General features: G+C 43.7%; 99 protein-coding genes and 1 tRNA gene (2 of these 100 cut by a window edge). 52 read left to right on the forward strand and 48 right to left on the reverse strand.

Annotated features, from left to right (window positions below):
* On the reverse strand, positions 1-47 hold the beginning of the coding sequence (locus tag CXF65_RS12105) for a WG repeat-containing protein (RefSeq protein WP_198552007.1). 2,089 nt of this gene lie to the left of the window's left edge; only the first 47 of its 2,136 coding nucleotides appear in the window; it begins with the start codon at positions 45-47; the stop codon falls past the left edge of the window.
* A gap of 212 nt (positions 48-259) precedes the next feature.
* Between CXF65_RS12105 and CXF65_RS12110 the strand changes: the two genes are divergently transcribed.
* Positions 260-1,069 carry a hypothetical protein gene (locus tag CXF65_RS12110; RefSeq protein WP_101212212.1) on the forward strand — a complete coding sequence of 270 codons (810 nt, stop codon included), beginning with the start codon at positions 260-262 and terminating at the stop codon, positions 1,067-1,069.
* Positions 1,070-1,183: 114 nt separating this feature from the next.
* Here CXF65_RS12110 and hemJ read toward each other — a convergent pair whose 3' ends face one another.
* From hemJ to serB, 6 genes are all read right to left on the reverse strand, one after another.
* Positions 1,184-1,618, reverse strand: a complete 435-nt coding sequence (gene hemJ, locus CXF65_RS12115) for a protoporphyrinogen oxidase HemJ (protein WP_101212213.1) — start codon at positions 1,616-1,618, stop codon at positions 1,184-1,186.
* Positions 1,619-1,726: 108 nt separating this feature from the next.
* Positions 1,727-2,761 carry a biotin synthase BioB gene (bioB, locus tag CXF65_RS12120; RefSeq protein ID WP_201565661.1) on the reverse strand — a complete coding sequence of 345 codons (1,035 nt, stop codon included), beginning with the start codon at positions 2,759-2,761 and terminating at the stop codon, positions 1,727-1,729.
* 358 nt (positions 2,762-3,119) lie between these two features.
* A complete protein-coding gene (locus tag CXF65_RS12125; RefSeq protein ID WP_025652282.1) occupies positions 3,120-3,626 on the reverse strand; it encodes an SCP2 sterol-binding domain-containing protein in 507 nt (168 codons plus the stop codon).
* 266 nt (positions 3,627-3,892) lie between these two features.
* The gene (aciT, locus tag CXF65_RS12130; RefSeq protein WP_227502360.1) at positions 3,893-4,270 is read right to left on the reverse strand and encodes an AciT family ciprofloxacin tolerance protein; all 378 of its coding nucleotides are present in this window, start codon (positions 4,268-4,270) and stop codon (positions 3,893-3,895) included.
* Between the two features lie 274 nt (positions 4,271-4,544).
* Positions 4,545-5,549, reverse strand: a complete 1,005-nt coding sequence (locus CXF65_RS12135) for a DUF368 domain-containing protein (RefSeq protein WP_101212215.1) — start codon at positions 5,547-5,549, stop codon at positions 4,545-4,547.
* Between the two features lie 261 nt (positions 5,550-5,810).
* The gene (gene serB / locus CXF65_RS12140) at positions 5,811-7,001 is read right to left on the reverse strand and encodes a phosphoserine phosphatase SerB (protein ID WP_101212216.1); all 1,191 of its coding nucleotides are present in this window, start codon (positions 6,999-7,001) and stop codon (positions 5,811-5,813) included.
* 507 nt (positions 7,002-7,508) lie between these two features.
* Here serB and CXF65_RS12145 point away from each other — a divergent pair.
* The 6 genes from CXF65_RS12145 (at position 7,509) to CXF65_RS12170 (ending at position 13,055) form a co-directional block, all read left to right on the forward strand.
* The gene (locus CXF65_RS12145) at positions 7,509-9,035 is read left to right on the forward strand and encodes a hypothetical protein (protein ID WP_101212217.1); all 1,527 of its coding nucleotides are present in this window, start codon (positions 7,509-7,511) and stop codon (positions 9,033-9,035) included.
* Positions 9,036-9,242: 207 nt separating this feature from the next.
* Positions 9,243-9,479: a PA3496 family putative envelope integrity protein gene (locus tag CXF65_RS12150; protein ID WP_025652287.1), complete on the forward strand. Its 237-nt coding sequence runs from the start codon at positions 9,243-9,245 to the stop codon at positions 9,477-9,479.
* 510 nt (positions 9,480-9,989) lie between these two features.
* Complete coding sequence (locus CXF65_RS12155; RefSeq protein ID WP_025652288.1) at positions 9,990-10,547, forward strand: UPF0149 family protein; 558 nt, start codon at positions 9,990-9,992, stop codon at positions 10,545-10,547.
* A gap of 163 nt (positions 10,548-10,710) precedes the next feature.
* Positions 10,711-11,148: a YbjQ family protein gene (locus CXF65_RS12160; RefSeq protein WP_227502364.1), complete on the forward strand. Its 438-nt coding sequence runs from the start codon at positions 10,711-10,713 to the stop codon at positions 11,146-11,148.
* Positions 11,149-11,197: 49 nt separating this feature from the next.
* Positions 11,198-11,686, forward strand: coding sequence for a YbjQ family protein (locus CXF65_RS12165; RefSeq protein WP_025652290.1), 489 nt, complete (start codon positions 11,198-11,200; stop codon positions 11,684-11,686).
* Between the two features lie 445 nt (positions 11,687-12,131).
* Positions 12,132-13,055 carry a bile acid:sodium symporter family protein gene (locus CXF65_RS12170; RefSeq protein ID WP_101212218.1) on the forward strand — a complete coding sequence of 308 codons (924 nt, stop codon included), beginning with the start codon at positions 12,132-12,134 and terminating at the stop codon, positions 13,053-13,055.
* A gap of 146 nt (positions 13,056-13,201) precedes the next feature.
* Here the strand turns inward: CXF65_RS12170 and CXF65_RS12175 are convergent, their stop codons facing one another.
* Complete coding sequence (locus CXF65_RS12175; RefSeq protein WP_101212219.1) at positions 13,202-14,359, reverse strand: formate/nitrite transporter family protein; 1,158 nt, start codon at positions 14,357-14,359, stop codon at positions 13,202-13,204.
* 374 nt (positions 14,360-14,733) lie between these two features.
* On the opposite strand from CXF65_RS12175, the gene CXF65_RS12180 reads away from it, so the two are divergent.
* The 4 genes from CXF65_RS12180 to CXF65_RS12195 all read left to right on the forward strand — a co-directional run bounded on the left by CXF65_RS12180 (position 14,734) and on the right by CXF65_RS12195 (position 22,559).
* Complete coding sequence (locus CXF65_RS12180; RefSeq protein WP_101212220.1) at positions 14,734-17,691, forward strand: valine--tRNA ligase; 2,958 nt, start codon at positions 14,734-14,736, stop codon at positions 17,689-17,691.
* 282 nt (positions 17,692-17,973) lie between these two features.
* A complete protein-coding gene (locus tag CXF65_RS12185) occupies positions 17,974-19,740 on the forward strand; it encodes an ATP-dependent nuclease (protein WP_101212221.1) in 1,767 nt (588 codons plus the stop codon).
* On the forward strand, positions 19,733-21,112 hold the full coding sequence (locus tag CXF65_RS12190) for a UvrD-helicase domain-containing protein (RefSeq protein ID WP_101212222.1): 1,380 nt from the start codon (positions 19,733-19,735) through the stop codon (positions 21,110-21,112). The genes CXF65_RS12185 and CXF65_RS12190 overlap by 8 nt, the downstream gene beginning before the upstream one ends.
* 151 nt (positions 21,113-21,263) lie before the next feature.
* Positions 21,264-22,559: a VWA domain-containing protein gene (locus CXF65_RS12195; protein ID WP_101212223.1), complete on the forward strand. Its 1,296-nt coding sequence runs from the start codon at positions 21,264-21,266 to the stop codon at positions 22,557-22,559.
* Between the two features lie 16 nt (positions 22,560-22,575).
* Here the strand turns inward: CXF65_RS12195 and CXF65_RS12200 are convergent, their stop codons facing one another.
* Positions 22,576-23,706: a sterol desaturase family protein gene (locus tag CXF65_RS12200; protein WP_101212224.1), complete on the reverse strand. Its 1,131-nt coding sequence runs from the start codon at positions 23,704-23,706 to the stop codon at positions 22,576-22,578.
* Positions 23,707-23,921: 215 nt separating this feature from the next.
* On the opposite strand from CXF65_RS12200, the gene CXF65_RS12205 reads away from it, so the two are divergent.
* The 5 genes from CXF65_RS12205 (at position 23,922) to CXF65_RS12225 (ending at position 28,270) form a co-directional block, all read left to right on the forward strand.
* Positions 23,922-25,733: a hypothetical protein gene (locus CXF65_RS12205; RefSeq protein ID WP_101212225.1), complete on the forward strand. Its 1,812-nt coding sequence runs from the start codon at positions 23,922-23,924 to the stop codon at positions 25,731-25,733.
* A 126-nt stretch (positions 25,734-25,859) separates the two neighbouring features.
* Complete coding sequence (locus CXF65_RS12210) at positions 25,860-26,246, forward strand: hypothetical protein (RefSeq protein ID WP_101212226.1); 387 nt, start codon at positions 25,860-25,862, stop codon at positions 26,244-26,246.
* A gap of 311 nt (positions 26,247-26,557) precedes the next feature.
* Entirely contained in the window at positions 26,558-27,043 is a 486-nt protein-coding gene (locus tag CXF65_RS12215; protein ID WP_101212227.1) for a hypothetical protein, read from the forward strand.
* A 349-nt stretch (positions 27,044-27,392) separates the two neighbouring features.
* Positions 27,393-27,815: a YbaN family protein gene (locus CXF65_RS12220; protein WP_101212228.1), complete on the forward strand. Its 423-nt coding sequence runs from the start codon at positions 27,393-27,395 to the stop codon at positions 27,813-27,815.
* Positions 27,816-28,060: 245 nt separating this feature from the next.
* On the forward strand, positions 28,061-28,270 hold the full coding sequence (locus CXF65_RS12225) for a cold-shock protein (RefSeq protein ID WP_010201661.1): 210 nt from the start codon (positions 28,061-28,063) through the stop codon (positions 28,268-28,270).
* A gap of 207 nt (positions 28,271-28,477) precedes the next feature.
* On the opposite strand, the gene CXF65_RS12230 is transcribed toward CXF65_RS12225, so the two are convergent.
* Positions 28,478-29,560 (reverse strand): YeiH family protein, encoded by a 1,083-nt coding sequence (locus CXF65_RS12230; protein WP_101212229.1) that lies wholly within the window; start codon positions 29,558-29,560, stop codon positions 28,478-28,480.
* A 187-nt stretch (positions 29,561-29,747) separates the two neighbouring features.
* Between CXF65_RS12230 and CXF65_RS12235 the strand changes: the two genes are divergently transcribed.
* Positions 29,748-30,677, forward strand: a complete 930-nt coding sequence (locus CXF65_RS12235; RefSeq protein WP_037025358.1) for a LysR substrate-binding domain-containing protein — start codon at positions 29,748-29,750, stop codon at positions 30,675-30,677.
* Positions 30,678-30,797: 120 nt separating this feature from the next.
* Here CXF65_RS12235 and CXF65_RS12240 read toward each other — a convergent pair whose 3' ends face one another.
* A complete protein-coding gene (locus CXF65_RS12240) occupies positions 30,798-31,265 on the reverse strand; it encodes a universal stress protein (protein WP_025652301.1) in 468 nt (155 codons plus the stop codon).
* 298 nt (positions 31,266-31,563) lie between these two features.
* Here CXF65_RS12240 and CXF65_RS12245 point away from each other — a divergent pair, with 298 nt between their 5' ends.
* On the forward strand, positions 31,564-34,641 hold the full coding sequence (locus tag CXF65_RS12245) for an insulinase family protein (RefSeq protein WP_101212230.1): 3,078 nt from the start codon (positions 31,564-31,566) through the stop codon (positions 34,639-34,641).
* A gap of 121 nt (positions 34,642-34,762) precedes the next feature.
* Here the strand turns inward: CXF65_RS12245 and CXF65_RS12250 are convergent, their stop codons facing one another.
* Entirely contained in the window at positions 34,763-35,326 is a 564-nt protein-coding gene (locus tag CXF65_RS12250) for an NUDIX hydrolase (RefSeq protein ID WP_101212231.1), read from the reverse strand.
* 519 nt (positions 35,327-35,845) lie between these two features.
* Here CXF65_RS12250 and CXF65_RS12255 point away from each other — a divergent pair.
* Positions 35,846-36,598: an NUDIX hydrolase gene (locus CXF65_RS12255; RefSeq protein WP_037025361.1), complete on the forward strand. Its 753-nt coding sequence runs from the start codon at positions 35,846-35,848 to the stop codon at positions 36,596-36,598.
* Between the two features lie 110 nt (positions 36,599-36,708).
* Here the strand turns inward: CXF65_RS12255 and CXF65_RS12260 are convergent, their stop codons facing one another.
* Together CXF65_RS12260 and nhaA are read right to left on the reverse strand one after the other, a co-directional pair.
* On the reverse strand, positions 36,709-38,049 hold the full coding sequence (locus CXF65_RS12260) for an oxygenase MpaB family protein (RefSeq protein WP_101212557.1): 1,341 nt from the start codon (positions 38,047-38,049) through the stop codon (positions 36,709-36,711).
* Positions 38,050-38,121: 72 nt separating this feature from the next.
* A complete protein-coding gene (gene nhaA, locus CXF65_RS12265; protein ID WP_025652306.1) occupies positions 38,122-39,321 on the reverse strand; it encodes a Na+/H+ antiporter NhaA in 1,200 nt (399 codons plus the stop codon).
* A 517-nt stretch (positions 39,322-39,838) separates the two neighbouring features.
* Between nhaA and CXF65_RS12270 the strand changes: the two genes are divergently transcribed.
* The gene (locus tag CXF65_RS12270) at positions 39,839-40,594 is read left to right on the forward strand and encodes a TSUP family transporter (RefSeq protein WP_025652307.1); all 756 of its coding nucleotides are present in this window, start codon (positions 39,839-39,841) and stop codon (positions 40,592-40,594) included.
* A 211-nt stretch (positions 40,595-40,805) separates the two neighbouring features.
* Here CXF65_RS12270 and CXF65_RS12275 read toward each other — a convergent pair whose 3' ends face one another.
* The 3 genes from CXF65_RS12275 to radC all read right to left on the reverse strand — a co-directional run bounded on the left by CXF65_RS12275 (position 40,806) and on the right by radC (position 47,073).
* Positions 40,806-42,179, reverse strand: a complete 1,374-nt coding sequence (locus CXF65_RS12275; protein WP_101212232.1) for a dicarboxylate/amino acid:cation symporter — start codon at positions 42,177-42,179, stop codon at positions 40,806-40,808.
* Positions 42,180-42,720: 541 nt separating this feature from the next.
* Entirely contained in the window at positions 42,721-45,627 is a 2,907-nt protein-coding gene (locus CXF65_RS12280; protein WP_101212233.1) for an acyl-CoA dehydrogenase, read from the reverse strand.
* Between the two features lie 762 nt (positions 45,628-46,389).
* Positions 46,390-47,073, reverse strand: coding sequence for a RadC family protein (radC, locus tag CXF65_RS12285; protein WP_025652310.1), 684 nt, complete (start codon positions 47,071-47,073; stop codon positions 46,390-46,392).
* Between the two features lie 128 nt (positions 47,074-47,201).
* On the opposite strand from radC, the gene coaBC reads away from it, so the two are divergent.
* Positions 47,202-48,587: a bifunctional phosphopantothenoylcysteine decarboxylase/phosphopantothenate--cysteine ligase CoaBC gene (gene coaBC / locus CXF65_RS12290; protein ID WP_101212234.1), complete on the forward strand. Its 1,386-nt coding sequence runs from the start codon at positions 47,202-47,204 to the stop codon at positions 48,585-48,587.
* A gap of 40 nt (positions 48,588-48,627) precedes the next feature.
* Positions 48,628-49,416, forward strand: coding sequence for a sulfite exporter TauE/SafE family protein (locus tag CXF65_RS12295; protein WP_101212235.1), 789 nt, complete (start codon positions 48,628-48,630; stop codon positions 49,414-49,416).
* Positions 49,417-49,498: 82 nt separating this feature from the next.
* On the opposite strand, the gene CXF65_RS12300 is transcribed toward CXF65_RS12295, so the two are convergent.
* From CXF65_RS12300 to CXF65_RS12315, 4 genes are all read right to left on the reverse strand, one after another.
* Complete coding sequence (locus CXF65_RS12300) at positions 49,499-49,705, reverse strand: DUF2905 domain-containing protein (RefSeq protein ID WP_025652313.1); 207 nt, start codon at positions 49,703-49,705, stop codon at positions 49,499-49,501.
* Between the two features lie 70 nt (positions 49,706-49,775).
* The gene (locus CXF65_RS12305; RefSeq protein WP_101212236.1) at positions 49,776-50,690 is read right to left on the reverse strand and encodes a histone deacetylase; all 915 of its coding nucleotides are present in this window, start codon (positions 50,688-50,690) and stop codon (positions 49,776-49,778) included.
* A 219-nt stretch (positions 50,691-50,909) separates the two neighbouring features.
* On the reverse strand, positions 50,910-51,731 hold the full coding sequence (locus CXF65_RS12310; RefSeq protein ID WP_101212237.1) for a YbjN domain-containing protein: 822 nt from the start codon (positions 51,729-51,731) through the stop codon (positions 50,910-50,912).
* Positions 51,732-51,794: 63 nt separating this feature from the next.
* A complete protein-coding gene (locus CXF65_RS12315; protein WP_101212238.1) occupies positions 51,795-52,832 on the reverse strand; it encodes a hypothetical protein in 1,038 nt (345 codons plus the stop codon).
* 133 nt (positions 52,833-52,965) lie between these two features.
* Between CXF65_RS12315 and ccmA the strand changes: the two genes are divergently transcribed.
* The 6 genes from ccmA (at position 52,966) to CXF65_RS12345 (ending at position 57,584) form a co-directional block, all read left to right on the forward strand.
* A complete protein-coding gene (gene ccmA, locus CXF65_RS12320; RefSeq protein ID WP_101212239.1) occupies positions 52,966-53,595 on the forward strand; it encodes a heme ABC exporter ATP-binding protein CcmA in 630 nt (209 codons plus the stop codon).
* Between the two features lie 64 nt (positions 53,596-53,659).
* Positions 53,660-54,397 (forward strand): heme exporter protein CcmB, encoded by a 738-nt coding sequence (locus CXF65_RS12325; RefSeq protein ID WP_227523265.1) that lies wholly within the window; start codon positions 53,660-53,662, stop codon positions 54,395-54,397.
* Between the two features lie 218 nt (positions 54,398-54,615).
* A complete protein-coding gene (ccmC, locus tag CXF65_RS12330; protein ID WP_101212241.1) occupies positions 54,616-55,404 on the forward strand; it encodes a heme ABC transporter permease CcmC in 789 nt (262 codons plus the stop codon).
* 44 nt (positions 55,405-55,448) lie between these two features.
* The gene (gene ccmD, locus CXF65_RS12335) at positions 55,449-55,682 is read left to right on the forward strand and encodes a heme exporter protein CcmD (RefSeq protein ID WP_101212243.1); all 234 of its coding nucleotides are present in this window, start codon (positions 55,449-55,451) and stop codon (positions 55,680-55,682) included.
* A 336-nt stretch (positions 55,683-56,018) separates the two neighbouring features.
* Positions 56,019-56,519, forward strand: a complete 501-nt coding sequence (gene ccmE / locus CXF65_RS12340; protein ID WP_025652321.1) for a cytochrome c maturation protein CcmE — start codon at positions 56,019-56,021, stop codon at positions 56,517-56,519.
* Positions 56,520-56,936: 417 nt separating this feature from the next.
* Positions 56,937-57,584, forward strand: coding sequence for a transposase (locus CXF65_RS12345; RefSeq protein ID WP_101212245.1), 648 nt, complete (start codon positions 56,937-56,939; stop codon positions 57,582-57,584).
* A 104-nt stretch (positions 57,585-57,688) separates the two neighbouring features.
* Here CXF65_RS12345 and CXF65_RS12350 read toward each other — a convergent pair whose 3' ends face one another.
* Positions 57,689-58,537 carry an aldo/keto reductase gene (locus CXF65_RS12350; RefSeq protein ID WP_025652322.1) on the reverse strand — a complete coding sequence of 283 codons (849 nt, stop codon included), beginning with the start codon at positions 58,535-58,537 and terminating at the stop codon, positions 57,689-57,691.
* A 284-nt stretch (positions 58,538-58,821) separates the two neighbouring features.
* Here CXF65_RS12350 and CXF65_RS12355 point away from each other — a divergent pair, with 284 nt between their 5' ends.
* On the forward strand, positions 58,822-60,051 hold the full coding sequence (locus tag CXF65_RS12355; RefSeq protein WP_264754739.1) for an MFS transporter: 1,230 nt from the start codon (positions 58,822-58,824) through the stop codon (positions 60,049-60,051).
* Positions 60,052-60,238: 187 nt separating this feature from the next.
* Here CXF65_RS12355 and CXF65_RS12360 read toward each other — a convergent pair whose 3' ends face one another.
* The 6 genes from CXF65_RS12360 to CXF65_RS12385 all read right to left on the reverse strand — a co-directional run bounded on the left by CXF65_RS12360 (position 60,239) and on the right by CXF65_RS12385 (position 67,746).
* The gene (locus CXF65_RS12360; protein ID WP_101212247.1) at positions 60,239-61,201 is read right to left on the reverse strand and encodes a MetQ/NlpA family ABC transporter substrate-binding protein; all 963 of its coding nucleotides are present in this window, start codon (positions 61,199-61,201) and stop codon (positions 60,239-60,241) included.
* 168 nt (positions 61,202-61,369) lie between these two features.
* Positions 61,370-62,026 (reverse strand): methionine ABC transporter permease, encoded by a 657-nt coding sequence (locus tag CXF65_RS12365; RefSeq protein WP_407074201.1) that lies wholly within the window; start codon positions 62,024-62,026, stop codon positions 61,370-61,372.
* A gap of 49 nt (positions 62,027-62,075) precedes the next feature.
* Entirely contained in the window at positions 62,076-62,846 is a 771-nt protein-coding gene (locus CXF65_RS12370) for a methionine ABC transporter ATP-binding protein (RefSeq protein ID WP_037025372.1), read from the reverse strand.
* A gap of 271 nt (positions 62,847-63,117) precedes the next feature.
* Positions 63,118-65,337, reverse strand: a complete 2,220-nt coding sequence (locus CXF65_RS12375) for a sensor histidine kinase (RefSeq protein WP_101212248.1) — start codon at positions 65,335-65,337, stop codon at positions 63,118-63,120.
* 174 nt (positions 65,338-65,511) lie between these two features.
* Complete coding sequence (locus CXF65_RS12380; RefSeq protein ID WP_025652328.1) at positions 65,512-66,234, reverse strand: response regulator transcription factor; 723 nt, start codon at positions 66,232-66,234, stop codon at positions 65,512-65,514.
* Between the two features lie 306 nt (positions 66,235-66,540).
* Positions 66,541-67,746 carry an efflux RND transporter periplasmic adaptor subunit gene (locus CXF65_RS12385; protein WP_101212250.1) on the reverse strand — a complete coding sequence of 402 codons (1,206 nt, stop codon included), beginning with the start codon at positions 67,744-67,746 and terminating at the stop codon, positions 66,541-66,543.
* Between the two features lie 718 nt (positions 67,747-68,464).
* On the opposite strand from CXF65_RS12385, the gene pilG reads away from it, so the two are divergent.
* The 9 genes from pilG (at position 68,465) to CXF65_RS12430 (ending at position 82,128) form a co-directional block, all read left to right on the forward strand.
* The gene (gene pilG, locus CXF65_RS12390) at positions 68,465-68,842 is read left to right on the forward strand and encodes a twitching motility response regulator PilG (RefSeq protein ID WP_010201623.1); all 378 of its coding nucleotides are present in this window, start codon (positions 68,465-68,467) and stop codon (positions 68,840-68,842) included.
* 363 nt (positions 68,843-69,205) lie between these two features.
* The gene (locus CXF65_RS12395; RefSeq protein WP_025652330.1) at positions 69,206-69,568 is read left to right on the forward strand and encodes a response regulator; all 363 of its coding nucleotides are present in this window, start codon (positions 69,206-69,208) and stop codon (positions 69,566-69,568) included.
* 3 nt (positions 69,569-69,571) lie between these two features.
* Positions 69,572-70,102, forward strand: coding sequence for a chemotaxis protein CheW (locus CXF65_RS12400; RefSeq protein WP_101212252.1), 531 nt, complete (start codon positions 69,572-69,574; stop codon positions 70,100-70,102).
* A gap of 201 nt (positions 70,103-70,303) precedes the next feature.
* Positions 70,304-71,704: a methyl-accepting chemotaxis protein gene (locus CXF65_RS12405; protein WP_101212254.1), complete on the forward strand. Its 1,401-nt coding sequence runs from the start codon at positions 70,304-70,306 to the stop codon at positions 71,702-71,704.
* Positions 71,705-71,873: 169 nt separating this feature from the next.
* Positions 71,874-72,824, forward strand: a complete 951-nt coding sequence (locus tag CXF65_RS12410; protein WP_025652333.1) for a CheR family methyltransferase — start codon at positions 71,874-71,876, stop codon at positions 72,822-72,824.
* Positions 72,825-72,854: 30 nt separating this feature from the next.
* Positions 72,855-79,877, forward strand: coding sequence for an Hpt domain-containing protein (locus CXF65_RS12415; RefSeq protein ID WP_101212256.1), 7,023 nt, complete (start codon positions 72,855-72,857; stop codon positions 79,875-79,877).
* Positions 79,867-80,868 (forward strand): chemotaxis protein CheB, encoded by a 1,002-nt coding sequence (locus tag CXF65_RS12420; protein WP_101212258.1) that lies wholly within the window; start codon positions 79,867-79,869, stop codon positions 80,866-80,868. Before CXF65_RS12415 ends, CXF65_RS12420 begins: the two co-directional genes overlap by 11 nt.
* A gap of 17 nt (positions 80,869-80,885) precedes the next feature.
* Positions 80,886-81,467, forward strand: a complete 582-nt coding sequence (locus CXF65_RS12425) for a hypothetical protein (RefSeq protein WP_101212260.1) — start codon at positions 80,886-80,888, stop codon at positions 81,465-81,467.
* A 52-nt stretch (positions 81,468-81,519) separates the two neighbouring features.
* Positions 81,520-82,128: a cytochrome b gene (locus tag CXF65_RS12430; protein WP_319823088.1), complete on the forward strand. Its 609-nt coding sequence runs from the start codon at positions 81,520-81,522 to the stop codon at positions 82,126-82,128.
* Between the two features lie 122 nt (positions 82,129-82,250).
* Here CXF65_RS12430 and minE read toward each other — a convergent pair whose 3' ends face one another.
* From minE to CXF65_RS12455, 5 genes are all read right to left on the reverse strand, one after another.
* Positions 82,251-82,541 (reverse strand): cell division topological specificity factor MinE, encoded by a 291-nt coding sequence (minE, locus tag CXF65_RS12435; RefSeq protein WP_025652337.1) that lies wholly within the window; start codon positions 82,539-82,541, stop codon positions 82,251-82,253.
* A gap of 2 nt (positions 82,542-82,543) precedes the next feature.
* Positions 82,544-83,356 (reverse strand): septum site-determining protein MinD, encoded by an 813-nt coding sequence (gene minD / locus CXF65_RS12440; protein WP_010201589.1) that lies wholly within the window; start codon positions 83,354-83,356, stop codon positions 82,544-82,546.
* 444 nt (positions 83,357-83,800) lie between these two features.
* Positions 83,801-84,643, reverse strand: coding sequence for a septum site-determining protein MinC (gene minC / locus CXF65_RS12445; RefSeq protein ID WP_025652338.1), 843 nt, complete (start codon positions 84,641-84,643; stop codon positions 83,801-83,803).
* Between the two features lie 127 nt (positions 84,644-84,770).
* Positions 84,771-85,850: a hypothetical protein gene (locus tag CXF65_RS12450; protein WP_413772507.1), complete on the reverse strand. Its 1,080-nt coding sequence runs from the start codon at positions 85,848-85,850 to the stop codon at positions 84,771-84,773.
* A 486-nt stretch (positions 85,851-86,336) separates the two neighbouring features.
* Complete coding sequence (locus CXF65_RS12455; RefSeq protein WP_101212264.1) at positions 86,337-87,293, reverse strand: acyltransferase; 957 nt, start codon at positions 87,291-87,293, stop codon at positions 86,337-86,339.
* A 402-nt stretch (positions 87,294-87,695) separates the two neighbouring features.
* Here CXF65_RS12455 and CXF65_RS12460 point away from each other — a divergent pair, with 402 nt between their 5' ends.
* From CXF65_RS12460 to CXF65_RS12490, 7 genes are all read left to right on the forward strand, one after another.
* Positions 87,696-88,352: an OmpA family protein gene (locus CXF65_RS12460; RefSeq protein ID WP_025652341.1), complete on the forward strand. Its 657-nt coding sequence runs from the start codon at positions 87,696-87,698 to the stop codon at positions 88,350-88,352.
* 304 nt (positions 88,353-88,656) lie between these two features.
* Positions 88,657-90,111, forward strand: coding sequence for an imelysin family protein (locus CXF65_RS12465; RefSeq protein ID WP_101212266.1), 1,455 nt, complete (start codon positions 88,657-88,659; stop codon positions 90,109-90,111).
* 265 nt (positions 90,112-90,376) lie between these two features.
* A complete protein-coding gene (locus CXF65_RS12470) occupies positions 90,377-92,038 on the forward strand; it encodes a di-heme oxidoredictase family protein (protein WP_101212268.1) in 1,662 nt (553 codons plus the stop codon).
* A 41-nt stretch (positions 92,039-92,079) separates the two neighbouring features.
* Positions 92,080-93,228 (forward strand): imelysin family protein, encoded by a 1,149-nt coding sequence (locus tag CXF65_RS12475; protein ID WP_101212271.1) that lies wholly within the window; start codon positions 92,080-92,082, stop codon positions 93,226-93,228.
* Between the two features lie 3 nt (positions 93,229-93,231).
* On the forward strand, positions 93,232-94,857 hold the full coding sequence (locus CXF65_RS12480; protein ID WP_101212273.1) for a DUF1513 domain-containing protein: 1,626 nt from the start codon (positions 93,232-93,234) through the stop codon (positions 94,855-94,857).
* Between the two features lie 24 nt (positions 94,858-94,881).
* Positions 94,882-95,544 (forward strand): M48 family metallopeptidase, encoded by a 663-nt coding sequence (locus CXF65_RS12485; RefSeq protein WP_101212275.1) that lies wholly within the window; start codon positions 94,882-94,884, stop codon positions 95,542-95,544.
* Between the two features lie 106 nt (positions 95,545-95,650).
* On the forward strand, positions 95,651-96,253 hold the full coding sequence (locus CXF65_RS12490; RefSeq protein WP_101212278.1) for a methyltransferase domain-containing protein: 603 nt from the start codon (positions 95,651-95,653) through the stop codon (positions 96,251-96,253).
* On the opposite strand, the gene CXF65_RS12495 is transcribed toward CXF65_RS12490, so the two are convergent.
* Positions 96,234-96,902, reverse strand: a complete 669-nt coding sequence (locus CXF65_RS12495) for a hypothetical protein (RefSeq protein ID WP_101212280.1) — start codon at positions 96,900-96,902, stop codon at positions 96,234-96,236. The genes CXF65_RS12490 and CXF65_RS12495 overlap by 20 nt on opposite strands.
* Positions 96,903-96,955: 53 nt before the next feature.
* On the reverse strand, positions 96,956-97,864 hold the full coding sequence (locus CXF65_RS12500; protein WP_101212282.1) for a hydrogen peroxide-inducible genes activator: 909 nt from the start codon (positions 97,862-97,864) through the stop codon (positions 96,956-96,958).
* A 278-nt stretch (positions 97,865-98,142) separates the two neighbouring features.
* Between CXF65_RS12500 and ahpC the strand changes: the two genes are divergently transcribed.
* On the forward strand, positions 98,143-98,709 hold the full coding sequence (ahpC, locus tag CXF65_RS12505; RefSeq protein WP_025652351.1) for an alkyl hydroperoxide reductase subunit C: 567 nt from the start codon (positions 98,143-98,145) through the stop codon (positions 98,707-98,709).
* Between the two features lie 173 nt (positions 98,710-98,882).
* On the opposite strand, the gene CXF65_RS12510 is transcribed toward ahpC, so the two are convergent.
* Positions 98,883-99,131, reverse strand: a complete 249-nt coding sequence (locus CXF65_RS12510) for a YdcH family protein (protein ID WP_025652352.1) — start codon at positions 99,129-99,131, stop codon at positions 98,883-98,885.
* A 385-nt stretch (positions 99,132-99,516) separates the two neighbouring features.
* Positions 99,517-99,765, reverse strand: coding sequence for a YdcH family protein (locus CXF65_RS12515; RefSeq protein WP_025652353.1), 249 nt, complete (start codon positions 99,763-99,765; stop codon positions 99,517-99,519).
* A gap of 488 nt (positions 99,766-100,253) precedes the next feature.
* On the opposite strand from CXF65_RS12515, the gene ahpF reads away from it, so the two are divergent.
* The 3 genes from ahpF (at position 100,254) to CXF65_RS12530 (ending at position 103,740) form a co-directional block, all read left to right on the forward strand.
* Complete coding sequence (ahpF, locus tag CXF65_RS12520; RefSeq protein WP_101212284.1) at positions 100,254-101,834, forward strand: alkyl hydroperoxide reductase subunit F; 1,581 nt, start codon at positions 100,254-100,256, stop codon at positions 101,832-101,834.
* 130 nt (positions 101,835-101,964) lie between these two features.
* Positions 101,965-102,801 (forward strand): hypothetical protein, encoded by an 837-nt coding sequence (locus CXF65_RS12525; RefSeq protein WP_101212286.1) that lies wholly within the window; start codon positions 101,965-101,967, stop codon positions 102,799-102,801.
* A gap of 93 nt (positions 102,802-102,894) precedes the next feature.
* Positions 102,895-103,740, forward strand: a complete 846-nt coding sequence (locus CXF65_RS12530; RefSeq protein ID WP_101212289.1) for a hypothetical protein — start codon at positions 102,895-102,897, stop codon at positions 103,738-103,740.
* Positions 103,741-103,834: 94 nt separating this feature from the next.
* Here CXF65_RS12530 and CXF65_RS12535 read toward each other — a convergent pair whose 3' ends face one another.
* The 5 genes from CXF65_RS12535 to CXF65_RS12555 form a co-directional block, all read right to left on the reverse strand.
* The gene (locus tag CXF65_RS12535; RefSeq protein WP_101212291.1) at positions 103,835-104,581 is read right to left on the reverse strand and encodes a glutathione S-transferase family protein; all 747 of its coding nucleotides are present in this window, start codon (positions 104,579-104,581) and stop codon (positions 103,835-103,837) included.
* 153 nt (positions 104,582-104,734) lie between these two features.
* On the reverse strand, positions 104,735-105,067 hold the full coding sequence (locus tag CXF65_RS12540) for a TIGR01244 family sulfur transferase (protein WP_101212293.1): 333 nt from the start codon (positions 105,065-105,067) through the stop codon (positions 104,735-104,737).
* A gap of 119 nt (positions 105,068-105,186) precedes the next feature.
* On the reverse strand, positions 105,187-105,513 hold the full coding sequence (locus tag CXF65_RS12545; protein ID WP_025652359.1) for a beta-lactamase hydrolase domain-containing protein: 327 nt from the start codon (positions 105,511-105,513) through the stop codon (positions 105,187-105,189).
* A 286-nt stretch (positions 105,514-105,799) separates the two neighbouring features.
* Complete coding sequence (locus CXF65_RS12550) at positions 105,800-107,509, reverse strand: SulP family inorganic anion transporter (protein WP_101212295.1); 1,710 nt, start codon at positions 107,507-107,509, stop codon at positions 105,800-105,802.
* Between the two features lie 56 nt (positions 107,510-107,565).
* A complete protein-coding gene (locus CXF65_RS12555; protein WP_307783250.1) occupies positions 107,566-107,937 on the reverse strand; it encodes a metalloregulator ArsR/SmtB family transcription factor in 372 nt (123 codons plus the stop codon).
* A 395-nt stretch (positions 107,938-108,332) separates the two neighbouring features.
* Here CXF65_RS12555 and CXF65_RS12560 point away from each other — a divergent pair, with 395 nt between their 5' ends.
* Together CXF65_RS12560 and trxA are read left to right on the forward strand one after the other, a co-directional pair.
* Positions 108,333-109,205, forward strand: coding sequence for an MBL fold metallo-hydrolase (locus CXF65_RS12560; RefSeq protein ID WP_025652362.1), 873 nt, complete (start codon positions 108,333-108,335; stop codon positions 109,203-109,205).
* A gap of 150 nt (positions 109,206-109,355) precedes the next feature.
* Positions 109,356-109,793 (forward strand): thioredoxin, encoded by a 438-nt coding sequence (trxA, locus tag CXF65_RS12565; RefSeq protein ID WP_025652364.1) that lies wholly within the window; start codon positions 109,356-109,358, stop codon positions 109,791-109,793.
* A 134-nt stretch (positions 109,794-109,927) separates the two neighbouring features.
* Here trxA and CXF65_RS12570 read toward each other — a convergent pair whose 3' ends face one another.
* The 4 genes from CXF65_RS12570 to CXF65_RS12585 all read right to left on the reverse strand — a co-directional run bounded on the left by CXF65_RS12570 (position 109,928) and on the right by CXF65_RS12585 (position 112,674).
* Entirely contained in the window at positions 109,928-110,329 is a 402-nt protein-coding gene (locus tag CXF65_RS12570) for a hypothetical protein (RefSeq protein WP_025652365.1), read from the reverse strand.
* 425 nt (positions 110,330-110,754) lie between these two features.
* Positions 110,755-111,114, reverse strand: a complete 360-nt coding sequence (locus tag CXF65_RS12575; RefSeq protein ID WP_101212297.1) for a SirB2 family protein — start codon at positions 111,112-111,114, stop codon at positions 110,755-110,757.
* Between the two features lie 138 nt (positions 111,115-111,252).
* The gene (locus CXF65_RS12580) at positions 111,253-111,579 is read right to left on the reverse strand and encodes a BolA family protein (RefSeq protein WP_101212299.1); all 327 of its coding nucleotides are present in this window, start codon (positions 111,577-111,579) and stop codon (positions 111,253-111,255) included.
* A 282-nt stretch (positions 111,580-111,861) separates the two neighbouring features.
* Positions 111,862-112,674, reverse strand: coding sequence for a M48 family metallopeptidase (locus tag CXF65_RS12585; RefSeq protein ID WP_025652368.1), 813 nt, complete (start codon positions 112,672-112,674; stop codon positions 111,862-111,864).
* Between the two features lie 637 nt (positions 112,675-113,311).
* Between CXF65_RS12585 and CXF65_RS12590 the strand changes: the two genes are divergently transcribed.
* Positions 113,312-113,386 (forward strand) — tRNA-Gly (locus CXF65_RS12590).
* A 205-nt stretch (positions 113,387-113,591) separates the two neighbouring features.
* On the opposite strand, the gene CXF65_RS12595 is transcribed toward CXF65_RS12590, so the two are convergent.
* The gene (locus CXF65_RS12595; RefSeq protein WP_101212301.1) at positions 113,592-114,395 is read right to left on the reverse strand and encodes an SDR family NAD(P)-dependent oxidoreductase; all 804 of its coding nucleotides are present in this window, start codon (positions 114,393-114,395) and stop codon (positions 113,592-113,594) included.
* Positions 114,395-115,343: the 3' portion of a hypothetical protein gene (locus CXF65_RS12600; RefSeq protein WP_101212303.1), read on the reverse strand. It continues 173 nt past the right edge of the window; the window shows 949 of its 1,122 coding nt (coding positions 174-1,122); its start codon lies off the right edge, out of view; the stop codon is at positions 114,395-114,397. The genes CXF65_RS12595 and CXF65_RS12600 overlap by 1 nt, the downstream gene beginning before the upstream one ends.

The raw sequence follows: 115,343 nt of genomic DNA on the forward strand, positions 1-115,343 counted from the left end.
ATGGGTATAAAAATACAAACAATAATCAGTTTTTTAATCGATAACACGCTATTTCCTAAGTTTTTTATCGTTTGGATGAATAATAACTCAACTAAATTTAAATGGTAAGGTGGTCTTAAGGTTTTCTTATAATGCATTTGGGTTTGAGAATGTATTCACAAAGCTTGCAGACGCATAGCGAAATAGTTTATAAGTAAGCCTGCAATGTTCGATTGTCATTTATGCGATGACTTATATATTATTGGCAAGGAGTTAGCCCATGTCGTGTTTGCCCATATCGTTGGTTTCAGCGTCGTGTAGCTTATTTTTATTAACTTTTGGCGTTGTCAGCCAAGCTCAGGCAGATAGTATGAGCGCACTCATTGCCCAAAAGTCCGTCCAGTCTGATTATGCTTCACCTTCATACTCTTCCGTGCCCTCTGCCAAAGTGAGCACACGCTCCACGATTCAACGTGTTGGCAGATATCGCTCTAGCCCTGTTAATGTTCGCCCAACGACCAGTACCACTTATTCAACCACGACTTATTCTAACAATAACCCTTACGCAAATCCGCCAGCGCTGACTACTTCTTATCGTTATCCTGACGTACAAAGTCAAGCACCTAGGGCATTACCCGCGTTTTTGTCCGGTAATTATGACAATGTTGATAGTGAGTATTTACCGTTACTTAGCAGTGCTGAGATGCAGAGCAATACGGCGGCGCGTGAGGTGGTAAGTACCGCGCGCAAAATGGCACTGAACGAGCGCGCGATTGTTCAAGGCGGCTGTTGGGATTATTTGGATGCGGTATTTAAGCGCGCAGGGGTGACTCGTGATACTGTGCATAAAGGCACTTATGGGCAAGGACCTTATGCCAACAGTAGTGAGATTGAGGTCGGTGATTGGCTCTATTATATCAATCATGGCTACAATGGCGTCGAGCATAGCGGTTTGTTCGTCGGTTGGGTCGATGAACGTGCAAAGCAAGCCTTGATACTGAGCTATGCAGGCGAAAACCGCCGTGAGCCTGCGCGCTACCGTGTGTATGATTTAAGCAATGTCTATCAAATCATGCGCCCTAGTGTGTAAGCACTAAGGTTCAAAAGGTTCTAATAAAAAACGTCCGTTACTTATTAAAGTAGCGGACGTTTTTATTTTTAGATCGTTAGTTCTAAAGCCGGTCATCAGTCATTTGTCTGAATGTTAGAAGGGTTTGACCACCACTAAAATGACGATAATTACTAAGGCAAAAACTGGTACTTCATTAAACCAGCGCCAAAACTTGTGTGATTTATAGTGAGGATTATCCATCAGCTTTTTGCGATAAAAACTACACGCACCGTGATAGCCAGATAGTAGTACCACTAATAACAGCTTGACGTGCAACCAGCCTTGGGTTTTATAAACATCCCAGCCAAGTCCCAACATCCATAAACCGAATACCCATGTCGCTATCATCGATGGCGTCATAATACCGCGATATAACTTGCGCTCCATAATGACAAAGCGCTCTTGGCTAATGCTATCATCGCTCATCGCATGATAAACAAACAGTCGCGGTAAATAAAATATCGCGGCAAACCAGCACACCATAGAAATAATATGTGCTGCTTTAATCCAGTTAAAATAATCTGGCATTATCCTCTCTCTTACTTATTTTAGGACACGCCCTCGTTTATTAGGGCGTTCAATAATGTTGGCAAGCTTAGCGCAGATTATCCAATAATGGTAGCGTTATACCGCAAACTATTCCGCCAATACAACTTGCGACTGATGACCGTTCATCGCATCCATAACTGGCACTTGTTTGGGTGCTCTCGGTGCGGCAAATTGCGCGGTCAAACCAAGCTCACGCATCAGTCGATTGTCGCTTGATTGACTGGCATTACCCGTGGTTAGCAGCTTGTCACCATAAAAGAACGAATTGGCACCACCCATAAAGGCCAATGCTTGCTCAGCATCAGACAGGCTTTCGCGGCCAGCGGACAGACGTACATAGCTGGTTGGGCAGCAAATACGCGTCACCGCAATGGTACGAATCCACTCAAGAACGGACAGCTCACCTTCTGCCAATACCTTATCGCCAATCGGTGTGCCTTTGATAGGCACTAATAGATTGACCGGAATCGACTCTGGCGCTTTGGGCATTTTTAGCAGCTCATGCACCCAATCGATGCGATCATCACGGCTTTCACCCATGCCAACGATGTTACCGCTACACACGCTAATACCAGAATTGCGCACATTGGTAATCGTATCTAAACGCTCATCATAGCTGCGCGTACTGACAACCTGCTCATAATAACGGCGCGAGGTGTCCAAATTGTGATTGTAATAATCCAATCCGGCATCCGCCAATTGCGCTGCTTGCTCAGTGTCGAGCATACCAAGGGTCATACAAGTCTCAAGACCGAGGGCTTTTACTTCTTTGACCAGCTCAACCACATAGGGCATGTCTTTGGCGCTAGGGTGCTTCCATGCCGCACCCATACAAAAACGTGATGAGCCACTGGCTTTGGCACGCTTGGCTGCGGCAATGACTTTATCGACTTCGATACGCTTCTCTGCTTGCAGGTTGGTTGTGTCGCGATGATGACCCGATTGTGAGCAGTAGCCGCAATCTTCAGGACAGTTACCGGTTTTGATGGATAGCAATGTGCTGATCTGCACTTCATTGGCAGTAAAATGCTGGCGATGAACGGTCTGTGCTTGCAACAATAAATCCATCAACGGCAAATCAAACAATTGAGCAATTTGTTCACGACTGTGTTTCACGCCCATATTTGAGTTCACTGTAGTGGCATCTGTAGCTAGTGCCGCTAGCAAGTCATGGGTTGCATTGGCTGAATGATTAAGCGTGTTAGTTGGCGTTTGGCTGTTGGCGTTAGGTTCTGAGATACTAAGCAATCCTGCCATAATATAAATCCTTTTATAACGGTATTAAAATTTGAATATTGGTGCCTTTAAGGGTTTTGAAATAATAAAAAAGGCTGCGATATAGTATACCGCAACCTTTTTAGAAAGTCAGAACGCGACTAGCTAGTATTTATAATGACTACAATTAAGCACATTAGAATCATTTTAGCTGCACCTCAGGCGCAACCAATAGCTACTCAATGATTTAGCGACTTATGTCTGATTATTTGCCCAATTTGTGCTTAGCAAAACCAATCCAATGCTCCGCAAATTTCTGCGCTTTATAGGCATAAGGTTTGGCTTTATCAATATACGGCTTACACTCTTCTGGAATGGCTGGCACGATGTGCTTAGCAAGCTTGTTAAACCACATCATCAGGCTATAATCACCCTCAATGCTCAGATTGCCTTCTTGTACGGCAGTCATAAAAGCAGGAAGACTGCCTTGAGTCAAAAGCTTAACACCAGTCATAGAATCTTTAAAGTTAATCGTTAAATCTGCTTCTTTTGCATGACCGCTATGTTGGCTAAACTGTCCATTATCAAAGCTAAAATAACGTGCGATATCCGCCTCAGTGCTGGCAAGCTCGATAGTGACTTTGCGATCAGCAAACAGCGCTTTAACGTCTTCGTTATCGCTATCAGCCAACATCGATAAGCGATAGCCAACCACAGCCAATAACACGTCTAACGGATCAGATTTGATATCTAACACAGGAACAGTAAACATAGTGCAACTCCTAAAGAATGGACATAAAAATAAAGCGTACTTTATACCAATTTTTGCGACAAATATATAAGTAGATTATAAACCATTGCAAGGTCACAACTCTTTAGTAGTTAAGTAGAGAGCGTTAAGTATCTTGTAACATTAATCGCTCAAGGTTTACTGATTATCAGTTTCTTCGCATTGGCTTTCTTACTTCTGCTGAACTGTTTGCAGTTATCTACTTTTTTATAAATTACTTTTTGATTGTCTGCTTTTTATTTAACGTCTCAATGAAAGCGCGGCTGATAATCGTCGTCGTAGACAGGAGTGTGTTCGATATAGCGTGCCGCTTCCAATTCTCGCTGTTGTTGTACCGTTTGACTGACGTCGTCGTAACGTAGCGCCCGATACAGTACCCAAGCACCTAAAGGTAGCCAGCTGATACCCATGGCGATGACATAGCTGTGCCATTCTGAGAGCGTGGCGAGCATCGGCCAAGTCGCCAACAAACCTTGGATGACTTCAACAGCCAGCCAATAGGCCATACCACCAAACAGATATAGCAGCAGCCAGCGCTGTGATGACAAGGCAAGCGCCACTACCAAGCTTGCCAACAAGCCATAGCCGAGCCACGTCGCGCTGCTCCACGTGTCTATACTGATCATAGAAAATATCGTCAATAACATCATTCATCTCGCTAGTCATAAGGTGAATTCCAATGTGACCATTATGAAAGTTTGCTGAGTAAAGCTAAAGAGGGCAGAGGCGACTTTGCGACAACAGATGACGTTTGGTTTTTTGACTAATTTTGACCGTTGAGCATGTGTAATTGGCAGGCAAAGCGCCGCAAGGATGGGCGCTTATTTTTGAGACTGGCGATGGTTTAAGAATAAGATATTAACAAAACTATTGCTAAATCGAATTTTGACAGTTTAACGGTTAAAGACGATTGCTGCGGTTGCCCCACCAAGCCAATAGTGAGACTAAAACTGCGCCTAATAGCATCAGTCCTATAGTGGTGAGCCACTGCGGGCCAGTAGGGTATTGCCACGGCATGACATTGGTGACTGCCTCGCTATCCAAAGTACCCAAAGCGTCTGTTTTCCACGGCCAGACTTTAACCAAGGAGCCAGCGATAAAACCGGTAAGCAAGGCCAAGGTGGCTTGATAATAATGTGACAGTAGCCATTTGAGTGCGCGTGTAAATAATAACAACCCTGTGACCATACCCGCCATAACAGTAAGGATGATAGTAAAGTTATGGGTATGCACCGCTTCTAATACCGTATCATAAGCGCCCATTAGCAGTAAGATAAACGACCCTGAGATGCCCGGTAAGATCATCGCACAGATGGCAATGGCTCCGGCAAAAAACAGATAGGGTAAGCTTGGCGTGGTGGTCAATAAAGGCAAACTACTGATAATGACCGCTGCCGCAATCCCGATGACAAACAGCACCGCCCGTCCCATGTTCCAGCGCTTAATCTCACTCAATAAAATAAAGACAGTGGCGACGACCAGTCCAAAAAAGAACGACCAAATCAGTAGCGGCTCATTGTCTAGTAGATGCTTAATAATGCCAGCCAAGGTCACAAAGCTGGTCGCAATGCCGAGTAGCAGACACAATAAGAAGGTGGCATCGACTTGTCGCCAAACGGCAAGCAAGCCTTTGATACCACCATCTTGCCGAAATACTCGCCAGAGACTGAGGCCGATGCTGCCGAGCGCATTGATCAAACGCTCATAAATACCGGCAATCAGCGCGATGGTACCACCAGAAACGCCAGGCACGATATCAGCCGAGCCCATCGCCATGCCTTTGAAGTATACGCCCAGTAGCTGTTTTGGATTGTCGGTGGCAGGGCTAGTGCTGTTATCCAAAGATTGTGGTAAGGGTTGTGGCGCTGACGGCGCATTTGGCCGTGGTGATTGTGATGCCGTCATGGACAATCCTTTATGATTAAAAAAATAATAAATCTAAAAATCAGCGAAACATATAGTCGATACTAAATAAAATAGAGATACGGCAGTATAAAATGCATGACTGGTACAAATTTTTCTTGCTGGCTGTGCCTACGCAGACAGAGGCGACAAAAAATTTATCTCAGTCACGCTGGCTCTTTTTTATATTGAACTGACCATACAAACCAGAGTAATGATAAAGCATTAACCTAATTTGTATGAACAGATCTAAGCATTTAGCCTCTATACAGTAGAAGCAAGCGCTGGATAACCAAGCGCATAGAGCGTGCCTTCTAGCCCAGTGACATTGATTGCGGCATCGGCGCGTGCCTGTACAATAGGCTTGGCATGATACGCAATACCCAAGTCCGCAATCGCCATCATTGGCAAATCATTAGCACCATCGCCGATACAGACCACCTGCGACATCTCGATACCCAAGCGCTCGGCAGTATGCTCAACGATGGCCGCCTTTTTGGCACCATTGACGATAGGCAGCTGGATATGACCGGTGACTTCATCTTCGTCGATGTCTAAGGCATTGGCGTGAACCTCATCAATGCCTAATTGCTCAGCGATATAGCGCGCAAAGTAGGTAAAGCCGCCGGAGACCAATACCGTATGATAGCCCAATGCTTTGAGCGCCTTGATCGTTGTGCGAGCACCCATTGATAGCGTCAAGCGGCTGCAGATATCATCCAGTACATCGGTTGAGATACCTTTTAATAACGCCACTCGCTGGGCAAAAGACTCATCAAAATCCATCTCGCCGCGCATTGCCGCTTCCGTGATAGCTTCGACTTCCTCACCGATGCCCGCTGTTTTGGCCAGCTCGACGATGACTTCTTGCTCAATTAAGGTTGAATCCATATCAAAGCAGGCAAGTTTGTGAGTACGTAGCATATGACCGACTGATAAAATATGACAATCGACGACGTTTAAGTCATCTACACTGCCAGCGCTACGCGTATTGTTATAGGCTTCGGTCAAGTCATGACGCAGACGCGTGGTTAGCTGATCGTCGATGATGTGAGCCGCTGCCGTTTTTTTAGCAGGGTGCATGAGCGTGTCAGTCACTGGTACTAGCAAATAGCGGAAGACTTGTGATTGTGTAAAAGGCAGGCGTTGGACGTCTGCTGCTGTCGGTTCTGTATCAGAAACCATGATGTCGACGAAACTGGCATCGGTATCTTCAGCGACGGTCACCAAATGCCAGCTTGGCTGCTCATCGACCCATGACTGTATATACTGATGGATATCAAGCGTTGTGACTTGCATCGGCAACACTACAATGAGGGCAAAAACCGGTAGTGATTGCAGCGCGTCGAAATCTTGCAAGTTAGTACCGTCGGGTAGTAGTGAAGCGATAGAGTCGACGGCTTGTTGCCATGCTTTGCTGTCTTTTGGTAACGAATAAGAGGTATTTTTTGGCATGGCTCAATTGTCCCTTGTATGCTCATATAAGATTGGGAATAATAACAGCTTTACTCGGCAGCGCCTATAGATGAGGCGCAAAGTCTCAGCGTTGTATCAAAACGACTCTGAGGGGTAAAAAAGCCGTTAGAATAAATTCAAACGATTATGACAAATTTATAAAACGGCTAACGCCATCAGGCTTACTATGGTGATATAGTAGCGTTATTGCCTTGATAATGACTTTATATTTAAGATGATGACTTTATATTTAAAAGGCGATGCTGAGCAATTTTATCTTAAGCTGTGCTATTTTTTAGACCTCGTTAAGTTTAAGGCTGTGGTACCTTTTAGATGGTAAGGCTTTTTAGATTGTGGAGCTTTTTAGAACATATTACGTCTTATAATGTAGTGCTTAATGTCATCATCTTTATAAATATAAACATCGCAGAATTTTTTAAAATTAGCCAAAAAATGAGCCATCGCCTTGTTTTTTAATTTCTTTTATCCAAAAAAGTTTACTATATCATGACGTATTTAGCGCCGCGGCAAGGGTTGTTTGCCATTATTCTTCTGGTTAGTTTTTGTTTGCAAACTCTATTATTGGTCATCAGTACCGATCAACAGCTGAGCGAGAGTCGGGCGCAAAAGGGCGAACAGATGGTCGCTCAACTGATTGATGAGGCGCGCTTGTCTTTGGAAAACAAAGACCGTGTCAGCTTGAGCGTCATTGCCAATCGCTATACCAGCGAGCAAGACGTGACTCGCATACTGATCAAAGACAATAACGACGATATATTGGTGCCGGTCGGCAATGCGCCGATGCAACAAGGCAATACGATCAGTCAAATCGCGACTAAAGGCGATGCGGTGATTGGCAGTGTGTCATTGACGTTGAAGGATATTAGCAAAGGCGAGATCATCACCATGCAGTGGCCGTTTGTAATCGGTACTATGCTGCTGCATTTATTATTGTGGCTCATCTATGGCTATATTGCCCGTCCGACCAAAGAGCAGATTAATGCCCTGAGCCGTGATATCGAAGATTTGCACCGTGAGCAATATCGGCAGATTGATCAGCGTGGTCATTACCGCGAGAATGCTCGTGGCTATGCGGATGATGGAAAAGGCAAGCGCTCAGACGATTTTGAGACAGCGGATAAAGATATTAACCTTACTGATAGCCAAGCGAATGCCAGTGGTGAGACAAACGATACAACCACGCGTACTCGCAAAATTGATGTTCACAATGAAGTCAATGCCTACTTAAGAGCGCAGCAGAATCAAGAGGCGACTGCTGTTAACTCTGATCGTATATCTGAAAATCACACAGATTATCAGGTAACCAACGCGACGCACCATGAGGAGCTTGATACTGATAACGGCGCTCACAAAACTACTCGTAGTGCCTCCCAGCTATCTACTAATAAGCTATCTAACGCCAAGCTATCTGCCACCCGCGCATTTGACACGGTCAGCGTCCAAATCGTCTTTCATGACGAATTTAATATGCTTGAGCGCCTAGCGCCTTCTCAGCGCTTGCCTTATCTGGCGCTATGTACGCAGCTTCTGAATCAAGCAATGACCGAGCTACTCAAACAGCCACTGCTGATGGGTGTGAGTGCGATGAATGAACCGCGCTTTGATGAAAGCGGTGCTTGTGCGCTGCTCAAAGCAGATAATAGCCACGCCAAAGTTGCGCTAGCAGGTGTAATGTTGGGTAAGCTCTATTTAATGCTTAATAAAATCATCCACGACAAGCATATTGAGCTATCACGCTTTGCTTTGCCAGCCAAAGCTGGGGTGAGCGATGATGCCCAAGCCGATGCCATGAGCCAACTGCTACAAAGCGTGGGCAAAAAAGAACAGATGCTGATATTGCTCCCCAATGCTGGCCTTAAGCAAATCAGCAACCATGTCCAAGTACACAGCATCATGCGCCCAACGACTGTCTATGAGCGTGAGTGCGCGATATTTGATGGTGGCAATGACGCCATGATTCAGCGCTTAGCCGATGTCCGTAATGCCGTATTGATGATTGAAGACGACGAGTGATGATGACAAGTATGGTATTTCGTTGCCTTTAACGCAGCTACTTTCTCTACAATTGCCTACGCGATAGCTGGTCAGATTCACTTTGTATTTGCGACTAAATAGCGCATAGTGATAAAAAGGATTGACAACGCTCAGTAGAGACTTTATAAGGCATATATATATTCATGTATTTTTAATACACTTGCCGAAAAATGATAGGAGTTTGTCATGAGTGACGCTGATATTGACGACGATTTTGATGATGATTTTGTCGACGATGACGACGCAAAGATGGTAGAAGAGGCTGAGACCAGTGTGCGTACGCGCCTAAGCAGTCTCGAGAAGCGTCGACTAATCGATAATTTGCTAGAAGAAAAGCGTTTGGCAAAAGAGTTAAAAGACGACCTTGATGATCTAGATAACTTCGATGAAGATGGCGATGATTGGGATGATGACGACCTCTAGCTTTAGACTTAAGTTAAGCGCTAGAGGCGTCAGCCAAACAGCCGTTATAACCTTGGTTATACGAAGTAGATCATACAAATTGGGTCACGCAAACTAGGTTATGTAAATTAGGTCGCGCAAAAGAAGCTCAATAAACTAAGCCAACGCCTTAGCAGATTATCGCGACTTAATTGTGCTAAGCTGACTGTCTACATATTAGTGGTTAACGCTTGATTTTCGTTTTTACCGACTGCGACATTATCTACTTTATCTAATAGACTTATAGTCTGTTCGATATAATCTGGATACCAGGAGAGCGAGTGAAGTACTACAAATAGTAGACTAAGCGAGCTTGATACCGTATCTGATTTATAGAGGACTGACTATGCTTTATAAAGGTTGTTTGGTTTTAAGTATGCTCGCCAAGCAACTGCTATCCTCTTTTTATTTACCATCTTTTATTTACTACCTTACATTTAATCGATCGTTTGTGGCGACTGACGCAATCTATCTTTCAAGGACCATCACACCATGAATAACCAACTAAGTTTCGATGAATTATTAGACTATTTGGACAATCAAGAGAGCCAATTTGTGCTTGATAGTGTCGCAACCCATGGTTTTTTGACGGCGACTGTCATTGGGCGTCCGTTGCCTAACTGGCTTGAGGCGCTTTTTGAAGGTCATGTGAGCGAAATTCCAGAAAACGTTATTGATGGTATCCAGCGCTGGCGCGACTCTATCATGGCTGAGCTAAAGAACGAGACGCCTATTGAATTGCCTTTTGGTGAAGATGCGGGCAACGAAGAAGTGGCTGTTGATTTTTCTGAAGAGTCCGATATCGTTGCTTGGTCAATTGGTTTTGTCGATGCCATGTATGGTGATGAAGCCAGCGACTGGTTTGAAAACGAAGAAACGGCAGAAGACGTGGCTGTATTAACCTTGCCAATGATTGTGCTCAGCGGTATCGATGATGAAGATCCAGAGCTGGCCGAAATGCGTGTGGATCAAGATAAAATGGCACAGATGGCCAACAGTATCGAAGGCAATCTGACTGAGCTATTTTTATTGTTCCATACCAATGATTAGTTTGTTGGAGACAGCATTTATTATTAACACTGTTTATTTCTATTAATATTGGGTTTTGTTCGCAGCCATGCGCGCTAACATTACCCTTAATCAACGTCGATGAACGCTGAATGTTACTCGCTAAATTATTTTTATAAGTCACCGATAAGGTCGTACTATGACTGTGCAACTCTCCAATCTTGAGCACTTGCCCAACTATCAGATCACTGAGCGCTTGGACGTGGTTTACGGCAGTACCGTGCGCTCAAAGCATGTCGGTAAGGACTTGTTCGCCAGTCTAAAAAACATCGTTGGTGGCGAGCTGACTGCCTATACTGAGCTACTAGAAGAGTCGCGCCAAGAGGCGATAGATCGCATGATTGTAAAAGCCGAAGCACTCGGTGCTGATGCCGTCGTTGGTCTGCGATTTTCGACCTCTAGCATTGCCCAAGGCGCTTCTGAGCTATTTGTCTATGGTACTGCGGTCAAAGCAGTGCCGGTACAACAGCAGCCTGCCTCAGCGCAACCACCACATTCTCCCTCTAGTCACGACCCATCTATTCAGAATTCACAACCGCCAGCCCCAGCGGATGATTTGCCACGTTTCAATCCTTTTGGTTAGTTAATTAAGTTTTAAAACACTAAAGCTTTTTTATGATAAGAGACGTGCCATGAATAACTCTATGACTCAGTTCCTCATTAACTACGCGCCGCTTATCATATTATTCGTGGTAGGGTGGTTCTTTGGCTCGCGTCATGAGCGTCAGCATTTGGCGCAGCTGATGGTTTCAGAGCAAGCCGTGGGTCATATTGTGGTCTCAAGCGAGCGCTTTTATCGCCCCAAGCTGGTAGCCAATAGTGACAGTGAGCTGGTGCTTGGCAGCGTGGTGATTGCGCAAGATTACTTTAAGATGATTATCGCTCGGGTGCTGAGTTTGTTTGGCAAAAATCTAACCACTTATGAGACGCTGTTAGACCGTGCACGACGTGAGGCTATCGTCCGTATGCGCTCGCAGGCACAAGCCAAAGGCTACAATCATATCTATGGTTTGCGTCTGGAAGTCACTAATATCAATCAATTGGGCAGCATGGTTGAAGCCATTGCCTATGGTACGGCAGTTCTTAGCACTGAGATTGCTACCAAAACGTCCCCAAAATAAGCGCTCATAGCACTATCAATATTTAGCCATCATTATTTAGCTATAACTACTTCACGCCAAATTATCGACCGCCAATTCATTTAAAAGCCAAATCCTTTAGAAGCTGACGGTACACACTCTCATTTAATCTTATTAAACCCGCTTTTATTGTTGTTCAATAGACCCTATTCTGCATTTGACTGATGAGTCGTTGAATAAAGCAGATAAACCTAACTTTCGCCCTATATACTCCCTTTATTGATTCTTAATAATTATCAATGATTAATCACAGTATCTATAAAGTATTTTATAAAAATCTATATCAGAAATGGTATAAAAAAATGGGTGATGTCCGTTATTCATAAGGGTCGGTAACGATGAACCCGTATTAGCAAGGAGCGCTAATCTGGCATCATTTAATCATTATAAACTGACCTAGTATTAGGTCTTCTACATGGATGTAGTTATGGAAAATCTTGAAATAGTCACTTTAGTAAACTCAGTCGTGATTCCCCTTTGCCTATTTTTGATCATGATGGGTATGGGTATGACCCTCATTACTAACGATTTTAAACGTGTTTTAAAATACCCAAAAGCGGTCAGTATTGGCTTGCTCAATCAGCTTATTTTGTTGCCTATTATAGGTTTTGCACTGGCAAATATCATGCCGCTGCGACCTGAATATGCGGTAGGGGTCATGTTACTCGTGCTCTGTCCGGGTGGCACCACTTCCAACTTATTTACCTTCCTCGGCAAAGGCGATGTAGCGTTATCCGTCACTATGACTGCGATTGCTAGTATCATCACGGTATTTAGTATTCCTATTGTTCTAAGCTTTTCATTGATTCACTTTATGGGTGCTGGAAGCGAGTTTCAACTGCCAATTATAAAGACAATGATTTCTTTATTCGTCATCACCATTTTGCCTATTAGTATTGGTATGCTGATCAAACGCTTTGCGCCAAGGGTTGCCGATAGCTCACAAGTATTGGTCTCTCGTTTTGGCGTGACGTTTTTGACATTTTTAGTGGTGTTTTTGAGTTATGTACAAAGAGATATCATCGTTGAGGCGCTTATCGCTACTGGCCCCGTATCGTTGCTACTAAACCTATCAACCATGGCGCTTGGTTACTACAGTAGTAAATGGTTGGGCTTGAACCTAGCACAACGAACGTCTATCACTATGGAAGTCGGCTTGCAAAATAGTACCTTATCTATATTTATGGCGCTCACGCTCTTGTCTAACTACGATATGTCGATGACCCCAGCTATTTATACCTTAGTTATGTTCTTGACCGCTGGCATATTGGTGAGAGTATTTAGCTCGAAGTTCAATAAGTTGAAGAAAAAAGAAGTAGAACAAGGGGTTTTGGCCGCCCGTATGCTCTAAAGGTATCATCAGTGTTGAGCACTTATTGCTTATAAAATATAATTACTGATAAAATATTGCCAGCGCACACTCTTAAATAATGAGTTTGCGTTGGCATTTGCTTGTATGAGTCAGAGGCTTTACGAGTCGATAGGCATTTGATTACCCTAGCGCCGTCGTCTATTCGTTCTCGCTATTTGATGGTCTGCATTTTGTTGCTTAACTCTTTCGATTTCAAATAAGAAGGTACGGTTTTTGAGTACCGCGACAAACACCACACCGCCGACCGTATTTCCCAATGTCACTATCACTAAAAATATTAAGTAACGCCAAAAGCTGACCGTATTGCCATACAGTAGGGCAGAAAACACCTCAATATTACCCACGATACTATGATGTAAACCTAAAAAACCAATACTACCCGTGATTAACGAGACCAGCACGATACGGCTAATGGTATCGCGTGCCGACGTCACTAGCCAAGCCGCAACCCCCATCATCCAACCTGCTAGTACGGCACTACCAAATATGACCCACCATTCAAACTCTAAAACATGCTCGGAATAAGCGTCAATGTCGCCCACGCTAAACAGCTGCATATGTAAACCCAACCCGATCATTAACGCTGCAAATAAACAACCACCCACGACGTTGCCAGCGATGACAATGCCCCATAAACGCAGCAATTTATTTAAAGGTTCGATGCCATTTAGTACAGGAAGACTCAACAGAGACGTTTGCTCGGTAAACAATAGCGATTGCCCAATGACGACAATGATAAAGCCAATCGGGTAAAGTAGGGAAGCGAGGACAATGGCATAATGACTGGGTAGCACGCCACTCAACAGCGCAAAAGCCGATAAAATCATAAAAAAGCTAATGCCAATCTCCAGCCCAGCGGTAAAGGCACTGGTAAATAACGAGCCAAGCGAGCGTTCAAAGGTTTCTTTGGCATCCATTACTTGCTCGACCAAGATGCTGGCATAGCTTTTAGGTTCGCTTAAGTTGTCATCGCTGGCCACTTCTTTGATAGATTGTTTGTCTTCATCGCTCATGCCTTCTGAAAAGTCTTCGTCTTTTAGGGTTTTGCCCTCTGACGCACTTTCATCTTGGTTTTCATCTTCAGAGTCATCTTGGCTTTCATTTTTGGAATCATTTTGGTCTTCATCCTGAGCGACGTACTGATGGGTTTCATTGCTCACTGCTACTGCATTGTTCTTGTCATCGGTATTGGCATTATTATCGTCACTGCTCTTTGCTGCGTGACGGTGAGTGGTGACGCTGGATTCATTATTTTCATGAGAATGATCTTTGTTATTAGGCATGCTAGTAAACTTATATAAGAGAAGCGGTGAGTAAAAGATATAAAAGTGCGAGTCAAACCGACATCGACTTATAGCCATTGCCATGCTGTAATGGCGCTATGCCGTGCTGCTGTATTACTAAAGACAGCTTATTTTAATAAGTTACAGTAAGCCAATAACGACTGCAAGCAGCGAAAAAGCATTCGATGCTAACAAAATTTGCCCATATAAGATAAAATCATCCTACTAACTTTTTTGTTTGCTCGGATGACTTATTATTATCCAACGTTAGCGCTAGGTCTGAACCTAGCTTGCGTTGGTTAATTGTATGAATTCGACGATAACCATACCTTTGCTTATTATTTAATCCATTTACATTTTAGTCTGAGAGCCTTATGAGTAACCCTGATAGCAAAAATAATTTAACCCAATCGATTCAAGCCGCCTTAAGCCAATTAGAAAACGCCTACAATCCAAGCGATGTCGAAGCAGGCATGTATCAAGGCTGGGAAGAAAGCGGTTATTTTAAGCCAAGCTTTGATAAAGACGAATCGTTTTCTATTGCTTTGCCACCGCCAAACGTCACCGGCTCGCTACATATGGGACACGGTTTCAATAACGCCATTATGGACGCATTGACGCGTTATCACCGTATGGATGGTGACAATACCTTGTGGCAACCGGGTACCGATCATGCGGGTATTGCTACCCAGATGGTCGTTGAACGTCGTTTGGAGGCGCAAGGTATCAAGCGCCGTGACATGACTCGTGAAGACTTCGTGGATAAAGTATGGGAATGGAAAGAAGAGTCGGGTGACAATATCACCCGTCAAATTCGTCGGCTTGGTAGCTCGGTGGATTGGTCGCGGGAACGCTTTACGATGGATGATGGCTTGTCCAATGCGGTAAAAGAAGTGTTCGTACGTTTATTTGATGATGGTTTGATTTATCGCGGTAAGCGTCTGGTCAATTGGGATCCTAAATTCCAAACGGCGTTATCAGATTTAGAAGTCGAAAACCACGACGAAAAAGGTAGCTTGTGGCATTTCCGCTATCATTTCACCGATAAAGATATCACTACACAAGACGGCAAAAACTATCTGGTTGTCGCCACCACACGCCCTGAAACTTTACTTGGTGATACCGCCGTTGCAGTTAATCCTAGCGATGAACGTTATGCACACTTAGTTGGCAAAACCATTACCTTGCCGATTACTGGGCGCGTAGTGCCTATCGTCGCTGATGATTATGTCGAAAAAGACTTTGGTACGGGTTGCGTAAAAATCACCCCAGCCCATGACTTTAATGACTATGAACTTGGTCGTCGTCATAACTTACCACTGATTAATATCCTCGACGAGCGCGCCAATATCTTAGCTGACATGGAGGTCTACGCTGACTTGCAAGTGCGTGAGCCTGCACTTGAGCCTACGCCTGCTGAGTACGCGGGACTTGAGCGTTTTGCGGCGCGTAAATTCCTCGTTGAGCAAGCAGGTGAGCAAGGTTGGCTAGAAGACATCGAAGACTACGCGCTCAAAGCACCGCGCGCTGAGCGTGGCGGTACGATCGTCGAGCCATTTTTGACCGATCAGTGGTACGTCGCCATGAATAAGCTGTCACAGCCTGCGATTGATGCGGTAGAAGACGGTAGCATCGAGTTCGTGCCTGCGCAATATAAAAACATGTATATGGCGTGGATGAACAATCTGCAAGACTGGTGCATCAGCCGTCAGCTCTGGTGGGGACATCGTATCCCTGCATGGTATGACGATGCGACAGGTGAAATCTATGTCGCCCGTGACGAAGCGGAAGTGCGTAGTAAATACAACCTAAGCGAAGATGTAAAACTGCGCCAAGACGATGACGTGCTCGATACGTGGTTCAGCTCTGGTCTATGGACGTTTAGTACGCTTGATTGGGCAGACGTCAACGCCGATCCACGCGTGATGGACACTTTCCACCCGACCAGCGTGCTCGTGACAGGTTTTGATATTATCTTCTTTTGGGTGGCCCGCATGATCATGATGACCATGCACTTCGTGAAAAACGAAGACGGCACGCCGCAAGTACCGTTTAAGACCGTCTATGTGCATGGTCTGGTACGTGATGGCAATGGTCAAAAAATGTCGAAATCAAAAGGTAACGTCTTAGATCCGATTGATTTGATTGATGGTATTGATTTGGAAGCGCTGGTCGAAAAACGCACCAGCAATATGATGAATCCAAAAGACGCGGCCAAGATTGAGAAGCAAACGCGTAAAGAGTTCCCAGAAGGCATCCCAGCCTTTGGTACGGATGCACTGCGCTTTACCTTCACCTCCTTAGCCAGTACCGGTCGCGATATCAACTTTGATCTAAAGCGTGTCGAGGGCTATCGTAACTTCTGTAATAAAATCTGGAACGCCAGCCGCTTTGTACTGATGAACTGTGTCGATAGCGAAGGCAATGCCAAGCCTATCGATCAAGCGGCGAATCCCGACGTATGGGAATTACCAGAAAAATGGATCATGAGTCGTCTGAACTCTAGCATCAAAGACATTCATCAGCATTTCGCTCAGTATCGTCTCGATATGGTCAGCCAAGACATCTATGAGTTTATCTGGAATGAATACTGTGACTGGTACGTGGAGCTTGCCAAAGCCAGCCTAAATGATGACTCGGTGTCTGATGAGCGTAAAGCGCAAATCCGCTATGTATTGCTGCATGTGCTAGAGACAGCACTACGCTTTAGCCATCCAATCATGCCGTATCTGACTGAGCAAATCTGGCAGACCATCGCGCCGCTACTGGGTCGTAAAAACACCGACAGCATCGTGATCGCTGACTATCCACAGACTGATGCCAGCCAAATCAGTGAGCAGACCGAAGCGGATATGGCATGGTTACAAGAGCTCATCGCGAGCGTCCGTAACATCCGTGGTGAGATGAAACTGGGTAACGCGGTACGTCTGCCAGTACTCCTACAAAACGTCTCTAGTGATGAAGAAGCGCGTCTATCACGTATCAAAAACCAGTTCAAAGCGCTTGCCAAAGTCGAGAGCTTAGAGATTATAAATAGTGGTGACGACTCTGATCAAAAGATTCCACTATCGTCATCAAGTATGGTCGGTCAGCTACGGGTACTCGTACCGATGAAAGGTCTGATCGATCCAACGGCTGAGCTGGCACGTTTGGGTAAGTCATATGATAAGTTGAAAGGTCAAGCAGAAGGCATCGCGCGTAAGCTAGGTAATGAAGGCTTTGTCAGTAAAGCACCTGCAGAAGTGGTCGATGCTGAGAAGGCAAAACTGGCTGAGCTAGAAGGGCAGTTGACAGCGATGACGGCGCAGATGGAGCAGTTAAAAGCGTTGTAACTCACACCTAGATATCTGTACTAACAAATAGCGCTGTCACAATTGTGATGGCGTTTTTTATTGGCTACTGCTTAGTTCTCTGAATAGCTCTTGATCCTGCATTATCACTGAATATTTGTGTGCTATTATTTATCGAGTTTTATAGATTGATATCATATTAATCTATTTATTTTGATGACTAGAATAAGAGTTTTCTCAAAATTTAGTGAAAGATGTCTGTGATAATATCGAAAAATAGAGTTCGTTAAATATTAAAGTGAATTAATTTAAGGAAAGAGAGGAATGAAATTCAAGAAACTGATAATAAAAAACTTTCGTAACTTTGATGAATGTAAAGTAGCGCTTACTAACAAGAATTTAATATTCGGTATGAATGACGTTGGTAAAAGTAATATGATTTATGCTTTAAGAATGTTGTTCGATTATAGAGTCAGAAATAAAGAAGTTTTTGATACTGATTTTCATAATAAGAATACTACAAGAAACATAGAGATTTCCTGTTCATTTGAGATTGAAGATTTAGATGATGACAACGACAGTAAAAAAATAATTGCAAAGACTAGAGAAGCTATTAATAATCTTGAAAATTATTTCCAAATAAAATTAGTAGTTTCTAAAGATGACACAAGAAATGAGTACATATCTGAGCTGTTTTGGGGGACAGAAGATGATTTAATTGAAGTAAGAAATATAGGGGTCAACAAAAGCTTAATTGATGATTTGTTTCATTGCATATATATACCCTCTCAAAATGAAACTAATAATAATTTTAAGAGTTTTCAGAAAGAGTTATTATCTCAACATGATATTGAGACGAGTGATGAAAAGATTCGAAATGATATAAATGATTTGTTCAAAGACATTAATAATAATATTTCCAATCTCTCTACTGTGAAAAGTATGGAAAATAATATAAACACTCACCTTGAAGCATTTGATGAGACTTACAAGGTAAAGTTAGCTTCAAAGCAGTCATTCGGTGATTTTCACTCCCATCTAGATTTTTTCATATATGACAGTGAAGTATCTGATGGTGAGCCTAACTTATTTCCAAATTCAGGGGATGGTAGAAAGCGAAAAGTAATGTATGCGATGATAAATTACTTGCTTAATCATTCACAAGATATAGATAGAAAAATTCCTATACTACTAATCGAAGAACCTGAGAACCACTTATTCTTATCTTCACAAATTGAATTGTCCCAGACTGTTTTTAGTGAAGATTTCAACAAATACTTATTCTTAGTTACACACTCACCTCAGCTTTTTTACAAAATTAGTAATGACTCGAATTTAATTCGTCTATTTAAAAAAAATGGAAACATTATTGCCAAATCTCAGACAGCTATAGTGAATGAAAGCTATAATTCAACTAAAAATATTTTGGTTGAAAGCTTAGCACATTGTTTGTTTGTTGAAAGAGTACTGTTGGTGGAAGGTCCTTCTGAAACAGTTTTGTTTAACTGGATTATTGATAATATTAATATTAGTACACCGTTAAAAGGTAAAATATATGTGCTTAATGTAGTAGGTGTAGATTTTAAAAGGTACTTAAAAGTGTTGTTAGATTTAGGCATCGAGGTTATTCTGAAAACTGATAATGATGTCAAGAAGAATAGAAATACAACTCACAGTGCCATAGGTTTTAATAGATGTGTAGAGGCTTTTAATTTAAAGAAAGATGAGTCAGAGGCTTTAATGGTTAAAATGGATTCATCTACTTTAGGTAAAGAAGAAATTAAATGTAGTATTAATGCAGATACCGTATCTATGAACAAGTTTCATAGTAAAAATATATTTTTATCTATGATTGATTTAGAGCATGATTTAGCTGAAGCTCTGAGTTTGGAAGGAGATATGAAGTCATCATTCATAACAGATTTACAAGGCAAGAAGTACCATAATATGTGGAGCTTTATAAGTGGGGTATTTGATGAAGTTTTTGAAGATAATGTAGCTGATTATTTAAGTTCAATTAAAGATGCTATACCTGAGAAAATACTTGAAGATAATAACTTCAAATGTTTGAAGGTATTAACACATGAGTAATAAATTTCACCCTACAGATGAGCAAAAGGCAATTATAGAACCTGAAGCGTGGCAATCTTCTCTTGTTATTGCAAAAGCAGGTTCGGGTAAAACCACTACAATCATTCATAGAGCTATTAAGCAAACGGAAAGCTTAGAAAGTTGGGAAAGTATAGCTATTATCAGCTTTACTAATAAAAGCTCAAAGGATATTAGTAATAAAATAAAAATATTAAGAGCTAAATCTATTATTACTATGACTTTCCATTCATTTTTGCTACAGCATGTACTTGCATTCTCCAAAATATTTAAAGGTAAAGAAGTAAGTTTTGACTTTTCTAAGAAAGTTAACAGTTTCCAAGAGTGGCTTCAAGTTGTCAAAGAAGAAAATATAATACCTGTTGCATCTAATTCTTATAATGATTATTTATTCGAATGTGCAATATTACTGATAAAAATAAAACCATACATATTAAAATATCTAAAGACGAAATTTGTAGCTGTATACATAGATGAAGCCCAAGATAATAATATGCTCCAATATGAAATCGTTGACATATTACTATCAGTAGGTATTCAAGTTGTCATGATTGGTGACCCTGAACAAACTATATATCAGTTTAGAGGAGCTAATGCTGATACATTTAACGAATTAAAAAACCATGAAAGCTTCAAAAATAGTATATATATTTTAACAAATAATTTCAGATGCCATGAATTGATAAATAAATGTGCCGATAGTTATCAGGTTCCAATGAACCATGATTATGTTCAAGAAAATAATAAAAATTATGGAGTTTTTAGAACTAGTATGAGTATTAGAGATATTAAGCTGGCTTTCGAAAAAGAAGAGTACGAAGGAGAGAAAATATGTTTCTTGTTTCGAAGTATCGGAAGAAATGCTGAATGGCTTGAGATTAATGATATTCCGGTCATCCAGTATCCTGCCATAATACAGAGACAGTCATTACAAAGTTCAATAGCAATCTTAGATTCTTTATTCGAGACTTACTACGGAGATAGTTATCTCGAACTAACGTTCATTGATAAATTCCTACCAAATATGAGGATGGCAAATGCTTCATTATTAATTAGAAATTTTAAAGACGACCCTTCGGTAGTCAGCTTCGAAGCATTAAATACTCACTGGAATATATTTAAATCAGAAGATTACAATGTAATCATTAATCAGATGTTACTTGATTCAACAAAAAGATTTTATAATCTTTCTTCAAATAAATTTATTGCAATGACTATTCATTCTGCTAAAGGATTAGAGTTTGAAAATGTTATTTTAAATTCACCAGATTTTAAGGATTTACAGTATGACGATGTTAGAAAGCTTTTTTATGTAGCTTGTACTAGGGCAGAGAAGGTTTTGATTTTTATGTAGATGAAATATATATCATAATGAACTCGTATCGAAGAACAAGAGTTAACTGAAGACTACAGCTGTTGCTTCATCTAGCTGTGAGCAATGTTTTATTGTCAATAATTACGCTATATTATCTCTAAAGAAATAATATGCTAACGTAAGGAACACCATGAACCATCTCACTGTCGGACAACGCGCGCCTGTAAGCAATCTTGCTATTGACGATACCGCGTCAATCACGCTTAAGTTTACTCGCCAAAGTCCAATAGAGATGGACATTAGCTGCTTTGCCTTAGACGCAGCGGGCAAACTGATCAATGATGATTACATGGTGTTTTATAATCAGCCAACCTCACCTTGCGGGCAAATCAAGCTCACTCATTACGAGTCGCAGCCAACGGCGAGTAAAGGCATTCAAGCTGAGTTTGAAGTCAATTTATCCAAACTGGCTGCGAATATAGACAGCTTGTTTTTTGTATTATCAGCCGACACGCCGCTCAATCAAATTCAATCGTTAGAGATTGGCATTTGGCAGCAGTCGCAAAAGGTACAGGCAGAGTATCATGCAGCAGACTTTGCTCAGCAGCAAGCCAGTATGTTGATGCAGCTATATCGTAAGAGTGGTGTTTGGCGAGTATCTAACGTCGCGCAAGGCTTTAATGGTGGACTTGCCGCCATCGTGCAGCATTTCGGTGGTGATGTAGAAGAGAGTAGCTCGACAGCAGCAGAGGTAACCGCAACACCAGTTCAAACAAAGCCGTCGTTAGAAAAGGTCATGTTAGATAAAGCACCCAAGCTCGTTAATCTTGCCAAAAAAGCCACGATATCGCTTGAGAAACGCCAATTACAGCAATTAACCGCAAAAGTGGCATTGGTGTTAGATGCTTCAGGCTCAATGAATAGACAGTACAAAAAAGGTCGCGTACAAGAGGTAGTCAACCGCTTATTGCCATTAGCCGTCAGCTTCGATGACGACCAAGCGCTAGACTGCTGGGCGTTTGCCCGAGACCCGCAGTATTTAGGTGAGATTGGGCTGAGCAACTATGACGGTTTTATTGACAACGCTCATGGCGGCTGGCGCAAATGGGCACTTGGCTCGCGTGTGAATAACGAAGCAGAAGTCATGAAAGCAGTGACGGATTTTTACCAAAAAGATGGGTTGGATGTACCTGTGTACGTACTATTTATCAGTGATGGCGGAGTGAGTGATAATCGCGGTATTACTAAAGTCATGACTGAAGCCGCGAAACTACCGGTATTTTGGCAGTTTGTGGGCTTGGGTGGTCGTGGTTATGGCATATTAAAAAAACTAGACGACATGACAGGGCGCGTGATTGATAACTGCAACTTTTTTGAATTAGATGACTTGGATGACATTAGCGAAGAAGCCTTGTATGAAAACATGCTAGAAGAGTTCCCAAGCTGGCTCAAAGAAGCACGCGAGATAGGATTGATAGTGAAGTAAATAAATATCGGCAGCATCAATTATTTTTGCGTTGTTTATTTTGCAGCGGATATACCAACTGCGCCACAAAGCCCTCTGGTATTTTTGTATTGGCTGTCGTACCGTATTTTTTGGGTAAATGGTCTGGCAGATGAGCGGTTTTAAATATCACATCATAAATGGGTAAAAAGGCGGCAAAGTTTTTGTCCCACGCTTCTTTTTCTGAGGAATGATGCCAATGATGAAATTCTGGCGTTGCCAATACCCAGCGAAAATACGGAAAGCGGAAACGTACGTTGGCATGAATAAAAATGGCGTGAAAAGAGATAAATACCAAATAAGCATAAGTTGCCGCTGGAGAGAAGCCCATAAACAATAAGGGAATATAACCGACAAAACGATTCACAATCAGCTCAAACACATGCACCCGACTTGCCGCCAACCAATCCATGTGATGCGAAGAATGATGTACGGCATGTATGCGCCACAGAGACGGGACTTTGTGCATACTGCGATGAATCCAATAACTAAAAAAATCCACGATAATCAAAATTTCTATAAACTGCAGCACTAAAGGCTGACCACTGACCATCTGATGCCATGTGGGATTAAGCCATTGGTTAAATAAAATCTGCGCTGGAATGATGGTAAAAAAACTCAATAACTGAATACCTAAATGGCTAAACATGAAGTATTTAATGTCCGTTACCCAGCCAGATCGCAACAGTTTTTGTGCTTTATATTTAGCATAAAACCGCTCCATAGGAATAAACACCAATGCGGAAATTAACAGCGTTAAAATAAAATAGTCCAAGCCTGCATACATACTACGGTCATAGTAATTGGGCTCGATCTGTCCTGATGCGAGCAGCGCTGCAAAGGCATTGAGTAACATACCCGCCATTCCCCAGCGCTTAGACGGATTGCGTAGTAGGCTAATAACGCCCGACACAAAACCAATGATAACGCTGGCAAACAATAGGCCTCGTAAAATATTGGCATTATATAAGGGTCTAAAATCTGGGGTGGTGAGCAAATTGGGGAATAAAAAACACAAAGCAGCAAGGGTGGCAAGTATGCCTAAAGACAGCGCAATAAAGGCGGACACTTGCCCTGAGCCTTTTTTAATTTCACGGTCTTCAAAGTGTTGTCGGAGTAATTTGCTCATAGTTTTAATTTGCTGATGCGATTTGAGTTTAATCTAGCATTGTTTAGCGCAAATGAGTATATTATTTACTCGACATTATTAGATAAATACTGTTTATTCGCATAATGTAAGCTAGCTATAGTCAAACCACTACGATGCCACAGCGATGCTAACGAAAGTCCTGCTGCTAATCATAATTTTATGCTTCTTAAAACCCTACTGCTGGATAGCGATTTATGACTGATTTGACAACCTACTCTATAGGCAGTCGTGCAACCGTTTTGGCCTCTTTACCATTGAGTATTTTACTGGCATTAGCTGTCAGTGGCTGCTCTTCAGAATCTGTTGATGATAACAGGGACTCGGTAGATACCAATAATACGAGTAGCCACCAGCCCAAAGCAAATAAAAGCTCTGCTAACTCTGCTTTAGAGCAAATTACAGCGCTGCCCTTTACTAAAAAGACGTCACAAAACGGTCAACAAAGGCCGTTATCAGCATTTCCAGTTAAGACCAATAATAAACAGCTTCAAGAGCTGCTATCGCGGGATTATATGAAGCGGGCAGGATTTTATCAGCTCCCTGATAAGGATGATATGCAAGTCTTTGTCATATTTCATGCTTATGAAAGTGAGTCCCTTGAGCTTGAAGATACCTCTGGTTTAACCATTGATCAACTTGAAGATCAACACAGCTATCTTGTGACTATTAAAAAAACGCGTACTCCAAATGCTAATGATACGGTTCATATATTTGAGCTGGCTGAAAACGACTTTGTAATAGCAAAAGACTATCAACAGATCATTAACACTTATTATGATTTTAACCGCCAACCCATTCATTATCAGTTAACTGATGATGGTTCAGTGCGAGCAGACCGAAGCATCACCAATGTCACTACACTACCCTTTAGTAGTTATGATGTAGATGACGCCGTGCAGCTCGATACCAATCTAGTCACTAGCGAGTTTACAATGGATGATCAAGTGCATGCCAAGCAAGTGACTAATAAGCTTAAGCCTGTGCTGGGTGGCTCCTCTGACCGAGGGTTTTTTAAACTGCCCAGCATTGGTGATATTGAAGTATTTTTGGCATACGGGTTATTCGAGGATAGCGGTGCGGACTATATTACTGACGATAATCCTGAAGGTATGTTTGTTGATCCCGAATATTATCTCATTACTGTCAAAGACGACAATATTGCTATTACCCATTTAGGTAGCACGTTCACTATTGAAGAGGATTACCAAGAAATATCAGTAGTTGATAAGTATTTCCAAATCACGGTCACAGGAAAGATTGTCCCTGTTGATGAACGTCCTAAACCAACCCCACCAAAGGCTAGGATCACCCAAGCAAACTATAAGCATTTTTTTCCCAGTCCTTTATTTGCCAGTTTTCATTTCGATGTCAATAATGATGGCAAGCGCGACTTACTAGTGGCTAAAAATAACTCTAATGGCGATAGCCAGCAAGATGATGAGTTATACGTTTATTTAGCAAAAGGTAAATATTATGAGTTAGATTTGTCTTCGATTACCTTTGCTGATGCACCTTCTACCCTTTTTTCTACCATTACTCCTAGACATAATAATAAGGGATTTATTGTAAGTACATACTGGGCAAATAGTGAAAAAGACTATATCAAAGAGTATCTATTTGAACAGGTTGGTACTGAATGGTGGGTGACCCATGGCGTTTTAAAAAGCACCGTAGATACGGGGGAGGCATATTATTGTCAAAGTAGAACGCAATATAATGCCACGACGGATTTTGCTCGATTTGATTTAGATAAAGAAGTCGACGATGACTACAAATTGCAAAATTGTCCCATACCGCCTACCCGCTATAAGGTAGTCAGTGATAAAGCAGAAATTTTGAATGAAAATTTTATGCCCAATAAACCAGCAAGCTATTTTATAAAAGGCGACATCATCCAACAACCTGATATTTTTTACGGACAAAATCAGGATTGGGTTAAAGTAAGCTATAAAGGTGGCTCAAAGTCAGGGTGGGTGCGTAAGCGTGATTTGCTAGGTATGAAATAAGATCTTTTCACCCTTAGCGCATAAAACAAAAGCACCTAAAACAAAAACAGCTAAAATGAAGTTTTTAGCTTGCCTGTTATACTATGAAATGCAGAAGGGAAGACTCATAGTCAAAGGAGAGACGCCATGCACACCACTAAAATGCTTACCTTAAGCCTCTTGATAGCAAGTCTAACGGCTTGCGTCTCGCAGCCTACCAATGAAGACACCTTAACAGATGCCGATCTTATTCAAGCGGCCAAGCAAAAAGAATCAGCACCAACCGAGGGCGCGCAGCAGTGGGTGATTGGCTATCATCATGGTACCGCAGTCGTCAAATCCTTCCAGTGCGCAGACCTCTGTCCGCAGAATACTTTGCGAGTGATTTATTATGATGTGCCTGATGTAGAGAGCTGCGCTCGCATTGGCGGTGTCAGTAAACAGATTTTAGTTCCGATAGCGATTACTGTCGCCCCAAGACCGTTTTGTTTTCCTAAGGCGATTGCGGACAACTGGGAAGGCTATCTTAAATAAGCCGATATTGAGTAAGATACCATCGAATAAAGCTCAAATTTAGCAGTTAGCCTTTTATACTAATAATTAAGAGTGCCAGACAAACGATTAACCAAACATCGTATTCTGTTTGCCAGTGATTGTCGTTACTACAGTCAAGTTTTTCTTTAGACATTTTGTTACAAATCAAAGCGATAAGGCTGATAATATAAACCTAAGCGCATTAATTCATGTGGACGTTTGCACTATACAAACACAACGTTTTATGTCGGACTTTAGTAGTACAGCCGCTGTTTTTAAATCATATTTTCATAGATTTAGGGATAATTACTATGATAAATATATATGTAGTCTTTTGGGTCGCCCTGACGTTTTTTACTTTCCTTTTGACCGTCAGTAATATCAGAGGTCATAACTCAATCATTACTAGAGGTGCTCTGCCCAGAGCGCTCAGTAGCGACAGGCTCAATATTGAGAGCAGCTTTTATAGAGCCGATGCCACATTGCACGACATGATATTCTTTCATGCCTCTGCATCAGGCGTGGCCATCGTGCTATTGGTACTAATTATCAAAGGTGAGGTTTTATTCCCCGGCACCGTGGTGTTTTTTGGCGTCCTGTCCTCCGTGGCGATATTCGCTATTAGTATGGTGCTACTATTATTAGCGTTCTATTTTTATACCATCTCGATTTTGAAGCTTGGCGATACCCTCACTAAAACGCAGATCGATGGCAAGCCGCTCAAGACCATGTACGCAATTATGGGCGTCTTTGGCTATTTTCTAGTATTTTCAGTACTGGCATTGATATTGGTTTAGAACTTATTTGTCAAAAAATCCTTATAAGAAAACCGCTCACAGTGTCGATTGTGAGCGGTTTTCTTATTAATACAGTGTATCTCATAATATTCTGGCTATTATTCAGCATATAAGGGAGCAAGCACCCCTTTATAAGTAAAACGTTCGTTCACAGACATTTTAAACAGCTGTCCTGTAAATGGCGTAGACTTTACCCAAACACTAACCAATTATACTTATCGATAGCAAAAGCATCGTAAAAATAGCCTTGTGCAGATTTATAAGATATTGCACGCTTATCCACCTATATGGGTAGTTATCTGATAGCTGCTTGACCTCTATTGCCACCATCACCAAGTGATACCTTTTTATGAGCGACAACAAAAAAGCGTTTTATTATCGACCAAAGACCAATCAATCCAACAGCCCTACGGTGCGCTGGACGTTTGTGACGCTTGGCTGGATATTTTTTATTTTGGGCATTATTGGCGTATTATTGCCCGTAATGCCGACCGCGCCCTTTATACTACTGGCGGCGGGTTGCTGGGCACGTAGCTCGCGGCGCTTTCATTTTTGGCTGATCAATCATAAATATTTTGGGAAGTTCGTCCGTGATTGGGAAGATCGCCATGCCGTACCGCTGTATGCCAAGTGTCTGGCGACAATTATGATGGCGTTATCGACAGCAATGTTATTTTATCGTTTACCCAGCGACATGATGTGGGTTGCATGGCTGGTAGCCACGGTGTGTAGTGGGGTTGCGGTCTATTTGTTCCGTTTACCAAACGCCTAAAAAGCTATAAAGTTGAGGCTAAAAATAGAAAAAAACGACCTTTAGTTACACGAAATGTCAGATAAGGCTTGCGCTATTAGAATGTACCCCTTATAATACGCCCAAGCTTAAGAGCAGTTCTGCACCAAATCATTACCTCGTAGTATTAGTTATAATCCTTCGTTTTAATATTTATCGTTCAGTAGCTATTTGCAAGCGTTACCGGTCACTAGGCCATTAATAAATTAAAAAGTAGGATTATCAATATGTCAGATACTCAAAAAGGTACAGTTAAGTGGTTCAACGAAGCTAAAGGCTTTGGTTTTATCGCTCCAGAAACTGGCGCAGACGTTTTTGCTCATTACAGCGAAATCACTGGTTCAGGTTTTAAAACTTTGGCTGAAGGCCAAGAAGTTGAGTTCACTGTAACTCAAGGTCAAAAAGGCCCACAAGCCCATAACATCGTTGCTATCTAATTTGTCTTTATAGACAACTAGAGCAAGATGAAAAAAAAGCGAACCTTCGGGTTCGTTTTTTTTCGTCTATTGTTTATGTTTATCGCCTATGACTTATGATAAATGCTTTGATAATAAGACATTAAGCAAGGTTTTAGAGTAAAAATGCCTACGATTGTGATGATAGTCGTAGGCATTTTTGGTTTTGGTGTTTAGTCAGTAACTGTTTTAGAGTGAAGCAATCCCTATATTAATAAGTCCGCCGCCAAGAATAAGCCAAGCAAACATAATGGCACCCAAGATAAGCGGTTTTACACCGGCTTGCTTGATAGCGCCTAGATGGGTGGTGAGTCCCAATGCAAACATAGCCATGGTCAGCAAGACGTCATCTAGCATAACCATACTACGCTCAAAATTCTGAGTCATTGGTACCCACGTGTGCAATACCACAATAAGAATAAAAATAAAGGCGAACCAAGGTATTTTGACCTGTTTGGCACGCATAAGTAGGGTTTGTTTTTCAGGATTTTTGCCCGCGCCTTTGGTTAAGGCAAAAGATAGTACCAGTAAGAATGGCGCAAGCATCATCACCCGAATCATTTTGGAAACCACCGCAGTATTACCAACGTCAGTACTGATCGCATTACCGGCTACCACGACTTGTGCCACCTCATGAATGGTTGAGCCGGTATAGATACCGTATTGTTGGGCACTCAGCCAAGGTTGTAACCAGCCAAGATGATAGAGGAAAGGGTAGAGCAGCATGGCAATCGTGCCAAAGACTACCACCGTCGCGATAGCAATCGTTACTTTATGGGCTTCAGCTTTGACAACTGGTTCAGCTGCAATCACCGCCGCGGCTCCGCAGATACTAGCACCTGAGCCAATCAATAAAGTGGTTTGCTGATCGATCTTTAACCATTTTGTACCCAGCCAATAAGTGAGCAAAAATGTCGATGTTAGCACCAAGGCATCAGCCATCACCGCTGGCATACCGACACTGGCCACTTGGGTCATCGTCAACTTAAAGCCATAAAACATAATAGCGAGGCGTAGAATTTGCCCTTTGGCAAAGCATACTCCCGCATTCAAGCGCTCAGCTAAATGAGGATAAATGGTATTGCCCAATAGCATACCAAGCAAAATGGCCAATGTTAAGGAAGACAAACCAACGATGCGTCCGTTCGACCACGTCGCCAGACTCGTATTTAACCATAGACAAAATACACTACCGCTCAGCACGACAAACAACCCTGCCAAATGTCGGTTGTTTGGAACATAATGATTCACTGATTGGGCAAAAGCGTGCATAGCGTACGCATCCTATTATTGATAATCAAAATAAGCATAAGCTTATGAATAGACAGTATAAGCCAAGCTGATTTATAATAAAAACAGATTAATAAGATACAAGCTATCGAAAAAGTAGGTTAATAATTGGTTTTTAATATTAAGTGATTTTTTAAATTTATAGTTTGTATAGGATGTTAGAAAGATTATGAAAAAGCCCATGCAGACGCTACCGAAAATTACCCTCAAGCAATTGGCGGTATTTGTTAGTATTTATCAGACAGGTAGCACCAGCCGTGCCAGTGAAGAGATGCATCTATCACAGTCTGCGGTGAGTAGCGCGTTGACTGAGCTCGAGTCAAGGTTGCAAATGCCCTTGTTTGAACGGGTCGGGCGCAGGCTTAACCAACATCCCAACGCCCATCCCGTGTATGTACAAGCGCAAGCGATCTTGGGGCAATCATTAACGCTAGAGCATTATCATAAATATCAAGCAGGACAGATTCATATTGGTGCGAGTACCACCATCGGCAACTATGTATTGCCGCCGCTACTTGCCAAGCTATATGAGGTGCTACCGGATGCCAATGTCGATGTCTACATTGCTAATACGCAAGAGGTGGTCAGCGAGGTTGAGCAATTAAACATCGATATTGCTGTGGTCGAAGGCATGCCGCGTCCGACTGATATAAAAGTCATCGAGCAGCGAGAGTGGCGCACCGATACCTTGATGGTATTTGCTAAACACCATAGCAAATGGTTGGCAGGATTGGTCAACTATGACAAGGACGAGCATTGTTATTTGTTGACGATCGAGCAATTGGCACAGCTACCTTTATTGGTAAGGGAGGCAGGTTCGGGGACACGGCAGATTATCGATGAGCAGTTACTAAAGCACTTACCCGATCCAAAAGTGGTCATGGCTATTCAACAGTCAGAGGCCATCAAGCGTATGGTTAGTGCCGATATTGGGCTTGGCTGTCTGTCACAACACGTTATCGAGGCAGAGCTAGCAGCAGGGAAGTTGGTACAAGTAAAAATAGCCGGTATCGATTTGTCACGCACATGGTGGCTAGTTTGGCACAAAGCCCGCCATCAAAGCCCGATTTGGCAGACCTTTATTGATATTATTGAATAGGATAATAAGTAAGTTAGGGCTAAAATGAATGAGCTAAAAAAAGCGCCCCGTAGATTGCTCACCGATGCGCTTTTTATCAACTTATACAAACCATTTATCAAAACGATATTTGGGTTCAGGTTAGCTGCGTTTTGATACGGGCTTGTCGAGTCTAACGACTAAACTGTCACAGGGGACGTTTGGCAAAATATTATCTGCTGTGGCACCGCTGAGCCATGCGACGATACCATGACGCTCATGGCGACCGATGACCAAGAGATCAACGTCATGCTTATGGCAATAGTTGACGATACCTTCGCTACTAGAGATGGCGGTGGTTACCTCGGCATTAACGGCAGTTAAGCCATTGCGCTCTAAGAATTGTGCCAATTTGGCTCGTGCCTCTTGGCAGCGCTCATCGTCAATCTGGTCATATAAGCTTGATGCGGGCACCAACTCATAACCAAAACCGACCATGGTGTCTTTGACAATGTGCAGTACAGATAGCTTAGAACCGGGGCGGTTATCGACGATCTGTTTGGCTTTTTGTGCCACTGTGTCGGCATCAGATAACAAGTCGGTGACCAGTAAAATATGTTGGTAACTCATGAGGTGCTCCTCGTAGCAAGTAGTCTTAACTATAGCACTACTGATGGCTGCTGTTAAGTAATGTCGGCGTACTTTTAAACGGTTGCGGTGTCGTGCTTCCTAGTTGTAGTATCAGCACTGTTCTTTCTGCTGTCACTGTCTTGACTTCTCAATCTGCCAACCCCATCTATTAGCGCTAGACCAATTGTTTTCATGACTAGCGTTTGCCACTATAAAAACCAATACATCACACCTTTTGACCATTCTATTTACCCTGAATTGCAGGGTGCTATTTACCTAATAAGCTATAAGGACAACTATGACTGACACGCCATTTACTGTAGATTTAACGCTACATCCAGCGTTTGAGCTGATTGAGCATCGCCACATTGAGGCGCTATCGATGGATGTGCTGATCAGTCAGCATGTTAAAACTGGGGCGATGCATTACCATTTGGCGCATCCGAGTGATGAAAATGCCTTTTTGGTCGGCTTTCGCACTCAGCCAATGGATTCAAAAGGTGAGGCGCATATTCTAGAGCACGTGGCTTTATGTGGCTCTGAGAAATTCCCTGTCCGTGACCCATTTTTTTCGATGATTAAACGTTCACTAAATACTTTTATGAATGCGATGACCGCTGCCGATTGGACGGCGTATCCGTATGCGACGCAAAATAAAAATGATTACTTTAACTTGCTTGCCGTGTATCTTGATGCGTCGTTTTTCCCCAATATTCATCCGCTCGATTTTGCTCAAGAAGGCATTCGCGTAGAGTTAGACGAAAATGATAAACCGCAGTTTAAGGGCATCGTTTTTAATGAGATGAAAGGCGCGATGAGTGGTGAGATTGACCAGCTCTATCATACGGTCGCCCATCATTTGTTCCCAACGACGACCTATCACTATAATTCGGGCGGCGATCCTGCTGATATTCCTGACTTGACCCATCATGAGCTGGTTGAATTTCATCAAAGCCATTATCACCCATCAAACAGTGTGATTATGAGCTTTGGTAATATTCCAGTCGCTGAGACGCAAGCGAAAATCCATGAAGATGCCTTGATTCAATTTGAAGCCGGCAAAAAACATGTATCGCGTCCTGAAAAACGTCTGTCTGCACCGATTAGCGCGGTCGATACTTATACCGCTGACGAAGCCGGTCCTGACCAAACCCATCATGTGGTGGCGTGGTTATTGCCATCAATTACCGATCCAAAACAGCGTTTAGCACTGCGTCTATTAGAAGGTGTTTTGGTTGAGCATGCTGGTTCGCCATTGCGTGCCTATTTGGATAGCCATCCACTTGGTAAAGCGCCAAGTCCGCTATTGGGACTCGACGACAGTCATTATGAAATGGTCTTTTATACCGGTCTGCGTGGTTCAAACCCTGAGCATGCCGAAGCGGTAGAGCAGGGCATTATTGACTTGCTTACCCAAGTTGCCAGCAAACCGATTGATGATGAAACCATTGAGACTATATTGCACCAAATCGAGATTGATCAGCGCCATATCGGCGGTGATAGCATCCCTTATGGTCTAAATCTCATGCTAGAAGGTTTTAGTACGGCCATTCATGATGGTAATCCTATCGATGTTTGGGAGGTCGACGAGCATTTGCAGTGGCTACGTGAGCAAGTAAAAGATGCGCAGTGGTTACCGAATTTAATTAAGCAGCACTTGTTAGACAATCAACATCGTGTCCGCGTCACACTGACACCGGATAGCGAAAAAACTGCCCGCCTTGCAGCAGCTGAGCAAACCCGTCTTGATACCATCGCGATGGATTTGACCGCTGATGATAAAGCTATCTTAAAGCAACAGGCATTGGATTTGGCAGCGCGCCAAGCAGCACCTGATGATTTAAGCCTATTGCCAAAAGTTGGCTTAGAAGATGTCCCGACCGATATCAGCTTTAAACAAGGCACACAAAAACAAGTAAATTTAAGCGGGCAAGACAGCACCTTATTTGAATATGAAGCCGGTACCAATGGCTTATACTATTATCAAGTGATTGTGCCGTTGACCGATGCGATTGGTAATCAGGACACCAGCGAGCTACCCGTTAATGAGGTAATCAATCATCCATTGTTGCCTATTTACCTGAGTTTATTGTCAGAACTGGGCACGGATTCGCTAAGCGCTCATGAGATGCAAGCTAAGCAAGCGGCGCATTCATCAGGGGTGACGGCGCGTATCAGTCAGCGCACCAACATCGATGACAGCCAAGCGATTAGCAGCTACTTTGTTGTGGCAACGCGTGCGCTCAATCGTAAACCTGAAGCGATTGATTTGCTCAAAGAAGTCATGGAGCATAGCGTCTTTAGTGAGCATGATCGTATCAAAGAAATCTTGCAGCAGCGTCAAGCAGGTTGGCAATCAAACCTTGCCGGTTCAGGGCATTCGTATGCGATGCAAACTGCCAGTCGCGGCATGAGTCGCCAAGCGCAGTTAGAGTATGTGCGCAGCGGTCTGCCAGCACTAAACGCGCTAAAAGACTTCTTAGCCCATGCCAGTACTGATGATGCACAGTGGGATAAATTGGCAACCAGTTTGATGGATTTACATCAACGTTTAATCAGTTTACCTAAGCACGCAGTTATTATCTGTGAAGCCGAGCAAACCGAACGCTTAAGTAACTTAATCGTTGATAGTTGGAAAGACAGCCAAGCGCCAAAGATTGCGGAAAAAATCACAAACTCTGATGCGGGTATTGAAGACAATATCCCAAGCGAGTTTGCCGAGTTGCAACTTGATGCGGCGTTAAATGGCGAGACAGACGCGGTCAAAGCACTAGAAAGTGGTGTGGCGCTCGATGTTGAAGATTTGGCGTGGCTGGTTCCGACCAACGTCTATCATAATGCTAGCGCATATACCGTGCCAGCAGCCGACCATCCTGATACCGCTGCCTTGATGGTATTAGCGCCTTATCTGCGTAATGGCTATCTGCATAGTGCCATCCGTGAGCGCGGCGGTGCTTATGGTGGCGGTGCGGGCTATGATGCCAACGCTTGCGCCTTTAAGTTCTTTAGCTACCGTGATCCGCAGTGTGCTGAAACCTTTGCGCATTTTGATGCCAGTATCGAATGGTTATTAAATGAGCCGCAAACCGATGAGCAGTTGGAAGAAGCCATCTTAGGCATTATTTCAGGTATGGATAAACCAGGCTCTCCAGCAGGCGAAGCTATCAAAGCTTGTTTTGCTGATTTGCATAATCGCGGTGCAGACTGGCAACGTAAAATGCGTGCAGCCATATTGGCCGTGACAGTTGCTGACATACAACGTGTGGCTAAGCAATACCTGCAAGGGCAAAAGCATGTCCGTGCGGTACTAGCACCTTATGATAAAGAAGAGCAAGTGAAAGCGCTTGGCTTTAAAGTGTGTAAAATTAAAAGCTAGTTTTTGACTTATCGTGAAATCAGTCATAGCAAATTATTGACTGTATAAAAAAACCGCCACCTTCAATATTTATATTGAAAGCGGCGGTTTTTATTGCCGGTAAGTATTTTTAAAGGCTGTATTAATAACGCTTAATGGCTTGGTCTTTGCCAATCAACTCTTGATGAATGGGAAAGTCCTCATGGTTATCGTATTGCTGACGGTCGGCAAAATAGCTTTTTAAAGTGCGGCGCACGGCTTCAAAGGCAAGCTTATCCCACGGAATATCTTCTTCGGCGAACAAAGCGCAGTCCAGACTTTCAGAGCCAATACCGTAAGCACCGTCTTTTAGTTCGGTGATGTAGATACTATAAATTTGCCCGATATCAGGGATGTCATATAAGCAATATAGTTGTGGATTGAGCACAACTGCTTCCGCTTCTTCAAAGCTCTCACGCGCAGCGCCTTCCGCCATGGTTTCACCATTTTCCATAAAGCCTGCGGGCAGCGTCCATAGACCATACTGCGGCTCAATTGCGCGGCGACATAGCAGCACACGTTGCTTATGCACGACCAATGAGCCACAGATGACTTTTGGGTTTTCGTAGTGAATGTAGCCGCAATTCGGGCAGACCAAACGCGGTATATTATCAGTGGCCGGTATTTTTCGTTCAGCCTCGTGGCCACATTGTAGACAATAGCGCATATAAACTGCCTTGTTATTATGATGAGAAAGGATGGGGGTGTAATGTAATTGCTAGCACTCAGTTCGTTTGTATCGATATCATGGTGGATTGATTATACTCAAGGTTAAGCGTCATTCCACAAGAGTGCTATAAATAATCGTTATTACCTTAAGATAGCACACATTTTCGTGGCACAGAATGATGATAACAGTAACGCATCATTTCACTTGTAGTGACATTGCATAATTCTATTAACCAAACGGCCTCAAGCAATTCTGATGATACAAATAAGCAGTCACATAAATAGCATGCAGTTGACAGGCGATTGCGCTAATCTAGATTCAGAGATTATTTTAGGTTTTTAGTTAGGGCGTGTCCTCAATTCAAGCGATTGTACCTAAATGGGCTAAAAATGGCTAAATTTTGCTAAACATCGTCAAATATAGTCAGTGAGAAGTAATATCGATATCAGCAGTACCGTAGCGATTTTAGGATATGGTGACAAGGCTTTATACCGATAAAAATACAAGGCAATTATAATGGCAACCCCCAAGCAGTCTGCACCTTTTAGTGAATTGTCAGTCGCTGTACCCACTTTTATTCGTCATCCGACGCTGAGACAGTTGGCAGAACGGGTGCAGCATGAAACCTTAAACGCGGTGACCAGTCCAGCGATGTACAACTCTCAAAATACCTCGCGCAGTGCTCGTATCTTAGACAGCCTGTATCAGACACCGATAGCTGATGCCTCAGTCTTGGTTGCTATCACTCATGAGCGTCATCCTAAGCTGCTCTTGACGCGCCGTGCAGCTCATATGAACAGTCACGCTGGCGAAGTATCCTGTGCTGGTGGCAAGTATGAAATAGGCGATGGCAATAACGTCATCACCGCGCTGCGTGAAGCTTGCGAGGAGACGGCGCTACCACCAAACAAAGTCCAGCTGCTCGGTCAACTGCCTATCCAAACCTCCAAAAGCGGCATGAGTGTCCGTCCTATTGTGGCGCTCATTGCGCCGGGTCTGGTATTGGTGCCTGAGATGGGTGAGATATCGCGCATCTTTTGGGCAGATTTTGAAGCGCTGCTCACACAGCCGACAGTAGAGTATGCGATAGAGTATACGATGCAAGAGGAGACTGCGACCATCCTTACGCCCAGCTGGCAAGTGGATGGTGAGACGGTTTGGGGGTTGACAGGACGCGTCATCGCCAGTTTGTTAGAAACGGGGTTTGATCGACAATTGGAATGGTACTACCGTATCCAAAATGAACAAGCGCAAAACGTAAGGCAGTAAGAATGAGCGGCTGATAACTTCTCACCCAAAACCATGAGTAAACCTATCCGTTATAGATTGATTATAATGAGTGTCGAGGCGATTGATAATGCTTTCACCTATTCTAATGACTACTTATAATAGTCATCGTTTTTCTTAAGCCACCAATTCATATTGTCTTGGCGTTTGGCACGGAAGGCTTCTAACTTATGCGCTACGGCTTGATTGTGCTGTCTGGCAGTGTCAAGAGCAAAGAGAATCGGCACCGAAGATAAGACGCCAAAGCGTATCTTTGATTTGGGCAAATCTAAGCCATCACCGATATCATCGCCGACTAGAGTGCGAGTCACGCTGGCATTGACCATCTCGACGAAGCGCCCGCGACGATTGTCTTCACCCATCAGCTGACGCGGCAAATCGTGCAAGGCTTTTGCTAGTGGTTGTCCCATCTTAAAGTCAAGCTGTTGAATGGATAAATAGGTATATAACCACTCCCAGCACGCAGCTTCATCTGTTGGCAAGCGCTCTAAATCCACCCCCATCCAGTAACTCGCAAGATTCCATAAATGTAAAATACCTTCCGCCTCCTCGGGACTGATGCGTGCGCCCAGTAGTCGTAGGCCGCGCATTATCAACAACGAAAACTGCAAATGGGTGGCGATCATATCGGTCTGGTTGATGGGCAGACCCCAATAAATCGTATTCCAGCTGCCATCGAGGTTATGATGCTGATCGGCACTCGGTATGAAGCCCTTAGCAGCATTGCCTTTACCTTTTAATAAATTCTGCCGTACCAATGTATGAATTTGCCGCACCTGAATAGATTGCCGCCAGCCTTCAGAGCCAATCGCTAGTACTTGGTCGATAGGCTTGCGGCCGTTAGCTATGTGCGCAATGACTTGCGGATGTTCAGAGACGGCTAAGATATAAGCATAGGTACGCATCAAACGCGGCAGCGCATCGTGCATCAAAGCGCCGGTCTGAATGAGTGGCAAGGAGAGGGCAGGGATGCTATAGCCTGCCATCAGCGCGACGTTGCGTAATAGCCAAATCAGCATCAATGGATAACGGCGATAGGCGACTGCGCCAATGTGCGCAAGCTTGGGATCGAACCAAGCAGGCTGCCTGCTAAATTGCTCAGTTAAGGCGTTAAACGCAGGGTTATCTATCAGATTGGTATCAAATTTTGCACTGCGATCATTAATAATGAATTGCTGTAAAGGTTTGGCAAAACGAATGCCATCAGCGGCTAAAGTATCTGCCAACGGATCGCCAATATCGTAGCCTGCCACTATCTCGTCTAATAAATCTTGCGAGATTACAAAGTCCTTTGGTAATAAATAACGCTTGATGCGCTTTAAAACCTGTAAGTCGCTATGATCGTCGATAGCAGTAGTACGACCATGACGCTGGTAAGAAGATGCCGACTGACGATGGGTGTCTGAATTCAAACCATTGTACTTTTTGTCCATATTTGTCTCTACACCCATCCTCTATCGCTTGCATCTGTTACTTATCGATTCCCTTATTGCCCGTCAATCGTATTAATGACGGGTCAAATCTACCGAAGTGCTGTTGATGTCTTCTTTTAGCGTTGCTTTGAGCATCATGTAACCGGCGATACCAGAAACAATTGACCCCATGATAATACCTAAACGCTCATCGAATAATGGAGTGTCGCCTGCGAATGCTAAGCCACCGATGAATAAACTCATGGTAAAACCAACCCCACATAGTAAGGCGGCACCATAGATTTGTTTAAAGTTCATGCCTCGTGGCATGGTTGAGATGCCAAGTTTAAAGATTAACCAGCACATAATCATAACCCCTAACTGCTTACCGATGAAGAGACCAGCAGCGATACCCAGCGGTACCGAGTGGAACAGTTCAGCGAAGCCTGCACCTTTCAGCGAGATACCCGCGTTGGCAAAGGCAAACAACGGCAAGATACCAAAAGAGACGGTATTTTGTAGATCATGCTCCAGCTCTTCTAATGGCGAATGCTCAGGGTCAGTACGATCAAACATTGGAATAAATAGAGCCAACACTACACCTGCCAACGTCGCATGAATACCAGATTTGAGTACCGCAATCCACATAATCACACCGATGAGTAGATATGGGGTGATGCTCGTCACGTTGCGACGATTGAGGAGGTATAAAAACGGCAGACATAAACCAGCGACGGCTAAAGAGCCCAATGACAAGTCACTGGTATAAAATAAAGCGATGATTAAAATGGCGCCAATATCATCAAAAATAGCAATAGAGACCAAGAACACTTTTAATGAGTTAGGAACGCGATTGCCCAAAAGACTTAAGATACCCAAAGCAAAAGCAATGTCCGTCGCGGCAGGGATTGCCCAGCCTTTCCAAAAATCAGGTTCATTATAGTTAAAGAGCAGATAGACAATGGCGGGCATAATCATGCCGCCCAGCGCCGCTCCAGCGGGCAGGATAATTTGCTTAACGTTAGAGAGTTCACCAATCAAGACTTCACGCTTGAGCTCAAGCCCGACTAAGAAAAAGAAAATCGCCATCAGACCATCGTTGATCCAATGATGCGCATCCTTAGCAATGCCAAAGTCGCCGATGCGAATGGATACGGGGGCGTGAATAAAAGCCTCGTACCAAACGTTGAGAGGTGTATTGGCAATGATCATTGCAGCAATGGCAGCCAATGCTAAGACGATACCGCCTGCTGCCTCAAATTCGAAAAATGCTTTGATTCTTTTTATTGCCATATCATCCTCATTTACTAAATACAATTTGCTAAATAATTCAATAACCTCAAGTGTCTATACTGGCAACTTTGACGCTGGCGCAGCTAGATGCTAACAGTTTCTCATAATCTCATTCAGATAGACAACAAAATCCGTCAAAATGAAACCATAAAACTATCTTACGCTCGCAATAATAGCGAAATGACAGTGGAATAACAGCAATATGGTGAAAGGCAGGACGGAAATAAGCTATAAAATCTGCTGTCAATAAAATATTATTCTTAAAGATTTCAGTAACCTGTTAGACAAATCTAGCAGACTTTGTTACGTTTTTGGCTTTTTTTAGTCTTTTATCTCTATAATGAGTGGCATTACGTGCACACAGATGCTCTTGCGCACGCGGTTATTTAGGCGCTTTTTGCCTGTTTGATTGCGGTGTTCTTATTCTCGATTTCACTCTTATTTTTAAGGTTGTTTTCTACAGATTGTTTTCTAAAGTTTGTTTCTCTTTTTATCCTCAATGTTGAAGGTCGGCGTCATGGACTTATCCCTCTCGTTAGAGATTATTTTAATGCTTACTGCTGTGGCAGCGTTGGCAGGCTTTATTGATGCTATCGCAGGTGGCGGTGGCTTATTGACTATCCCAGCCATGCTACTGGCGAATATTCCGCCAGTGCTCACGCTAGGTACCAATAAGCTACAAGCGGCTTCAGGCGCATTGGCTGCGTCCATCACCATGATTAGAAAAGGGGTCGTCAAGCCTCAACGTATCAAAGTCGCCATTATTGCGGCTTTTATCGGTTCGGTTATTGGGACTATCGCCGTACAGATGTCACCGCCTGACTTGCTCGAAAAGCTCATTCCTTTCTTAATTGCCGCGATCGGTATCTATACCTTGTTTGCACCTAGGCTTGGCGAAGTAGAAGCGGCACCGCGCATCTCAGAAGGCAAATGGCAAAAAGTCGTTGCACCCTTAATTGGTTTTTACGATGGTTATATCGGTCCGGGCACCGGCATGTTCTTTGCGTTAGGTAATGTAGCACTGCGTGGGCGTCAGATCATCGAAGCAACAGGCGCGGCGAAAGTTTTGAACTTATCGACCAATATTGGCTCGCTGATTTTCTTTATTTTGGGCGGCAATGTCTTGTGGAAAGTAGGGCTGGCAATGATGGTGGGACAGACGATCGGCGCTTATTTTGGCTCGCATATGGTCGTCAAAGGCGGTAGTAAGCTGATTCGTCCGATGATTGTGTTGGTCTGCTTAGCCATGGTAACCAAATACGTACTTGGCTAGTTTCCTTGATGTAAACATGCTTTAGACTATACCAAAAAAAACCTCAGCCAATTTGACTGAGGTTTTTTACTTGAATAAGCATTCAAATTTTATAGAGTCGGTTCAATCTAATGTAGATACAAGGAAGGTGGGTGAAAGTACTACAAGTAGTAGACTAAGCGAGCCTGACACCGTATCCAATTGTTATGAGATTGACTATGGTTAATTATGGTTAGCGACGATCGACGTCATCGTATTCACTACCCATAATGCCATCGCTAAAGACATTTGAGAACTCGCGCTCGTTGTCTTCATCGATATGACCATCAAACACGTCTTTGGCACCCGCATCAGGATCGTTATAAATTGCAACGTCCATTTTGTTTTCTGACTTTGCTACAATAGCGGTCACTGCTGCATCACCGCCGACGTTCACTGCGGTACGAAGCATATCAAGAATACGATCCACGCCTAAGATAAGACCAATACCTTCGATAGGTAAGCCCACCTGAGCAAATACCATGGACAGCATAATCAAGCCAACACCCGGTACGCCAGCCGTACCGATCGAGGCCAATACTGACATTAAGATAACTGTCAGATATTCGGTCACACCCAAATCAATACCATAAATATTGGCAATGAAAATGGTCGCCGTTCCTTGCATGATAGCCGTACCATCCATGTTGATGGTGGCGCCAAAAGGAACGGTAAACGACGCGACAGAGTTATTAACCCCCATACGCTTGGTCACAGTACGTAAAGTAATCGGAATCGTCGCATTCGAGCTTGAGGTACTAAACGCAAAAATCTGAACTTCGCGCATTTTTGCCAAAAAGGTTTTGACCGATAAGCCTGAAAATAACTTGAGGACAATCATCATGGTAATAAAGAAATGGAAAGCCAGTGAGCCAACCAATACCGCAACGTAACCAAGCAATGACCAAATTAAGTCTAAGCCGAGCTCAGCCATGGCTTTGGTCAATAGCGCAAAGACACCATATGGTGCAAGATTCATAATGATAGTCACCATCTTCAAGATGACTTCGTTGATCAATTCTAAACTTTTTACCAACCCTTTAGCAGGCTTACCAACCATTAAGATACTAATACCGATTAGGACGGCAAAAAAGATGATGGATAGCATATCGCCATTTGCCATCGCACTGATGGGGTTAGATGGGATAATATTGGAGAATACATCAAGCAGAGGTGGCGCAGAGGCTGCTTCAAATTCTGCTGCGGTCTCGACATTCATGCCTTTACCAATGCCAAATACGATACCCAGCCCAATGGCTGTCGCAATGGCTAATGCTGTCGTCATCATATAGATCATAAAGGTTTTGGTACCAATACGACCCAGCAAACGGATGTCACCAATCCCGCAAACTCCGCAAATCAGTGAGATTAACACCAAAGGTACAACCAACATTTTGAGCGAGTTCACGAACAGTTTACCGATAATGGCAAGGAAGCCATTGGTAATGTACGTATTAACAAAACTGCCTTCAGCGTTTAGCCCTGAATAGTTTATAAATAAACCCAGTACGATACCGAGTATCATGGCAACGATAATCTTGCCCGTTAGTCCCATATTTTTCCACATAACCTCTATCCTTTTATATGCAACGCTCAGTAGTCAGTACGGCAATAAGTCAATACATTTATGATTGTTGTCTCAACGTCTGATATTGTTACGTCTATATTAATTTGTTACTTAGTGTCAGACTTTTTGACAATATAAAATAATTGTTAAGGGTACTGCAAGATTTTTTTATGATTTAAATAACGTGACATTAGCGATTTTTTCCGTTTCATTTATTCTTTTGTGCTCAAAAAGACGTAAAATTGAGAAGATTTGTATGGGTTTTTATGAATATAATTGGCCATTATTTGAGGTAAAAAAAGCGAGACCGTCTGAAGTAGACGGTCTCGCTTTTTTAAGTGATATGGTTGATTTAAATAGCAATTTAACGTTCAAGGTTAAGTGAGGTTAGTAGGTATAAGCCATACTGATTATAAATAGTTGTTTGTCAGTATTTTTAAGTGACGTTCAACAGACCCTAATTTCTTTCAACCTTAGTTTTTTTCAACCTTAGTCTTTTTAAACATAAGCCCCTTTAAACATAAGTCTCTTTGATCACCATTTAAGCTTTATCGTTTTCATCACGACGGAGACCATCTTGCCATTTACTGTCCTTGGCTTCCTCGGCTCTTTCGGCTATTGTCTTGGTCGAGGTTAAGTCTGAATGATTAGGCAAATCAGAGTCTGCTTTATCAAGGCTATGATTGTAGCTCATACGCTGATTCAGAGTCGACTCGGCGTCACGATAACGAGGATCTAGCGCTTCTGCCTCTGGATTAGACTCATCAAAATCCGCTTGCCCGCGTATTTCTTCGACAGTATTTTGCTCATCTACCATTTTTACATCGCCATCACTTTCATAGCCGTGATCAGGATTGGCATCGCCCGTTTGCTCTTGAGTATCCGCCGCTGCAACCGTATTATTGGTCGCTGTGCCATTTCTTGCTTGGGCATCATTTTTTAGTTGCGCATAATCAGTCAGCTTGTGCACAGCATTTTCTAAGCTATGAGGGTTTTCACGCTCTTGTGCTACCTCGAGATGCTCATCGAACACATCTGTCAATAATGAATCGAAGCGTAGACCATTATATCTAATCAGTTGCTCCGCTTCTTCTTCAGTGATATCACCGCTTTGACTAGCATTGACCACATGATCTTCGAACGTCAAGCCTTCGAAGCTGTCTTTATGCTCCGCTTTTTTGAACTTCTGCCACAATGGTTCGACTTCAAGTAGCGTCTGATAAGCGTGCTCCATACGACCGCTGACATCATCAGGTAAGGTATTATAATAGACCATGGTTTTGAGGTAATCACGGAACGGGTTGGCTTCATGATCATCCATAAAGACATCACCCAGTTTGGTTTTTAACTCATCGCTCGCTGGAGTAAAGATACGACCACTTGGGAATGTCACAAAGCTCACAACACCAGCCGCCATACGATTCGGGAAGTTGGCAAAGAAAGAAACAAAGGCTTCTTGAATGGTATAGAGGCTATTCTGTAGCGCAACCTCGGCATGTAAACGTTCGGCTTCTGATTTGCTGCCATGCTCATAAAACTGCAAGATAGCCGTCGCAATGAATAAATGACCATGAATATCTGCCAAACGGCCAGAGAGCATCTCTTTGCGCTTCAAGTCACCTGCCAATAATCCTAATGCCATATCTGCTGTTAAGGCAAAGCTGGCACTTAAGCGGTTGATATGTTTGTAATAAGGGCGAGTAAAGTCATCGACAAAGCTTGGCGCATCGTTGCTACCACCGACATAACCTGCGATAAAGGCTTTTGCCCCGCGATTAAAGGTATAGCCTAAATGTTTAAAGAACAACGTATCAAATTCTTTGAGCGCCGATTCTTTGTCTTCGCTCTGTAGAAGTTGTAATTCGTCAAATAGATACGGGTGACAACGCATAGCCCCTTGACCAAATATCATCAATGAACGCGTCAATATGTTCGCGCCTTCTACGGTAATAGATACCGGAATGGACTGATAAGGAATGGCCAAAAAGTTACGTGGACCCATCTGCACAGCACGCCCACCAACGACATCCATACCATCGTTGACCACACTACGCATGGTTTCTGTCGCATAGTATTTTGCCATTGCAGTCATTACTGATGGCGTACCACCTTGGTTAAGACCACAGGTAACTAAGTGGCGAAAGGCTTCTAGCATATAAGTATTACTGGCCATACGACTCGTAGCGTCTTGCACGCCTTCAAATTTACCGACTGAGATTTTGAACTGTTCACGAACCTTGGCAAACGCGCCAACAGACAGATAAGTCATCTCACTGGCTGAGGTAGATAACGCTGGTAAGGAGATACCGCGGCCCACACCCAAACATTCCATCAGCATGCGCCAACCGCGTCCAGCGTTTTCAACGCCACCGATGATGTAATCCAACGGGATAAAGACGTCTGTACCATCGACAGTACCATTCATAAATGGCGAGCCGATGGGGTTATGACGAGGTCCTGTGATGACCCCTTCGTGGCTGGCAGGAACCAACGCACAAGTAATGCCATAATCGGTCTTATTGGGGTCGCCCAGCAGACCTTCAGGATCGTGCATTTTGAAGGCCAAGCCAACCACGGTAGCGATAGGGGCCAAGGTAATCCAACGCTTAGAAAAATTCATACGCAGACCGAGCATTTGCTCGCCTTCGTGAGTTCCGTAGCACACCACACCAGTATCAGGGATCGCGCCAGCATCAGAACCTGCTTCGGGGCCAGTCAGACCAAAACAAGGCACTTCTTCGCCTTTGGCTAAACCGGGTAACCAACGCTGTTTTTGCGCGTCCGTACCATAATGCATGAGCAGCTCACCAGGGCCGAGCGAGTTCGGGACCATACAGGTCACAGCAGCGGTCGGCGAACGTGAGGCGATTTTACTCATCACCCGACTTTGTGCATAAGAGGTAAATTCAAGACCTCCGTACTCTTTCGGAATGATTAATCCTAAGAAACCGTTTTCTTTAATGAATTTCCATGCTTTAGGAGACAGCTCTTTATCATCATGATGGATTTTCCATTCATCAATCATGGCGCACAGCGTCTCTACCTCATTATCGATAAAGCTTTGTTCTTCTGCAGAGAGCTGTGGATAGGGATAATTGGCAAAGGTATCCCAGTTCGGTGCACCCATAAACAGCTCTTTTTCCCACCAGCTAGTACCAGCATCTAGGGCTTCACGTTCCGTATCACTCATGCTAGGCATGGCACCCGCAAGTGCCTTGTAAACAGGCTTGGTCAGCAGTGACTGACGCAGAGGCGCGACAAGCAGCACCAGACACAATAGCAATATCGGTATGCCCAAAATGAGCGACCATGGACTGATAATAGCGGTCACGACCACAGCAATAATGGCGACTATACTACCAGTGACGCGCGATAAAGACAGCAAAAATATGGCCAAAACCGTGGCTAACTGTATGATTACTGCCAAAATAAATAAGCCAACTGCCATGACTGTCTCCTTGGTAAAACCTAACTGGAAAATGGGGTAAAACTCAGAAAAAAATTATATTGAGAAAGCATCTTATTTAAGATCAGGGGTTTAAATCAATTAACGGGAAATCAAAACCCTTTTAAAACAAACAATGTCATTAATTATATAACCATGCTATTAAAAACTAAAAACCTATTGGTAAACAAACTTATAAACGTCTATCACAACATCATTTCGACTCAAAGCACTGTTCTTGAGTCAAAAAAAAGTAGGATAAAACAAGCATTGCTGACCATTAGAAATATACGTTTGATGCTCTACAAAAACTAATGAATCAAAATATAAATAACTGAGCGAAAGTTAGCTACCAATATGAAATAGTTAATGATAACTATCAATAGCGAAAATGCTATTCTGTGTCGATAATATGTATCAACTACTAGGGCGTGTCCTCAATTCAAGCGATTGTATCTACATGGGCTAAAAATGGCTAAATTTTGCCAAACATCGTCAAATTGCTGATTAATATCCCGATATTATTTGCGCTATTTTCCTCGTTTGAAGGCAATTTATCTCATTTTTATGACCATTTTTAAAATGAGGACACGCCCTAGATATATCGTCAATAAACCAGCGCTATAATTGGTTTAACACAACTGGAGCTCCATTCTCAAAGCATTACGGCGTTAACCTCGCTTGAATGATGGCCTATAAATCTTTACTCGCCTTTTTTGTACCTGAACTATCTTGAACCGACTATAGAACTAATTATATTTTCGACTAACCGAAGGGCGCTAAGCAGCTCTCGGCATAAGATAATGTTTCATTACGTCCAACGATGATGTGGTCTACCAAGGATAAATCTATCAAATCACAGGCTTTTTTTAGCTCGTAGGTCAATAGGTTATCTGCCGTTGAAGGAGTCGCATCAGTATGCGGATGATTGTGCGCGACGATTAATTGACCAGCGGCGTGACTCAACGCGTGACGGAGTACGTGCTTGATACAGACCGAGCACGACGAGATGCCACCAGTAAACAGTATTTCAAAGTTTAGCAGATTTAGCGCATTGTCTAAGCAAAGGACGGCAAAGACTTCACGATGCTCACCGCGCAATTGGGTGCTGATATAGTCCTTGACGACTTGTGAGCGCCCAAGCGCTTGCCCTGTCTTTAGCTTACTGTCTAAATAACGCGTACCCATCTCAAGCGACGCCAGTATCTGTGCGTACTTGGCAGGACCGATACCATGACAAGCAAGCACGGTCTGTGCCGGCGCTGCCAATAGCTCGGCAAGACTACCGAACTCATCGATCAAATGACGCGCCAGCTCGATTGCCGACTGCGACTGGGTGCCAGTGCGTAAGAATATCGCTAATATTTCAGCATCCGTTAAGTGAGCGGCGCCAAATTTCAGCAGTTTTTCTCGAGGTCGATCATCTTCATGCCAGTCTTTAATCGCCATTGTCACTCCTTAATGGGGGATGAATGCTAGATATATGATATAAATGCGGAAAACCTTACCCAACTTATCTCATAATTGTTACTATAAGCGCAATTTTATCTTTCAACTTTTTTATTGATGCCACGCTTATGTCCAATATTGTGCTCGCTATCACCGGCGGTATCGCCGCTTATAAATCCGCTATCTTTGCCCGTCTGCTCATCAAGGCAGGCTTTGATGTGCGTGTCATTATGACCACAGGCGCACAGGCCTTTATCACACCGCTGACGCTGCAGGCTTTGACAGGTAATGAGGTGCATACCTCTTTGCTGGATGAGCAAGCCGAGGCGGGGATGGGTCATATTGAATTGGCCAAATGGGCGGACTTAATCGTCATTGCGCCAGCGTCTGCCAATACACTGGCGCGTCTGGCAATGGGCATGGCAGATGATCTGTTGACGACCGTGTGCCTAGCAACGACGGCACCAGTCATTATTGCTCCAGCGATGAACCAGCAAATGTGGGCGCATCCAGCGGTGAATCTGAACGTCCAAACCTTAAGTGATATGAATTACCAAATTATACAGCCCGCCAGTGGTGAACAAGCCTGCGGTGATGTGGGGGCAGGGCGATTGCCCGAACCTGAGCAGTTATTAGCTGAGGTGTTGTTATTTAATGCCATGCAAACCACGCCGCAATTATTGGCAGGTAAAAGAGTGGTGATTACTGCTGGACCAACTGTCGAAGCGATTGATCCGGTACGCTATTTGTCCAATCACTCTACCGGTAAAATGGGTTTTGCTTTAGCGCGTGCTTGCGTGGCCGCTGGTGCAGACGTGGTTTTGATTGCGGGTGGTAAAGTAGCACTGCCCACACCGCTTAATGTCACCCGTATTGATGTGTTGTCCGCGCAAGAGATGCTGATTGTCGCACAGCAATGTGTGGAAGGTACGCATAGTGCGCTACAGTATATCTCTGAAGATGAGCATGAGCATTCACACGAACACTCACACGAAGATCATCATGCTCATCACCACGGTGACTGTGATTGCGGCGATGAGCACGATGTTGATGCCATGGTTACCAATGATAGCGTGAGAGTCGCAGATGTCTTTATTTCGACGGCGGCGGTCGCTGATTATCGTACTGAAGAGGCTGCCCCGCAAAAGATTAAAAAAACCCAAGGTGCCATGACGCTGAGCTTGGTCAAAAATCCTGATATTTTAGCAACCATTTCGCTTGCCCATCCAGCGCTATTTGTCGTCGGCTTTGCGGCAGAAACGCAAGATGTCGAGCGCTATGCTCGCGGTAAACTGATATCTAAAGATCTAGATTTGATTGCTTGTAATGACGTGTCGCGTGCAGATATTGGTTTTGCCAGTGATGACAATGCGATGCAAGTGTTTTTCTCTGAGCGCTATAAGAATGAAGCAGTAACGCTAGAGAAAGCAAGCAAAGATAAAATAGCTGAGCAGTTGGCCAGTATTATTGGTAAAGCTATCTGGCAGCGTCACAATGCACAAGACACGCCCTAGTTATGCTTTCGCTAATGTCGCTATTAGACACTAAATACTGATGGCAAATATGATAGATAGCGATAGCACCCAGACGTTATTGCTGATTGTGATTTTTGCGCTGGCATCATTGCTGCACGGGATTAGCGGTCTGGGTGTGACCTTGGTGACCACCACTGCGCTTGCCAGCATCTATCCGTTGCCACACGCCATTGTATTGGTGATATTCCCGTCATTATTGCTTAATGCAATGACTTGGCTGGCGGGTGGTGGTCGCACTATTTGGCAAAACTTTATCTATTACGGCAGGCGTTATTGGCTGCTCGCTTTAACTAGCCTGCTCGGTAGTATTTTGGGCGCGAAGCTCTTGCTATGGGTCGATAGCGCTTATATTTTATTGGTATTGGCGGCTGTCATTGGCTTTTATGTGATCAGTGCGCTACTCGGTAAGCAAATTCGGCTACCTGCTACCAAGCCTGTGCTGATTATCGTTGGACTGAGTGCTGGTATCATTGGCGGCGCGACCAATGCAATGTCGACCATATTGATGATGTATTTACTGTCTGCCAGCGATGATAAAAACACCGTCGCCAAAGTCGGCAACATGTGCTATTTCTTAGGAAAAATTGCCCAAATCATTGTATTGCGTGAGCCTATTATGGCGCTGAGTAGTGGTGAATGGCAGCTGATTACTTTGCTGAGTGTTTTATCTATTGTCGCGCTTTTAGTCGGTATCCGCCTGCGTCGTTACTTACCGCAAGCACGCTTTCGTCAGCTTATTTTATTAATTTTGACCGTACTTGGGCTGCGCGTGGGTTGGCAAGGAGTTACGGCATTTTTATCAATCTAAGCAGTTTGCGGTGTTAGTTAAGTTTTAGATTTTAGGTCAAAGGTATGCTTGGCATGTCGTCACTCATATTTGCGCTGGTGATTTAACGATTAAACAAATTCAGTAAGATGGTAGCGACGATGCTAATCACTATCATGGTAACGACCGGAAAATACACGCGTGTATTGCCTGATTTGTGTTTAATATCTCCTGGCATGTTGCCTATCCACGAAAACGCACTGGGAAACACCAGCCAAATGATTCCGATAACAATGAACACAGTGCCTATACCAATCAATATTTTTGCCATATAAAACCTCGCTAACTTTCTGACGTTTTTTCATTTTGTCTTAAGCATCGATATGCGACAAAGTCACTATTTAAACCGCCTTACCAAAATAAAGCTGCTGCGCCACTCGAAAAGTATTACAGTGCGCTTCAACCACATCTTCAATATCTTCTGAATAGCCACCACCCATGACGATGGCAACGGGGATGTTGGCGGCTTTTGCTTGGCGTAACACATATTCATCACGCGCCTTACAACCTTCTATCGTCAGTCCAAGTTTTCCCAACTTATCGGTCGCCAGTACATCGACAGCAGACTGATAAAAGATCATATCTGGTGCAACGTCGCTAATTAAGCGCGGTAGCGTGTCCTCTAATATCTGTAAATACTCAGCATCACCAGTATCGTTGGCAAGTTCAATATCTAGGTCAGATAGTTCTTTGCGAAAAGGATAATTCTTGGCGCCATGCATACTAAACACAAAAACCCGTGGCTCATTTGCCATAATACTAGCATTGCCATTGCCCTGATGGACGTCTAAATCGACCACCAAAATCTTTTGCGCCTGTCCACGATTTAATAATAAATTACTCGCGATACAAACATCATTAAACACGCAAAAGCCCTCGCCATGATCGGCAAATGCATGGTGCGTACCGCCGGCGACATTCATCGCCACGCCATATTGCTGAGCATAAAGCGCACATTCATAAGTCGCATGGGCAATATGACGACCACGATCGACTAAAGCTTCAGTCATCTCAAAGCCGATAGGGCGTGCTTCCTTGCGCGGTAAGGTTTGGGTTTTAAGCTTATACCAATAGTCTGCCGTATGAGTGGTCAAAATCTCCTCTTCGCTTAATCGCGCAGGCGCAAAGAAATTATCGGTACTGATAGTGCCTTCAGCCAATAAGCGCTCAGGAATCATCGTATATTTTTGCATGGGAAAACGATGCTTGTCAGGTACGGAATAACGAAAGACGTCGGAGTAAGCAATTTTTAGCATAATGTTTAAGTGTGTCGGTATTTAAGAGGTGATAAGGTGTTTTTAGAAGGTTTTTTATTAAGCGTGATAAAGGGGTAGAAAATAGACGAATGACTGATTTATATTTTGCTAAACTCTTTAAGTTAAAAGGCTTTTTTAAGTTAATAGACTTTCTAAATTAAAGGGCTTTTGTAAGTTAAGAGATTTTCTTAAATAAACTATTTTTTAACTTAAGCATCTTTATTGGACAAACTGAGTCGGCAAAAAGAAGGTGCGTGAGTCGGATTGTTGACGCAGCTCTGTTAATAACGTTTGCATATCTTCAGCGGGATATTGGTTATTGAGTAAATCACTAAACAGCTCATTCGCTACCGTGGTCATGGCAATGACACTTTGTAGTAAATGCTCGATGATTTCGTCATTAATACCAATAGTTTCGACATCGATGGCATGCTTGTAGCGTATCTCGCCATCGTTGATATCCATTTCTAGATTGCCAATCAGCATGTCATAATTGATTTGAGTAATCAGTAACATCGCTGCACTTTGATGACTCTCTGGTATCAAAAATGGCAAAATTCCATAGACCGCTAGCAGCTTGTTTTTCTCTTGCACCCGAAATAGGTAGCCACAGTTCAGTTTTTTATGCCGCATTCTTAAGGATAAGTGATGCGATTGCTGACTGTCACTGCTTCTGGGTCGATAATAGGTATATTGCCACTGATTATTACTAAAGTACTGTTTTAGACAGTCGACGATGGGCGTTTCATTGGTTTCTTGCTGCGATGCTTGCAAATTCGCTTGAGCTTGCGAGCGCTCGCTATCATGATTATTATCACGGTGACTGGTCAAACTGCCAGTAGAGTCAGCCGTATTTGCCTCATCGCTATTACGAGTATTGGCGCTCGAGATTCCTGCCTGCATCATATCAAGATCAATATCATCGTCAGCCGCTGCTGCCTGTGTTGGCATTTTTGCGCCATGGATAATAGACTGCGGTGCTGAAGCAGTCAGTAGCCGTTTGAGTTTTTGCCACAAGCTGAGTTTATTACGTTGACTCATAGGTATTGTGTTGACATATAAATGGATGATATTGAAAAATGGCCGATAAGCAAAAACAGTCAGTTAGTTATTATTAAACACCAAACCCTCTCTGATAGTGGGCTGCGCATAAAATGCTTGCAACATCTCACCTATATGCGCTGCCAACCACGGACTTTCAAGCGCATCGTATACGATGGGCAGTAGGGCACTACTAAATTGCGTCATGGCTTGCTCATCTATATATAAACTCGCGGCCACCGTTGCCATGCTATCGCCATGATGGTTGGCATACCACGTATCGATACTGGCTGACACGAGGCTGTGCAGATAAGGCGACATACGCAGACGGTTGTAGCTCTGTTGAATACTGGCTTCAATATGATCGATACTACTATTGCCCGGCTCATCAGTTAAATAATTTTGCAGTTGGCTAATGGGCTGATCTTTGATTCTTGCCCAACCGCTTACTAGCAACCGAGCGACTTCGTCATTTGATAAGTGCTCTTGGGCATTGGCTTCTGCACGACGTGCTAAGTCTTTAATATTACGGTGCAAATACGTTTGCAGTTTTTCATCAAGGTTTCTATTGGTCGCCTTTTCAAAAGAGCTGCGCCCAAATTTCATCAGTTTACCAGCAGCGCCTGCTTTATCCAGCGTGGTTTCCATAAAGTCGTTGATCGCGTGATAGAGCGTTTGCGTCAGCAAATCTGCAAAAGTCTCGTTGCCGACTAGCGTATGAATCAAAACATTACGCTGCTGCTCATGGCTACCCACATAATCGGCTAAGGTCTGCACTTGAGTGTCATCTACCAGCTCAGACAACGGCACATTGTCATTGACCGGATGATAAATAATCGTATGCAAGATATCGCGAATATCTTTACGTATCACATCCGTCATCGGTTGGTTCAGGAGCCAGTCGTTGATCAGATGTTGCAAATCATCGGCGCTGACATATTTATTCAATGGCTGGGCAGCAAACCACTGCCAAGCCTCTATGCTCAGCGGTTCAGCTTGCGTGCGTAACCATTGCTGCATAAAGGCAACTTGTGCCTCGATTAAGCTGTCAATGGTCAGCGCTGGCGTATCTAAATGTTGGCTATCTTTTGAAGTCTGCATAGGTTTTGAGGTCATAGTTATCGACAATTTGTTATACTGTGTGGTTGGGGTAAGCATAAAGTATTATGCCACGAACATGATATTTGTTGGTGATGAATATTGACTGCTGCTTGATAAATAATAAGAGGTTTGAATGACAGCTCTGAATATCGCCTTACTTACGCTTGATGAGCTGACCGTTCAGCGCGGTGAAATCCCTCTATGTGAAGGCGTTGCGCTCGATTTACCGGCGGGCAGTATTTGTCACTTGATTGGTGCTAATGGCACAGGCAAAACGACGCTACTGATGCAGCTGGCTGGATTATTACCAGTGTTGGAAGGTCAAGTTTACTATCAAGGAACAGCCAGTTTACCGGTTCAGCCTTTATATGTGTCGCATCAGTTGGGCATACATCCAAATCTGACGGTCACGCAAAATCTGACTTTTTTGCTGAATTTATACGGCATTAGCCCAAGTGTTGCTGATATTGATGACGCTTTAGCTTGGGTTGGACTGCAAGGCTTTGAGACGATTAGCTCAAGCCATTTATCTGCTGGACAAACCCGCCGTATCACCCTTGCACGGCTTTACTTGTTGACCCCTGAGGTGACACCGTTATGGCTACTTGATGAGCCTTTTACTGCTCTTGATGTCGATATGGTGGCGCGGATGGAAGACAGATTACGCGAATTTTCTAATGCTGGCGGCGCTATATTAATGACCAGTCATCAGGCAGTCGGCGTGGCCAATCAAGTGCTCGATTTATCCGGTTATATGGTTTGAATGTTGTTAGCATAAGTGTGATAAGTAGTATAAGTGTGCCAGTCATCCGTGGAAGAGCGAATAAATGATAGAAATAGACGAGCCAGTAGACAAGGTTAATACAAGCTCAAACGTTAGCGTATCACCTGCGCGCGCTATCAGCTTTAGGCAGTTATGGCGGCGCGAGTGGCACGTGAAGCAGCAAGGAGCGGTACAATGGTTGTACCCTTTGGTACTGTTTTTAGTGATTATCACCTTGTTTCCGCTAGCCGTTGGTAGCGAACCTGCGCTGTTACAGCGTCTTGGGGTCTCAGCGGTGTGGATTGCTGCTCTATTGTCACTAGTAATGGGTGTTGATGGCTTATTTAAGCCCGCTCTTGATAATGGCACACTGGCGCAATTGGTTGTTGCCAAAGCGTCGCTGCCGTTATGGGTGCTCATCCGCCTAGTCATCCATTGGATTTTTAGTAGTGGCATTGTGGCAGCGCTTAGTTTACTTGCCGTGCCTTTGTTTCAGCTTAGCTGGTTTGAGGCGTGGATATTGATGGCGTCTATTTTGACCGGCAGTCCGATGCTCTTGATGCTGTCAGCAGTGGCAAGTAGTTTGACGCTGTCATTGAAGAATGGTGCAGTGCTAGTGCCTTTGATCGCCTTACCAATGCAATTGCCGGTGTTGATTTTTGCCACAGGAGCAGTGGATTTATTTGCCACTGGTCTTAATGGCTTACCGATACTGGCATTATTATTGGCAGGTAGTATTATTTCAGTGTTGGTGATGCCATGGGTGATTGCGATGACCTTAAAAATGTCATGGCTCAATTAAACAGTAGACTTTCTGTACTATCAACACCCAGTCGTTTAAACCCAATGTATTAACAGCATGTTGAAAACTGGCAACTTTGCTATAATAGCCAGCTAACTAAGTAAACAATCACTCGTAGATTCTATCCAGTGTTTAACGCCGGCAGGTTGACAGGTAGTCGCGCCCATGATGCGCTATATCGGTTACAACCAATACGCTGTGCCAATAGGTTTATTCCCATGCCCAACCTGAATAACATCTCATCTCCTAGCCTGTGGCAGCGCATCTGGCAGGGCTTTTTGACCACTGTGGGTACCAAGCAGTTTTTTCGCATTTTTTCGCCTTGGGTCAAGTGGCTGGCAATATTAGCCACTATTTGTCTTGTGATCGGTAGTGTCTGGGGTCTCGCTTTTGCGCCGCCTGATTACCTGCAAGGTAATAGCTACCGCATTATCTTTATTCACGTGCCTGCTGCTAGCATTGCCATTTCTATTTATTTTGCCTTAGCAGTGCTCGGGGTCATTTTTTTGGTTTGGAAAATTAAGACTGCCAGTCTTGTGGCGCAGGCGCTTGCTCCGCTAGGATTTTTGCTCTGTGTGATTAGCTTGATTACGGGTTCTATTTGGGCAAAACCGACGTGGGGCACTTACTGGGTTTGGGATGCGCGTTTGACATCTATGCTTATTTTGGCGTTTTTGTATGCGGGCGTAATGGCACTGTTTGCCGCGTTTGAGCATACTGCCAATCGTGGTAAAGCTGCCGCCATTTTGTCTATTGTTGGCGCAGTAAACTTGCCTATTATTAAGTATTCGGTACAGTGGTGGAACACTTTGCATCAAGGCTCGACCTTTACCTTGACTGCTGCGCCCAAAATGTCTGCAGATATGTGGATGCCATTATTACTGATGATTATTGGTAGTTACTTATTAGTGGCAACATTAGCGATTTATCGTACCAATACGCTTATCTTGTATCGTGATCAAGGCAAAGCGTGGGTCAAAGAGTACATTCGCGGGCAAGCCAAATGACTGCGATGACCGTCGTCAAAACAAATAACGGCTAGGAAAATATTATGCAGCCTTACTTTTATAGCGTATCTGAGTTTCTCGCCATGGGTAAGCATGGTGTTTTTGTCTGGTCGTGCTGGGCCATTACCGTTGGCATGATGCTGGCTTTTGTTATTTATAGTCGCAGACAACGACAGGCTTTAATCAAGCAGCTAATCATTCAGCAAGCGCGGCAAGCACAGCGTACGGCTAAAACCCCTAACTCTGCCGCTAATACCAAGTTCAAAAAATACGATTAGTGCTGTCAAATTTGCTTAGCATTATCAGAGTAGTGCTGGTATTTGTTTCATGTGCTACTCAAATTTTTGATAATGGTATAAGTATGATATCTAAAAATTATTTTAATATCATAACCTTAGCTCACAAAGATATGACCTCTCAATTGTAAAGATATGACCTCGTCAGTTGCTAGGGGCTTATTGATTTGTCCGAAAAATGCTACCATATAGCTATTAGAAGAGTACGATTAGAAAGACATTTTTAGAACGTTTTTCTAATGGTAGTTTCTTTAATATTTTCTGTTTTATAGACTGTCTATGTTCTACAAAACAGCGACTCATCAATGAGGTAGTGGTATGAACGCAGTTCGTCGCAAAAAACTGATGTGGGTTATGTTTACGCTTGCAGGGGCAGCGATAGCCGTGGTGTTGGTTATTTATGCTATTGGGCAACAGACCGATTACTACTTTGATGCTACCGCAATCGCGCAAGGTGAAGCGCCGCAAGACAAGCGTATTCGAGCTGGTGGTATGGTGGTCGCGGGTAGTGTTCAACGCGCCGAAGACAATCCATTGAACGTTGAGTTTGCCATCACGGATTTTCAATCGACCGTACCTGTGACCTATCAAGGTATTTTGCCAGATTTATTTGCTGAAAACTCAGGTGTCGTCGCTACCGGTAAGATGCAAGGCGACATCTTTGTGGCTGGTGAAGTATTGGCCAAGCATGATGAAAACTATATGCCGCCAGAGGTGGCCAAATCGATGAAAGAAAACAATCGGAGCGTCGCAGTGCCTTCTTCTGAACAATATAACCCTGCTGAGCCGATACATGAAACCAAAACGCTTCAACAATAGTGGTTGCGAATACCAATAAAAAAACCACCGACTTGCTCGGTGGCTTTTTTTGTTTAGTAAATTAGGTGTAATGGACATTATTCATGCTGGCGTAGGGTCTAACGCTATATACTGTCTATATTTGCAAGGAATCAAAGCCATGAATCAAAAAACTGCCCTTTTTGTCGTGATAAACACCTCAAAAAGAATGGACGCAAGCTAGGCAAACAACAGTATCAATGTCTAGCTTGCAGACGGCAGTTTTTAGGTGGCAAAAGACTCAATAACCAAACCCTTTGGACGGAATACACTCAGGGCAAACAGACCTACAAACAACTGGCTGACAAGTATAGCTGTAGTCTTAAAACCATTCAAAGACGCTTAGACACAGTCAGTATTGACTATCAAGTTAAGCGACCGAATACTGCTAACATCATCATGGACACCACTTACTTCGGTCGTAAGTTCGGTTTAATGGTTTTTGTGGACAATACCACTAAAGCCGTTCTTTACTACGCGATAGTCAGTCATGAAACCAACAGTGCCTACAAACAAGGAATTGATCATCTAGCATCGTTAGGCGTTGATATACAAAGCATCACCTGTGATGGTAGACGAGGACTGCGTACGTTATTCACCCGCACCCCTTGCCAGATGTGCCAGTTTCATCAGGTGCAAATAGTGACCCGCTACCTCACTCGTCGACCTAAGAACAGTGCCAGTATCGAGCTTAGACGACTTACTTTAGAAATAAAACTGCTTGATAAAGAGGCGTTCATACAGCGCTTAGATCACTGGTATGTGACTCATGAAGCCTATCTCAATGAACGTAGTACCAATGACGATAACAGTAGAACGTGGTACACGCATAAGCGCCTTAGAAGTGCTTATCATAGCCTCAGAACCAATAGTGATTGGTTATTCACTTATCAAGAATATAAGCATTTAGACATACCAAATACCACCAATTCTCTTGAAGGATTATTCAGCGAGCTCAAGCGACAATTACACAGTCATCATGGTCTAAATGAGCAGCGTAAGTTGCGGTTTATTAAAGACTTTTTAGGGTCAAAGTCTCTCAAATAGCATGAATTATGTCCATTAGCGACTACCTTCTACTTTTTAGCATGAATTTTGTCCATTACACCGTAAATTATTAATTGATTAAGTATATAACGATTTTACGTCAATCAATCGTCCCACTCAGGTGAATAATCAGGATGTTCGATTTTACGTCCATCACTACTGGCAAGTTTGCCAATTTTCTCTAGTTCCTCTGCACTCAAATGCACCTTCATTGCATCCAAGTTACCTTGTAAGTGGTCAGGATTAGACGTCTTTGGAATAGCAACGCGGTGCTTGTCTGACAGAATCCAAGCCAACGATACTTGTGCAGGCGTGATGTTATGCTTATCAGCGATTTCTTTGATAACCTCATTGTCAAACACATCACCGCGTGCAAGTGGCGAATAAGCTTCAAGTAGAATATGGTGATTGTTCAAAAAAGTTTGCAAGGTTTTTTGCTTAATAAAGGGATGAAACTCAACCTGATTGACCACAATCGGCACATCTGCATATTTCTTGGCTTCAATGATATTGGCAATATTAAAATTAGAAACCCCGATATGGCGCGTCAAACCTTGCTTTTGCAACTCACATAGTGCTGGGATTGTCTCAGATAGTGGTACGCGGTCGTCAGGCCAATGCAAGAGTAGCAGATCCACATAATCGGTATCTAAATTCTCTAATGAGCGTTTTGCTGCTGCCATGAGTTTTTCTGGCTCAAACTTCATATCATCAGGGAAAATCTTTGTGGTCAAAAAGAATTTATCACGAGCGACGCCCGATTGCTTAATACCTTGACCAACCTCGAATTCATTACCGTAAGCTTGGGCGGTATCGATATGTTCGTAGCCCATCTTAAGACCTTGGCTAACGACATCGATACAATCTTGACCGGTTGACTGCCAAGTGCCCAGTCCTAATACTGGAATGTTGGCTTGTCCTGCGGTACGAATATTATACTTTTTAGCATGCATATTATTATCCTTGTTATTTTTTGACTTATTAATGGCTCTTATAGTTATTAATAGAGCAGTCAATCAGAAATGCTATATTCACGATTTCTATTAAGTATCAGTCTCTATTAGACTTATCCACTATAGAAAGAAATTGCGGTAAGTGAAAGAGCCCGTGACGCTTTCCTACAAAGGGCAAACAGGCTGTAACGTCATTTTAGAGATGGTTAGGTTTTTATGGACGGACTTATTAATAAAGGAAGGTTACCTAATCTTCTGAACACTTCATTCAACTAGGAGAGGATGTGGCTATTTTTTCAGAAATCACTCATTCAAAAGACGGTCTGGCAAAAACCAATAGCACCGGACAAAATCCTCTTTCTTGGTTTATCTTTAGTCTCATGGCCAGTGTTACTTTTATCGGTATTCTCTCAGAGCTGATGCCTTCCGGTATTTTGCCGCAAATGACAGCAGGTCTTGGTATCGAACAGACCCAAGTCGGATTCTTGGTCGGTATCTATGCGCTCGCATCAGCGATTTTTGCCATTCTACTCATCAGTATGACGCTGTGGGTCAATCGAAAGATTCTCCTTATGGCTTTATTGACAGGTTTTGCTGTCTCTAATATCGTCGTCGGCCTCACTTCTTCTTATTCTCTCATCGTGGTCATGCGTATTTTGGGTGGTATCTGCGCCGGTATTATGTGGCCAATGATTGCAGCCTACGGTACTGAATTGGTGCCCGAGAATATGCAGGGTAAGGCGATTACTATTATTATGGCGGGTAACACCTTTGGCGTGAGTCTTGGGTTACCGATTATGACTTTTATTGGTACGCAAGTAGGGTGGCGCACATCGTTTATCGTGCTTGGTGTACTAGGTGGGGTCATTGCACTATTGGCGATGAAATTCTTACCATCCGTAAAAGGTGAAAAGCTGACGCAAAGCAATTCGCCAATAGCGGTGCTAAAAATATCTGGGGTCTGGATAGTCTTAGCCCTCACTTTCTTGGCACTCGTCGCGCATTACAGTACCTACACCTATATTACGCTACTGGTCGAAACCATAGAGTTTGTCGGTGGTATCAGCTTAGCGCTGTTGATTTTTGGCATTGGTTCTGTCATCTCAGTCATACTATCGGCCAAGATTATTGACACCCATTTACGGGGTTTAATCGTTGGGATGTTGGCTTGCGGTGCTATGACGATGCTGCTGTTTGTCTTCTTTGGCGGGACTAATGGGTTTGCGCATTTTGCCTTTTTACTGTGGGGCTTAGCATTCGGACCTTTGGTCACGATGTTTCAAACAGCCGTTAGCCATCAGGTCACCGAGGCAAAAGCTATCGCCACGTCAGTACAATCTAGTGTGTTTAACTTTTCAATTATGATTGCGACATGGTTGGCGGGTTTGATTTTGGTGCACCTGCCAGAGACAGGTGTTTTCGGCATTGTATATCTGTCTATTCTTTGTTTTGTTCCGGCCATTATTATTACGGTAATCTCTAAAAAAACCTTAGATACGCCTACTTTCCACTGACTATAGAATGCAGACCATAAAAGATGCCCATTACTTATAAGTAATGGGCATCTTTGTATTTATATTTCGGCTTGTTAGCGCTATTCGTTGATATGAATGAATACTCTTTAAATATCTAAAAATTTAATGACTAAGTTATCAACTATTAGTCTATCAATTACTAAGCTATCAATTATTAAGCTATCAACTATTGAGCAGCTGCTTCGGTAGTAGGTGCTGTCGTGGTAGCGACGGCCTTATCGGTAGCCGCATTTTCACCCCAGATTTTTGGGTACTTGTAGCCTGGGAAAGTATCATGAGCGTACTTTTTAAAGGCTTCTGAGTTATAAGCGTTGGTCACATCTTCGACCCATTTTTTACCGACATCAGCAGATTTAACCGCTGACCAGTTAACATAGGCAAAGCTTGGCTCTTGGAATAGCGCTTCAGTCAGTTTGATACCAGAATCGGTGGCATAATTACCATTAATGACAGCAAAGTCGACTTCATCACGGGCGCGTGGCAGTTGCGCGGCTTCTAATTCGACGATTTTGATATCGTATTTACTGTTATCGGCGATATCAGCTTTTGAAGCCGTCAATGGATCAACATTATCTTTTAAGGTAATCCAGCCAAGATCGCTCATCATCACCAATGCACGCGCAAAGTTACTTGGATCGTTCGGTGCAGAGACGCTCATGCCTTTATAGACATCATCGAGGCTAGTCTTTTTGCCTGAATAGATGCCAAGAGGCGCCGTTGGTACTTGGAATACTTCAACCAAATCAAGGTTGTTTTCTTTTTTGAAAGTATCTAGATAAGGCTTGTGCTGAAAGATGTTGATGTCCAAGTCGCCTTCAGCCAATGCCAAGTTAGGACGTACATAATCCGTAAAAGGAATCAGTTCAACTTCGTAACCTTGCGCTTCTAGCGAGCCTTTCACTTGGTTACGTACCATATCAGCAAAATCACCTTCGGTCGTACCGATGACGATTTTGGTATGGTCAGGATCGATGTCGCTAGCAGCCGTTTCAGCCGTTGAGCCTTCGGTAACGGGCTCTTTGGTCGCTTCTGGTGCTGACGAGTTGTTGCAACCAACTAAGACTAGGCCTGATACGCCAACCGCAGCAAATGCCGTCGCCAGTTGACGGCTAATATCTGTTAATTTCATAAAATTTCCTTATTAATACATGGAATTGGGTAAGATAGTTATCGTCTGAGCATTAAAAAAGCAACATTCTAATGTAGTAATGCTGCTTTCTTATGAGCTGAGACAAGGATTAATTACTGCCAAAAATAACCCTAGTCGCTGACAATGTCAAGTATTTGCTAAAGCGGTTTAACGTTTGTCTAAACGCGTCGCCAGCCAGTTACCAGAGGCTTGAATAGATATGACCATAATCGATAGCATAATGACAATAAAAATCATCACCTCTGTCTGATAACGATAGTAGCCGTAACGAATGGCCAAATCACCCAGACCACCGCCACCAATCATACCAGCCGCCGCTGAATAAGACAGCAGACTGATACAAAGGATGGTCACGGATAACACCAAACCTGAGCGTGCTTCATTGAGCAATACTTTGATAATGGTAAAGGGACGAGCGCCCATAGACTCTGTCGCTTCAATGATACCGCGTGGTACTTCTCGCAAGTTTTGCTCGACCAAGCGGGCAAAGTAGAATGAACCTGCAATCGCTAGTACCAAAGAGGCAGCGATGGGGCCAATACCTGTGCCGACGATAGCCTTAGTAAATGGGCTCATGGCTATCATCAAAATCACAAATGGGAAGGCGCGCATAAAGTTGGTAATGCCGCCCAGTATGCCGTAGAGGGTTTTGTTTTGCAAAAACTGCCGATCGCTCGACAAAAATAAGAATATTCCGAACAGTCCGCCGATTACAATCGCGACTGTCGTTGAGATACCAAGCATAATGAAGGTATCAATAAACGCCTTTACAATCTCTTTGCGTAGCAGCAATAGCTTGTCGATTGAGGCGGATAATTCAGCACCAGTTAACATATGTATTTCTCCTGCCTCATTAGTCTTCGTGCACTAAGCCTTTGCCAATTGGTGTAGTGGCCTGAATCAGACCATCGCGAATATCTGCCACTTCAAGTAATTGCCCTTGGTGTAATAGCGCCGCACGATGGCACAGCCTACGAATGACGCTCATCTCATGAGTCACGATGACAATAGTGACGCCGAGTTGCTCATTAATATCACGTAGACAAGTCAGCAGACTTCGCGTCGTCGCTGGATCAAGGGCGCTGGTCGGCTCATCAGCCAATAATACTTTGGGGCTGGGCGCAATCGCGCGGGCGATACCAACACGCTGTTTTTGTCCGCCCGACAGCTGCGCCGGATAGTGACCAGCGCGATCAGTTAAGTCTACAATCTCAAGACAATCCATCACTCGCTTGTGAATATCGCGACGCGGATAGCCAGAAACCATCAAGTTAAATGCGACGTTATCAAAGACGGTGCGATTGGACATGAGGTTAAATTGCTGAAAAATCATACCAATGTTGTGACGAGCGATACGCAAATCACTGGCAGACAAGGTGGTCAAATCCGTCCCATCTATCACCACTTGACCTGAATCTGGGCGTTCGAGCAAATTAATTAAGCGCAAAAGGGTCGATTTCCCAGCACCTGAATAACCCATCAAACCAAAAATCTCACCTTGCTGAACAGACAACGAGGTCGGTTCGACAGCGGTAAACCAATGCGGCTTGCCGTCTTTGTCTTTGATTGATCGGTCGCTTAAAAAACTTTTGGTCACATCGTTTAAGACAATCATGTCACTCATGGAGGGCTCAAAATTCAATAGGTTTATGAGGGTTATAGAAAAATTAGACTGCAGTGTACCTATGGCAGCGCAAAATCGGATATTTGCTAGCATTAACAATGGTAATAAGGGGCAGTAATATAGCATATTATGCAATGTTTTGGATATGCACATCCGTGACTTGCTTATGACTAATGGCTATTAGCTCTAAGAAATCTGAAAAATGTAAATGGCGGGGTGCAAAGGGCGTGATTACTCAGAAGGATGACGATAAAAGAGGTACAGCCATATCTTAATTATTATTGTCGTGGTAGTTGTAATGAGGATCTTGCTTTACGGGTATAACGACCAAAAATCTGGTGTGGCCATTAATAGTATCGGTCACGATACGCCCTTGGTGAGCAGTAGCGATTTGTGAGACCAAGGATAATCCCAAACCTGAGCCTTTGTTCTTTTGCTGCAAGCGCACGAATGGACTGAATACTTCCTCGCGTTTGTCTTTAGGAATGCCTTCGCCTTCATCAATAACCGCCAGCACGGCGTATTTTGGTAACGGACGTATGGGTTCGGCTTTAGACTTTTTGATATGTTTGGTAAATAGATTCTCTTTACGCGCGGCAATCGGCGCGTCACTCTCATTTTGGGTGTTGGCTTTAACGTCGTCTTTGCTAGCAGTTTTATCCGTCGCGAGTTTATCAGTTTTGCGGGATTGACCATTGCTAGTTAGCAACGCATCGTTGGCTTTACGAGCTCCTTCGCTATTAACGGTCATTTCATTATCGTTATGAATTTCCGCAGATTTTTGGACGTCTTCTTCGTTATCCGGCACGGCTCTCCAAATAACCTTTTTAATTTTTTCAGTCAAATCTGTGGTAAAGCTTTGGTAGTTGGGGATTAGTGATGCTTCAGGATTAATAGCAGTGGTATCGTCAGTGAGTATAGGATTTTTAGCAGTATTTTCTTTCACTTTTGCATCTTTACTAGCGTCTGTTGCTGAGGGGCTAGTTTCTAACCCCTTTATATCAGCGTTGCCCATAACATCAGTGCTTTCAGCAATGATATCAGTGACATCCGCATTTGAAGCGTCAGCTGCAGCATCGTTACTATCGAGCGCAAGGTTTTCACCATTTCGATAAATAGGCGGCGCCGGTAATATCACAACCATCTCTGCTTTTTCTTTCTCAGTATTGGTTATATGAGAGTCGTCAGAAACCTCGCCTGGTTGTGTTGATGTTTGCAGCGCTAAGTTATCGGACTCGTTTGATTCGTAATAATGCTCAAAATCCGAACGGTTATAATCAGCAAAGCTACTAGAAACCAACGTTTGCAGTAAATAATCTGGAACGGTATCGGCTTCGTCAATAGTCTGAACGCCATAAATCAGCACGGTAACGGGTGGTTTACCATGTAACATAGCATTGGTCAAAAGGTTGCGAATAAGATGGGTCAACATCGGTGCCTGACCATCGATGACTATATGCTCACCAATCAAAGTGGCTTCAGGGTAATGTTGGCGTTCTTGATTCACTAAGTCATATAAGTCCAAATGCTCGACTTGCTGCATGACATGACCGGCATCTAAGCGACTGACCAATAAGATACTTTCAACCAAGTCATTAAGCCCTGATAAATCACGGTTGATCGCTTGCGCGCGTTTGTCAAATTTCGCTTTGGTATCCATTGGCATCGCATCCGCCAGCATATCCATCATCTCGATTTGTAGACGGATACGGGTAATCGGCGTCCGCAGCTCGTGAGAGGCATGCGCCAAGAGCAGATTGTTGGCATTGATAAGATGCTCAATTTTTTGTGCCGCTTGGTTAAATCCGCGTGCTAACGAGGCGATTTCATCACTGCCGCGTGCATTGACTCGTACGGTAAAGTCACCGTCACCCAATTGGGTCATCTGCTGGCTCATCTGATTGATGCGCCAAGTCATGGTGCGAGCAATCAGCCATAGAACGCCCGCCATAATTAAGAGCAATAGTAGAGTACCCGTAAATAAATTTAAAGCTGCGGAGAGTACAGGTTTTTTAGGTGGCAAGCGTGATTCGTACAGTAAAGTATAGCCAGTGCTACTATATACTTGAGCTTGCTTCGTAGGGGAGGTGTCTGAAAGAGAAGGAAAAACACGTGAAAATAAGGAGGGCGTGGGCGGCAGCTCTAACGGCAAGTCGCTATTGTCAGTCTGCATGAGCAAATGACCTTCATTGTCGTATAAGCCCATTTTTGCTTGTAAGGATTCATCAAAAATATCAAAGCTTTTTTTGACCACCGCCAGCATAAAGCGTGACTGTAAACGGTTGTCCTTACTAATGGCGATATTTAGCTCATGTAAGAAGGGATCGATTTGACCTAAAATTTGGGTAGCCAATACTTCTGAGCGGATACCCGCATCTTTGTCATGTACGAGCTGTGTCAATAGCACCATGGCGACCGCAAATAAGATAAGTGCCAACATGACGCTAGCAAATAACTTAGCAAATACGGAACGAAAACCCAATTGCTGCATTAAATCATCTCTATTATCAGAGGCTCATATCGATTCATATCTTGCCATTTATAGTATTTAATAAATATTTGTGTGGTTTAATAAAAACAATGGCGACTGGTTTGCCACGATAAGTGTCTCGATAAATCAAATCAGCCGCCATCATCAACTATCTAGGAATTTAGCTATTTAGGACTATACCTGATCGGTCGCGAACTGATAACCGACGCCACGTACGGTAATAATACGCTTTGGCTGACGTGGATTGTCTTCAATCAGCGCACGCAAACGCGAGATATGAACATCAATCGCGCGATCAATATTGTCCGAGCTGTCATCATTCGGCATAGCCTGCCATAACTGCTCACGATTCAATACTTTACCAGAATGGGTGGCAAAGTAGTGCAACAATTGAAACTGATGCGTCGTCAAACGCACAGGTTGCTCATCAATAGTCACTTCATGGCTATCAGGGAACACGCTGAGACGACCAAAAGTCAAGCTGTCCGATTGGCTATCTGCTTGGTTTGGCTGCTCGTGACGACGAATGACCGCGCGTATACGGGCCAAGAGCTCACGTGGCTCGAAGGGTTTTGCGATGTAGTCATCAGCACCCATTTCTAGACCCAATACACGATCGGTAGTGTCGCCTTTGGCCGTTAGCATGATAATCGGCACTTTGTTGGTCATATTATTTTTGTTGCCACGTATCTTTTGACAAACTTGCATACCATCCATATCAGGTAGCATTAAATCAAGCACGACTAAGTCAATATCGCGCTCTTTGGTATCTAATAACTCCAGACCCTCTTGACCAAGTCCTGCATGATGGACGTCATAATAATTCATGGTCAGATAATCACTAATTAACTCTGCTAGATCTGGATCATCTTCAATTAACAAAATCTGCTTACTCATGGCTTGTCCTCTAGTTGTTGTTATGGTTTGTCAAGAAATCGCTTTTTATTAAAATTCTAGCGCGCCTCGATATTTACGTTAATTTAAATTCAGGTTATTTTAAAGGTAAGTTGTCATAAATTGATAGGGTTCTGAACCATAAGACAGTCACCGTTAAGATAGGGTTAAGAAAATATGATTAAGGCCTCAGCCAATATAGGACAGGGTAATAATACTATAGTGCCTAATTCAGCTATGACTAAACAAGACACGCTTTGTTAATGTTTCTACACAATGTAACTGTCTTTTTCTCTTCTTTCTCATTTCTTAGGAAACCACCACCTTTTTGCCTTTAGATTCAATGGTTAAGTCAGCAAGGCAAATTAAACTGTCATTGCTAATGCCAGCTATTAAGTACTGTTTGGTACTTGGATCGTACTCGACGACCTCGACTGGCTGACGAGTTAAACGCTGATCTTGCTTAATAATCCATACATTGGCGCTCAAGGGTCTTAGTGGCTTATACGGTGGTCGCTGCAATTCTGTTAAGTCAACATCATGCAACGCGCGCTCGGGGACAATCGTACCGACGTCGATTTGACCATAATTCACTCGCCCCGTCACCTGCATATTAGGCTGTAGTTTTTCACGGCTGATTTCATTATTGACGACATTTACATGAACCAGAAGCTGTTTGGGCTGAACCGTTGCTGTCAATTTGCTGACCTGCCCAGTGAACTTATCCGACATGCCTTTAGCACTAAAATTCACTGTCTGACCGACCGAAAGCTGAGGCTCAGCTTGAATAGGGACAGTGGCCATAAAGTGTAATTCAGTCTCATCACTGAGTAGCAGTAGCGGTTGACGCGCGGCTAGCCCTTGTCCAGCTTTAGCATACAGCTTTTCGACGCGACCTGAAAAACTGGCACGTACAGTGGTTAATTGATAGGGCTGTTTGAGGTTAGCAGAGGTGTCATTACTGGTTGTTACCGTGCTTTTATCAACGCTAGGCTGACTGCTCTCTACATTTGCATCGTTTTCTGGTGGCGTTTTTTGGGCAGTGTTTTCTGTATTATTGTTTTTCGTAGGCTCATTTAAGGTTGCGAACTCTGCATCTGCGGCTGCGGCAACTGAGGTAGCCGCTGACTCTAGCGGTTTACTTGCTGTGCCCTGACGCTGAACGATTAGCAGAGGTGTGCCTTTTTCTACCCATTGGCCTTTTTCTACCAAGACTTGCTGCACAGTAAGTGCGTTCGCAGCGATGAATTGAGTTTTTTTGATCGGTTCAATCACGCCTTGCAGTCCCATGCTTGGCTGATAGCGTGAGGGCTTTATACTCAGAATATGGTCAGGCGTCATAGTAACGCTATCATCGTCAATAATAATGGGGGTTTCTACTGTTTCGCTATTTTCAGCCGTCACCGGTTCATCAGTAGGGGGCGAGGGCTGACAGCCTGCCAGCAGTAACAAAGCGCTGCATAAATACGCACTATTTCTTAAACCTCTATTTTTTCGACCTCTCAAAACTCTCATACCAAGCACTCTCGTAAACGTCATTTTATTATATAGTGAATTGAGGTAAGGGCAAATAACAGTATTATATTTATGCAACATGCCCAGACGGTAGATGGCAAAAGTAACCTGAGACAAATTAGAGAGCATAATCAAAAGACTCTCACTAACTCAATGATTAATTTGAACATAAATTCACTAAATGACTGGAAAACAACGAGTAACTGTGCTAAAACGAACATATAAAAATATAATGATACATATTTGTCACAAATGAAGATTATTCGGTAAGGTAAGTATTGTTTTTACTCAACCTTAAACCCTTTTGACCCTTTGTGTACATTTCAACAGATATCGAGCCAGTTAAATTTATGATGCTGACAAGGTTTAGGCTTGCCAGTTTTGAGCAAGTCTAAAAATTTCTATAAGCAAAGTGAGTCAGCAGATAGGCTGCTTTATAAAGACAAGCATCTGGCAGTTTTTTAAAAAATAAAAGCCAAAAATAGCGCTTAATACACGAAGATAATTGTCGCTAAAGTGCGTATAGTAACCGATGGTAACGCCATGCTTGATAGGCGAATACTGATAGAGAACATGTTAGCGATCGTGACAGCGTAAAATACAAACTTAACCGTTCATCTCAATCCAAGAATAAAGCATTTTATAAATTGAAATAACTGTTAAAATTTTGCACTGGCAGATAGTGCTACGAATAATAGCCGTTTATAGGACAATGATAATGGAAAATAATTTTGAAGGTTTGAAAGTCATGGTTATCGATGACTCTAAAACCATTCGCCGTACTGCAGAGACTTTATTACAAAAAGCGGGCTGCGAAGTAGTGACCGCTATTGATGGTTTTGATGCTTTAGCCAAGATTGTTGATAACAATCCCGATATCATTTTTGTTGATATCATGATGCCACGTTTGGATGGTTATCAGACATGTGCATTGATAAAGAATAACCCTGACTATGCCAGTAAGCCTGTGATTATGCTGTCGTCTAAAGATGGTTTGTTTGATAAAGCGCGTGGACGTATCGTAGGTTCGGATGAATACTTGACTAAGCCATTTAGTAAAGATGAGCTGTTTGAGGCAATCAACCAATATCGCTAATACATAACGGCCTATATAATTGATAGCTAGGCAGTTAATTAGACAGCTATATTGGCATGATTAATGCATATAGCGTTACGGCTAAGGCAAGTAGCTGAGAGGACTGTTATTAAGAAAGTGAACTGTTGCTGCCGTGATTATTGAATACTTTATAAATGAAGTGTTGACGTTAAATAACCACGTTATAAACAGCCCAGTGATCATGATGGTTATCAATCAGTGTTTGTCATTTCATAGGTACCACCGTAAAAATAGGTATCATCGTAAAAATAGTGTTGCCAACAAGGCATTAGGCATTATTTTTAATAGATTTGTCTCAACAATATATCCGAACGGATATCATCGAAAATAAAGGAAATTTCCATGGCTACTGTTTTAGTCATTGACGACTCGCCATCTGAGATGGCGAAATTTCGCGACATGCTTGCAAAAAACAACTATCAAGTCCTTGAAGCGACAAATGGTGAGCAAGGTTGTCAAATGGCAGCCGATCATTTACCAGATGTCATCTTGATGGATGTGGTTATGCCTGAAATGAATGGTTTTCAGGCCACCCGTAAGATAACACGTGGCAAAACAACGTCGCATATTCCGGTCATCATGATCAGCACCAAAAATCAAGAAACGGATCGTGTTTGGGGTAAGCGTCAAGGCGCTAAAGAATATATCACCAAGCCAGTTGACGAAAATGGTCTGGTCAATGTCATTCGCAAAGTAATGGGGTAACTTGTGGCTTCCAGAGGATTTATTGAGCTTCTGCGTTTAGCAGATTTGGCACGCGCGCGCAAAAGTGGCCGTCACGGCGGACAAGAATCCGACTGGCAAGGGGTAGTATTCGAGATTGGTGGTCAGCGTTTGGTCGCACCAATGGGTCAGGTTTCAGAAGTACTGACCATGCCGGAGTTCACCAGTTTGCCCTTAGTAAAGCCCTGGATGCTCGGCATCGCTAATATTCGCGGACGCCTATTACCACTGACGGACTTGTCCGAGTTTTTGCAGGTGTCCAGTCGCTTGGCACAAATGAGTCAACGTAAAGTTATTGTCATCGATCATGACAATGTGTTCTCAGGCTTGCTTGTCGATCAAGTGCTAGGTATTGAACAGTTTACTCGTGGTCAATATCGTCCAGAAGCCCTTGAAAACGACTCGCCATTTGCACCTTACAATCATGGCAAGTTTTTTAAAAATGAACAAGATTGGTATATTTTTATGCCAAGCTTGTTGGTGCAAGATTTGCAGTACGCTGATGCGGCGCTATAACTGTCTGTCATAGAGTATTTGCTGTCATAAAATACTCGACTGCTAGCACCTAGCACGATAAAAATAAATACCGACTGACATGATACGGTTGTATGTCAGCATTCATACAGGCTTTGTTAATCACTGTTGTTTTGATAACAATATGATTGTCGAAGTCAGTCACGATAAGACTTTGACGATTGTTCGAAAGGAATACGCAAGATGAGTGATGTTATAAATAACCCTGTAGCTGGTAATAGTAAAACGACCCCCACGGTGAAAGACGCTAATAATACTTGGAAGTTATTATTAGGGCTTTTTGCTTTATTGACTGTGGCCTGTCTGATTTGGCTGGTCAACTCACTATCATCAGTGAGTCAATATCTGACCAATTTCAATCAATCAGTGGTATTGCCGGTGATTTTGTTTGTGATAGGTGTCGTAGGTATTTTATTTGCCCTATACCAATTACTCAAGCAACGTGGCGGCTCAGAGCGTCTACTCATCGAAAAAGAGACCTTGCGTCGTCGCCAAGAAGCAGAAGCGGAATCTGAGCGTGCTCGTCAAATTCAAGAAGAAAACGAGCGTAACCAGATCGCAATTTTGCGTTTGCTTGATGAATTGGGTGATTTGGCAGATGGTGATTTGACGGTTAATGCGACCGTATCAGAAGACTTTACGGGGGCGATTGCTGATTCGGTAAACTTTGCCATTGACCAATTGCGTCAGTTGGTATTGGTTATTAACAGCACGGCTGATCGCGTCTCGCAGTCCTCAGAACAAACCCAGATGAATGCCGTTGAGCTTGCTGAAGCCTCAGAAAACCAAGCGCAAGAAATCGCGGGCGTATCGGCTGCGATTAATGAGATGACCGTCTCGATTGACCAAGTTTCGAACAACGCGGCAGAGTCTGCAACGGTTGCCCAGCGCTCGGTTGCCATCTCTTATAACGGGGCAGAGGTTGTACAGCGCTCTATTGAAGGCATGAATGTTATTCGTGACCAGATTCAAGAGACCTCAAAGCGTATTAAACGTCTTGGTGAATCTTCGCAAGAAATTGGTGATATCGTTGGTTTGATTAATGATATTGCGGATCAGACCAACGTATTGGCATTGAACGCGGCTATTCAGGCATCAATGGCAGGGGAGGCTGGTCGAGGTTTTGCGGTCGTTGCTGATGAAGTTCAACGTCTGGCTGAGCGTTCAGCCAATGCTACCAAACAGATTGAAACCTTGGTGAAGACCATTCAGGCAGATACCAACGAAGCCGTGATGTCAATGGAATCAACGACTTCTGAGGTTGTGCGCGGTGCGCGTTTGGCCAAAGATGCTGGTGAAGCGCTAGAAGAAGTACAGAGCGTTTCTAATACCTTGGCAGATCTGATTCAAAACATCTCAAACGCCGCCCAACAACAGGCTGAGTCTGCTGGTCACATCTCTCATACGATGAATGTTATTCAAGACATTACTTCACAAACATCATCGGGTACGATGGCCACAGCGCGCTCTATCGGCGAGCTAAGTGAAATGGCTGCCGCTCTCCAAGAGTCAGTTACGGGCTTTAAAGTATCAAACGATGATGAGCAATTAGAAGCGGAAGAAAGCTTAGTAGCCAATGCTTAATCAATCGCTTTTGCTTAATGGCTAATGCTTAATAATTAATTGTTAGCCATCATAAACAGCCATTAGCCATCATAAATAGCCATTAAGCTTAGGGTGTTGTTATCTTGAGATTTTAATCAAAGGACTGCTCTAATATTAAGAGTGGGCAGCAGGAGCAAGAGCAGGTCACGTGGATAATCGTACTCAACAAGACGCTAATATAGTCGATAAAGCCAGTTCCGATTCGGTAACAGCTTTAAGGCAAGATGATAGTTTTGATACGCAGCAATGGCAACGCTATATAGAGCAAGAAATCGGCTTTGTTTTACCCGATATTCAACGCCAGTGGCTAGTAAATGCGATTGATCGTACCGCTGTTGCGAATGGATTATCAGCGCTGCAACTATGGCGTCAATTGCCGAACAACGATGCGCTGCGCCAGCAACTATTGGATAAAGTGCTGATTCACGAAAGTCGCTTCTTTCGCCACTTGCCTTCTATAGATTTTGTCACAGAGTGTGCCTTGCAGCATCAGTGCCTGACGCTAACAGATGACAGTATTGATGAGACGTTTCGCATTTGGAGTGTCGGTTGTGCCAGTGGGCAGGAGACTTGGTCGCTTGCCATGAGTTTGGCATCGAAGCAGCTGGTTAACTATGTCATATTAGGCACTGATGTCAGCCAGCAAGCACTGACAAAAGCACGTATGGCACAGTACGACCAACGCCAAAAAACGTTAATTCCGTCTTGTTGCCAGCCATTTATTCATCCATTACGTCCTGAGACTATGACTGAACAATCGACTGCCTGTGATTTATCTATACTAAAAAATGCTAGCAGTCACACTCGAGTACATTGGCAAATCGCGCCAACTTTACAGCAGTATGTTAGCTTTGCTTTACACAATATCATCAATCAAGAACCACCCACCCCGCATCTACAACAGGTCATTATCTGCCAAAATATGCTGCTATATTTTCGTAAGTTTGATCAACGGGATATTCTGACCAAGCTGTCAGAGCAGTGTGCCTTAGGTGGTTATATTGTATTGGCTCCAGGTGAGGCGTTGTTTTGGCGTCCTTCAAATATGCGCCGTATTGCGCACCCACAGATTAATGCGTGGCAAAAGATCAGTGCCTAAATTACCGCCTAGACGAGTTAGGATAAACCTATGAAAAACCAGCCCAATGACATGGTGACGCTCGAGTGGCTACTACCACTTTTTAATCAGCAATTATCACAAGTATCTGATGGCTGGCAATTAGGCGCTGATAGCACTAATTACGAGCAAATGGTACAGCACTACCATCAAGTTGGTGGCGCTCTAACTATGGTTAACCTGCCTTTATTGGCAGACTTAGCGACTAAGCTAAGTCTGTTGGCAGGTGCTGGTCGCCAAGAGGACTTTACTACTGACGATTGCCGCAGTGGTCGGTTTTCTCATCGTCTGTTACAACGTGAGCTGACGCAGTATATGCGTACAGGCAGTCATCATACGGCTTTGATCAATAGAGCCGCTGCTGATCTTACTCAGTCACTATCACGACGAGGTATTGCGACAGATCTTTTTTCACAGCCATCTAGCACTACTAAAAATACACCTCACGAACATTTGATTAATAGCGATTTTAGCGCTGAAAATGTCATCGATGATATTGAATTAATCGTACCAAACCCGGCGGCAGATGCCCATCTAGACATTCAGCAATATCAGCAGTTATTGTTGGTTTGGCGTCAGCAAGTACAAGCATTGTTAGCTGCTAATAGCAATCAGCCCTCTATACTAGCCCTCTTGCAAAAAGTCAGTGAGTACTTATGGCAAAGCACAAAAGAGGGCGATGTGCAGCGTCTATGGTATCTAACCGAGTTATGGCTGCACGATCTTGCCCACAATAAAACACCATTGCCTGAGCACTATGCGCCATTATTAGCGCAGCTTGAGCAAGTGATTGAGTCAGGCAGTCATCAGACTAAGCTAGCATCGAGCGTTATTAAAGACTTGATAGCCAGTATTTATATTGAGTTAAGTGGCCTTGCACAAAGTAGCGAGCATACGCAATCTATTCTCAATAATTTACCGCAAAGTGAGACTGTGGCTTCGCGTTTTTTACCGCGCATGTTGAGTGAGCTTGAGACTCTCATATTCAGTCTTGATCAGCCGCAAACTTTATTGAATCCATTACAGCGTATAAATAGTCAGCTCGAAGCTCGAGGTTGGACACTCTATGCGTCACAAGTTGCATTTATTCTAGCAGATATCGAACGTGCTCTCTCCTCAGAAACAGGGTTTGCACAAGAGCAATGGCAGATCGAACGCCAGCTCCAAGAGCTATATAGTGCTATTTATAATACCGAACAGACGATATCTACCAAAATAGGGGACGCAGCTGACTTTACTTTGAGGTCTGATAGCGCTGACTCGCGGTTAGGAGCTAGTACGGACAGCAGCGCTGCTACGAAAGACTTACGTGAACTGCGCATTGCTGTTGAAGACATAAAACAGCGCTTTAACGCCTATATACAGCGTCAAGATATTGCCCTCCTACCTGAGACGGCTGAGCTGACAGACATCGGCCACACTTTTGATGAGATGGGCTTGCCCTCAGTCCGTGAAGCGACTGATGCGATAGCCAACCTATTTGTACAACTGACGACTCATGATGTTAATGTGCTCAGTTGGAATGTTACTCAAGCGTTGGCTGAGGGCTTGACCTCTATAGAGCTGCTGCTAGACTATCTGGCGCAGCAGGTCTTTGACCAACCATTATTAGCGCTGGCAAATCAGCATATCGATAATGCTACCATACTGCTGAATGACTATATTCAAGCGCCTGAAAGTGTTGAGCACAGTTTACTTAGCCAAAAACCTGTGGCAACTGATGTGCTGCGCTACGATGATAGTGGAGAGATTGCGCCTGTTACTGAGCATGCCGTCAATGACCAAGCTTCTGATATCCAGGCTTCTAATACGCCAAACCTTGATACAGCAAGTGTAGACGATGAAACTGTATTAGAAGATGAGAGCGACGACCTCATAACGAATAGTGCTGTAGTAGGTAACTTTAACACTGCAAGCGATAGTGAAGACTTGCTGCGCGCGCGTGAACAAGTGAAACCTGACACTTTTGATATAGATGAAGACATTCGGGACATTTTCATCGAAGAGGTGACAGAGGTCGTCGAGGACTTAGAAGATTTTTTACCGATTTGGCAGCAAGACTCACAAGATCTAACGCCATTAACAGAAGTGCGCAGAGGTTTTCATACCTTAAAAGGCTCGGGACGCATGGTTGGTGCTTTTAGCATCAGTGAGATGGCATGGGCCATCGAAGATCTGCTGAATCGTCTGTTGGATAAGACATTACCCGTCACGGACGATGTCGTTGCCTTGGTGACAGAGAGCACTAAGCGATTATCAGTCTTGGTTACAGATTTTACAGCACAACAACCGCCAAGCTTTGATCCTGCGGTAACCATTTTACAGAGTCATAACTTGATGACAGGACAGCCGGTTAACTCGGGTTTAGAAACTTCTATAGCTGCACCATCAGGCATTGTATTCAGCGAAGATGATTCTATATTAGATGAGACTCTTGACTTAGGTGAGCCCATGTCAATTGCTGACTCTACTGAGTTGGCAGATGCTGCAGATACGATTAATGATTCTCAAACTGTACAGAAAGAGGCTGGAGACAGAAATCCAATAGACTCTCTTTCTGGTTTAGCATTACCAGCCGTACTCGTTCCTTTTATGCAAGAGACTGAGCAGTTACCAACGGATGCGAATGATGCTGATCCTGATATTAAAGAAATCTTTATAGAAGAAGCCAATGAAGTGCTGGCCGACATCGTGCCTTTATATGAGTATTGGCAGCTGTCACCCACTGATTTAAGCGATTTGGCGGATATTCGTCGTGGATTCCATACGCTAAAAGGTTCTGGTCGCATGGTAGGCGCCAACTATAGTGGCGAGCTAGCATGGTCTATAGAAAACATGCTCAATCGCATTTTGGATAAGAGTATCGTCGCGTCAGCCGATATAAGACAGCTTATCGCCGATGTGCTAGGCGCGTATCCCGCCATGCTAACTGCCTTTGAAAATAATAACAGTCAAGGTTACCCCGCATTGGTGCCGTTATGGATTACTTGTGCTAACGCTTTTAGTAAGCAACTAGGCGATGAATTCAGCTATGTTGAGTTATATAAGCAAGCGTTGAGCTCTACTGAGCAGTATTCTGCAGTGCAGCCTGATGACACGATTGACCGTATTCATGATGATAGTAGCAATGATGACATTGAAGATATGGATAGTATGTTGCAGACAATTCATTCGGTTAATGCAATGATGGCAGAAGCACCCGTTATTTTGACGCATCAAAATGCAGAAGAAAAAGCATTTTTTGAGATTTTTATCGACGAAGCAGAAGCGCTATTACAAGATATCAATACCTTTGTTGATGATCATCAAGGCCAGCCTCACATTGCAGTCAGTGATGATATTGTTCGTGCCTTCCATACCCTAAGAGCCGCGTCTGGCTCTAGTGCTTTAGCGGCGATTAGCGAAGTCAGTGCGATGATTGAGCAAAGCTTAGAGCTATTACAACAGCAGGATGCTTCTATGAATGCGCAACACCTAGAAGCATTAGCCCAGTCTGTGACACTGATGGATGGCTACCTCAATAATTACAAACAGAATGCCCAGCAGCAAACCATATCGACAGAAGAGTCGCAAAGCCAGCAAGATATTGCCTCATTACAAGCCATGCTGGGTGAGCAGTATGCCATCGGCGATCATAGCGAAATTACGAATAACAAGCCCACTATAGATCAGCTATTAGATGAAAATATTGATGAGTTGCTCGATGCTGAATGGCAGTTAAATGAGGCGCTGAGTCACTCTGATAGTGAGCAGGTTCAGACATATATAGAGCAACAACTTGCCCAAATAAGTTATCTATCTAGCAAAGCGCTAGAGTTTCCAAAATTCAGCGCGATTCTTGGTGCATTAGCAGCGGCTTATACTTACTTAAATGATCATCCTGAAACAGCAGCTGATGCTGCTATTCAAACCACGTTACTGGCTGGACATGCTCAGCTAGTAGGGCTATTCGATGCCTTGGCTGGTAGTACCTCACTAAAAGTTGATGAGCAAGTGCTTGAAGGTTTACAGCGTATTGCTAATGGCACTGCCAGCAGTGATGAGGCTATCGACGAGTATAATGATGATCTGCCTAGCGTGCAAAGTGTCTCTGCCCCTGAGTTGCAGCTAGAGTCTATCGATACCGATATTGAATTGTTAGAGATCTTTTTAGAAGAAGCGCAAGAGCTCGATGATGCGCTTGCCGAGAGCTTTAACAAATGGCGTGCGGACATCTCTAACATCAATACTCTAAAAGTATTGCAGCGTCATTTGCATACCATTAAAGGTGGTGCGCGCATGGCAGGTATCCGTAGTATTGGAGACTTGACTCATGAGGCGGAGAGTATTTACGAAGCCTTTGTAGAGCATAGACGCGAGCCAACCACCCAGTGGCTTGAGATTATGCAAATCGTGCAAGATACCTTGTCGTTGCAAGTGATGCATATGGTCAAGCATCAGCAATCGTTTTTTGCACCTGAACTTATTGAGCAGCTGCAACAGTTTGAGAAAGCACAAGCATTACCAGATAATGTCAATCTGATTGTACCGGTGCCAAAAAACCATGCTGACGCTGAGCCGCAAGTTTTTGCTAATGATGCGACAGACAGTAATGTCAAGATCACAGAAGTATTAACGCTTGATAGAATGATTAAGCAGTCATGGGCCAATGGCTTACCGGACCCTGATATCTTAGAAGTGTTTTTAGAAGAAGCGGCAGCGCTTACCAATAATAATCAATATTTGCAGTTATTCTTAGATAACGTGAGCGATACCGTTGCCTTGCAAGCGCTACAGCGTGACCTGCACACCCTTAAAGGTGGCGCAAGAATGGTCGCGGCTAATGGCTTGGCGGACTTGGCGCACGAAATGGAAGCAGTCTACGAAGACCTTGCTAGTCGTCGCCGTCCTGCAACGAAAAAAGTCCAAGAGTTACTGGTGGCTTGTCATGATTGGTTAGCAGATGCTCTGTTTATTCTAAAAGAGCGGGTCAACCCGCCAACACCTGGATTGTTGATAGAGGCGCTACAAGTATTCAGTAAAAATCCTGATAGCCTAAAACAAATACCTGATGAATCGCTGCAAGGGCAGCGAAAAGCTATCTTGACCGCCAAGGAAAAGCAAAATTCAGATGGTAGGGTCAAAGACATCAGTAAGATGCCATCGATGGTCGGCAAGTTCACTGGGCAAGAGCAGAGCGCTAGTAGCAATGAGATGATTCGTATCTCAGGTGGTCTAATCGAGCATATGATTAACTTGTCTGGTGAGTCAGCGATTAACCGTGCTCGTATTGACATGGGTATGAGTAGCTTGACCAACAGCCTTGAAGAGATGGGCATCACGGTACAGCGTTTGGCGGATCAGTTACGTCGAATGGAGATTGAGCTTGAAGCTCAGATTTTATCGCAGATAGATGATGAGCTGATCAGCCATGAAGGCTTTGACCCGTTAGAGATGGATCAGTACTCCTCTTTGAATCAGTTATCAAAGTCTCTGACAGAGTCGGCATCAGATTTGATTGATATCAATCATACACTGTTAGAAAAGACCCGAGATAGCGAGAGCTTATTATTACAGCTGTCGCGGACGCAAACTGAGCTACAAGATGGCTTGATGAACTCGCGTATGGTGCCATTTACGCGCTTGACACCGCGCCTTGAGCGTACCGTACGTCAAACGGCCAATGAGCTTAACAAGTCTGTTGATCTAACGATTATTAATGCCGATGACGAGATGGATAGAACCATTCTAGAGCGCATTACGTCGCCGCTTGAGCATATGCTACGTAACGCTGTCGATCATGGTATCGAAGACAGCGCAAACCGTCTAAAAGCTGGTAAAGCACGCAGTGGTAACATTACTTTAGAAGTACTGCGTGAAGGTAGTGAAATTGTCATCAACTTGTCCGATGATGGGCGCGGTATCGATGTCGAAGCGGTTCGCAGCAAAGCAATTGCTCAAGGTCTTATCGATGCAGACGATAGTAGTCTGACGGATCTTGATATCATGCAGTATATTTTTAATGCAGGCTTGAGTACCAGTAAGCAATTAACGCAAATCTCAGGGCGCGGCGTTGGCATGGATGTCGTTATCAGCGAGATTCGTCAGTTAGGTGGCGTAGTATCTGTAGTCTCTGAGCTTGGTCAAGGATCGCGCTTTACCATGCGTTTACCACTCACAGTAGCAGTGTCGGATGCCCTAGTAGTGCGGGCAGCAGATCGCTACTATGCCATACCATTGGTTCAGATTGAGCGTGTGGTACGTATTAACCCAGAAAAGCTTTATGACTACTATCAGTCAAATGATGCCACCCTCAACTTTGAACACAATGATTATCGCGTGCGTTATTTAAATGAGATTTTATCAGGCAATAAACTCAATGAATTGGTGGTCAATACCAATACGAGCTTGCCAGTGATTATCATTAAAAACCGTACTGGACAGAATATTGCCCTGCAGGTCGATCAGATAGCTGGCTCGCGTATCGAAGTCGTGGTAAAACCGTTAGGGCAACAATTCTCCAACCTATCAGGTATTTCCGCTGCTACCATCATGGGTGATGGCTCGGTCATGCTTATCTTAGATTTGATTGCCTTGATGCGTAATGCGCCAGTGCTCAAAGAAGTTGCCTCGTCTACTGGCTCTAAGCACAGACGTTTGGAGTCTCAGCCGACTGTGATGGTCGTCGATGACTCGGTCACGGTACGTAAAGTCACGTCGCGCTTCTTAGAGCGTCAAGGCTACAAAGTTGCCGTTGCCAAAGACGGTGTCGATGCGATTGAGATACTACAAGAAACGATACCGGATCTCATCCTCTTGGACATTGAGATGCCGCGCATGGATGGCTTCGAAGTGGCCATTCAAATACGTCATAATAAACGCTTGCAGCATATCCCAATTATCATGATTACCTCACGTACTGGTGAAAAGCATCGCGAGCGTGCTCTGGAAATTGGGGTGAACGATTATATGGGTAAACCCTTCCAAGAAAACGAGCTACTCAATAAAATCCAAACGCTATTGGGTGAAGAGGTCAGCTTGACTCATGAAGGATAATGTACCTGCTCTATTAGCGCTCAAAGAAAAAAACCAAAATGATATCAAGGTGCTGGTGGTCGCAGAAGACCATCACCAGCGCATGGCCTTTTCGGATACCGTACGCAGTTGTGGTTTTATCTTGGTTGATTGTGTGACACGGGCGCAGCTGAATACCAAGTTTGAACTTTATGAAGCACCTATTGATATCTGGCTAATAGACAGTGATTATGATGACGGCGTTGCCACGGCTACTACTGTGTCTCAATCGATTGGAGTGTTGGTGGGTTTTAGTCAAGCGCCTTATCTAAATGAGGCGCAGCAGTATGCTAAATGGCAACGTAAACTAAAGCGTAAACTTGCGCAGATGTTGTCTCTACCAGCATTGGTGGATACCCAAGCTTACCAGAGTGATACCAGCGATTGGCGTTACGTGGTGTTCTTGGGGGCGTCTATGGGTGGCCCTAGCGCTGTCAAAGAATTCTTAGATAATTTGTCACCCGCGCTACCCATTTGTATCTTATTGGCGCATCATTTCAATCAGACCATGATTGGTACGCTGCCACGTATACTTAATCGCCATAATGACTGGCGCTGTCAGGTGATTACCTCGTCGCAACGTTTGCAGTCAGGTCAGTGTTTAATTGCCCCTATTGACAAGCAAATTGTCTGTGATTCTACTGGTCGGATTATATTGCTTGATAAAGCATGGGATGGTGATTATAAGCCTGCTATCGGTCAAATCCTAAAAAACACCAGCGATGTATATGGTAGTGAGTTGATTAACATTATTTTTTCAGGTATGGGCAACGATGGGGCTCAGCATCTGGACTTAATTCAAGACAATGACAGTCAGTTATGGGCACAAGATCCAAAGGTAAGTGCTTGTCCCAGCCAACCACAGGCAATTATTGATTCTGGATACTGCGATTTTATTGGTAGCCCAGTGGCTTTAGCACAAAAACTTACCGACTATATTGGTGAAAGAGTGGCGGTTGCCTCTTCGTATTAATCTATTGTGAGCGACTTATGAAAGAAATTCTAAAGCATTCGTTTGAAGCAGTAAGTTTGCTGACCACGAACAACGGTATGCTCGATGTCACTATCGTCCCAGCATTCAATCAGCCTGATTGGATCATTCCGAGCAGTTTGATTTTGAGTGTGGATGCTCTTGATGAGCATATCTGGACTTATCTGTGGCAACAACAAGAAGTGGTTGTATTCCACTTATTATCTAGCGAGCAGGTGCCAGATAAGATCATCGTATTAGAGGGCAATACGGCAGCCCATCGCATGGCGTTACAGACAGCTGGTGAACTGCGCCAACGACAGGTGCGTATCTCTGAGGTTAAGGATGGTGAGCTTCCAGAGCAGTATCACGCTGATAATATAAGCCATAACGATGCTAAAAAAGCGAAAAATAGCGATAATAAGACTGTTGAAGCGACTGGTGAAAACCCTACCGTTGGCGAAATTGACTATGTCAAAGAGCGCTTCCAAGAAAACGTTGTACAATCCTACTTGTTTCAAACCGTAATTATCGATAGTATTCCTTACTTGGTGCCCGATTTGGATAAAATTGCGCATCAATTGGTTGATTTAGACAGCTAGCTTGTTTAGTAAGAGGGCTGATAGTGAATAACGATTCATTATAAACCTAGTTATGACTAACCCAGCCGCGATGGTCATGCCGTTAGCTGCTGTCTTTATCTATAAATGTTGGTCAGAGGTAGTAGGGCAGCTTATGAATAATATCAATGCGAGTGTTTCCAAGTGGTCAGTCGCTAGCCGCTTATTTCACTGGATCAGTGCGGTTTTATTACTGGTAACGTGGATCATGATCCTGTTATACCAAAATCTTGATAGCAATCTCTATATTGGTTTGCATAAGGCGTTTGGCATCAGCTTGTTATGTTGGATGATAGCGCGGGTTATTAATCGCGTCTTTACCAAAGCACCACCAGCATTACCAATGCCAAAATGGCAGCTATTGATATCAAAGCTGTCGCACTTTGTGCTCTATGCTTTGTTAATTGCGATGCCACTAGCTGGCTTGCTGATGTCCGTCTATGGTGGTCGACCAGTAGACATATTTGGCTTATTTCAGATTCCTATCTTTGTCACGCCAGATAGGGGTTTAGCGCGTTTTTATAATGACTTACATACCGATATTATTTGGCCCATGATTATTGCTTTTACTGTGCTACATATTGGCGCGGCTTTTTATCATCAATTCGTCAAAAAAGACAATCTGATAGCTCGCATGAAATAACCAATGAGTTAGAAAAATATACATCCACAAAAAAGCCCTCAGTATCGTACTGAGGGCTTTTTAGATGAAGTATTTTTAACTTAAGACTTAACGCGGGCTTGTTTCATATGCTTTTGGGCAGATTACTTCTTATGCTCAGGCAAATTGATATTCATCTCTAGCACATCTAAGCTGTCTTCAGAACGATGATTGATGTTCACATCATCAATTTGCACGCCATTGACGTACTTATTCACCACTTCTAATATTTCACGTTTCATTTTTTCGATACGATCCGCTGTTAAGCGGTTGTTTAAGCGATTTTCACTCGCAACGATAACCTTGAGACGCTCAGTGGCTAGGTTGGCGCTACCGACAGTGTTGCCATCATCAGTACCGAACAAACTACTCCAAAATCCTTTTTTCTTACTCATCATTAACCCCCAAACCAGCGCTGTAATAGACTCTTTTTCTTCACATCAATATGACGTAATGGACGCTCTTCGCCTAAGAAACGGGCGACAATGTCATCATAACATTGACCAGCGATAGAATCGGTATAATGGATCACCGGCTCACCGTGGTTAGATGCTTCAAGCACTGAATGGCTTTCAGGAATAACGCCAAGTAGGGGTACTTTTAAGATATCGTTAGAGATGGTATCGATGTCCATCATCTCATTCGCTGCTGCACGTTCGGCATTATAGCGAGTGATAACCAAATGCTCACGGATAGAGCCTTGGTTCTCTTCGATTTTTTTGGTGCGGCTTTGTAAAATACCGATGATACGATCCGAGTCACGTACTGAGGAGATCTCAGGGTTGGTCACGATGATCGCTTCATCAGCATGATACATCGCTAACTGAGCACCGCGCTCGATGCCAGCAGGCGAATCACAAATGATATAGTCGAACTGCTTAGACAGCTCAGCCATTACTTCGGACACCCCTTCGTCGGTCAGTGCATCTTTATCACGCGTCTGACTGGCAGGCAGGATATATAAGTTTTCAAGCTGCTTATCTTTGACCAGTGCTTGTGATAAGCGAGCGTTACCGCTGATGACGTCTACAAAGTCATAAACAATTCGATTTTCACAGCCCATGATCAAGTCTAGGTTACGTAGACCTACATCAAAATCGATAACAACCGTCTTATAGCCACGCAACGCCAAACCGGCAGCAAAAGAGGCACTCGTGGTGGTTTTGCCCACACCGCCTTTACCTGAAGTGATTACAACAATCTTCGCCACAATGGCACACTCCTATGAATCAATGGGATATCTATTAAATAAAATAGCGCATTTACTTATGCTTTGCATACTTATTATTCACATGCAATATATGCGCTACCTGCGAGCGTAAGCCTAGCATATATAAACAAAAATTTATAGCAAGTCTGCACTAAAGCTCAAAAACAGCCAATATCTGTGTTAAGTACTGCTGCTACTGGCTGTCAGCGCTCGCAAACATAGTAAATAGTGGCAGAGACAGCAGATTAGCATAGGGCAGTTTTGTTAAATAAACTTACTACAATATTAAACGAGTCGCCTAGCCCTAAACGCATTATGACTATCAAGTAGTGACCATCTAAGTATTGACTATCTATAGTTATTACAGAAGGTAGCTACTATAGATAGCCACTACAGAGATTTTCTTGGGCATTTATACATAAGCAGCAATATACCACTAGGCGTCTAAGCCTCATCCATCACGGTAAAGACCAAGCCTTGACCCTCTATAAAGCGTACTTGTACGGGCTTGTCGATCACGTGTTCGGGTAAGTTATCTCGTAGGCAGTAAGTGCCGGCGACCGATACCAAGGAGGGGTTAAAGACCTGACAAAAAATACGAGCATCTTTATCACCCGTGGCTCCTGCGACCAAACGACCTTGGGCGCGGCCATAAACATGCAAGCTGTTGTCGGTAATGGCTTCAGCGCCACTATTGACACTGTTGGTCAAAATCAAATCCCCACCGACGTGGTTAAGGCTTTGTCCTGAGCGCAGCATTTGATCATAGATGAGGCTGGTAATATGCTCAGCGCTGACTAAAGTCTCTGCTGGAATATTAGAGAGAGTCGTCTCGGTCGCTGTCTCAAGTGCGGGTTCAGACGCTGCGGCTACGTCATTCGTGCTGGTTGACTCTGTACTTTTGGCTTCTGATGCTTTACTGACCTGAGCAGTGGCTTTTTTGCTGGGTAAAATACGCTCGATACGTTTGCCATCAGCAGGGAAGATTGCCAATCGTTGTTCTCGCGCTTGGGCATCTAATACACCTGTTACGACACCGATAGGTTGTACGCCCCATGACCATAATAGCTCTACCAATGCTGACAGGTCTTGTTCGACCTCGCTATCGATAAGGATAGGGATATTGCTGGATTTGTTGCTGAGCGTTTCGGCAAGCTGAGATTCGATAGCGCTCAAATCATTGGTACTGAACTGCAAACGCGAAAAGGTGAGCATCTTGCCATAAAAGGCGAGAGCAGGGATGCTACTCGGGGCTTGTGCGCTGCTGTCGTTGTCTGAAACCGTCATAAGATTGATCCTCAAAAAATGTCGTATTGCTGCATGCGTACTATATTTATTATTATTTAGTGGTTATTTATTAGGTGCTGGTTATCTATCAGGTACTAGCTATTTGTCAGCTATTTTTAGCAAGATTTTATAAGTTAAGCATATCTTGGTGCTTCCATTGCTGTACTTTTACCTGTGCCTCAAACTCTGTCAAACTGTCCTCAATGATACTCGAAATTAAAGTATCCAGCGCTGTGTTATTGGTATCGATTTGCGCCACGCCGCTGGCAATAGCGACCATCAATGCATCGAGGCGTTCTGCATCGAGTAGCCGCTCGTTTAGAGCAATGACTACGTTTTCACCGATATTGTGTCCGACATGCTGCAATTGTGACTCAATCAAGCCGCCGGCGATTGGTATCATGCGCAAGTAGCGACGCAACTCAGGCGTATTGGCCAAACCTTCCTTAATCGCTTCGCCCATCGCACCGGCTATCATATTGCTACCTCCCGGCGAGGCGGTCAGCGCTTGTAGTTTTGGCGCCAGTTCTGTGCGTAGTAGCGACAACAGGGCGGCTTCAATCTCATGGCGATTGCGCGCAATCGTTGATTCGATAAAGGACTTGTGCGTTTCAGGGTTGGTAAGTTGCTGACGAAAGTTGTCGATGGTCGTCAAAATTACCCTATCTGACAACTCTTCTAATAACAGCTCAATATAGAACTTGATACGAGCAATCCATGACTGCGGCAGTACTTGATAGCCAAGCTGATATAGCCGGCGGCCGATGACCACCACCCGAAATAACCGTAGCGCGCGTAGCTGTGGAAAACAGCCTAACACTTCATACCAATGGACAAAGGGAAAAAAGAACCAGCGATAATAGGCTTTTTGCTTAACGGCAATCGCCCAACGTACCAATAGTTCTAGGATTAAAAATATGGTAAAAAAGCCACCCGCCGTACGTAATGGATCGTGCAAGGTATTCTGATACCAGTTGAGCGCATCACTCAATGCCAGCCATCCTGCGACATTACTACTAAAACCACTCATCAAGATGGCATCGATACTGATCAATAAAAGATCAATACTAATAGCAACAATCATCAAGATGTCATACGTCAGCTTAAAGCGACTTGGCTTGGGACGATTTGATCGTGGCGGCTGCTCGATCGAGGAATGAGTGCTCGGAGACTGACTGTTTGCTAAGTTCGATGACTCATTTGGCATTGCTGCTATCGGCGAGCTTTTAGTGGGAGAGGCGGGCACAGTCATACCTTATTAGTAAGAAATGGCATAAGAAATCATGTCATCAGTAGGCACTGCTAGTGAGGACATGATTACTAAATAAGCGAGCGTTTTAATGACTATTCACATTATCAATGAATGGCATCAAAAAACAACCCATCAACCATTATAATTTGGTATTTTATACAAATTGAGTAACCTTGATATTAGGGTGTGTTCTCAATCTGAACCTTAAGCAGTAAATGCGCTAAAAACGGCTAAATATTTGCCAAACTTCGTCAAGTAGCTTGCTAATCTCTCGATATTATCCGTACTATTTTCTCTGTTCAGCTGCCATTTATCTTATTTTTATCACTATTTTCAAAATGAGGACACGCCACAGCCAGTCTTTAGTATTTAAATAGCAGCGTAAAAATTATGGCACCATTGTGGTTTGAAGGTTTACTGAAAAAATAAGTTATCTTTAGCCTATTTGCTCTGCGGATTGTCTGCAAAGTCAGCCAGCATCGTCGTAATAAGGTCATCTTTTTGACGCCATATCTGCTCAACCCAATCAAACATCTTCGCCTTGATTGACTCATCTTCTTCGTAGCCATCATTTTTGATACCAGCAAACAATTCATCAGGTATCTTAATGTGTCGAACATCAACGCCCAAGCGCTTAATATTGCCTTTCCACAAATCACCATAGGTTGGCACGCCATCAGGATAAACGATGGTCATGTCCAAAATACCGTCGATATCATCTCCTAGTGCATTGACTGCGAGCGCCAAACCACCTGCACGCGGTTTCAGTAAATGCGTATAAGGTGAGCCTTGTTTGGCGTGTTTTTCTTGGGTAAAGCGCGTGCCTTCTAGATAGTTCAATAAGGTAAATGGCTTGTCTTTTAAGAGCGCACAAGCACGTTTGGCTTCTTCGATGTCTTTGCCTTTTAGGGCAGGGTTTTTGGCAACCTTTTCTTTAGAATGGCGGCGCATCATCGGGAAGTCTAAAAAATAAAAAGCTTGGCCAACGATTGGGATATAAATCAGCTCAAACTTGGTAAAAAATCGGGTGAGGGGCAGGCGCTTTTCACCAATGTATTGCACGATACTGGTATCGACCCACGACTGATGATTGCTAACCAGTAGATATTTGCCATCCATATGAACATCATTGGGCAAATTGATACGCCAATCTTTGCGTGGCAACATATTATCGATTAAAGCATTATTACTACTAATCCAGTGGGCAGCAATTTTTATCACGGTTTTATCCGCAATAGGGGCGCCAGTAATTATTTTGGTCGCACCCATTAGCCATAAGGGAATACTATAACCAAAGCTATTGGCTGCGATGACACTGGCTGCGGTGGTCAGCGAGACCGCTTTGCCCAATTTAGGCGCGCGTTGATGTATTTTTTGAATAGTAGAGGTCAGGCGCATGTTTAATCCCTTTTCTATCGATATTATTAATATATAAATGCTCCATTTCTGGAGTCGCTATCGTCGAAGTTTTTGGCGTTTTGTTAAGGTTGAACGCGTGCTATATGCTTATAGCTTTTATTAGCGCTACTTTAGGGTCAACTTTATTGCATGATTTTAGCAGAAATTAATGATAGTGTACGACTGTAAACGTGACTAGTCATGGCAGACATCGCTAGCGTTAGAAAAAAACTGGCAAGCCTTCTGCACTTCTCATACATAGATGTGACAAAATATTACACATGAATAGATGGTAATTGCCATAATAATGACGAGTGTAAATAAGCACCTAAATAAGATTAATGAATAATCTTCTATAAAAAGTACAATTTAACCATTTTTTTAAACTTAAGAGGAAATATTATGCGTAATACATTAATGATTGCCGCAGTCGCATCTGGTCTAGCATTGAGTGGTTGTACAACAGATCCAAACACTGGACAGCAACGTTTGAATAAAACGGCTGTTGGTACACTAGCGGGTGCTTTAGGTGGCGCGACTATCTCAAAAGCAACGGGCGGCGACAAAACTGGTCGTGATGCTGCTATTGGTGCAGCATTGGGTGCAGGCGTTGGTTACTACATGGAGCGTCAAGCTAAGCAGCTTGAACAACAAATGGCTGGTACAGGCGTCACGGTTGAACAAAACCCAACGACTGGTAACATTGACTTGGTTATGCCAGGTAGCATTACCTTCTCATTTGATGATGCTACATTGAGCTCATCTTTTAAGCCAACCCTTGATAAGCTAGCATCGACGATGAATCAGTATAATAAGACCACCGTTAACATCGCAGGTCACACTGATAGCAAAGGTTCAGCATCATACAACATGGGTCTATCACGTGATCGTGCTTACTCAGTAGCTAACTATCTGACAGCTCGCGGTGTGGCTTCTAACCGTGTTAATGTTGTTGCTTATGGCGAATCACGCCCAGTAGCGGATAACAACACTGATTATGGTCGTCAACAAAACCGCCGTGTTGAGCTAACGATTAACTCGCCACAGAGCGTAAACTAAGCCATTACTTAGTAGCTATTTATATTAAAAACACTGCTAAAAAGGGTCAGCAATATGCTGGCCTTTTTTGTGCTTAAAATTTGCGTCACTAAATTATCAAGAGTACCGACTAGACCAAAACGGCAAATTATGTTTGATAATAGTTATCAATAACATTATAATTCGCAAATATTTGAATATTCTAGCAATAATATTTCAATAATAGTAATGATACCGTTTGGCAGATTTGACAGTAATTATTATTCTGGACATTCGTTATTTACTGTATTTACCCTTTTTCTAATGTATCTCATCGAGGACGTGTATGAATATGACCACAGTGACGAGCCGTAAAATTTTACCGACTACTTTAGCCGCTGCGCTTGCAGGGATACTGCTAGTATCGGGTTGTACCAAACAAGCCAATGACGATGCCGCCACTGATGCACAAGCAGAGGTACAAGACACAGAAGCCGCTAATAATAAAACCACGTCCGGTGCAGAAAAAGCCAATATCGATCGCTTGGTGATTAGTTATGCAAATATGGCTCATGCTGCCTATAAAGACTCATTAGATAGCGCAAAAACCTTGCAGACCGCTGTAAATACTTATGTAGATACGCCAACTGAAGCGAACCTTGACGCGGCAAAAGCTGCCTATAAAGCGGCGCGTCAGCCTTACTCACAAACTGAAGTGTTCCGTTTTGATGAAGCCTTTGTGACTGCTGATGACCAGCGTGAGATTGGCAGCGTCGATAGCTGGGAAGGACAGGTCAATGCATGGCCGCTCGATGAAGCGCTCATTGATTACGTCAGCGACGATTACGAAGGTGAATATAACAGTCAAGACAATATCATCAATAGTGATAGCATCGCCGTCGGTAGCATCAAGCAAGATACCAGCACCATTACGCCGCAACTGTTAGCAGACATGAATGAGATTGGTGGTAGTGAAGCCAACGTAACGACTGGCTATCACGCGATTGAGTTTATGCTATGGGGACAAGATACCAATGGCGTCGGTGAGGGTGCAGGCAACCGTCCGGTTAGCGACTATATCACCACCGATGGTGAATGTACCAGTGGCGAAAGCGCAAATACAGAGGCAAGTATTTGTGAGCGTCGTGGCGAGTTCTTAAAAGCTGCTGCGCAATTATTGGTTGATGATTTAACCGCAATGGAAGCCCAATGGCAGCCTGATAGCGAACATACCTTACGCAGCGATATGATAGCGCGTAAAGATAACAATGGTCTGCGCCAGATTTTGTACCAGATGGGCAGTTTAGCACTTGGCGAGCTGGCCTCTCAGCGTATGCAAGTCGCCTTTGTCACGGGCTCTACCGAAGATGAGCACGAGTGCTTTAGTGACTTGACCCATCTAAGTTATGCCAATAATGCTCGCGGTATTCAAAATGTCTTTAATGGTAGCTATAAGACCGTCGCGGGTAAAACCGTGGGTGGCTATGGCGTGAAGAACTACCTAATTGATACTGGTCATAAAGACGTTGCTGATAAGCTGGCGGCTGATTTTAGTAAGGTGGAAAGTGATTTTAATATCATCGTCGAAAAGGGCGAAAAAGAAGGCATCAAGATTGATCAAATGATTGCGACTGTTGGTCAAGCCAGTAAACAAGGTATCTCTGCTGAAGAGCAAAATACGCGTCGTGGTTGGGTTGAGACTGCCATTACCAGCTTGCAAGAATTGACGACTGGTATTGAAAATGCGGCAAAAGCGGCTGGCATTGACAATCTAGATGCTGATGCAGGTTCACAGTTTTAAGCTCAGCTTATACGCTTACTAGCGTCAGTTGTATTCATTTATAATGCCTGATAAGTCTTTATAAGTGAATGAGAATTATTTTCATAGGAAAGTAATTTATGTATAATACACACGTTGTCAATCTCGGTTGGCAACGTGTTTTTTTATGCCCTATTAAAATAACGCTACCAGCCAGCTTTCTTACAGTTGTACCCTGTTGACTGTAACGACATATTGTTATGGTGCGCGATTTTGATGGTTCTATACTAGCGCTAAGGCAATGCTTATGAACGCCCTTCCTGCCACGAAAGACAGATCATCTATGTCTCTTCATACCTTTTTATTGTCTAAAAATGCACCTCTAAAGCTTGCGCTTAGTGCGCTCTGCATATGGTCACTTGCGGCTTGTCAACCGACTGACAGCTCATCCGCTGATAAGAATGACACGCAGGCTGGTAAGCAGGATGATAGTTCATTGTCTACTGAGCGCAGTCAAAACATCGAAGCGCTGGCTGGGGTATCCATGCAGCAGCTTGCTTCCTTTGACCCGCAAGAGATTAAGCAAGGCGGTGATACTGGTATCAGTATTACCAGCGCTGAGAGCTACTCAAAACCCTCGTCAAACCTCACCGCCTCACGTAAAGGCTCTTTTTTTATTGGTAATGCATTCTTTCAACAACCGTGGGTGGTAGCGCCTGCTAGCACGGACAGCCGTGACGGTCTTGGTGCGTTATTCAATGTCGCTGCCTGCCAATCGTGCCACGTCAAAGACGGTCGTGGTCACGCGCCGATGAGCAGTGAGGACGATGCTGATAGTTTATTAATACGTCTGTCTATGCCAGCGACAACGGATGAGCAGCGTCAGCAATTGCAGGATTCCCAGATTGAAAAAGTGGTGCATCCTATGTATGGCGGTCAGTTACAGGATCGCGGTATTCAGGGTGTACCGGCCGAAGCGCGAATTGCGGTACAGTGGACTGATAAGCCAGTGACCTTTGCTGATGGTTATGTTGAAACCCTACGTGCGCCGACCTTTGAGTTGACCAAACCCGGCTATGGCGCATTCGATGATGAGATGATGGTCTCGCCGCGCATCGCCTTGCCAATGATTGGTCTGGGCCTACTTGAGCAAATTCCAGACGCAGACATTAAAAAACAAGCCAGCCAAACGCCTAATAATAAAAATAGCGATGGCATCAGTGGTAAGTTTAATTGGGTGATGGACCCGCAAACGGGCAAGCATGCGCTCGGTCGTTTTGGTTGGAAGGCCGGTCAGACCAAGCTGATTACGCAAAACCAAAGTGCCTTTAATGAGGATATGGGGTTGACCTCAAACATTCGTCCTCATGAGTCTTGCATGCCGAGCCAAACCGCTTGTATTAAAGCGACCACTGGCGCTGATGAGCAAGGTAATGGCAAGACACCGGTCGAAGTGAATGATGAAGTCGCGAAGTTTGTAGAATTTTATACGCGGAACTTAGCGGTGCCACATCGCCGCAATGCCGATGATAAATTGGTGCTGGCTGGTAAAAAACGCTTTTATGATATGGGCTGCCAGAGTTGTCATACGCCAAGATATCAGTTGCCAAAAACTGACGATGATCATCTTGAGCAGCATGGACAAGTCATTTATCCTTACACAGATTTGCTGCTGCATGACATGGGTGATGACCTTGCCGATCGTACGATAGCGGGTAAGCTACCGGCAAAAGATACGCAAGTTGAGTTTTTGGCCAACTCATATGAATGGCGTACGCCGGCATTGTGGGGGATTGGTCTGGCTCAAAACGTCGATCCACAAGCGACCTTTTTACATGATGGTCGCGCGCGTACGCTGATGGAAGCGGTGCTATGGCATGGCGGTGAAGCAGAAAAACAACGCCAAAAAGTATTAAAGTTGGACAAGCAAGGACGCGCTGAATTAAATGCCTTTTTAAAATCATTATAAAAGTGATATAAATTACTACTTATCCCATTACCGAGAAATTTATGAAAATAAACCCTGCATTAGCAATGGCATTATCGGCACTGAGTGCTGGATTACTCATCAGTTGTGTCAAGCCTGCCGATGAGAATAAAACAGCAGAGGTGGATAGCCAAACCGTCGCGCAAGATGGCGCTGCCTCAAATAGTACGGCCGCCGCTAGCGCGAGTGCCGAACAGATAGTCGCCATAGATATCAGCGCGGAGACCGAAAAGACCTATCTGACGCATGTGGCTGAAGACATTGTCATTCCAGCTTATGCGGATGCGGCGAAGCAAAGTGGTTTGTTACATGATTTGGCGCAGAAGCATTGTCAGCAAGCGCCTGTCAGCAGTGATGAGTTACAAGCGTTACGTGCTCAGTGGCTGGTGCTGGCGCAAGCATGGGCGAGTGCTGAGATGATCAACTTCGGTCCTGCGACTGCTAGTATGAGCAACTTGTACATTAATTATTATCCTGACGAGCGCGGCTTGGTACACAGTGGGGTTGCAGAGCTAATCGCGGCCAATCCAAAACTAACCCCAGAGCAGCTCGCTAACGAGAGCGCTATTGTGCAAGGCGTACCAGGTCTGGAAGAGGCGCTATTTACCAATGACAGCTTGAATGCTGCTCAATGTGCTTATGTGGTCAGCGCAAGTAGCGCCTTAAGCACGCGATTAAAAGACATCGAAAGTAACTGGCAGCAGAACGCCACGACTTTACTGGCGATTGATAAAACGGCTGATAGCGATCAAGGTTTGAACCAGTGGTTTAACGCTTTATTGTCATTGATTGAGACGATGAAGACCAATGCTATTGATGAGCCATTAGGTCTTACAGGCAAAGCCAAGGGTCATCTGCCTGCTGCTACCGCTGGACAAAGCCGCGCTATTATTAATGCTAAGTTGGCTACCTTGAATAAAACGCTGACTGACCCAGTATTGACGGCCATTCTTGGTAGCAATGATGAGAATGCTATTGCGGCCAGTCTATCAAGCGAGCTTGCTGATACGACTACGCTATTGGCGCAGATGCCAGAGGATTTAGCGACTGCCGATAAAGCCAAGCAGCAAGAATTGTTTGATCATTTTACGACCATTACCCGCCTGCTGAAACGCCAATTGATTCCGACCCTCGGTATCCGTGTTGGCTTTAACAGCAACGATGGTGATTAAGTCATGCAAATCTCTGAAGCCCATACCGCTGCAATAGCAAAATCTCATAGCACGTCGCCTAAAGCAACGCCTAGACCGGTAAACAAGCGCTCAAATCATGAGCCGCTGATGACTTCGGCTTTGACTACGCTTGGTAGCGTACTGGGAACGGCGGCATTGGTTGGTATCCATCATCACTATCGCAAGCAGCATCAGCCTGAAGCACGATTGCAGGATTATGTGTCGGGTGTGCGTGCTCAGCTGCATACATTGCAAGCATCGCCCAAGCCCCAGTTGACCCGCCTTCGCTATGCCTATCAGCAAGCATCTGCTGCGTGGCAACGAGCTTATCATGATGATATCGATGATAAAAATCGTGATAGTAAAAATATCGTCACTGAGCTGACGGCAATACATAGCACCATTATGTTGGCGCGTCCAGTATGCTGGGTCAGTGGCGTAGCGTCGATGCCACAGAACCGCTCATTGATAAATAACGACGATAGCAATGATGATAGTAGTAATGATGAAACTGGCTTTGGGGTGGTTGGTATCGATGCAGACCGACAAATCGTTTGGCAGACCACCATGCCTGAGCGTGTCCACGATATCGTTGTCCAGCCAATCCCTAATATTCAAAATAGACAAAACAATCAAAACAGATTAAATGCTCATAACTGTCCACGCGATGTTGTGGTGCTGGGTCGCCGCCCCAGTGAAAAGTTTTGGGTATTAGATACGGCGATAGGGCAAGTAAAATTCGCTATTACAGCGGCTGATAATCGCCATTTTTATGGACATGCTTGCTACAGTTTGGACGGCTCAACGCTATACGTCACTGAGAATGATACGATAAGCTTGGCGGGTAAAATTGGTATCTACGATGCTCGTAATAATTATAGCAAAGTAGCCGAGTTTGACACGCATGGTATTGGGCCACATGAGTTGATCATGCATCCAGATGGCGAGACGTTGGTCATCGCTAATGGCGGTATCAAAACAGAACAAGCCTCTCGTGAAGAGTTGAATCTCGATACCATGCGTCCATCTTTGGCTTATTTGAATCGTCATGACGGAACGCTGATTGAGCAAATTACTCCTGAGCACAATCAGATGAGTGTGCGTCATTTGGGCATACATGACGATGGCACGGTGATGATTGGTATTCAATTCCAAGGTGAAAAACATATCAATGTGCCGTTAGTCTTGACCCACTATCGCGGTGATCCCGACTTTAAACCATTGGTTATGCCCAATAATCAATGGCAACGCTTCCATCAATACATTGCCAGTGTCGCGGTTGATAGTGAGCGCAATCTGTTGTGTGTGACCACACCAATTGGCGGCTGTGCGGCGATTTATGATTTAAACACACGTATGCTGATTGATGCTGTGCGTTTGCCAGATTGTGCAGGAGCCTCGCTAGTCGCGGGTCAGGTATCTGGTCAGGCCAAAAACAAGGATGGAACATCAGGTTTTATCGTCAGCGACGGGCACGGGAAACTGACAAGATTGTGGGTCAATACGCTATCAGTAGAGACATCGGAGGTAGCAGAGTTAGATTCCAAGAATACAGCTGCTATTATTGTGCAGGACAGTCAGATACATAATATGTCTTTTGACAATCATCTGCAGGCAGTCTTAGCATAAGTGGTATAAAAGGATAAAATCACGATGCCGCAACTGAGTACGTCGCTCGTATTAGATTTGGCCAGACAACAGCTGGCACAAGCGGGTATTGCGCTACACGTGAGTAAAAAACGCGTCAAAAATATCAATTTTCGCCTAAAGCCTTATGCGCTCATGGTCTCTGTACCGATGTCCATCAGCGCCAGCCAAATCGCCCAAGCTGTCGACAAGCGCGTATCATGGGCGCTAGACAACCATCCGCAAGTATTAGCGCGTTATCATCACAAGCAAACCCCGAAACCCAAAGCGTCAACCTCGGATAGTCCCGTGCTCTTATGGGGCATCGAACAATCATTGAGGCTAAATCACGATGAAAAAATTGCTTATTATCGGCAACAACTTACTGAAGTAAATCCATCGTTATTTGACAAGTGGCAACCGATAGTCGGTGCTACCGCTAACGAAGTACGACTGAAAAAAATGCATACGCGCTGGGGCAGTTGTAACACTCGCGCGCGCCGAATTTGGTTGTCCGTGTATCTTCCTGCTTATCCGATTGAATGCACCGAATACGTCATCGTCCACGAGCTGTGTCACCTGCATCATGCCAATCATAGCAAGGCATTTTGGCAGACGGTAGCAGCAGCGATGCCAGATTATCAGCAGTGGCACAATATGCTGGCGGGTAAAACGGGTCAGTTAGACTAAAGGTCTCACGCAAATCATATAAAGATAAGCGCGCAGCCTGATATGATAAATGCTCATGGTACACCGCCTGTTATTTAAATAATCAAGCCAGATACAAGGATGTCAGATGAAAAATGTCAATCAAGCCGAATTTTGGCAGCAGCGTTATGAGACTGGTAGCATACAGTGGGATATGGGACAGGTGTCACCACCGCTAAAAGCTTATATCGACCAACTGCCAGCCACTGCGAAAGATCAGGCCATTTTAGTGCCGGGTGCAGGCAATGCGTATGAGGTAGGTTATCTACATGAGCAGGGTTTTACCAATGTTACGTTGGTCGATTTCGCTGCTGCGCCGATTGAGACTTTTGCTGAACGTTATCCTGATTTTCCCTCCAAGCATTTAATTTGTGCAGACTTTTTTCATTTATCACCTGAGCAATATCAATTTGATTGGATACTCGAACAGACGTTCTTTTGTGCGATAAATCCGTCACGTCGTGATGAATATGTCGAGCAGATGGCAGCGTTATTGAAGCCGCAAGGCAAGCTGGTTGGCCTACTTTTTAATGTGGATTTTGGGCGTGATGAACCACCGTTTGGTGGCACAATAGAGGAATATCAGCAGCGCTTTGAGGCGTATTTTGATATAGAGATTATGGAGGCCAGCTATAATTCGCATCCTGCACGCCAAGGCAGCGAGTTATTTATCAAGCTGCAAGCGCAGTAATCTCACGCTTGATATTGTCCCGAGCTGGCTTTTCTAATCGCTCAAAGTAAAAATCAGTCAAATACAGTCTTGAGTGCGCCAATAGTCCTTTTAGCACAGCTGTGCGTCCGATACGGTAATCTGTCACTGGCACATGTGCATATTCTTGGCGTACTGCAGATGCATACAGTTCATATTCAGACCACGCAGCACCCAACATACTTAAATCCATATCTAACAAATAAGCCGCATCGCTGCGTTTATTAGCATCCAGTAATTCATTAAGTTGATGGGTAGCCGTCATCATAATCAGCGCGTAGATAAGTTGGCATTGCTCAGTAGTCAGATAAGGACTTAACGATTCCACCGCATATTTTGCACTTTTAAGCTCATTATCTGAGCGCGTCGGCTCGTATATCACATCGTGATAATACAGTGCTAAAGCAATGATATGCGGCTCATAAAGGTACGACTTAACTTGCTCAAACTGGGCAAACAACTGCTCAATATGGCGCAAGGTATGATAAGCGCGCTGGGCTTCGTTATAACGGATAGCGACAGCTTGCCAAAGCGCCTGTACTTCCCTTGGATCAATATTATTAGCAATGGCAGCTAAATGTATGGCGAAGCGCTGACCAAGGTCGGACGTTACGTGCGAGACATCATTCATATTTACCCTCACTTGCCTAACATGATTAACGCCTCATAATCTCAACAGTTCACTCAGCTTTTATTAGCTGATTCTTCAAAAGCTTGTTTAAACACTTTGCCCAGCAAATTCACATCGTCGACACGCGCATAATTCAAACGGGTGACAAAGGCGATATGGCGATGTGGGCCTTTTTCTGCCAATGGTACCGCGACCGCATTTTGGTTTTGTAGATGCAATTGATCCAGCGCCATTTCAGGTACCAATGTCGTACCCATATTAGCAAGCGCCATCTGAATGAGGGTGTTGAGACTGGCGTCAGAAAAGCTCGACTTCATCTGTGCGCGATCAAAATGACATACTGATAGCGTCTGATCGGTCAGGCAATGTCCTTCACCTAACAGCATAAGATTGGCCGTAGCGAGCTCGTCAGAATTAATGGTCTCAAGCTTGGCATGGACATCGTCTTTTGGGAATACCGCAAAGAAGTCTTCACTCCAAAATTCAAAACTGTGCAAGCCGTCTACGGCATAGGGTAGCGCAATGATTGCCGTGTCAATATGACCATAGCGCACTTGCTCGAGTAAGCGTTCGGTTTGCTGCTCGACGATGGTCATACGAAATTCTGGATAATTGGCTCGCAGCGCCGGTAGAACTTTTGGCAGCAAGTAAGGAGCAATCGTTGGGATGATGCCCACGGTCATCGGATAGGCAAGCGGCGTTTGATGACTGTGCGCACGGGTGGTCAAGTCGCTCACTTCAGAGAACACACGCTGCGCCCGCGTGAGGATGTCTTGCCCAATAGGGGTAATGAGCACCTGCTTGTTATTACGCTCAAAAATCTGCGTGTCTAATTGTTTTTCCAATTCTGCGATACCTAAGCTCAGCGCAGACTGCGAAATATTACAGTCTTCCGCTGCTCGTTTGAAATGACGATGTTTAGCGACCGCTAAAGCAAATTCAAGTTGACGTAAGGTAATCATAAGACCTCTTTTATTGTTGGTTTTTATGCAAGTGATGATACTTATGCCTCTTGGTCATTATCGAAATTTACCGATAGCGCACTGATGACATGAAGTAGATAGAATAGTTTAACAAGTTTAATAAAACAAAACATCACATTAAAAACTTTTAACTGGATTAACCATAGAATTCGCGTATAGTTTGTCAGGTAGCCCAGATAGTTCAAGGCTTAACGGAAACAATCAAATAAATAATCACAATTTTATTCAATCATACTTAATCAAAAAAGGAGCCAATCATGGCGTCTATTATCAATCAAGAAATCCCAGAATTTTCAGCAGATGCATATGTAAACGGTGAATTCAAAACCATCACTTCAGAAGACGTAAAAGGTGACTGGGCGATTTTCCTATTTTACCCAGCTGACTTTACCTTTGTTTGCCCAACTGAACTTGAAGACATGGCAAACCATTATGAAGAGCTTAAAGGTTTGGGCGTAGAAGTGTATTCAGTATCGACTGACACTCATTTCACGCACAAAGCATGGCATGACTCTTCAGAGGCTATCGGTAAAGTGACCTATCCAATGATCGGTGATCCTACTGGTAAAATCACTCGTGGTTTTAACGTGATGATCGAAGAAGCAGGTTTGGCTGAGCGCGGTACTTTCTTAATCGATCCAGATGGTTTGATTCAAGTTGCTGAGATTCATGCTGGCGGTATCGGCCGTAGTGCAAAAGACATGCTACGTAAAGTAAAAGCAGCACAGTATGTTCGTGAAAACGACGGCGAAGTTTGCCCAGCAGCTTGGGAACAAGGCGGCGATACATTGAAGCCAAGTCTTGACCTAGTGGGTAAAATCTAAGTCAGTAAAATCTAAATAGTTATCTAACTATTTAAAGAGAGGTAGCGCTGTTTTTATTATTTTTTAATTTGAACCAGCGCTATAAATAAAGACCCCATCAGCTTACGTTGATGGGGTCTTTTTATGTTGACAGTCTATATTTTTATTGTTGTTTGTCGATAATAAATAAGCGATTACGCTTGAGATTGCATTTTATTTTTATCTATGGTTTTGTAAATCTCATCTTTGAGCTGGAGCTTGCGCCGCTTCATTTGTTCGATTTCTTCATCGCGGCTGGCGTGTTTGACCACGTCATTTTCAAGCTTGTTGATTTGCCTATCCAGCGTGGTGTGTTCATCGAAGATACTCGCAAAGTGCGTATTTTTTTGTTTGAGCTCATCGATGATGTCGCTGTGGTCTTGCCATTTATCAGTCATGGTCATGTTGTCATCCTTGTTATTTAGCGTGTGCTTAACATAAGCAGTGACGCGTTGTGGTTAAGGCAGATTATGATTGTGAGACTTGTTGATTATAAAATTAAGATTTATAAAACTAGGGCGTGTCATCATTTAGATTGTGAGGCTTAAAATGAGGAAAATTGCAGCCAAACAAGGAAGGAATTGCCGTAAATATGAACATATTGACAAGATTTCTGACGATGTTTGACTAAATTTAGCCATTTTAAGACCATTAAATGTATCAATGTGCTAATTGATGACATTCCCTAGATGTAAGAAATTCTTAGCAGTAATTTTAGGGCGTCTCCTCAATCTGAATGAGTATGCTCAGATGAGATCAAAATGAAGATACGCCCTAATAAATGAAGCATTAAGCGTGAGATTGCGTTTTGTTTTTATCGATTATCTTATAAATCTCATCTTTAAGATGTAGCTTGCGCCGCTTCATTTGTTCTATTTCATCATCACAGCTGCTATGTTTTATTAAATCCTTCTCAAGATAATTGATCTTTTCATCAAGCTGAGTATGCTCGGCAAAAATACTCGCAAAATGACTGTCTTTTTGCTTAAGTTCAGCAATGATTTCTTTGTTATCTGTCCTTGTATCAGTCTTTCTCATCTGGTCACCCTTGTTATGAAGCGCAAGCTAACGATTAGTATCAGCGCATTGTCGTTAAGATCTATGATTGTGAGACTCGATTATTATTGAACCAAACCGCTATTACTCTCAATAGTGATAAGGCTTAATACAAGCAAAAATAGCCTTTAATAAGCATGCATAAAAGCCAGGTTTCCGCTAGAAAACAGGAATTATTCCTATTGCTCTTACTCGATTGTAGCGAAAAAACCCTGTTGATACTATGAGAATAATCTTCTTGTAAGTTTAAATTTAATTAAAAATGAAAGTTAATGATTTGTTTTATAAAACATAAAGTTTGAGTTTCTCAGCTTGCTCAAACTCATGAAACCTATGATAATAGGGACATCGAAAGGTACAAGCCTTATCCAAATAACACTTTAAACAATATTACTGACTCCAGATTTTCCATCTTTACACGTGCAACCACTTAGTTGTCGTTACATATTGAATAATAATGAGGAACAAACATGATAGATCAAAGTTTATTAGATGCTGTCAAAAGCTATAGCGAAAATATGACCCGTCCAATTACTTTTGTATTAGGTAGCGGCGAGCACAATAAACGTGCCGAGTTGATTGATTTTCTAACCAAAATTGCTGGTACGACTGACAAGATTAATTTTGATGCGGACGCCAATGACGCCAGCCTACCAAGTCCCATTAGTTTTAAAGTCGTCAGCCATGCTGATGACGCGTTGACTGATACCGGTATCGTCTTTAGTGGTATTCCTGGTGGTCATGAGTTTACCTCGCTTATCTTGGCAATCTTGCAAGCTGGTGGTCATACACTAAAACTAGACGAAGGCATTCAAAAGCTGATTAAGCGTTTTAATAAGCCACTACAGTTCCAGACTTACGTGTCGCTGTCTTGCCACAGTTGCCCAGAAGTCGTGCAAGCGTTGAATCAATTTGCCTTATTGAACGACGACATCAGTAATGAGATGATCGACGGCGCATTGTTCCAAGAGCAAGTAGAAGCAAATAACATCCAAGGCGTACCAGCGGTATTTTTAAATGGCAAACCTTTTGCTAATGGTTTGATTGATACGGCCAAGTTGATTACCAAGTTGCAAGAGCAGTTCCCTGACTTGTTGGCAGAGGGTAGTGCAGACGATGCTGAGCAATTAGAGCAGCAAGATGTCACCATTATCGGTGCAGGCCCTGCTGGCGTTGCCGCTGCTATCTATACCGCGCGTAAAGGCCTAAAAGTGACCATGGTCGCTGATCGTATCGGTGGGCAGGTCAAAGATACCCAAGATATCGAAAACTTGATTTCTGTACCATTGACGACAGGTACGCATCTATCAGCAGACTTTGTCAAACATCTAGGCGAATACAATATCACGCTGAAAGAACACGTCAGCGTCAAAGAAATTGGCGAGACTAAGGAAGAGAACTATAGTATTCACCTCAACACTGGTGAGACGTTTGAGACGCGTAGTATCATCCTAGCGACGGGTGCTCAGTGGCGTAAGCTTGGTGTACCGGGCGAAGAAGAAAACATTGGTAAAGGCGTGGCTTACTGTGCGCACTGTGATGGACCCTTCTTTAAAGGTAAAGAAATCTCTGTCATCGGTGGTGGTAACTCCGGTGTCGAAGCGGCGTTAGACCTTGCGGGTATCGTGAAGCATGTGACGGTGCTTGAGTTCGCTGATGACCTAAAAGCGGATCAAGTATTGATTAACAAAGCAAAAGAAAAATCAAACATTGAGTTCATCACTGGGGCTGCAACCAAAGAGATTAAGGCTACTGATGGTAAAGTCAGCTCTATCGTCTTTGAAGATCGCAAAACAGGTGAAACCCATGAACGTGATTTGTCCGGTGTCTTTGTACAGATTGGTTTAGTTCCTAATACTAGCTTTGTAAAAGGCTTCGTTGATCTAAACCGCTTTGGAGAGATTGAGATTGATGAGCGTTGCCGTACGGATCGTAAAGGTATCTTTGCTTGTGGTGACGTCACGACTGTGCCCTTTAAGCAGATTAACATTGCGATGGGTGAAGGTTCAAAAGCTGCGTTATCGGCGTTTGAATATTTGGTTATGCAGTAGGTTTGAAATTAGTTTGAATTTGAAAAGCCACCTCTTTTGAGGTGGTTTTTTTGTGAAAAATGTTTTACTGCTTGTTAAATAATATAAGTTGACGTATGTTTGTTAATATTTTTTTTATGAGAACTTAATAGTGAAAAATAAATGTGCAATCAACAAAAATAGTCATTGGGCTAAATGTCTGGTTTTTATATCGTTTATATTTAGTGTAACCAATGCTTATGCAGGGCAAACCGTCAATGAGATTCTGAATGAATACTATCCCATCTATAATGAGACAAAGCAGTGTCAAGGTATTATTGCACCCTCAGGGTCTTCTTCTAATGGTTCAGCTGAAGAACTGGAGTTTACAGGTTATTGCATTGAAATCGACAGACAAAAAGTAATAGAAACTGCTAAAGGTAAGCGTTTGTATGTAATGGTGAAAGGTGACGCTAGTTTTAACAGGGATGGTGAAGCCTTGGAGTATACCGACACTCGCTTTGACAGTGGTTTGGTCGGTATGTTTGTTCTAAAGCCACAAGGTAGTAGCTGGCAAGTAGAATCAGCAAATCCTACCATTAACGCTGGAAGTTTTGGTTTCGGTCTTTCTAAATGGCGTTTACAGAAGTTCGGACCGAATGCGTGGGGGTTTTTAAATAAGCATAGCAACGTAATCCAAGGGTACTACAACGATTACCTAGTCATATTAATACCCGATGGAGGAGGTATCAAAGAGAGTTGGATAGGCATGGATCATAACAACGAAGACGTTGGGAAATGTGAAGAGGACATGTCAGAGTGCGATAATACCAGAACTACCTTTACTATCGATAGTCATAAAACCGTTAATGGGTTTTATCCTTTAGAAATAACACTCAATGGACTCGTGAAAGGCAAGAAATATAATAACGCTACTTATCCTATTAATTATCAAAAAGACAAAGGATACACGCCCTCTAAGGACTATCCACTACACTATAAGTATTAGACGATTGTATAAAAATATGACAGGATCTATGTGATAAACATATCAGCTGTCGAAAAATAACAGAATACGTAAGCCTCCAGGAAAAGACAAAACATGGCAAAATCTAAAATATCAACAATAATTTTCAGCACTGTTGGTGCGATTATGTTTATGAGCTTATCAAATGTTGCCTCAGCAAAAACCGTCAATGAAATTATCAAGGAATACTATCCTATCTATAATAAGGCTCAACAGTGCCAAGGTATTATAGCTAATAACGGTTCTAGAATTGATGAGGACGTTTACCTAAAAAGTGGCTACTGTATTAAGATTGATAGACAACTAGAGGTAAAAACCAAGCAAGGCAAACGTTTATATGTGGTAGTCATTGGAGAGGTATCATTTAATAAAGAAGGCGGAAATGATTCTGGATCTCATGCCGATACTGGACTAGTCGGTATGTTTGTCCTAAAGCCACAAGATTCAGGCTGGGAGGTGGAATACGCTAATCCAGTGATGAATGCAGGTGCTTCTGGTGGAGGACTAAAAGACTGGAAGCTGATACAAGTCGCCCCTGATATTTGGGGATTTATTAATATTCATAGTGATTCGCACGGTAGTATGTCGTTTTCTGAATACTTGTTACTAGCGCCAGACCATAAATCAGGTAAGATAATAAAAAGCCATATAGGGGGAAAGTCTACATTTTCTAACACACCAACAGCACCATCTGGCTGTAGTAAAGATAGAAAGGTAGAATATTGCACATTATTGAAAGCCAAGCTCAATATCGATAAAACGACGTTAATAAATGGTTTTTACCCGCTAGAGATTACGGTCAATGGTCATGAGTATAACTATAACGGTTCAGAAAAAAAGACCTATAACAATCAGGTCTATAAAATAAAATACGAGCCAAAAAAAGGGTATCAAGCGCCTAAGGAGTATCCACTACGATGATGTCATCTACAGCTAGTTAGGTGTTTCATTGAGAACTACCGTCTCATCATGATTCTTATTGATGGCATAGCAACTTACTATACATGGAGTTGTGCTAATGACCTAAAACGCCATTCAAAGATAAAATCTCACCTGCTTCATCTTCTTTGATGACGCGTGTCTCTTTTAACGCTGAATCGATCCAAGCTTGTATATGAGGATTGTTTAACATAGTCTCACAATACTGTTTGGTCGTTGGTTTTAATACTATGTCAGAGGCATCAGTATAAGTCTGCAAGCGTAGCACTACTGGCGCAAAAAAAGCATCGGCAGCCGTAAATTGACCAAAAAGGTAGCTGTCTTTTGAACGATTTTTTAAGCAATCTGCAAAAATCTCTTCGATACGAGCAATGTCAGTTAAGCAAGCATCACTTGGTTGTATTTTCGCTGTGGCTCGAATGTTCATCGGCATGTCATTACGGATACCCGTTAGACCGGAATGCATCTCAGCGACGATACTTTGGCAATAGGCGCTATTTATTCTGTTGCTAGAATTGCGGTTAGTGTCAGTATCAGAATTACTTAGTCCTGTCCAAACATCCACGTTGGTAAAATAATCATTGATATGCATGGTAATCGCTAAGGTATCCCATACCATAACTCTTTCATCATTCTCGCCATAGACTAAAACAGGTACTTTACCTGTTGGCGCATGCTCATCGAGAATCGGTGTCGCTGAGGGATGAAACAGCTCAATCACTTGCTCCTCAAAATCAATATTAAAGGCTTTGAGTAATAGCCAAGCTCGTAATGACCAAGAGGAATAGTTTTTATTGCCGATGATGAGAAGTGGTTTTTGCATCATAAAATCCTATCAAATTATATAAATAAAATTTGATTATGTACCCAATGCTGAAAATTGACCAGTCTATAGTTTAGTAATCCCAATAAAAAATGCCCATCCAAAATTTGGACGGGCGTTTTTAAAACAGCGGTAATTGTATTTAGATCAATATCAATCGTCTAACAAATCCATGCGCTTAGCGGCTTCATAGATACCGGTTGAGCGATTACCAGTACGGCAAAATATCAAGACGGGTTGCTCGGCTTGATTAAAAAAGTCAGCAAACTCTTCAACATGGTTTTGATTGAGCTCGCTACCAGCGAATGAGACTTCTTTATAAGCAAGCCCCGCCTCGGTAGCAGCTGCTTCAATCTCAGCACTGGTCGGTTGTCCCGGTTCTTCGCCATCAGGACGATTATTGATAATGGTTTTGAAGCCGTTTTCGGCAAGCATAGGGACTTGATCAGGGGTAATTTGTCCCGTAATACTGATTTCGTGGCTCATAGGAGCTCCTTTTATTGTTTATATGAAAGAGTAAAATGTTTGTTATAAAAATACAGCATATAAGGGTAGGCTTATTGCAGTCATTTCTAAAGAGACCGTATGTAAGCGTTATAGTCGTTTTATAGCAGACCTTGCATCAATGCGCTTTGATACAGCAGTTTGGCACGTGCACCCGTACCACAAAACATCAATATGGGTTTTGGCATCGCGTGATAAAAGGCGGCAAACTGTTCTACAGTCAGCATACTCAGGCGTTCATCATCAAAGGGCAGATGGTGATAAGTCAAATTCGCTTTTGCCGTTGCATTAATAAAGTCGCAGCTGTTGGGCTGAGTGTCGACCTCGGCATCAGGGCGTATATTGAGCACTGAGCGATAACCCAGTTCCGCAATCTTGATGCATTGGCTCGGATAAATTTGCTTATAAATCGTTAAATCATTGGTCATAAAAGGGGTCGTTTGCGTTTATTAAGGAATGTAAAAAACAATAAGGCGTCAATTTGACGTTTAGAGGCTGTTTTATGTCGTTTTGGCTTGGTTTAGCTTGGCTTAGCTTAGCTTGTTGAGATTCAATTTAGTTATACAACAAGCTAGCATACTATACGCTCTATCATAACGATATTTTGTTGCAGACATCAATAGTGATTGTATGGTTGACGCAAATATTAGGGGATGTTCAATACGGCTTGAGTATTCAGCTTCAGTATTTAAATTAAATGTTCAACTTAAATATTCAAATTTGCTTTAGCTCATTGACGGCGTCCATGGTACTAAGATACACCTGTCCTGATAGCTCAGTGATCAGTGGGGTGTGCTCGATGATATCCATAACTGGGCCTTTGATAAAGCTAAAGTGTAAATGCTTGTCTTGTAGGGCAAGCTCTTGATTCAAGGTGCTGAGCATTTCTTGTGCAGTCAGATCAATGTGGTTGACAGCAGACATAATAAGAACCAGCTCATGCGCTTCTGGATACTGTTGTAAAGCATTTAAAATACGCCGATGCACCGATTCGCTATTACCAAAGAACAGACTCTCATCGATACGTAGCATCAATAAATTATGAAAAGTGACAACATCGTGACGATTGATATTGCGAAAGTGGCCCGTGCCAGCCAATTGACCAACGATGGCGACATGAGGTTGGCTCGACTGCCAGATGAGACTGGCAAATGACACCATGAGACCGATGACAAGGCCAGTATTTAGCCCAAATATCAGTACCCCAGTAAACGCGGCGATAAAGCTTGCCCCATCTAAGCGATCTCGTTGCCAAGCGGACTTTAAGGTGGCAATATCGATTAAACCAATGATGGATGCCATGATGGTTGCGCCAAGTAAGGCATAGGGTAGCGGGGCAAGCGCATTGCTAAATGCTATCAGCGCTAAAACCATGACCAGTACCGTCATGAGACTGGCAAGTGGCGTCTTGGCACCTGAGTCGACGTTGATAGCCGTCCGTGAAAACCCGCCTGCCACGGCAAAGCTCTGAAAAAGTCCGCCGGAAATATTGGCGAGTCCAAGCCCCGTTAGTTCACGATTGGCATCAAACTTCTCACCGCGTAGCCGCGCATAAGTACTGGCGACGGAACTGCTGGAGACAAAGATAATAAGCGCCATGAGTCCTGCGGTTGGTAAGAGTTTAAGTGCTTCTTGGATATCTGGTAGATGGGGCAGGGTAAAACTCGGTAGCCCTTGCGGAATACTACCGATAGTGGCGACGCCACGCGCATCCCAATGCAGTGCCATACTGAGTAAAATGGCAATTCCCAGTAAAATAAGCGGAAACAAGCGCTCCGCCCATTTGGCAGAGGAAGAAGACAGCCACGTTCGCCACACCCATTTGCTACCGTAGCGATTCGTGAATAAGAGAGCAAAGGCGATCACGCCAATCAGTAAGGTCAGCAGGTGTAGCTGGCGCGCATATAACTGCATGGTCGATAGATAGCTAATTAGGCTACTACCTGCTATCGGAATATCCGTTAAGTATTTTAGCTGACTGACGAAGATAAGAACCGCCGCGCCGCTCACAAACCCTGCCGATACGCCGCGGCTGATAAACTGCATAATCCAGCCAAGCTTGAGCCATCCTGCGATCCAAAGCAGCGACCCTACCATCAGTGCCAATAAACTTGCCATTAGGGCATATTGTTCCGGGCCCCGATCAGCGTAAGGCAACAAACTACTGGCAGTCATAATAGCGGTGATGGCAACCGGTCCGACTGCTTGCACATTGCTAGAGCCGAGCCAAGCGTAAACGATGACAGGCAAAATCGCTGCGTATAGACCGTAGACGGGTGGTAAGCCTGCAAGTACGGCGTAGCCAAGACTCTGCGGTATCACCAGTACGCCCACCACCAGTCCAGCGATGACGTCAGTCGGCAAGGCAGCCAGCTGATACTGACGCAGCCAAATGGGAATGAGGCGAGCGGCGATAGAGGTCATATCAATACATCATCACAATAAATAAAGTTAAAAACAGCTAAGAACTCAATAACCAGTTAGGCATCTGTTTTGGCACAAAAGCGCTCATACAGTAAACGTAGCACCGCCAAAGCGTCGTCGCTGGCGATACTATAATAGATTTGCTTGCCGTCGCGCCGTGTCGTGACCAGCTCATCCTTGCGCAAGATACCTAACTGCTGTGATAGGCTCGGCTGCCCAACACCGACCAAACCCTCAAGCTCACTGACGCAATACTCGCCTTGTGTCAGCTGACAAAGGAGGAGCAAGCGATCAGGATGTGAGAGCGACTTTAATAATTGGCTGGCTTGCATAGACGCTTTTTGCATTTGTTTGGCAAGATCTATCGGCGCAAAGTCTGCGTTACTATCTGACGCAGACTCGATAGTACGGTCAGTAGAGCTAGCCAATGCTGAGGTGGAAGTTGTCAGAGTGAGCTCCTTATATAAAACCGCGATAGAGGTCGTGCGGCTTGTATAAAAGTAATGTGTGATTACCGTTAATTATCAATGATATCGCAATCCATAGCAAGTTATCATTATTTACATTATATAAATTGATAAATTGTATGACGGTTGCTATATTGGTATTAACGTTACGAAAGCATATTAGGACAGGTTTAAAACCTGAAGGCTAATGTCGACATTGTTCTTGATGTTGCCGTCAGCGTTAAGATTAACGGCAACTATTTATAACCATTTTCAAGATGTGTTCGTTTACGTATTAAACATTGTATATGACCACCCATTATACTGAAAGAATGGGTGGAAGATTGACATCATCCTATAAAAACAGAGAGGCGGCCATGCAAGTTCATTCGTTCTTACATAGCGACACCGAGACTTATACCCATGTACTCGCAGACGTTCAGCAGCAGCTGTGCGCCATTATCGATCCGGTATTGGACTTTGACTCAAAGTCAGGACGTACGAGCACCAAGAGCGTAGACGAGGTCATTGAGTTTGTACGTGAGCACGGTTGGCAACTGCTGTATGTCATCGAAACCCATGCGCATGCCGATCATCTCTCAGCGGCTATCCATGTTAAAGAAAATCTCGGCGGAGAATTGGTCATCGGTCAGCATATTACCGAAGTACAAAAAATATTTAAGCAAATTTTTAACTTTGATACTAGCTTTCGCACCGATGCCAGCCAATTCGATATTTTGACCGACGAAGGCGACACGTTAGCGCTTGGCGATATTACGATCACAGCCATGTATGTGCCCGGTCACACACGGGCGGATATGGCTTATCTGGCGGCTGACAAAGAAAAAACAGTGGTCTTCGTTGGCGATACCTTGTTCGCGCCTGACGTCGGTACAGCACGCTGCGACTTTCCCGGTGGCGATGCCAAAATGCTCTATCATTCTATTCAAAAGCTACTCGCGCTCGATGATAATACAGTCATCTATCTGTGTCATGACTACCCAGGCCAAGGACGCAAGCACTGTCCAACCACTACAGTAGCGGCGCAGAAGCTAGGAAATATTCATGTGAAAGATGGTATCAATGAGGCAGAGTTTGTGCAGATGCGTGAGCGCCGCGATTCGACTCTTGAGATGCCGCGTCTGATTATCCCGTCTGTCCAAGTTAATATCGATGCCGGACACTTTCCTGCACCGGAAGACAATGGCACGCGTTATTTGAAAGTACCGATCAATGTCCTTGGTGGATAAGCTAAATAGTGCTGCAATAAGTGATATTATCTGTGTCGATCCAGCGGTTCAGATGCAACCAACTTGGGCAAATAGCTTATAGATGAAAATGCCAAAGTTGAATTTTTAAGACAATAAAACCATCAAAATAATTAGAATAGGAGATATACAATGAGTGAGCAAAACTCGCACGTGGTATGCCCACATTGCCAAGCCACCAATCGCGTACCCGCTGCCAAGTTGGCGGCTGATCCAAACTGCGGTAAGTGTGGTCAGCCATTATTGACCGCTAGCCCGCATGAGCTAAACGGACAAAGTATTAATAAAGTTATTCAAAAAAATGAGCTATTGACTGTCGTAGACTTTTGGGCGAGCTGGTGTCAGCCTTGTATTATGATGGCACCGGAGTTCAAAGCCGCTGCTGGTCAGCTGCCGCAAGTAGTGTTTGCCAAAATCCAAACGGATAAATATGAGCAGGCGGCAGCGCCCTATAATATCCGTAGTCTACCGACGATGGTGGCCTTCAAAAACGGTAAAGAAGTGGCGCGTCAATCAGGGGCGCTTCCTAGCAATCAAATTGTCCAGTGGATAAGAAGCCTAAATTCTTAAGCATTGCTTGAGTTTTTACTCATAATGATTGGACACAAAAAAGCCAATACGCTATCAATGTATTGGCTTTTTTAATGCTGAAACAGTGGTATCTGCATACTATCAAAACGATAGCGAATAAGCATCAAGTGATTTTATTCACCATAAATCTTAACACCATTGACGAAGCTACAACGCTGAATACGGGCCGATTGGACAATCGCATCACGCTCACCATAAAGCCGTGATAGTTTGGCATCGCGGGCTTTGGTATTGTTGCTTTTGCCCACACCAAAACTGATATTCGGTGAGATGCCCCAGCGTCCTGCTGAAACTCCAACACCGACGCCTGACGCGGATAAGGTTGATTGCTCATTACGCGCGGCATCAACGTAACGATTGACGCGGGTGTACTCTTGGCTCAGTGCTTGGCAGTCATAGCTCTGATACGTACTTGGCGGCACATATTGCGGCGTGATATTACCAGTAGAGGCGCAGCCTGAGAGAGCCAACATACCGGCTGATGCCAAGAGTGTCGCTATAGTAAGGTTTTTCATAATGGCTCCATAGGGCTAAGTAATGATAGGTGCAGTTGCTAAACTTTTAAGTCAAATAATCGTAATTGCTTTGCTAGGGCGTGTCTTCAATTTATCGATAGTCATCTAAATGGGCTAAATCTTGCCAAACATCGTCAAATAGCTGGTTAATATCTCGATATTATCTACGCTGTTTTTCTTGTTTGACGGCAATTTATCTCATTTTTATCACCATTTTTGCAATGAAGACACGCCCTAATAATTATTCGCTTGCAAATGATCCTTTTTAATAACGAACATGCCTTAAACAAGCATGCAAGGCATTGTATTTATTTAAGATAGCAAAAATAACGGGATTAAGATATTAAAAATATACGCCTTAGTAGACGTTTATCTTGCAATCCCGCCATCACTTTATTCAAGCTCAGTCAGATATAGAGTGGCGATTAAAATAAATTATCAGGTTTGCTAAAGGCCAGTAATACAATGCCGATATAAGCCACGGCAGCGATAAGAATGCCTATTTTGGTTTGACCCGATGTCGCGTGAGGATGAAAAGCTTTGATACTGGCGCTAATAGCCGCTACGAGTAGGATTATTTTGGCAAATACCCATTGTACTGGCGCATTGGCATTCATCAGTTGCATCAGCATCACGGCGCCTGACACGATGAGCAACGCATAGAGGACATGGGTGGCTATTTTGAACACGCGTGGCGCTCGTCGATTGGCGCTTAATGCCAGATAGCTTTGGTATAAAAATAGCACAATCACCAATACTGCCATGAGCATATGTAAATGTTTCATCGAGTGTCATTTCCTTTAACGGGGCAATTCGCAAGTTTGTAAAAAAGCACGCGATGTCAGCTGTTTAAGTGGCAAGCACATCGTGAGCAACGTGTTTCTAATAACTGTTATTTAACTTAAAAATTGGCTACAGCTTACCTAGCTTTTATTTTGTCCGGCACATAGCGGGCTATCAGGACTTTGACCTTGCCATTCGGTTGGCGTATAAGCATGAATCGCCAAGGCATGTACTTGACCACCCTGTGAGGTCAATAAGGCGTTAACCAAGCCATATATGAGCTGATGACGCGCGACCAAACGTTTGCCTTCAAAGGCATCGCTCACAATAGTCAGTTTAAAATGGCTCTCTTTACCCTCGAAATAACCTGCATGATTCATCGATTCATTGATTAATTCGATATGCTGCGGTTGTAAGCCCTGTAGCTCCTGATGGAGCGCGTCGGCAGTCGGTGAGTGGTTACTCATAAGAATCCTTTATTTTGTGAAGCTTAACAGTCTTTGAAACAATATTTGAGACCGTATGATGACCATTATAGCAGACGCTGATAACTGTACAGAAAGCTATTAGACGGACCATAACACAGCCAATCGCTTTAAACTAATGCCGCCATTAAGTTGTCAGTCAAAAACGTAAAAAAGCAGAGTACAACCCATGGGCTGTACTCTGCTTTTGGTAAGCTATCAACCTCTATATAAGACATTGACAGCTGATAACTGACAGCCGATAACTACTAGCCAAAATAGCTATTAACGACGTGACTTTTGGTACAGTGGCATCACTTTAGGCATCAATGCTTGCAGTTGGCTAATGCGATTGCTACTGTTTGGGTGAGTGCTTAAGAATTGTGGTGGCTCGCCTTGACTGGCGCGCTGCATTTTTTGCCACAAGCTGATAGCTGCTTGCGGATTGTAGCCTGCACGTGCCATTAGCTCAAGACCGATTTGATCCGCTTCCGCTTCTTGGGTACGACTGTGTGGACGACTCAAACCTAAATCCCCAGCGACGTTTGCTAGCTCAGCCTGACCTTGTGATAGCCCAAAGATACTCGCTGCGACACCGATACCCGTCTGAGTAGCATACTCGCGTGACAGACGCTCACGTGAGTGCTCACGCAGGGCATGAGACATCTCATGACCCATAATCGCGGCAATCTCATCATCCGTCAGGTTTAGACGATCGATAATACCTGAGTAAAACATGATTTTACCGCCCGGCATGACAAAGGCGTTCAGCTCATTGGATTTAATGGTATGTACTTCCCATTTCCAATTAGCCGCATCAGGACGATATACACCCACTTGACCGATCAGGCGGTTAGAGATGCTTTTTAAGCGATTGAGCTGCGCTTTATTGGTATCGAGCACGCCGCGCTTACTGGCCTCTTGCAAGTTTTTATTATAGCTTTGCGCTGATAGTTGCTGTACTTGTTCACTAGAGACCAAAAGTAGCTGTTGACGATCAACGCCGACAGCACCAGTAGTGGTAGTGCTGGTACAGCCAGTCAAAGTAAGTGCCGACAATGACGCGGCCATCACGGTGGTGGTAAGTATTTTTTTCATAATAAACATCCTCGCTGTAAATGATAAAAAGTAAAGTTAAACAAAGTTAGTAGTAGCGGAGTAGTCCGGTAACAGCAGAGCGGATAGAAGGGCAGTTTATTATTAAAGTTTTACTACCGTCTACCAATCTACTTGATCAGTGAAATTTTACCCGAATGACAATAAGCCATAAGTATAATAATGTTAACAACCTAAAACCAAGGCAGAAAAAGTAACAATACAGCGTATGATTGTAAGTGGCAGTAATAAAGCGGTATTGATCAAATGAAATAGGTATCGACAAGAATGACGTCACTTTTATTCATTTTTCATCCTTTCATCTTTTTTCGTAAGACTATATAACAGCGGGTTGATAATGACTTGTTAATAGTCAGATTCATGGCAGATAAAAAAACAAAGAGAAATAGTGGTTATTTTGCTATTATTTTATTAAATAATTTTAACAGTTCTGATGGCTGGATTGATTGTAAAATCAAACGTTTATGATAAGCGTGCATACAAATACAACCAAAAAACGCTGAGACTGGATAGAAATGTGAAAAAAGTGATTGACACACACAGAATATTTGCTAAAATAGCCAGCCTATCGAGACGTAGTAGTTAACAAGTTGTTAGCAACATTACGCTTTGATATTAAGCGGGAATAGCTCAGTGGTAGAGCATAACCTTGCCAAGGTTGGGGTCGAGAGTTCGAATCTCTTTTCCCGCTCCAAATATGGCTCGTTTAGAGCACTAAAGCCTCACTTCACAGTGAGGCTTTTTTTATGGGTAAAATTTGAGAGTGCTGTTAGGAGATGTTGAGCACTAAAGTTATTCCAGACCCTAATATCGATACATCACGCACTACTGATTGTTTTTTCATAAAAAAAGCCGAGCAATTCGCTCAGCTTATCTTTAGAATCCAAACCTCAAACTGCTTACTTTTTCATAGACCATGCTACAGTTTTATTGCCGATCCAATTGACCCAACTGACGGGGAAAAAGCGTAACTGCAGTCTAATTAAATTTGCCATGACACCTGGCACCACGAGGAACTCCCGTTTTTCTACGCCTTTTAGCATGGATTTGACCGCATCTTCAATTTTGAGCTCGCCTGCCAGCTTTTTCATACCGACGCCAGCTTCTGCCATGACACCGACTTCGGCTTGCGTGAGTGGTGTGTCTATCGGCGGCGGCGCAAAAACGGTGATGTCGATACCGAGTGGTTTCCATTCAAAGCTGATTGACTGCATCATGCCCCAGATAGCAAATTTGGAGGCGCTGTAAGAGCTGTAACCATAGCTGCCAGTGAACGATGCCATCGAGGCAGTCACCATCACTTGCTTGCCACGTGATAAGAACGGACGTATCGCAGCTAAGACGTTGCGCGTGCCAAATAGATTGATAGTCATGACACGCTCGAATTGCTCTTGGCTCATATCATCAAACGTCCAAGGACCTGTGATGCCCACAAAATGCATCAAAATATCTGGCGCTAGTATGTCGGCGGCAGTGGCCATTTGCTTGGTAGTCATCTCTGCATCGGTAACATCGAGCTTATAAGTTGCAATCGAGGCATCGTTTTTATTCATGGCTTGCAAAGCAGATACCGCTTCATCAAGCGACTGTACGTCGAACAATACTAGATTTGAACCTTGCTTGATTAGCTGCTTGGCGGTCTCAAAGCCGATGCCTGAAGCGGCACCAGTGATATAGACCGTTTTATTCGTAAAATAACCCATTAAGCGCTTTCCTTCTGTAACGAGCTACTTCTTAAAGCGTCTGTCTGTAAGGTGCCGAATTTGGCTTCACCAATCAAATGGCTGACTTTATGACCGGGGATAAGCCAATAGGGAGTTGCTTCACTGCTTGAGGCACAGTTAGGAAAGTCGGGGTTCTTCGACGGACCCGCAATGGTTTTTTCGACGACCATAGAGATATATTGCTCATTACTGCCTTCTAAGGTGTTACCGTTTAAGATGACTTCCATACCAGTGCTTTTAGCATAATCACGGATAGCATTGACCTTTGAGTTCATAGGTGCATAAGCGTCTGCGCCGACGCCGTTTTCTGAAGTCACGTGTATGCCGTCTGGTACGCGCGCGACCAATGAATGGTTGCCTTCGGTATGACCGGGAGTATGCACTAGCGCCAAGCCTTCGCCCAGCTGAATGCTGCCAGTAAACTTAATGACTTTGGCAGGATCAACGCCGTCGATACCATTAGGGCAATACCACTCCGCCTGCACGGGCAGTAGGGCTGTGGCGCTAAGCCATTCTTTTTCGTGTACCAATAGCTTGGCATTGGGAAAGTAAGCGGGTCGGTCGGTCGTATCAGCCGTCGTGCCTAGCCATTGACGGACGTCTTGAGTATGCAAGTGATCGTAGCTGATGTAGTCAATATCTTCTGGGGCGAGACCCACTTCTGCTAGTGCCTGTGTGACGTCACGAGTGATTGGGGCGACCATGTTTTCGAGCGGTGACCAATTCGGCATCTTATTCGTTAGGCGTTTAAAAAAAGGCGTCTCACGGTCAGCATCGATGTCAGATGGCGAAAATAGCAAGGTCTTTAATTCGCCCAAAAAGTTACGGAACTGCACGATGAACAGACGATTGAGGATGTGAAGGTAGGGGAATTTATAAGTGCTCTGCGTATAGACGCCACTGTAGGCGTACCAAGTGGGATAGGGG

Origin of the sequence: Psychrobacter sp. Sarcosine-3u-12 (assembly GCF_002836005.1) — a bacterium.
Classification (GTDB): Bacteria; Pseudomonadota; Gammaproteobacteria; order Pseudomonadales; family Moraxellaceae; genus Psychrobacter; species Psychrobacter okhotskensis.

What these genes read in the sequence shown, in the direction of transcription:
- CXF65_RS12545 (WP_025652359.1), bottom strand. Translation starts at nt 105,513, where the DNA reads ATGACCAATGATTTAACGATTTATAAGCAAATTTATCCGAGCCAATGC.
- CXF65_RS12375 (WP_101212248.1), bottom strand. Translation starts at nt 65,337, where the DNA reads ATGCAGCAATTGGGTTTTCGTTCCGTATTTGCTAAGTTATTTGCTAGC.
- CXF65_RS12170 (WP_101212218.1), top strand. Translation starts at nt 12,132, where the DNA reads ATGGAAAATCTTGAAATAGTCACTTTAGTAAACTCAGTCGTGATTCCC.
- aciT (WP_227502360.1), bottom strand. Translation starts at nt 4,270, where the DNA reads ATGATCAGTATAGACACGTGGAGCAGCGCGACGTGGCTCGGCTATGGC.
- trxA (WP_025652364.1), top strand. Translation starts at nt 109,356, where the DNA reads ATGAGTGAGCAAAACTCGCACGTGGTATGCCCACATTGCCAAGCCACC.
- CXF65_RS12125 (WP_025652282.1), bottom strand. Translation starts at nt 3,626, where the DNA reads ATGTTTACTGTTCCTGTGTTAGATATCAAATCTGATCCGTTAGACGTG.
- CXF65_RS12415 (WP_101212256.1), top strand. Translation starts at nt 72,855, where the DNA reads ATGAAAAACCAGCCCAATGACATGGTGACGCTCGAGTGGCTACTACCA.
- CXF65_RS12180 (WP_101212220.1), top strand. Translation starts at nt 14,734, where the DNA reads ATGAGTAACCCTGATAGCAAAAATAATTTAACCCAATCGATTCAAGCC.
- CXF65_RS12405 (WP_101212254.1), top strand. Translation starts at nt 70,304, where the DNA reads ATGAGTGATGTTATAAATAACCCTGTAGCTGGTAATAGTAAAACGACC.
- CXF65_RS12480 (WP_101212273.1), top strand. Translation starts at nt 93,232, where the DNA reads ATGCAAATCTCTGAAGCCCATACCGCTGCAATAGCAAAATCTCATAGC.
- CXF65_RS12230 (WP_101212229.1), bottom strand. Translation starts at nt 29,560, where the DNA reads ATGCACGCTTTTGCCCAATCAGTGAATCATTATGTTCCAAACAACCGA.
- CXF65_RS12250 (WP_101212231.1), bottom strand. Translation starts at nt 35,326, where the DNA reads ATGCGCTATTGTCTACAATGTGGCCACGAGGCTGAACGAAAAATACCG.
- CXF65_RS12200 (WP_101212224.1), bottom strand. Translation starts at nt 23,706, where the DNA reads ATGAGCAAATTACTCCGACAACACTTTGAAGACCGTGAAATTAAAAAA.
- CXF65_RS12395 (WP_025652330.1), top strand. Translation starts at nt 69,206, where the DNA reads ATGGCTACTGTTTTAGTCATTGACGACTCGCCATCTGAGATGGCGAAA.
- CXF65_RS12540 (WP_101212293.1), bottom strand. Translation starts at nt 105,067, where the DNA reads ATGAGCCACGAAATCAGTATTACGGGACAAATTACCCCTGATCAAGTC.
- coaBC (WP_101212234.1), top strand. Translation starts at nt 47,202, where the DNA reads ATGTCCAATATTGTGCTCGCTATCACCGGCGGTATCGCCGCTTATAAA.
- hemJ (WP_101212213.1), bottom strand. Translation starts at nt 1,618, where the DNA reads ATGCCAGATTATTTTAACTGGATTAAAGCAGCACATATTATTTCTATG.
- CXF65_RS12275 (WP_101212232.1), bottom strand. Translation starts at nt 42,179, where the DNA reads ATGTGGAAAAATATGGGACTAACGGGCAAGATTATCGTTGCCATGATA.
- CXF65_RS12195 (WP_101212223.1), top strand. Translation starts at nt 21,264, where the DNA reads ATGAACCATCTCACTGTCGGACAACGCGCGCCTGTAAGCAATCTTGCT.
- CXF65_RS12450 (WP_413772507.1), bottom strand. Translation starts at nt 85,850, where the DNA reads ATGCCAAATGAGTCATCGAACTTAGCAAACAGTCAGTCTCCGAGCACT.
- CXF65_RS12185 (WP_101212221.1), top strand. Translation starts at nt 17,974, where the DNA reads ATGAAATTCAAGAAACTGATAATAAAAAACTTTCGTAACTTTGATGAA.
- CXF65_RS12270 (WP_025652307.1), top strand. Translation starts at nt 39,839, where the DNA reads ATGGACTTATCCCTCTCGTTAGAGATTATTTTAATGCTTACTGCTGTG.
- CXF65_RS12305 (WP_101212236.1), bottom strand. Translation starts at nt 50,690, where the DNA reads ATGCTAAAAATTGCTTACTCCGACGTCTTTCGTTATTCCGTACCTGAC.
- CXF65_RS12260 (WP_101212557.1), bottom strand. Translation starts at nt 38,049, where the DNA reads ATGGACAAAAAGTACAATGGTTTGAATTCAGACACCCATCGTCAGTCG.
- CXF65_RS12215 (WP_101212227.1), top strand. Translation starts at nt 26,558, where the DNA reads ATGATAAATATATATGTAGTCTTTTGGGTCGCCCTGACGTTTTTTACT.
- CXF65_RS12220 (WP_101212228.1), top strand. Translation starts at nt 27,393, where the DNA reads ATGAGCGACAACAAAAAAGCGTTTTATTATCGACCAAAGACCAATCAA.
- CXF65_RS12595 (WP_101212301.1), bottom strand. Translation starts at nt 114,395, where the DNA reads ATGGGTTATTTTACGAATAAAACGGTCTATATCACTGGTGCCGCTTCA.
- radC (WP_025652310.1), bottom strand. Translation starts at nt 47,073, where the DNA reads ATGGCGATTAAAGACTGGCATGAAGATGATCGACCTCGAGAAAAACTG.
- CXF65_RS12165 (WP_025652290.1), top strand. Translation starts at nt 11,198, where the DNA reads ATGAATAACTCTATGACTCAGTTCCTCATTAACTACGCGCCGCTTATC.
- CXF65_RS12310 (WP_101212237.1), bottom strand. Translation starts at nt 51,731, where the DNA reads ATGAGTCAACGTAATAAACTCAGCTTGTGGCAAAAACTCAAACGGCTA.
- ccmE (WP_025652321.1), top strand. Translation starts at nt 56,019, where the DNA reads ATGAACGCAGTTCGTCGCAAAAAACTGATGTGGGTTATGTTTACGCTT.
- CXF65_RS12350 (WP_025652322.1), bottom strand. Translation starts at nt 58,537, where the DNA reads ATGCATGCTAAAAAGTATAATATTCGTACCGCAGGACAAGCCAACATT.
- CXF65_RS12235 (WP_037025358.1), top strand. Translation starts at nt 29,748, where the DNA reads ATGAAAAAGCCCATGCAGACGCTACCGAAAATTACCCTCAAGCAATTG.
- ccmA (WP_101212239.1), top strand. Translation starts at nt 52,966, where the DNA reads ATGACAGCTCTGAATATCGCCTTACTTACGCTTGATGAGCTGACCGTT.
- ccmD (WP_101212243.1), top strand. Translation starts at nt 55,449, where the DNA reads ATGCAGCCTTACTTTTATAGCGTATCTGAGTTTCTCGCCATGGGTAAG.
- CXF65_RS12155 (WP_025652288.1), top strand. Translation starts at nt 9,990, where the DNA reads ATGAATAACCAACTAAGTTTCGATGAATTATTAGACTATTTGGACAAT.
- CXF65_RS12225 (WP_010201661.1), top strand. Translation starts at nt 28,061, where the DNA reads ATGTCAGATACTCAAAAAGGTACAGTTAAGTGGTTCAACGAAGCTAAA.
- CXF65_RS12315 (WP_101212238.1), bottom strand. Translation starts at nt 52,832, where the DNA reads ATGCAGACTTCAAAAGATAGCCAACATTTAGATACGCCAGCGCTGACC.
- CXF65_RS12455 (WP_101212264.1), bottom strand. Translation starts at nt 87,293, where the DNA reads ATGCGCCTGACCTCTACTATTCAAAAAATACATCAACGCGCGCCTAAA.
- CXF65_RS12425 (WP_101212260.1), top strand. Translation starts at nt 80,886, where the DNA reads ATGAAAGAAATTCTAAAGCATTCGTTTGAAGCAGTAAGTTTGCTGACC.
- CXF65_RS12495 (WP_101212280.1), bottom strand. Translation starts at nt 96,902, where the DNA reads ATGAATGATGTCTCGCACGTAACGTCCGACCTTGGTCAGCGCTTCGCC.
- CXF65_RS12295 (WP_101212235.1), top strand. Translation starts at nt 48,628, where the DNA reads ATGGCAAATATGATAGATAGCGATAGCACCCAGACGTTATTGCTGATT.
- CXF65_RS12465 (WP_101212266.1), top strand. Translation starts at nt 88,657, where the DNA reads ATGAATATGACCACAGTGACGAGCCGTAAAATTTTACCGACTACTTTA.
- CXF65_RS12580 (WP_101212299.1), bottom strand. Translation starts at nt 111,579, where the DNA reads ATGAGTAACCACTCACCGACTGCCGACGCGCTCCATCAGGAGCTACAG.
- minC (WP_025652338.1), bottom strand. Translation starts at nt 84,643, where the DNA reads ATGACGGTTTCAGACAACGACAGCAGCGCACAAGCCCCGAGTAGCATC.
- CXF65_RS12150 (WP_025652287.1), top strand. Translation starts at nt 9,243, where the DNA reads ATGAGTGACGCTGATATTGACGACGATTTTGATGATGATTTTGTCGAC.
- pilG (WP_010201623.1), top strand. Translation starts at nt 68,465, where the DNA reads ATGGAAAATAATTTTGAAGGTTTGAAAGTCATGGTTATCGATGACTCT.
- CXF65_RS12515 (WP_025652353.1), bottom strand. Translation starts at nt 99,765, where the DNA reads ATGAGAAAGACTGATACAAGGACAGATAACAAAGAAATCATTGCTGAA.
- CXF65_RS12110 (WP_101212212.1), top strand. Translation starts at nt 260, where the DNA reads ATGTCGTGTTTGCCCATATCGTTGGTTTCAGCGTCGTGTAGCTTATTT.
- ahpC (WP_025652351.1), top strand. Translation starts at nt 98,143, where the DNA reads ATGGCGTCTATTATCAATCAAGAAATCCCAGAATTTTCAGCAGATGCA.
- CXF65_RS12345 (WP_101212245.1), top strand. Translation starts at nt 56,937, where the DNA reads ATGGACACCACTTACTTCGGTCGTAAGTTCGGTTTAATGGTTTTTGTG.
- serB (WP_101212216.1), bottom strand. Translation starts at nt 7,001, where the DNA reads ATGCCAAAAAATACCTCTTATTCGTTACCAAAAGACAGCAAAGCATGG.
- ccmC (WP_101212241.1), top strand. Translation starts at nt 54,616, where the DNA reads ATGCCCAACCTGAATAACATCTCATCTCCTAGCCTGTGGCAGCGCATC.
- CXF65_RS12240 (WP_025652301.1), bottom strand. Translation starts at nt 31,265, where the DNA reads ATGAGTTACCAACATATTTTACTGGTCACCGACTTGTTATCTGATGCC.
- ahpF (WP_101212284.1), top strand. Translation starts at nt 100,254, where the DNA reads ATGATAGATCAAAGTTTATTAGATGCTGTCAAAAGCTATAGCGAAAAT.
- bioB (WP_201565661.1), bottom strand. Translation starts at nt 2,761, where the DNA reads ATGGGCGTGAAACACAGTCGTGAACAAATTGCTCAATTGTTTGATTTG.
- CXF65_RS12500 (WP_101212282.1), bottom strand. Translation starts at nt 97,864, where the DNA reads ATGATTACCTTACGTCAACTTGAATTTGCTTTAGCGGTCGCTAAACAT.
- CXF65_RS12380 (WP_025652328.1), bottom strand. Translation starts at nt 66,234, where the DNA reads ATGAGTAAGCAGATTTTGTTAATTGAAGATGATCCAGATCTAGCAGAG.
- CXF65_RS12145 (WP_101212217.1), top strand. Translation starts at nt 7,509, where the DNA reads ATGACGTATTTAGCGCCGCGGCAAGGGTTGTTTGCCATTATTCTTCTG.
- CXF65_RS12360 (WP_101212247.1), bottom strand. Translation starts at nt 61,201, where the DNA reads ATGAAATTAACAGATATTAGCCGTCAACTGGCGACGGCATTTGCTGCG.
- minE (WP_025652337.1), bottom strand. Translation starts at nt 82,541, where the DNA reads ATGAGTAAGAAAAAAGGATTTTGGAGTAGTTTGTTCGGTACTGATGAT.
- CXF65_RS12575 (WP_101212297.1), bottom strand. Translation starts at nt 111,114, where the DNA reads ATGAAACATTTACATATGCTCATGGCAGTATTGGTGATTGTGCTATTT.
- CXF65_RS12430 (WP_319823088.1), top strand. Translation starts at nt 81,520, where the DNA reads ATGACTAACCCAGCCGCGATGGTCATGCCGTTAGCTGCTGTCTTTATC.
- CXF65_RS12210 (WP_101212226.1), top strand. Translation starts at nt 25,860, where the DNA reads ATGCACACCACTAAAATGCTTACCTTAAGCCTCTTGATAGCAAGTCTA.
- CXF65_RS12485 (WP_101212275.1), top strand. Translation starts at nt 94,882, where the DNA reads ATGCCGCAACTGAGTACGTCGCTCGTATTAGATTTGGCCAGACAACAG.
- CXF65_RS12550 (WP_101212295.1), bottom strand. Translation starts at nt 107,509, where the DNA reads ATGACCTCTATCGCCGCTCGCCTCATTCCCATTTGGCTGCGTCAGTAT.
- nhaA (WP_025652306.1), bottom strand. Translation starts at nt 39,321, where the DNA reads ATGGCAATAAAAAGAATCAAAGCATTTTTCGAATTTGAGGCAGCAGGC.
- CXF65_RS12205 (WP_101212225.1), top strand. Translation starts at nt 23,922, where the DNA reads ATGACTGATTTGACAACCTACTCTATAGGCAGTCGTGCAACCGTTTTG.
- CXF65_RS12510 (WP_025652352.1), bottom strand. Translation starts at nt 99,131, where the DNA reads ATGACCATGACTGATAAATGGCAAGACCACAGCGACATCATCGATGAG.
- CXF65_RS12370 (WP_037025372.1), bottom strand. Translation starts at nt 62,846, where the DNA reads ATGAGTGACATGATTGTCTTAAACGATGTGACCAAAAGTTTTTTAAGC.
- CXF65_RS12490 (WP_101212278.1), top strand. Translation starts at nt 95,651, where the DNA reads ATGAAAAATGTCAATCAAGCCGAATTTTGGCAGCAGCGTTATGAGACT.
- CXF65_RS12535 (WP_101212291.1), bottom strand. Translation starts at nt 104,581, where the DNA reads ATGCAAAAACCACTTCTCATCATCGGCAATAAAAACTATTCCTCTTGG.
- CXF65_RS12530 (WP_101212289.1), top strand. Translation starts at nt 102,895, where the DNA reads ATGGCAAAATCTAAAATATCAACAATAATTTTCAGCACTGTTGGTGCG.
- CXF65_RS12460 (WP_025652341.1), top strand. Translation starts at nt 87,696, where the DNA reads ATGCGTAATACATTAATGATTGCCGCAGTCGCATCTGGTCTAGCATTG.
- CXF65_RS12475 (WP_101212271.1), top strand. Translation starts at nt 92,080, where the DNA reads ATGAAAATAAACCCTGCATTAGCAATGGCATTATCGGCACTGAGTGCT.
- CXF65_RS12470 (WP_101212268.1), top strand. Translation starts at nt 90,377, where the DNA reads ATGAACGCCCTTCCTGCCACGAAAGACAGATCATCTATGTCTCTTCAT.
- CXF65_RS12420 (WP_101212258.1), top strand. Translation starts at nt 79,867, where the DNA reads ATGAAGGATAATGTACCTGCTCTATTAGCGCTCAAAGAAAAAAACCAA.
- CXF65_RS12560 (WP_025652362.1), top strand. Translation starts at nt 108,333, where the DNA reads ATGCAAGTTCATTCGTTCTTACATAGCGACACCGAGACTTATACCCAT.
- CXF65_RS12255 (WP_037025361.1), top strand. Translation starts at nt 35,846, where the DNA reads ATGGCAACCCCCAAGCAGTCTGCACCTTTTAGTGAATTGTCAGTCGCT.
- CXF65_RS12585 (WP_025652368.1), bottom strand. Translation starts at nt 112,674, where the DNA reads ATGAAAAAAATACTTACCACCACCGTGATGGCCGCGTCATTGTCGGCA.
- CXF65_RS12570 (WP_025652365.1), bottom strand. Translation starts at nt 110,329, where the DNA reads ATGAAAAACCTTACTATAGCGACACTCTTGGCATCAGCCGGTATGTTG.
- CXF65_RS12280 (WP_101212233.1), bottom strand. Translation starts at nt 45,627, where the DNA reads ATGGCAGTTGGCTTATTTATTTTGGCAGTAATCATACAGTTAGCCACG.
- CXF65_RS12135 (WP_101212215.1), bottom strand. Translation starts at nt 5,549, where the DNA reads ATGACGGCATCACAATCACCACGGCCAAATGCGCCGTCAGCGCCACAA.
- CXF65_RS12325 (WP_227523265.1), top strand. Translation starts at nt 53,660, where the DNA reads ATGATAGAAATAGACGAGCCAGTAGACAAGGTTAATACAAGCTCAAAC.
- CXF65_RS12300 (WP_025652313.1), bottom strand. Translation starts at nt 49,705, where the DNA reads ATGGCAAAAATATTGATTGGTATAGGCACTGTGTTCATTGTTATCGGA.
- CXF65_RS12385 (WP_101212250.1), bottom strand. Translation starts at nt 67,746, where the DNA reads ATGAGAGTTTTGAGAGGTCGAAAAAATAGAGGTTTAAGAAATAGTGCG.
- CXF65_RS12175 (WP_101212219.1), bottom strand. Translation starts at nt 14,359, where the DNA reads ATGCCTAATAACAAAGATCATTCTCATGAAAATAATGAATCCAGCGTC.
- CXF65_RS12245 (WP_101212230.1), top strand. Translation starts at nt 31,564, where the DNA reads ATGACTGACACGCCATTTACTGTAGATTTAACGCTACATCCAGCGTTT.
- CXF65_RS12190 (WP_101212222.1), top strand. Translation starts at nt 19,733, where the DNA reads ATGAGTAATAAATTTCACCCTACAGATGAGCAAAAGGCAATTATAGAA.